Origin of the sequence: Desulfovibrio sp., from assembly GCF_034006445.1 — a bacterium.
Classification (GTDB): Bacteria; Desulfobacterota; Desulfovibrionia; order Desulfovibrionales; family Desulfovibrionaceae; genus Desulfovibrio.
This window is the reverse complement of the sequence record NZ_JAVESS010000001.1, coordinates 172,597-287,939: the sequence shown is the minus strand read 5'-3', so window position 1 is coordinate 287,939 and position 115,343 is coordinate 172,597. Positions and strand designations below refer to the sequence as shown.

General features: G+C 54.5%; 78 protein-coding genes, 2 tRNA genes and 1 pseudogene (2 of these 81 only partly in view). 42 read left to right on the top strand and 39 right to left on the bottom strand.

The annotated features are described in order from the left end of the window. The 3 genes from RBR41_RS01185 to RBR41_RS01175 form a co-directional block, all read left to right on the top strand. Positions 1–2,546 carry the 3' portion of a PEP/pyruvate-binding domain-containing protein gene (locus tag RBR41_RS01185; protein WP_320350335.1) on the top strand. 79 nt of this gene lie to the left of the window's left edge, so only the last 2,546 of its 2,625 coding nucleotides appear in the window; its start codon lies beyond the left edge, outside the window; its stop codon occupies positions 2,544–2,546. Then, positions 2,521–2,907 carry a response regulator gene (locus RBR41_RS01180; protein WP_320350333.1) on the top strand — a complete coding sequence of 129 codons (387 nt, stop codon included), beginning with the start codon at positions 2,521–2,523 and terminating at the stop codon, positions 2,905–2,907. Before RBR41_RS01185 ends, RBR41_RS01180 begins: the two co-directional genes overlap by 26 nt. 90 nt (positions 2,908–2,997) lie before the next feature. Next, positions 2,998–3,651, top strand: a complete 654-nt coding sequence (locus RBR41_RS01175; RefSeq protein ID WP_320350331.1) for a DUF599 domain-containing protein — start codon at positions 2,998–3,000, stop codon at positions 3,649–3,651. A gap of 704 nt (positions 3,652–4,355) precedes the next feature. On the opposite strand, the gene RBR41_RS01170 is transcribed toward RBR41_RS01175, so the two are convergent. Beyond that, a complete protein-coding gene (locus RBR41_RS01170) occupies positions 4,356–7,202 on the bottom strand; it encodes a lyase family protein (RefSeq protein WP_320350329.1) in 2,847 nt (948 codons plus the stop codon). A gap of 1,013 nt (positions 7,203–8,215) precedes the next feature. Here RBR41_RS01170 and RBR41_RS01165 point away from each other — a divergent pair. The 6 genes from RBR41_RS01165 (at position 8,216) to RBR41_RS01140 (ending at position 20,480) form a co-directional block, all read left to right on the top strand. Then, positions 8,216–9,235, top strand: coding sequence for an aldo/keto reductase (locus RBR41_RS01165; protein ID WP_320350327.1), 1,020 nt, complete (start codon positions 8,216–8,218; stop codon positions 9,233–9,235). A 170-nt stretch (positions 9,236–9,405) separates the two neighbouring features. Continuing rightward, positions 9,406–10,902, top strand: a complete 1,497-nt coding sequence (locus tag RBR41_RS01160; protein ID WP_320350325.1) for an aldehyde dehydrogenase family protein — start codon at positions 9,406–9,408, stop codon at positions 10,900–10,902. A gap of 112 nt (positions 10,903–11,014) precedes the next feature. After that, on the top strand, positions 11,015–11,914 hold the full coding sequence (locus RBR41_RS01155) for a LysR family transcriptional regulator (RefSeq protein ID WP_320350323.1): 900 nt from the start codon (positions 11,015–11,017) through the stop codon (positions 11,912–11,914). 72 nt (positions 11,915–11,986) lie between these two features. Beyond that, positions 11,987–13,306, top strand: coding sequence for a malic enzyme-like NAD(P)-binding protein (locus tag RBR41_RS01150; RefSeq protein ID WP_320350321.1), 1,320 nt, complete (start codon positions 11,987–11,989; stop codon positions 13,304–13,306). Between the two features lie 393 nt (positions 13,307–13,699). Further along, positions 13,700–15,058, top strand: coding sequence for an MFS transporter (locus RBR41_RS01145; RefSeq protein ID WP_320350320.1), 1,359 nt, complete (start codon positions 13,700–13,702; stop codon positions 15,056–15,058). 1,417 nt (positions 15,059–16,475) lie between these two features. Continuing rightward, entirely contained in the window at positions 16,476–20,480 is a 4,005-nt protein-coding gene (locus RBR41_RS01140) for a hypothetical protein (RefSeq protein WP_320350318.1), read from the top strand. 546 nt (positions 20,481–21,026) lie between these two features. On the opposite strand, the gene RBR41_RS01135 is transcribed toward RBR41_RS01140, so the two are convergent. The 4 genes from RBR41_RS01135 to RBR41_RS01120 form a co-directional block, all read right to left on the bottom strand. Beyond that, entirely contained in the window at positions 21,027–21,398 is a 372-nt protein-coding gene (locus tag RBR41_RS01135) for a pyridoxamine 5'-phosphate oxidase family protein (RefSeq protein WP_320350316.1), read from the bottom strand. Between the two features lie 170 nt (positions 21,399–21,568). Further along, positions 21,569–21,883, bottom strand: a complete 315-nt coding sequence (locus tag RBR41_RS01130) for a hypothetical protein (RefSeq protein ID WP_320350314.1) — start codon at positions 21,881–21,883, stop codon at positions 21,569–21,571. Between the two features lie 285 nt (positions 21,884–22,168). Beyond that, positions 22,169–22,495 (bottom strand): hypothetical protein, encoded by a 327-nt coding sequence (locus RBR41_RS01125; protein ID WP_320350313.1) that lies wholly within the window; start codon positions 22,493–22,495, stop codon positions 22,169–22,171. 1 nt (position 22,496) lies between these two features. Further along, positions 22,497–23,048, bottom strand: a complete 552-nt coding sequence (locus tag RBR41_RS01120) for a hypothetical protein (RefSeq protein ID WP_320350312.1) — start codon at positions 23,046–23,048, stop codon at positions 22,497–22,499. Between the two features lie 152 nt (positions 23,049–23,200). Here RBR41_RS01120 and RBR41_RS01115 point away from each other — a divergent pair, with 152 nt between their 5' ends. After that, on the top strand, positions 23,201–24,088 hold the full coding sequence (locus tag RBR41_RS01115) for a LysR substrate-binding domain-containing protein (protein WP_320350310.1): 888 nt from the start codon (positions 23,201–23,203) through the stop codon (positions 24,086–24,088). Positions 24,089–24,552: 464 nt separating this feature from the next. Here RBR41_RS01115 and RBR41_RS01110 read toward each other — a convergent pair whose 3' ends face one another. Together RBR41_RS01110 and RBR41_RS01105 are read right to left on the bottom strand one after the other, a co-directional pair. Beyond that, entirely contained in the window at positions 24,553–25,410 is an 858-nt protein-coding gene (locus RBR41_RS01110; RefSeq protein ID WP_320350308.1) for a sulfite exporter TauE/SafE family protein, read from the bottom strand. Positions 25,411–25,413: 3 nt separating this feature from the next. Continuing rightward, positions 25,414–25,761 carry a hypothetical protein gene (locus RBR41_RS01105; protein WP_320350307.1) on the bottom strand — a complete coding sequence of 116 codons (348 nt, stop codon included), beginning with the start codon at positions 25,759–25,761 and terminating at the stop codon, positions 25,414–25,416. Between the two features lie 481 nt (positions 25,762–26,242). Here RBR41_RS01105 and RBR41_RS01100 point away from each other — a divergent pair, with 481 nt between their 5' ends. Continuing rightward, entirely contained in the window at positions 26,243–27,304 is a 1,062-nt protein-coding gene (locus RBR41_RS01100; protein ID WP_320350306.1) for a hypothetical protein, read from the top strand. 35 nt (positions 27,305–27,339) lie between these two features. Here the strand turns inward: RBR41_RS01100 and RBR41_RS01095 are convergent, their stop codons facing one another. The 4 genes from RBR41_RS01095 to RBR41_RS01080 form a co-directional block, all read right to left on the bottom strand. Next, the gene (locus RBR41_RS01095) at positions 27,340–27,636 is read right to left on the bottom strand and encodes a hypothetical protein (RefSeq protein WP_320350305.1); all 297 of its coding nucleotides are present in this window, start codon (positions 27,634–27,636) and stop codon (positions 27,340–27,342) included. A gap of 102 nt (positions 27,637–27,738) precedes the next feature. Beyond that, the gene (locus tag RBR41_RS01090) at positions 27,739–27,972 is read right to left on the bottom strand and encodes a hypothetical protein (RefSeq protein WP_320350303.1); all 234 of its coding nucleotides are present in this window, start codon (positions 27,970–27,972) and stop codon (positions 27,739–27,741) included. Between the two features lie 216 nt (positions 27,973–28,188). Next, positions 28,189–28,265, bottom strand: a tRNA-Glu gene (locus RBR41_RS01085). 11 nt (positions 28,266–28,276) lie between these two features. Continuing rightward, a tRNA-Gln gene (locus RBR41_RS01080) sits at positions 28,277–28,351 on the bottom strand. A gap of 895 nt (positions 28,352–29,246) precedes the next feature. Here RBR41_RS01080 and RBR41_RS01075 point away from each other — a divergent pair. The 3 genes from RBR41_RS01075 to RBR41_RS01065 are packed head-to-tail and all read left to right on the top strand — an operon-like array spanning position 29,247 to position 31,219. After that, entirely contained in the window at positions 29,247–30,356 is a 1,110-nt protein-coding gene (locus tag RBR41_RS01075) for a YeiH family protein (protein ID WP_320350301.1), read from the top strand. A gap of 15 nt (positions 30,357–30,371) precedes the next feature. Further along, positions 30,372–30,767: a biotin/lipoyl-binding protein gene (locus RBR41_RS01070; protein ID WP_320350299.1), complete on the top strand. Its 396-nt coding sequence runs from the start codon at positions 30,372–30,374 to the stop codon at positions 30,765–30,767. Further along, positions 30,767–31,219: a universal stress protein gene (locus RBR41_RS01065; protein ID WP_320350297.1), complete on the top strand. Its 453-nt coding sequence runs from the start codon at positions 30,767–30,769 to the stop codon at positions 31,217–31,219. The genes RBR41_RS01070 and RBR41_RS01065 overlap by 1 nt, the downstream gene beginning before the upstream one ends. 161 nt (positions 31,220–31,380) lie before the next feature. Here RBR41_RS01065 and RBR41_RS01060 read toward each other — a convergent pair whose 3' ends face one another. Beyond that, complete coding sequence (locus RBR41_RS01060) at positions 31,381–32,361, bottom strand: M15 family metallopeptidase (RefSeq protein WP_320350296.1); 981 nt, start codon at positions 32,359–32,361, stop codon at positions 31,381–31,383. A 59-nt stretch (positions 32,362–32,420) separates the two neighbouring features. Here RBR41_RS01060 and RBR41_RS01055 point away from each other — a divergent pair, with 59 nt between their 5' ends. Continuing rightward, on the top strand, positions 32,421–33,995 hold the full coding sequence (locus tag RBR41_RS01055) for a MiaB/RimO family radical SAM methylthiotransferase (RefSeq protein WP_413785119.1): 1,575 nt from the start codon (positions 32,421–32,423) through the stop codon (positions 33,993–33,995). A 10-nt stretch (positions 33,996–34,005) separates the two neighbouring features. On the opposite strand, the gene RBR41_RS01050 is transcribed toward RBR41_RS01055, so the two are convergent. The 14 genes from RBR41_RS01050 to RBR41_RS00985 all read right to left on the bottom strand — a co-directional run bounded on the left by RBR41_RS01050 (position 34,006) and on the right by RBR41_RS00985 (position 50,329). Next, positions 34,006–34,749, bottom strand: a complete 744-nt coding sequence (locus RBR41_RS01050) for a DUF421 domain-containing protein (protein WP_320350294.1) — start codon at positions 34,747–34,749, stop codon at positions 34,006–34,008. A gap of 119 nt (positions 34,750–34,868) precedes the next feature. Continuing rightward, on the bottom strand, positions 34,869–35,888 hold the full coding sequence (locus RBR41_RS01045; RefSeq protein ID WP_320350292.1) for a GGDEF domain-containing protein: 1,020 nt from the start codon (positions 35,886–35,888) through the stop codon (positions 34,869–34,871). Positions 35,889–35,921: 33 nt separating this feature from the next. After that, a complete protein-coding gene (locus tag RBR41_RS01040) occupies positions 35,922–36,446 on the bottom strand; it encodes a V4R domain-containing protein (RefSeq protein ID WP_320350290.1) in 525 nt (174 codons plus the stop codon). Between the two features lie 45 nt (positions 36,447–36,491). Beyond that, positions 36,492–37,127: a peroxiredoxin gene (locus tag RBR41_RS01035; protein WP_320350288.1), complete on the bottom strand. Its 636-nt coding sequence runs from the start codon at positions 37,125–37,127 to the stop codon at positions 36,492–36,494. 1,199 nt (positions 37,128–38,326) lie between these two features. Continuing rightward, the gene (locus RBR41_RS01030; protein WP_320350286.1) at positions 38,327–38,872 is read right to left on the bottom strand and encodes a GDYXXLXY domain-containing protein; all 546 of its coding nucleotides are present in this window, start codon (positions 38,870–38,872) and stop codon (positions 38,327–38,329) included. Continuing rightward, the gene (locus tag RBR41_RS01025) at positions 38,865–41,117 is read right to left on the bottom strand and encodes a DUF4401 domain-containing protein (protein WP_320350284.1); all 2,253 of its coding nucleotides are present in this window, start codon (positions 41,115–41,117) and stop codon (positions 38,865–38,867) included. The genes RBR41_RS01030 and RBR41_RS01025 overlap by 8 nt, the downstream gene beginning before the upstream one ends. A gap of 258 nt (positions 41,118–41,375) precedes the next feature. Further along, positions 41,376–41,678 (bottom strand): hypothetical protein, encoded by a 303-nt coding sequence (locus tag RBR41_RS01020; RefSeq protein WP_320350282.1) that lies wholly within the window; start codon positions 41,676–41,678, stop codon positions 41,376–41,378. Beyond that, positions 41,679–42,842 carry a glycerate kinase gene (locus RBR41_RS01015; protein WP_320350280.1) on the bottom strand — a complete coding sequence of 388 codons (1,164 nt, stop codon included), beginning with the start codon at positions 42,840–42,842 and terminating at the stop codon, positions 41,679–41,681. Positions 42,843–43,091: 249 nt separating this feature from the next. Then, positions 43,092–44,453 (bottom strand): gluconate:H+ symporter, encoded by a 1,362-nt coding sequence (locus tag RBR41_RS01010; protein WP_320350278.1) that lies wholly within the window; start codon positions 44,451–44,453, stop codon positions 43,092–43,094. 107 nt (positions 44,454–44,560) lie between these two features. Next, entirely contained in the window at positions 44,561–45,562 is a 1,002-nt protein-coding gene (gene pdxA, locus RBR41_RS01005) for a 4-hydroxythreonine-4-phosphate dehydrogenase PdxA (protein WP_320350277.1), read from the bottom strand. Between the two features lie 93 nt (positions 45,563–45,655). After that, complete coding sequence (locus RBR41_RS01000) at positions 45,656–46,987, bottom strand: four-carbon acid sugar kinase family protein (RefSeq protein WP_320350275.1); 1,332 nt, start codon at positions 46,985–46,987, stop codon at positions 45,656–45,658. A gap of 69 nt (positions 46,988–47,056) precedes the next feature. Further along, positions 47,057–47,830, bottom strand: a complete 774-nt coding sequence (locus RBR41_RS00995) for a DeoR/GlpR family DNA-binding transcription regulator (RefSeq protein ID WP_320350274.1) — start codon at positions 47,828–47,830, stop codon at positions 47,057–47,059. 429 nt (positions 47,831–48,259) lie between these two features. Next, complete coding sequence (locus RBR41_RS00990; RefSeq protein WP_320350272.1) at positions 48,260–49,258, bottom strand: sigma-54 interaction domain-containing protein; 999 nt, start codon at positions 49,256–49,258, stop codon at positions 48,260–48,262. Between the two features lie 6 nt (positions 49,259–49,264). Beyond that, complete coding sequence (locus RBR41_RS00985; protein WP_320350270.1) at positions 49,265–50,329, bottom strand: PAS domain-containing protein; 1,065 nt, start codon at positions 50,327–50,329, stop codon at positions 49,265–49,267. Between the two features lie 439 nt (positions 50,330–50,768). Here RBR41_RS00985 and RBR41_RS00980 point away from each other — a divergent pair, with 439 nt between their 5' ends. The 11 genes and pseudogenes from RBR41_RS00980 (at position 50,769) to RBR41_RS00925 (ending at position 62,857) form a co-directional block, all read left to right on the top strand. Then, a complete protein-coding gene (locus tag RBR41_RS00980; RefSeq protein WP_320350268.1) occupies positions 50,769–51,137 on the top strand; it encodes an inositol monophosphatase family protein in 369 nt (122 codons plus the stop codon). Positions 51,138–51,234: 97 nt separating this feature from the next. Then, positions 51,235–52,252 (top strand): annotated as a pseudogene (locus RBR41_RS14590) (MFS transporter). 24 nt (positions 52,253–52,276) lie between these two features. Then, positions 52,277–52,432, top strand: a complete 156-nt coding sequence (locus RBR41_RS00965; RefSeq protein WP_320350266.1) for a hypothetical protein — start codon at positions 52,277–52,279, stop codon at positions 52,430–52,432. 181 nt (positions 52,433–52,613) lie between these two features. Next, complete coding sequence (locus tag RBR41_RS00960; RefSeq protein ID WP_320350264.1) at positions 52,614–53,501, top strand: dihydrodipicolinate synthase family protein; 888 nt, start codon at positions 52,614–52,616, stop codon at positions 53,499–53,501. 73 nt (positions 53,502–53,574) lie between these two features. Continuing rightward, the gene (locus RBR41_RS00955) at positions 53,575–54,780 is read left to right on the top strand and encodes an FAD-dependent oxidoreductase (protein WP_320350263.1); all 1,206 of its coding nucleotides are present in this window, start codon (positions 53,575–53,577) and stop codon (positions 54,778–54,780) included. Between the two features lie 11 nt (positions 54,781–54,791). Then, positions 54,792–55,103 carry a (2Fe-2S)-binding protein gene (locus RBR41_RS00950; RefSeq protein WP_320350261.1) on the top strand — a complete coding sequence of 104 codons (312 nt, stop codon included), beginning with the start codon at positions 54,792–54,794 and terminating at the stop codon, positions 55,101–55,103. Next, positions 55,096–56,484 carry an FAD-dependent oxidoreductase gene (locus RBR41_RS00945; RefSeq protein ID WP_320350260.1) on the top strand — a complete coding sequence of 463 codons (1,389 nt, stop codon included), beginning with the start codon at positions 55,096–55,098 and terminating at the stop codon, positions 56,482–56,484. The genes RBR41_RS00950 and RBR41_RS00945 overlap by 8 nt, the downstream gene beginning before the upstream one ends. Positions 56,485–56,786: 302 nt before the next feature. Further along, positions 56,787–58,289, top strand: coding sequence for an aldehyde dehydrogenase (locus RBR41_RS00940; protein WP_320350259.1), 1,503 nt, complete (start codon positions 56,787–56,789; stop codon positions 58,287–58,289). Positions 58,290–58,360: 71 nt separating this feature from the next. After that, entirely contained in the window at positions 58,361–59,368 is a 1,008-nt protein-coding gene (locus tag RBR41_RS00935) for a proline racemase family protein (RefSeq protein WP_320350258.1), read from the top strand. A gap of 865 nt (positions 59,369–60,233) precedes the next feature. Then, positions 60,234–61,802: an APC family permease gene (locus RBR41_RS00930; protein WP_320350257.1), complete on the top strand. Its 1,569-nt coding sequence runs from the start codon at positions 60,234–60,236 to the stop codon at positions 61,800–61,802. Positions 61,803–62,371: 569 nt separating this feature from the next. Next, entirely contained in the window at positions 62,372–62,857 is a 486-nt protein-coding gene (locus RBR41_RS00925; protein WP_320350255.1) for a YbjN domain-containing protein, read from the top strand. 194 nt (positions 62,858–63,051) lie between these two features. Here RBR41_RS00925 and RBR41_RS00920 read toward each other — a convergent pair whose 3' ends face one another. From RBR41_RS00920 to RBR41_RS00900, 5 genes are all read right to left on the bottom strand, one after another. Next, entirely contained in the window at positions 63,052–64,125 is a 1,074-nt protein-coding gene (locus tag RBR41_RS00920; protein WP_320350253.1) for a 3-oxoacyl-[acyl-carrier-protein] synthase III C-terminal domain-containing protein, read from the bottom strand. Between the two features lie 440 nt (positions 64,126–64,565). Further along, positions 64,566–68,639, bottom strand: a complete 4,074-nt coding sequence (locus RBR41_RS00915) for a hypothetical protein (RefSeq protein ID WP_320350252.1) — start codon at positions 68,637–68,639, stop codon at positions 64,566–64,568. 480 nt (positions 68,640–69,119) lie between these two features. Then, positions 69,120–70,415 carry a fatty acid--CoA ligase family protein gene (locus RBR41_RS00910; RefSeq protein WP_320350251.1) on the bottom strand — a complete coding sequence of 432 codons (1,296 nt, stop codon included), beginning with the start codon at positions 70,413–70,415 and terminating at the stop codon, positions 69,120–69,122. Then, positions 70,412–71,098: an SDR family oxidoreductase gene (locus RBR41_RS00905; RefSeq protein WP_320350250.1), complete on the bottom strand. Its 687-nt coding sequence runs from the start codon at positions 71,096–71,098 to the stop codon at positions 70,412–70,414. Before RBR41_RS00905 ends, RBR41_RS00910 begins: the two co-directional genes overlap by 4 nt. Position 71,099: 1 nt before the next feature. After that, positions 71,100–71,399, bottom strand: coding sequence for a hypothetical protein (locus RBR41_RS00900; RefSeq protein WP_320350249.1), 300 nt, complete (start codon positions 71,397–71,399; stop codon positions 71,100–71,102). A 413-nt stretch (positions 71,400–71,812) separates the two neighbouring features. Between RBR41_RS00900 and RBR41_RS00895 the strand changes: the two genes are divergently transcribed. The 5 genes from RBR41_RS00895 (at position 71,813) to RBR41_RS00875 (ending at position 77,908) form a co-directional block, all read left to right on the top strand. After that, a complete protein-coding gene (locus tag RBR41_RS00895; protein WP_320350247.1) occupies positions 71,813–72,997 on the top strand; it encodes a ketoacyl-ACP synthase III in 1,185 nt (394 codons plus the stop codon). A 10-nt stretch (positions 72,998–73,007) separates the two neighbouring features. Beyond that, on the top strand, positions 73,008–74,801 hold the full coding sequence (locus tag RBR41_RS00890) for a DegT/DnrJ/EryC1/StrS family aminotransferase (protein WP_320350245.1): 1,794 nt from the start codon (positions 73,008–73,010) through the stop codon (positions 74,799–74,801). 76 nt (positions 74,802–74,877) lie between these two features. Further along, positions 74,878–75,183 (top strand): hypothetical protein, encoded by a 306-nt coding sequence (locus RBR41_RS00885; protein ID WP_320350244.1) that lies wholly within the window; start codon positions 74,878–74,880, stop codon positions 75,181–75,183. A gap of 96 nt (positions 75,184–75,279) precedes the next feature. After that, positions 75,280–76,188, top strand: coding sequence for an HDOD domain-containing protein (locus tag RBR41_RS00880; protein ID WP_320350242.1), 909 nt, complete (start codon positions 75,280–75,282; stop codon positions 76,186–76,188). Positions 76,189–76,231: 43 nt separating this feature from the next. Beyond that, complete coding sequence (locus RBR41_RS00875) at positions 76,232–77,908, top strand: GGDEF domain-containing protein (RefSeq protein ID WP_320350241.1); 1,677 nt, start codon at positions 76,232–76,234, stop codon at positions 77,906–77,908. A 397-nt stretch (positions 77,909–78,305) separates the two neighbouring features. Here the strand turns inward: RBR41_RS00875 and RBR41_RS00870 are convergent, their stop codons facing one another. Both RBR41_RS00870 and RBR41_RS00865 read right to left on the bottom strand, forming a co-directional pair. Further along, positions 78,306–80,465: a bifunctional (p)ppGpp synthetase/guanosine-3',5'-bis(diphosphate) 3'-pyrophosphohydrolase gene (locus RBR41_RS00870; RefSeq protein WP_320350239.1), complete on the bottom strand. Its 2,160-nt coding sequence runs from the start codon at positions 80,463–80,465 to the stop codon at positions 78,306–78,308. A 190-nt stretch (positions 80,466–80,655) separates the two neighbouring features. Continuing rightward, on the bottom strand, positions 80,656–82,305 hold the full coding sequence (locus RBR41_RS00865) for a peptide-binding protein (RefSeq protein ID WP_320350237.1): 1,650 nt from the start codon (positions 82,303–82,305) through the stop codon (positions 80,656–80,658). A 152-nt stretch (positions 82,306–82,457) separates the two neighbouring features. On the opposite strand from RBR41_RS00865, the gene RBR41_RS00860 reads away from it, so the two are divergent. From RBR41_RS00860 to uvsE, 10 genes are all read left to right on the top strand, one after another. Continuing rightward, on the top strand, positions 82,458–85,733 hold the full coding sequence (locus RBR41_RS00860) for a DEAD/DEAH box helicase (RefSeq protein ID WP_320350235.1): 3,276 nt from the start codon (positions 82,458–82,460) through the stop codon (positions 85,731–85,733). Positions 85,734–86,265: 532 nt separating this feature from the next. Next, positions 86,266–87,255, top strand: coding sequence for a methionine ABC transporter ATP-binding protein (locus tag RBR41_RS00855; protein ID WP_320350234.1), 990 nt, complete (start codon positions 86,266–86,268; stop codon positions 87,253–87,255). Further along, positions 87,248–87,952, top strand: coding sequence for a methionine ABC transporter permease (locus RBR41_RS00850; protein ID WP_320350232.1), 705 nt, complete (start codon positions 87,248–87,250; stop codon positions 87,950–87,952). The genes RBR41_RS00855 and RBR41_RS00850 overlap by 8 nt, the downstream gene beginning before the upstream one ends. 68 nt (positions 87,953–88,020) lie before the next feature. After that, positions 88,021–88,797, top strand: coding sequence for a MetQ/NlpA family ABC transporter substrate-binding protein (locus tag RBR41_RS00845; RefSeq protein WP_320350230.1), 777 nt, complete (start codon positions 88,021–88,023; stop codon positions 88,795–88,797). A gap of 321 nt (positions 88,798–89,118) precedes the next feature. Beyond that, entirely contained in the window at positions 89,119–90,978 is a 1,860-nt protein-coding gene (locus RBR41_RS00840; RefSeq protein WP_320350228.1) for an FAD-dependent oxidoreductase, read from the top strand. A gap of 280 nt (positions 90,979–91,258) precedes the next feature. Beyond that, positions 91,259–94,012 (top strand): formate dehydrogenase subunit alpha, encoded by a 2,754-nt coding sequence (gene fdhF, locus RBR41_RS00835; RefSeq protein ID WP_320350227.1) that lies wholly within the window; start codon positions 91,259–91,261, stop codon positions 94,010–94,012. 586 nt (positions 94,013–94,598) lie between these two features. Next, positions 94,599–97,415 carry an FAD-binding and (Fe-S)-binding domain-containing protein gene (locus RBR41_RS00830; RefSeq protein ID WP_320350226.1) on the top strand — a complete coding sequence of 939 codons (2,817 nt, stop codon included), beginning with the start codon at positions 94,599–94,601 and terminating at the stop codon, positions 97,413–97,415. A gap of 755 nt (positions 97,416–98,170) precedes the next feature. Beyond that, positions 98,171–98,458 (top strand): co-chaperone GroES, encoded by a 288-nt coding sequence (gene groES, locus RBR41_RS00825; protein WP_179981316.1) that lies wholly within the window; start codon positions 98,171–98,173, stop codon positions 98,456–98,458. A 41-nt stretch (positions 98,459–98,499) separates the two neighbouring features. Then, positions 98,500–100,149 carry a chaperonin GroEL gene (groL, locus tag RBR41_RS00820; RefSeq protein WP_320350224.1) on the top strand — a complete coding sequence of 550 codons (1,650 nt, stop codon included), beginning with the start codon at positions 98,500–98,502 and terminating at the stop codon, positions 100,147–100,149. Positions 100,150–100,229: 80 nt separating this feature from the next. Continuing rightward, positions 100,230–101,486, top strand: coding sequence for a UV DNA damage repair endonuclease UvsE (uvsE, locus tag RBR41_RS00815; RefSeq protein WP_320350222.1), 1,257 nt, complete (start codon positions 100,230–100,232; stop codon positions 101,484–101,486). Positions 101,487–101,783: 297 nt separating this feature from the next. Here uvsE and RBR41_RS00810 read toward each other — a convergent pair whose 3' ends face one another. The 3 genes from RBR41_RS00810 to RBR41_RS00800 all read right to left on the bottom strand — a co-directional run bounded on the left by RBR41_RS00810 (position 101,784) and on the right by RBR41_RS00800 (position 110,359). Beyond that, positions 101,784–105,359, bottom strand: a complete 3,576-nt coding sequence (locus RBR41_RS00810) for a PEP/pyruvate-binding domain-containing protein (protein WP_320350221.1) — start codon at positions 105,357–105,359, stop codon at positions 101,784–101,786. 513 nt (positions 105,360–105,872) lie between these two features. Further along, positions 105,873–109,574, bottom strand: a complete 3,702-nt coding sequence (locus RBR41_RS00805) for a pyruvate carboxylase (RefSeq protein ID WP_320350220.1) — start codon at positions 109,572–109,574, stop codon at positions 105,873–105,875. Positions 109,575–109,579: 5 nt separating this feature from the next. Next, entirely contained in the window at positions 109,580–110,359 is a 780-nt protein-coding gene (locus RBR41_RS00800) for a biotin--[acetyl-CoA-carboxylase] ligase (RefSeq protein WP_320350219.1), read from the bottom strand. Between the two features lie 52 nt (positions 110,360–110,411). On the opposite strand from RBR41_RS00800, the gene RBR41_RS00795 reads away from it, so the two are divergent. Next, positions 110,412–111,509: an HD domain-containing protein gene (locus RBR41_RS00795; protein ID WP_320350217.1), complete on the top strand. Its 1,098-nt coding sequence runs from the start codon at positions 110,412–110,414 to the stop codon at positions 111,507–111,509. A gap of 288 nt (positions 111,510–111,797) precedes the next feature. Here the strand turns inward: RBR41_RS00795 and ybeY are convergent, their stop codons facing one another. The 3 genes from ybeY to RBR41_RS00780 all read right to left on the bottom strand — a co-directional run. Continuing rightward, positions 111,798–112,196: an rRNA maturation RNase YbeY gene (gene ybeY, locus RBR41_RS00790; protein WP_320350821.1), complete on the bottom strand. Its 399-nt coding sequence runs from the start codon at positions 112,194–112,196 to the stop codon at positions 111,798–111,800. 125 nt (positions 112,197–112,321) lie between these two features. After that, a complete protein-coding gene (locus tag RBR41_RS00785; protein WP_320350216.1) occupies positions 112,322–114,964 on the bottom strand; it encodes an HDIG domain-containing metalloprotein in 2,643 nt (880 codons plus the stop codon). Further along, positions 114,930–115,343: the 3' portion of a PhoH family protein gene (locus RBR41_RS00780; protein WP_320350214.1), read on the bottom strand. 585 nt of this gene lie beyond the right edge of the window; the window shows 414 of its 999 coding nt (coding positions 586–999); the start codon falls outside the window, past its right edge; its stop codon occupies positions 114,930–114,932. Before RBR41_RS00780 ends, RBR41_RS00785 begins: the two co-directional genes overlap by 35 nt.

Here is a 115,343-nt window from a genome sequence, read left to right as displayed (position 1 = left end):
AAAAGTTCAAGAACATTCTTGAGCGCAATAACCGCATTCTTGAGCTTATGGCCGACATGGGCGACAAGCTTGGCGGCGAGTATATCTTTGACAGCAAATATATTGAAGACGCGACCTCTCAGCTCGACGACCAGGTTTTCAAGCTCATCTCTGACATGAGCGTACTCACGCAGAATAAAAATACGGCTCTGTTTCTGGCTTTTGAGCGCATTCAGCACCGTTTGCAGGAGGAACTCGCCGGTCGCCGCCATACAAAAGACGGCCCCATGGTACTGCCTTTTCAGGATATTGGCATAGAGGCCGAGGATGAAGTGGGCGGCAAGATTTCGCAGCTTGGCGACCTTTCAAACCGTCTGCACCTGCAGACGCCCAACGGCTTTGCTATCACCACCACGGCCTTTTTTACCTTCATGTCGCGCAACGGCCTGCTGGAACTGGCCCAAAATAGTATTGAGGAATGGGACGGCACAGATCAGAGCCTGCACGAACTGGCCGACCTCATGCAGACGCGCATCATGGATTCTCCCCTTCCCTGGCGGCTTGTAGCGCGGATAGACGCCATGGTGAACGCGCTGAGCGTGCGCCGCCCCCAGTCTCCCCTGCGCCTTGCCCTGCGCAGCAGCGCCTGGGGCGAAGATGGCGATTCCAGTTTTGCCGGGCAGTACGCCACAGAGCTGAATGTTCCGCCAGATCGGGTGGTTGAAGCATATAAAACCGTTATCGCCAGTACCTACTCCATGGAAGCATGGCGCTACCGCCTTGACCGGGGGTACCACGAGAACGAAGTGGCCATGGCTGTTGGCTGTCAGGTTATGGCGGAAAGCCGCGTCAGCGGCGTGCTTTTTACCTGCACGCAACAGTCCGGCACGGGGTGCGAGTCCATGGTGGTCAGCTCCGCCTGGGGCGGAGGCGCTGCCGTTGTTTCCGGCGAAACCGCCACTGACACCATATTTTTAAGCCGCACTCCCCCCTATCCGCCGCTGACGCGCGCCGTGGCCCGCAAAACGCGCAGGCTTGCGCCCGCCCCCAGAGGCGACCTTATGTGGGAGGATGTTCCAGAACAGTTACAAACCATTCCCTGCCTTACCGACGAGCAACTGGAACAGCTTGCCCGGGTGGGCATGTCGCTTGAGCGTTATTACAAACGCCCGCAAGATGTGGAGTGGACATTCGACGCCCAGGGCGAACTATACATCTTGCAGTCGCGCCCATTATGGTCTGGCGGCGATGCGGGGCTGTCCGTGCCGGTTCAGGACGCCACCAGCAAGGCGGAAGTTATTTTTGCCGGCAAGGGGCTTGTGGCGCAGCGCGGCGTTGCGGTGGGCAAGGTTGTGCTGGTTGACCACAATACGGATCTCGACCAGTTCCCTGAGGGCGGCATTCTTGTTTCCAAGTTCACTTCACCCCGCTACGCACGGGTAATGCGCCGCGCCTGCGGCATCATCACCGATGTGGGTTCGCCCACCGGCCACATGGCAACCATTGCCCGCGAGCAGCGCGTTCCCGCCGTGGTCAATACGGAAGACGCCACCAGTCTGCTGCGCAACGGTGATGAAATCACCCTTGATGCAACGCAGAACGTGGTTTACCGGGGGCGCGTCGCTGAGTTGGACAGGTTTGAGCGCGCAGAGCCGGACATGTTTGAGGAATCCTATGAATATCGGCTGCTGCGCAGGCTGCTCAAGCACATAGCGCCACTCAACCTTGTGGACCCGCATTCGGACGATTTCAAGCCACAGGCGTGCAAAACCTACCACGACATCGCCCGCTATATTCACGAAAAAGCCGTTGAGGCGCTGGTGGCGCTCAGCCAGCGGCACGACGCCCTGCACCAAGCCCCGGCCCGTCGGCTGGTAGACGGCCCACCCTTGGGCCTCACCATCATAGATGCCGGCGGCGGCACCAGTTGCGCGCCCGAAGCGACAGCCCTGAACATGCAAGAAATTACCTCAGTCCCCCTGCTGACCTTTCTGCAGGGAATGACAACCTCTGGCATGTGGGACACAGCTCCCGTGCCGGTAGACCTTGGCAGCTTTATGTCCAGCTTTACCCGCACCTTCACGGCCTCCATGGCCGGGCCGGACTCCGTAGGCCGCAATCTAGCCGTGGCGCTGCGCGACTACATGAACGTCAACATGCGCCTTGGCTACCATTACAATACCATCGACGCCTATGTTTCCGAGCAGATTAACGACAACTACATCTACTTTCGCTTTCTCGGCGGCGTTACGGAGTTGGTGCGGCGCTCGCGGCGGGCCCGGTTTGTGGCGGACGTGCTGGACAGGTTTGACTTTCGTGTAGAAGTGCACGGCGACCTGGTAGTGGGCAGAATAAAAAAACTCTCCGTACCGCGCATGCGGGTGCGTCTGCACATGCTTGGCGGCCTTGTGGGCTACGCCCGCCAGCTTGATGCACGCATGAACAGCGACGAACTGATTGCCGAGCACGTGCAGGCCTTTATGGAGGCCATCACACCCACACTTCCGGCAAGACACACCGGGCATACAGGAGGGGAGCACAATGACGCTGCGCATTTTGGTGCTTGATGACGAACCCATTGTCTGCAAGCGGCTTAAGCCGGCATTTCAGAAATCCGGCTATTATGTGGAAACGTTCACCGACAGTGCCGCGGCTCTGGACCGCATGACGCAAACGACTTTTGATGTGATTATTACAGACCTCAAGATGGAAGGAGCCGATGGCTTTCAGGTTCTGGAGCGTGCGCGGGAATTGTTGCCGCAGGCGCGCATTGTGGTCATTACCGGCTTTGCAACGCTGGATAGCGCCAAGGAGTCGTTCCGCAAGGGGGCTTTTGATTTTGTGGCAAAACCGTTTAAACTGGGCGGCATTATTGAATGCGTGCGGCGTCTTGAAGAAGACATAAAACAAACTTCCACGAACCGCTGAACCCGGCATGGTTGCCTCCGAAGAGCCTACAGGGGTATACAGGTAGCGAAGGCGCAGCCGTATCCGCTTTTTTTGCCTTCGGGGGTCTGCATGTACACTTTTGACCTGCTGTGTTTCTGCCTTTCCGTAACCTTATACACTGCCTACAACATCTATATCCGCATCAGGGAAACAGCCAATCCTGACTATACAATCCACGGCATATCGCGAACGGCAAGGAGTCAGTGGGTGGCGTCCATTCTTGAAAAAAAGAATGGCATCCTTGCCGTGCAAACCCTGCGCAACGCCACGATGGCCTCGACCTTCATGGCCTCCACAAGCGTTTTGCTGGCTGTGGGCGTGCTGTCGCTCACCGGCAATGGAGAAAATGTGCGGCACACCTGGCATTCGCTGAACTTCTTCGGTTCAGTTGAACCGGGCATGTTTGCCTTCAAGATTCTTGCCCTGCTGCTGAACTTCTTTCTGGCTTTTTTCTGCTTTGCCTCATCGCTCAGGCTGTACACGCATGTGGGCTTTATGCTCGGCGCGGAAAGCGGACAGACCAACAACGCCCAGCTTGGCGGCATGGCGGAAAAATATCTGAATATGGGCGCAAACCATTTTTATCTGGGCATGCGCGCTTTCTACTTTACTGTACCGCTTGTTTTCTGGATTTTTGGCGCGCAGTTCATGATTTTTGGTACCGTCTTTCTGATAAGCATCATTTTCATTCTCGACAGAACACCGCAACACAAACAGGACTAAGCACGTACAACAGCATTATTTCCAGACCAGGAACAGTATAAATAGTTACGTGATATGACATCAACATAGATATTCTAATGAACTGCCGGATCTGGCGCCTGCCATGCCTGGCCAGCTGCAACGGGCTTTGCTGAAAAGAGGGAAAAATATGCAAAGCAGATTGCGGCCTTGATGCTACAGCATGCACATCATTGTCTTTGCTGTGCTTAAAGCCGTGAAAACCATATGTGAAGATGTGCTGATTAACTAAAGCAAAAACCAGGTGATGGGAGCAATGCCCTACTCTGCTCCCATCACCTGAAGATGAACAAAGACGCGTGAACAACAATCAAATTTTTGTACGGGTTCTGGTCCCATCGGATTTTTATAAGTACCATTTATATAGGGCCACTAGCGATTCTATTTGTAATGCCCTACCATGAACCAGGCAGCCTTTGAGGGAGAAGTCTCCCATTTTTTTACGAGCCTGCTGATGCACGCATTGTCACAGCGTTCCCCTTACAATTCTTCAAATACAATGTGACGTTACTTGTATAGTCCCAGATACGTCGTTTCATGTTTCCTCCAGTATTGGAAAAAAACAACCGTAACAGCGCAGCCTTGATAATGGGGGGCAGTATACGCCACTCCACGCTCACCCACTTTCTCCAGAAAAAGCCGCAAGGCACCTTGGCCTTTACGCCGGGCGAGCCTAGTGCCTTTGCTCATTTATGCACTTCTTGCGTGGTGGTATGGCAATCAAGCCTTTCCGAATTTGGAGGAGTACTTCTACCCCTTCTAAAAGCGTCAATTATCTCAGCGTATTTATCTCTTTCTGTAAGCAGGGCCGGATCAAGCAAAAGCTCTGCGGCGTCAGTCGTTACAAGCCCGCTGTTAACGGCTGCCTCCTTGATACTGCAGTTTTCACGCACGGCAATACCCGCAATTTCAACACCTTTTTTATATCCAAAAACTTCCGATATAACAGTGGCCAAGGCAAGGGAAGTTTCAGCGTGCTGTCTGCATTTTTGAGCATTGACATTCAGCCCTTCCAGGCATTTGTCGGTGAATATTGCAGTCCCATTGCATAAAAGCTGGAAAGAGCTGCTTATGCCCTGCAAAAAAACAGCTTCCCACACATTAAGATCAACGTCACTTCCCTCTGAAGCAAAACTGACGGCCGTGTCATTTCCGCATACAACGTAAGCAATCTGATTTATCAGCTCTGGTATTAAAGGATTTATCTTGCCTGGCATAATGGACGAGCCTGGCTGAACAGCGGGCAAAACAAGCTCACCAAAGCCCGCTCGCGGCCCGGAACCCATCAATCGCAAATCCCGGGCAATGTTTGAAAGCCCGGTGGCGTAAGCCTTGAGTTGCGCAGACAGTTCAATATAAAAATCTGTGTGTTGTAGCGCGTCAAAATAATTGGCTGCGGGTTTAAAGGCAACGCCCTCATGCTGCGACAGCACCTCAAAAAAACTTTTCAGAAAACCAGGGGAGACGCCAATGCCAGTGCCAATCCCCCCTGCCCCCATTGCCAAGTGGAGGCACTCTTCCTTCATGGCTTCAAGCGACTTTTTGCGCCTGCTGACAAAGGCTGCATAGCCTGAAAACTGCTGTCCCATTGTAATGGGCAATGCATCCATAAGGCAGGTTCTACCAAGCTTTACTGTTTCAGAAAATTGTGTGGCCAGGCGATTGAAAACTCCTTCAAGATTGCGCATTTTTTCTAGCAGCTCATCAGTCCATTGCAAAAAAGCAATATGCATGGCTGTATGCACCAGGTCATTTGTTGAGTGGCACATATTGACGTCATCATTTGGATGGACCAGGGCAAGATCTGCCTTTCCAGACAAAACACCATGCATAATGGAAGATGCCCGGTACGCAACAACCTCGTTTATGTTCATATTCATGCCAACCCCGCCGCCACCCTGGAGGGTATCCACAGGGAAGGAGTCATCCCACAAACCTGCCATAACCTCTCGCGCAGCCTGCGTAATGGCCTTGCCTTTGACTTCGTCAAGCATTCCGGTTTGCATGTTGGCTTCTGCCGCACACAGCTTCACCAGTGCCATTGCCCTTACAAATTTTCTGTTCTGCCCAATGGGGGCGCTGCCAACTGCAAAGTTATGAATGCTGCGTTCAGTTTGTGAGCCATAAGCGGCATGCGCCGGAACAGGAATACTTCCTACGGAGTCAGTTTCGAGCCGAATGCCGCCAGCCGGAAGGTTGAGGGCTGTAAGGCCAATATCAGGGCATATCAGGCTGTCGGCCCGGTTTGAGCTGTCAGGACAGGCAGAGTCATCGCTCACGCCAGAATCATCAGACCAGTTTGAATCGTCAGATTGATTTGAGCGCTCAGACCTGCCACAAGCGTTGCCCCCGCCAGAACTACCTGCCTCGCCATAACAATCGGGACTATCAGAAGATTCAGGCCTGCTATGGTGACTGCCGATATCCTCACCCATGCGGCAAAAACACTCCAACTCGTATTCAAACCGCTCCACGGCGAGAACAGATTCCTGCGAAAACAGAGCTGCCTGTGCTGCGGCATGGAGCAGCAACGCCTGTGAAAGTCCGTATTCTTTAGCCCAAAGCTTCACGCGGGCAATAAAGCTGCCCGCGTTTCTTACCCCAAAGCTCAAATCCGGCGCACTGCCCCTGGCAATAAAGGCAAGGGCGGCATGCGTGGCTGTTGCTATGTTTATACACGAAGAAAGGTCTGAAACAGCAGCCAAATCATCACCATAAAGGGCATCTATATTTTCTTGCTGCCTGCCAAGTTCAAAAGCATTGCAAAAATCCTGACTATAAATGCTGCATAGTGCAGCCTCGGCCAAAAAAGCTTCGTTCATCTCATCCGGGGCGATCCCGTGCAGTGGGGCAAACGGGCCGCAACCCAGATAGCCAAGTGCCTGCGCAACCTGCCCCAACGCGTTCATTTTATTCTCCAGGGGGCAGGAAACAACAACGGCACTCCCCACAGGCGGCAGGCTTGAAAAGTGGGCAGCAGCAATAAGCAACTGGGCCTGCGCCAGTGCTTTAGCGGCGCAAACCTTATCAGAAACATCAGCAAACCAGGAAACACTCCCAGACGGCACAGCGACTCTAGTGCTGTTAAGCCCACCGACAACATGTGGTGCAGCAACAGCCAGCCAGGCTTTGGCCTTTATTGCTGGTATGGAAAGCTCCAACAGCAGCGGAGAATGATAAACAACCTCCTCAACCGTCAGTTTGGAAACCTCAAGCTTTGAAATGAACATGCCTGGAAGCTTGGGGAAGCTCCTTACAAGCGATGCTGGCGGGGAGATTTGAAACGCAGGCAGCGGGAACTGAAGCAGCATTTCAGATTTGCTGCCTTCTCTTAATGAGCTATCGCAAAAGGCAATAAAATATTTGTCAATCTGGAATGAGCTTGCAAACGGGTCGGCCCCAACCGGACTTTGATGCTGGCCTGGCCTTTGCGTATGTTGTGCAGCCAACAAATTGCTGCCAATAAAATAGCTGTGAAAGATGCGATCCTGAAGACTTTCCCTGCGTAACCCCACGGTATGCAAAACTGACATTCTTTCCTCCCTACAGGCGGGTGACTGGGTGGCTATGCGGTGCCCAGAGAAGTATGTAGCCGAGAGGGCTTAAGCAATGCTCACCAATTTTATGCCTAAACACGTAAAATGCCTGATCACAACTACCCACAACCAGATGGTTGTACTAGTGGGTAGAACTCGTGCGTTACAAGGCAAACGTCTAACACCTAACTACAGGTAAATATACAGCCTCATAATTGAACGATACAGAATGTGTAATCCTAACATACTTTTTGGCTTATGGGTACAAAATAATCAAACCTCCCATCTATTCCCCTACGGAATAGATGGCGTTCCAAAAAAGCAATATACATCCGTTTAAAACTCCATATAGTGCTATCAATCGAAACACCTTTTTTTTTGTGCGCATATCTCGGTATCACTTTACCCGTTATTCGCCTGACTCTGTGGCAATTAATCACCACAAAAACAGGCTCAGTAATTGTCGGATATTTCAGGGAAACAGCCCATCAGAAAAGATCGCAGGAATCTCAGTTCACTGAAAACCTGACCGTTCAATACTGAAAATCGCAAATGGCGGGTGAACCGTACGAGTGGCGGGAATGCGATGAGTCCAGAATCTGTTTGGCAAATGAAAAATCCAGGCACGGAAGAGTCAAGGCCGGAATTTACGGGGAAAGACCCCAGGGCCAACCGCATGTTCGCCTAGGCTCTAAGCATGAGGTCTTGAAGGAGATTATTGCAATTACGTCTACGGCCAGCCGAAAAGCGGGAGGTTGCAAGGTTTGCTCGCGATGCGTTCGGGCTGGGGTGTACAAGGCATGTGCCAGCATACGCATCAGTCGAGCGGCCCGTGAGACGACAGCAATGCTGTCGAAGCGCCCATTCGGTTAGCCAACAGATACCCCCGACGCGGGTTTGGCAAGCTACTAAACTTGCTGAGGGGGAGGTATACAGGGGCATTGCCCCGACATTCTGCACCTAACATTTTTGGTAACCATTTTAACCACCTTACTTCAGGAGTTTAAGTTATGAAGTATACCAAACTTGGCAGATCAGGATTAAATGTTTCAAGATTGTGCCTTGGCACCATGAACATGGGCAGTAAACAATGGAAGCCATGGATTTATGATGAAAAGGAAAGTGAACTGATTGTCAGGTATGCCTTTGAAAAAGGTGTAAACTTTATTGACCTTGCTGACTTTTACTCAACAGGGGCCAATGAAGAAGTTTGCGGCAACATTTTGCGTCGCATGACGGCGCGCGATGAAGTGGTTGTAGCCACCAAGGTTGGATACCCCATTGGCGGCGGAGTGAATAACGGCGGGCACTCTCGTGTTCACCTTGAAAATGCCCTTAACGGCAGCCTTAAGCGCCTTAAAATGGACTATGTTGATATATACATGCTCCATTATTATGACACCAGCACACCTGTTGAAGAATTCTGGGAAACAATGGACAGCTTCGTGCGTAGCGGCAAGGTGCGCTATCTGGCCTGCTCCACCATGATGTCCTGGCAGTTTGCAAAGATCTATTACACAGCTGAAAAAAACGGTTGGCACAAACCTGTCAACATGCAGTTACAACTGAGCGCCGCATACCGTGAAGAAGAACGGGAAATGATCCCGTTCTGCCAGGATGCTGGGGTCGGCGTTTCTGCTTTCAGCCCGCTTGCCCGGGGCATTCTCTCCTGCGACTTTTCCTCCAATCGCAACACAACGGATTTTTTCACCCACGAAATGTTTGGCGATGGCATCTCCAAGGAAATTGCCCTGTCAGTAAACCGTGTTGCCAAACGTCACGGGGTACCGCCAGCCCAGATTGCACAGGCATGGGTACTGCAACATTCCGGCATTGATGTAATGCTTGTTGGCGCAGACAAAACCGAACAGTTTGATTCGGCTTTGAACGCATTGGATATGCCCTTGCTGAGCGATGAAGACCTTTACGAAATCAGTCGCAACTACACACCCCGTGACCACATTAATGACTACAACGCTGAGTGCCGCATCCCGCGTGAAGTACGCCCGGCAAAAACGCCTTACGTATAAAACTCAAGCGTCTTTTCCGATTGTTTCCTACATGGCCCATTAATAAAGAGTAAAAACTCTTTAAAAACGTCATACAACAAAACCCGCAGGCTGGTGCAAAAGTCTCCAGTTTGCACACAACTCTACACGTTGTGTTACTTTTACGGAATTAACCGTTATCAGGAGTTGTTATGCAGGTTTCACCAGCTCTATTCGAGCGTGTATCAAAATGGCTTAAACAGGAAAAGAAAAGTTACTTTAACGGTCAATGGGTTTCTGGTGAAGGGGAAGCAATAACCCTCTATAACCCTGCCACTGAAGAAAAAATCTGTGAATACGCTGCGCTTAGCCAGAAGCAGCTCGAGTGCGCCATTGACAGCGCTGAGGACGAATTTAAAAAGCAAACCTGGGGCAAGCTTCCCGCGCGTGAGCGCGCCCGTCTTTTGCGCCAACTGGGCGAGGTTGTTCGTGAAAATACCGAAGAACTCGCGCTGATCGAAACCTTGCAAAACGGCAAAACATTCCTGGAGTCTCTTAATGACGACTTGCCGGATTCTGCCGATGTTTTCGACTATTACGCGGGATGGACAGATAAATTTTACGGCGAGCTTGGCCCGGTGGGGTATGGCTCGTTAAACTACATAGTGCGCGAGCCGCTTGGCGTTTGCGGGCTGATTGTTCCTTGGAACTTCCCCCTGCTTATGACCATGTGGAAACTCGCCCCGGCCATTACTGCCAACAACACCGTTCTTATAAAGCCAAGCAGTTATACCCCGCTGAGCTTTATCCGCTTTATGGAACTGATGGTTGAAAGGGTAAAACTTCCTGCCGGCCTTATTAACATGGTTTTGGGCCAGGGCCGTGCCGTTGGTGATGCGCTGACTACTTCCAAAAAGGTCAACAAGATTTCCTTTACCGGCAGTACCGTGGTCGGCAAAAAAATCATGGAAAATTCCGGGAAGAATCACCTGCGCTCTCTTTCTCTTGAGCTTGGCGGAAAATCTCCTTGCATCTTCTTTGAAGACACCCCGAACCTTGATGAAGCCATCAACCGTTCTTTCCATGTAATGTTTTCACAAAAAGGTGAAAAGTGCACGGAACCGACCCGGTTCTTGATTCATGAGTCCATCTACAAGGAAGTTTCAGAAAAGCTCGTTGCCAAGGCCAAGGCTTACCGCCTGGGTGATCCGCTCAAGCCTGAAACCCAGCAGGGCGCCCAATGCCACCGCGCCCATTTTGAATCTATTGTCGGCTACCTTGAAGAGGCCGAGCGCATTGGCCTGAACAAGCTTTGTGGTGGAATGCCTGAGAAAAAAGGTGAAATCGCCAAAGGGCTTTATGTTCTGCCAACCATTTATGGCGATGTTGACCCGAACTGCAGGCTGGCCCAGGAAGAAATCTTTGGCCCGCTGCTTTGCCTCTTCCCCTTCAAGACTGACGAACAGGCAATTGAAATTGCCAATAACTCCGAATACGGCCTGGCAGCAGGGTTTTATACCGCCAACCTTGCCCGCGCCCACACGGTGGCAAGAGAACTGCAGGCCGGGCAAATCTTTATCAATAAATACGGGCAGTATGACTTTTCAGCTCCCTTTGGCGGCGTGAAACAAAGCGGTTTGGGCCGTGAAATGGGTATTCATTCCATGGAAGCCTTCACGCAGGTGAAAAGTATTTTGACTTCATTCTAGGTGTAGGCAGTGCCAGCCAGCCCGCCGCGTTTATAAAGGCTGGCTGGCCTGCAAATACTCTCGCTGCACTAACGGATCACTTTATGTATCAAAGGGGCTTAGCGCCATGCTAATGTTTCCGAATACAAAGCTTTTACAGGCCTTTGAAGCCATCGCAAGGCATGGCAGCGTAACAGTTGCTGCCAGGGAGCTTTGCATCACCCAAAGCGCATTAAGCCGCCAGCTTAAGTCTCTTGAAATCCTGTTGGATGTAAAATTTTTTGTCAGGCAGAAAAACAGATTATGCCTGACAGAAGCAGGGCGAGAGCTCCATCAGGTTTTACACAAAAAACTGTCCGAAATTAACGACTGTATTGAGCATCTGCAAGCCGGACCGCGATACAGAGTTACGGTAAAGACCCCTCCTTCATTTGCAACACGCTGGCTGGCCCCGCGCCTGGTCACCTTTTATGAGCAGACAAAATGCGCTGTCTCACTCTACACGGACGGCTCATCCCCTGCGACTTCTGGCTCCACGGCTTTTGGGGGGTACGACTGTGAAGTCTTCTTTGGTCACAGTGGCATGGCTGCACTTAACGGCAAGCTGCTTTTTGAAGAACTTATCCAGCCAGTCTGCGCGCCGGTTTTGCTGGATAAAATCCGCAAAGAAGGCATAAACAGCGTCCCGATTCTTCATACCCTTTCTGGCATAACTCCGCTGCCTTACTGGGAATACTGGATGCAAAGATCCCCAGACAGTTCGTATGTGCCAAGCCTTACAGCCTTGAATAGTGGAATGGAGTTCAGCACGCAGGAGCAGGCTATGAACGCAGCCATTGAAGGGCTGGGCGTGGTTATGCTCGATACCAACCTAGGTTCACTGGCGCTCAAAAAGAAGCTTCTTATTACGCTGGGCGAGCCAGTGACCACTCCCTTTAAATACTGGTTTGAAGAAACTTCTCCGGGGCAGTCCGAGATGGCCAAAGCCTTTTGCGAGTGGATTTCAAAAGAAGCACTGCTTTGTTATATGTAGTGCTTTTATTATTTTAACAATCCTAACAATAGTTCATCACTTCTGCCACCTGGCACAACTCCGGAGGTAGCAATGAAAAAGACTTCTTCTCAGGATGCACTTCTCTACCACGCAAGGCCGAGGCCGGGTAAGCTTGAAGTATTACCCTCAAAAAGCTGTTCAACTCCGAATGACCTGGCCCTTGCCTATTCCCCCGGCGTTGCAGAAGCCTGTCGAGCTATTTATGCGGATGCTTCCCTTAGTGGAACCTACACCAACAAAGCCAATTTGGTTGGCGTTATTACCAACGGCACGGCGGTTCTTGGGCTGGGCAATATTGGCCCCAGTGCAAGCAAGCCCGTAATGGAAGGCAAAGGAGTGCTCTTTAAAGCCTTTGCAGACATTGATGTTTTTGACCTGGAGCTTGATACCACAGATGCAGATGCATTTATTCAATCCGTCACTCTGCTGGAGCCCACCTTCGGCGGCATTAACCTTGAAGATATAAAGGCTCCGGAATGCTTTTATATTGAGGAACAGCTCAAGGCCAGAATGAAAATACCGGTTTTTCATGATGACCAACACGGTACAGCGGTTATTTCGGGTGCAGCCCTTATTAATGCTGCTGATATTGCCGGAAAGAAGCTGGCGGATATGAAGGTGGTTATTGTGGGGGCAGGGGCTGCAGGTATTGCTTGTGCAAAGCTCTACACAGCCCTTGGCGTAACGGTTGAGAACCTTTTTATGTTTGATTCCAAAGGTCTCATCCACAAACAACGTAGCGATTTGAATCGCTACAAGACCGAATTCGCACAGGAAAAGAATGCTGGCAGCCTGGAGGAAGTATTAAAAGGCGCAGATATGTTTCTGGGGCTTTCTTCAAAAGACCTGCTTACTCCGGAAATGGTCAAAAACATGCACCCCAACACTCCGGTTGTGTTGGCCTGTGCCAATCCGGATCCTGAAATCAGCTACGAACTTGCCAAAGAAGCCCGGCCGGACTGCATCATGGGAACGGGCCGCTCAGATTATCCCAATCAGGTGAACAACGTTTCCGGCTTTCCCTTCATTTTTCGTGGCGCGCTCGACACCGCAGCAACCCAGATTAACGAAGAAATGAAAATGGCCGCAGTTTTCGCCCTGGCTGCCCTGGCAAAAGAGCCAGTGCCAGCAGAGCTCAAGAACCTCTACGGCAATGAATCCTTTCAGTATGGGTTGGACTACGTAATCCCCAAACCTCTTGACCCACGCTTGCTGGCGGTTGTCGCCCCAGCGGTTGCCAGAGCAGCGATGGATTCTGGGGTTGCACGCAATCCGATTTCTGACATGAGGGCGTACGCGGCCTCACTTCAAGAAAGGATTTGTGCGGCCCATGAACGTATTGGCAGCGTTGTGTCTTCTTATACGAAGTAACAGCGAAGATCGGGGCTTAAGGCTGTTTTAGAGCATTTTAACTTTGAAAAAGTGTCAATGCTCTAAGGCTGCACGGAAGTGCAGCGCGCCACAACGTGGCGTGGGTTCAGCTGAAAATCACATTTTTCAACTGAATGAACACTTTGAAATGCTACACATTTCAAAGTCAATCTGCTCTAGAAGCTGACACAATTGATGGCAAGTAACGCGCAGCATGAAGGTCAGACAAAACTGACCTGAAAGCAGGCTGAAGACTGCCTGAAAAAGTAGCAAACTGCAGTGATCCAATAGCCCAGATTCACGTAGGCAGCGCAAATATTAACCAATAAACGTAATAATGGATACCAAGGCTGTGTAAATTGTACCTACCCTCATAATTTTATGGAGTTTATCATGAGTTCAGGAAAAGTTCTTCTTGATGATCTGCCGCTTTCAAAATTTCATTTAAAAATTACCGCGCTTACTTTTGGGGCGCACCTGGTAGATGGATACATTCTTGGCCTTATTGGAATTACCATGACCCGCCTCCCGGCACACATGGGCAGCAATGACCCGTTTTGGAGCGGTTTTATTGGCAGTTCTGCTTTGATAGGGCTTTTTCTCGGCAGCCTCTTTTTTGGCAGGATTTCCGACAGGCTGGGCAGGCAAAAAATATTTTCCGTCAGCTTTGTTGTTATTTCCCTGGGTTCCTTATTTCAATTTTATGTAAATACACCACTAGAGCTGGCGCTTTGTCGAATTTTCCTGGGTATCGGCCTTGGTGGAGATTACAGCGTTGGGCATGCCCTCCTGGCAGAATTCTGCCCCAAAAAACACCGCGGGCCGATTCTTGGTTCCTTCAGCGTTATCTGGACCATGGGCTATGTTGCAGCCACCTTTGTGGGTACGGCCCTGCTCTCATCCAGCATGCTGGGTGATGACGCATGGCGTTGGGTTCTGGCTTCTCCCTGCGTGCCTGCAATCCTTATCTGTCTGGCCCGAATTGGCACGCCGGAATCTCCGCGCTGGCTGGCAAACCAGGGCCGCCCGGAACAGGCCCAGGCCGTGCTTACCAAAGTTTTTGGCCCCAATGTTATTTTGGGTGATGAAATTGTTAACCACCATCAATCAACGGGTTATAAAGTTCTTTTTGACAGAAAGTACATCAAACGCACATTGTTCAACTGCATTTTCTTTGTGTGTATTGTGATGCCCTACTTTGCTATCTACACGTTCCTGCCGAAAATTTTGGAGCAGATGAACATTGCGGAGGGCTTTGTAACTGGCTTGCTGCTTAACTGCATGCTTATTGTCGGGGCGCTTATTGGCATTTGGTGCACAATACAATTCACCAGGCGCGGCTTTTTAATTAACTCTTTTATAATTCTGACCGTTGGCCTGCTCGGTCTTGCCATCTTGCCCGTCAACCAGACGGTTCTGATGATAATCATTTTCGCGGCCTTCACTCTTACCCTTTCAGCCGTAAGCAACCTGGTTGGCGTTTTTCCGGCGGAAAGCTTCCCCACTGAAGTTCGCTCCAGCGGCATTGGCCTTGCCACAGCCGTAAGCCGTTTTGGCTCGGCACTTTCAACCTTCTGCCTCCCTGTGAGTATGTATCATCTGGGAGTTTCATCGACCATGATTCTTCTTGCCGCGGTGACCCTTATAGGAACAATAGTCTCATGGCTTTGGGCACCGGAAACAAAGGAACTTTCATTGGCTAAGGCAGTACAGGTTGATACATGCATTCCCCCCAGCGTTACCCGGGCATAGACAAGTATTAAGCAAAATAGTTTGACGGCAAAGCTGTTTTTTTCAACAGTTTTGCCGTCTTAGCTTGTCTTAATGCCTTACTTCACCAAACATATCACTTGCAAACTTGTGTCTGTAATGCTCCCCATGAATCAAGCGCCTTTAAGGGAGAATCCTTCCGGTTTTTACCAGCCAGCAGATGCACGCATTGCGGCGTCTTTCAGCCAGGCGTCGAGTTCAGATACATGTGTTGAAACGTTCTATGCAGTCAGAAAGCGAGTTGGCCAGGTGCTCAATGAGGGGCAGTATAATGACGTATACAATCGGCCACCCGCATTCGTCGACACCATGCAATCCTTGCCAATCATATCCTTGCCATGATTGGCAAGGGATTCATGGCCAGAAATAATCCGGGCATGAACTGGTATTGCGCTTAGCGCACTGTGATTGGCGAAGTCCGTATAAATTGTTCCATTATCATTATCGTTCATGCCGAAAAAAATCATATAACTATTATAGTTGCAAAACAGAAGAATTTTCGGGATGATTTATCAACTCCAGAATAACAAAGCTTGGGACCGTGCATAGTATTGCCTAATTTGATGCAAAAATTGACAAATATTTTTTGTGCGTTATTCTCTAATGGGTATTGATAATTTTTATGATTTATTCTTAGTAAATTGATTCGATTTAATGGATCGCCGTGCTGTCCTTTTTGCATGGCAGATCTGGGGAGAACATACCTTATTCATGTTTCTCCTCGTACAGAGACCATTCTCTGTATCCTGATAAAAATCACCCATACCTGAAATATTCGGGCTGAATGATAATGTCGGCGTGCCAGACATTATCGCAACCCGTTCCATAATTCCTATGCGGTTTGATGGAACGAAACAGAAGTCTAGGAGCTTTTATGAGCACTTCCATACTCCGCCCTGCGGCCGGGCAGCATGTCACGCTAATTTCTGGCGAAAATTCCCAGATTACTTTGGGTTTTCCTTCCGGCCAAGCCACCTTGGAGCGCGCAGGCAATACCCTTACTTTTCGGTTTGATGATGGTGCAAGTGTCAGCATCACGGATTTTTATACAGCTTACTCCAGTGAAAACGCCCCTGGATTTGAAGTGGATGGACAACTTATTTCCAGTGCGGAGTTTTTTACGACTTTTGCTCCCGACCTTGCTCCTGCGGCTGGCCCCTCGGCTGCGGAGCGAAGCTCCCATTATGCCGAGCACGGCACTGCTGATCTCTCTGACGGCATTGACCACCTGGATGGTCTTGATATGACTTTACAGGGAACAACGGCACAAGCCAGCGATTTGGCTTTTGATTCTGCTCTTGCCGCGGCTGGCGGTTCCAGTTCCGGGGGCATCACTCCCCCCGGGCCGGTGCCTCCTGCCCCGGGGCCAGACCCTTTGCCTCGCCCAGATGGCCCCTTTGTGCGTGCGGTGCTGTACAACCCCGGAAATACCAATGATCCTGTAACCACCAGTGTGTTTTTTGCTGAAGACGGGCAGCCTCCATTGGCAATTCCTGCTGGCAGCCTGGATTTTACTGGGGCCGCTCCCTGGGTGCAGTACGGCATTGCCATATCTTTGCCTGACGGCTGGCAAAATACCTGGGTGGACGTAGCGTTTGACTACAGCACGGGACGCCTGGAGTTTCGCCTCACAGCCGATGGCATTGCCGAGATGCAGCGCATGGGTGCTGATGGCAAGCCACTTATAGATTTTATTCAGGTTACGGTGACTGACCGTTATACCGGCAATGAGTTTGAATACAATGTTGAGCTCGTCGCGACAGACAACCAGGATTTTAATTCTTCTGCTCACGACAGCCTTTACGGCGATCACGCCAATCTGGAAGGCATAGGTGAATTTCATCAGGGCAAGGGAGAAACTGGCGCATACTCAATAGTATCTTCTGACAGAAATGATGAAATAATCCTGAATGACACGGTTATCGGCGGCAGTTCCATTCATGCCAGCGGTTCCGCCGATCCTCAACAGATGGCCGATGACTATAATACCATCAATTTGAATCAGGGAGTTCTGGCGTCTCAACCGGGCCAAACGACGCATATTACGTCATCCGACGGCAAGCTCACCATTGCCCAGGGCGTTGCAGCCACCGCGCAGGGCGGCGGCAACATTCTTGATATGGGCAAGGGGGCTGTAAGTATTGCCAATGCGGGAAACACCACCGCCGTCATGGCAGATGAGGGCCAGAACAGTATCAGCGGCCACGACATCTCCATCTCGGGCGCCAAAAACCTCGTAACTGCCTCAAGCGGCGGCAGCAATACCATTCATGGCAAGGGCGGCAACGTTACTCTGACGACCACTCAAGGCGGAGGTTATGCCCTGCTGGCTGAAAGCGGCGGCAAGAATCATGTTATTGCTGAAGACGGCAGTCTGAAGGCTCAAACGTATGGTCTCGTCGGGGTCAAGGCCACAGGAGGCGGACAAAATACTCTTGAAGGCCGGGGCAATGCCACTGTTACCGTTAACAGCTACAACGGCGAGGGAATGCTGGCTGACGGCGGCAGCAACACTGTCAGCGCTGAAGACGGAAAGATCACGGTTCTGGGGCGTTCTGGCGCGGGCATGCGCGCCGCGGATGACGGCCTTAACAGCATTTCAGGCAAACATATTGATATCACAGGCAATGGGGGAGCTGGCGCCGTTGCCACGGGCAGTGGAAAAAACACTGTTACTGGCAATGATGGCGCAGTGAACATACAGGGAACAAGCGGCCTGTTGGCTGACGGTGGCGAAAACACTGTCAGTGTAAACAATGGCAGCATATCAGTTTACGGTAGCAGTAGCAGCCCCAATGCCGGAGCCAGCGCCGTGAATGGCGGTAGTAATACCATTAACGCGACGGGCAGCACCACTGTCAGCGCCACTGGCTATCAGTATGGCCTGTATGCTACCAATGGCAGCAATACTGTTACTGCAGAAGATGGAAAAATTACCGTCTCAGGTAACAACGGAGCCGGTATGTCTGCCGGGACTGGTGGTGTCAACCGTGTGGACGGCTCTGATATTACTGTTACCAGCTACAGAAATGCTGTTGATTCCCTAGCTGGCGGCAAGAATTACATTGATGCCGGAGATGACGGCAAGGTGACCATTCAGGGCGGTTCCTATTACGGTGTTAATGCCGAAGGCGAAAATTCTCTTGTTAATGTTAAGGGCGGTGACGTGAGCATTAAAGGCTCATCCGGCGCAGTTCATGTGACGGACAAGGGTACGGTCGATATAGAAGGTAATACCGTTGATCTTACGTCGGCCAGTGGCAGAACTGTGGACAATTGGTACAACGGCACCATCAACGTAACGGCTGAAGACGAACTGAACGTCCGTCTGACCAATGCCAGTCAGTCCAGCGCTGCGGTCATGACCTTGACAGGCGTGACTACGTTAAAGAGCGGAGGTGACATCAACCTTATTGTTGATAAGGGCACCTACCAGACTGCTGGCATCAACACATGGTCCAGAGGGACTACCAATGTTGAAGCTGAAAACGATATAAACATCAAGGTGCACGCCGAGAAGGGCAGTAGCGTAAGCTATGGCGCTACCGGGATTGAAGTGGGCTGGACTCACGGAGGCGTTAATAACGTCACGGCGAAGTACGGGGATATCAATGTTGATGTAGATTCCTCAACCAGCTCTGCCATAGGCATCATAACTAGTGGATATGATGCAGCGGGCAGCGGTGTTGCCAACATCTCCGCCAAAGAAGGTGCTCTTAACGTTAATGTGGCCGGAACTGGCGCTGCCTATGATGTAAAGGGCATTATTGCCAGTGGTTATGGAAAAAACAATATTGATGTGTCTGACATGAGCGTGAATGTGACGTTAGATGGCGGATACAGTTCTGATGGTACTATTAATGCTTCGGGAATAGAGGCATCGTACGACGGAAGATATAGTGGGCAAAATATAATTAATGCTACTGGAGACGTTGATATAACTGTGCGTGGAAATAGCAATACCAGTGGCGTGCTTGCTCAGGGCCGAAGTTCGACTATTGCTTCAAACACCATAAATTCTGATACGTTCAGCCTTAACGTAACCAATACGGGAGAGATCGCAGGCAGCCGGGCAACAGGTGTGGAAAGTACTGCAAGACCCAGTAGTGGTTCGGGGGGCGGGGACAACATCATCAATGTTGGTCATGATGCCACCATTGATGTTACCGCCCAGGGCCAGGCCGCTTTGGCGGCGGGTTTTTACTCCACTGGCAACGGCAAGCAGACACTTACCGCAGGCGGCGATGTGGACATGAATGTCACCTCCACTGCCGGAAAGGCGTATGGCGTTTTGGGCGGGGCAAGCATTACGGGCGACAGCGTCACAATGACTATCAAGGGCGACCTTTCAGCCATAGTTCTTGATGGCAAGGCCACGGTAACCGGATCCACCATCAATCTGAACGCTGAAAGTGCCCACGGCACGGCCTACGGCATGTACAATGCTGGTGGCGGCACGAATACAGTACAGTCCGGCAGCGGGCAAGGCCTGAATCTGGAGATCAATGCTGATTATGCAATGTATGCCACAGCCGGAAAAAACGTCATTCTGGGGCACAGCGTCAGTGGCGGCGAAGGCGATGTTATCCATCTTAACGGTGATATTTATCGCAGCGGCAGCGGAAGTAACCAGATAGTTACAGGCGCAGGCAATGACACCATCATTATCGATGGCGCAATCAGCGGTGCCGGCGCGCTGAATATTGACGGCGGCGCGGGAGCCGACACCCTGATACTTCAGGCTGCGGACCTCAGCGAGTTTATCGCCCGATACGGCTCATGGCTCAATGGGCTGAACAACTCCATCCTCAAGGGTGTGGAGAAGATAGAATTCGGTGGTATAGACGACCTGAATGACCTCCGGCCGGGGCTGAACAGCTTCTTTGCTTACGTTGACGGCGTGCAGCCGCCTATTGAGGTCGTCATACACGAACATGACTTCGCACCTTCGGCCTTTGCCGATTTTGGCGTGGAGCATGACGGGATTCTGTTTGATCCCGCACACGACCATCAGGCTCAGGGGCACGGAACAAACCATGCCGAGAGCGATCAGGGCTATCCTGGGCATGAGCATGACGGTTTGGGCGACAGTCTTGTGGCGGATTCAGGTATCCAGGGGCAGCACGGAGCATTAAACGCCGCTGTTTTGTCGAACTGGCCTGATAACGGAGTACAGGCAGGCCCGTCGGCAGATGAAAGCAGTTTAACAGATGATCCGTATGCCCATGTGGGCCTTAGCAGTGGTGACGGAAGTCTTGATAACCTGCTTCTGGACAAGGCGTCCCCGGCTCCGACAGGCAACGGGGCGGAAAGCACCCATATAGAAGTTGGGCTGATAAGCACAATTGCAGACACTGCACAGGAAATGATAGATGCCGCTGCACGGCATGCAGAGTCCTTATAGGGTAGTTACGTTTTTCAAAGCTAAAATGCTCTGACGGTTGAACCAGTCAACCGGGACACCAAAACTCTTCGCAATTGCTATGACCCCCATCAGGTAGACAAAGTAAGAACGCCCCGATGTTTAAACTTTGAAAACATGATGGGGGTCTTTTATGCCCGATGGTAAGAAGACTACATATTCACCTGCGTTCAAGGAATAAGCAGTAAGGCTTTTTCTTAAGTGGAACGTAGCTGCTCTGCTCCCCTCACATAAACATGCGCCATCTTGATGACAGCACGGACATTTCCGGCTTTGAGCTGCACCTGACAGGCGAAAACCTGTCGCGATCCTTGGTCTTGCTCAATTCACCCTGCTCCCACTGGCAGATTGTGAACTGGTGCAGAAAACAACCGTCCCGGCATAAGCGATCGCCGCATAGACTATAAAGCCCTTGGCAACCTCGGTTGCCAAGGGCTTTAGCCTTCATGAGTTTCCGCGCAATCAAGGCGCTATCAAGGCGCGATCACGGCGCGATCACGGCGCGATCACGGTGCAGCAAAAAAGGCTTCAAACTGTCTGCGTTACTTGAGAAACAGTAATTTCCAAAATGCAGTTTGCCCAATTAAAGCGCTCCTGCATCATGGCAAGCTCTTTTCCTTCCCGAATTACCCGGGCAGTGCCTTCCAGCAGAAAGCCCGCACCCGGGCCGTATTTTCCCATCACTTCCTTGCTGCCTATGACCATCTTAACACGATTGTTGGCCGCAATATTATCCTGGGTCGTCTTCATGCCCATCACAGGGATAAGCAGCCTGTTGTCTTCGGTCTTATGAATATAACTGTTCCAGGTAGCGGCCAGGTGCGGCTCGGCACCACTCCAGGTAACGATGGGGGCAACCCCCTCCTTATGCAATGTTTCCCAAAAATTCTCTGTAAACATTTGAGTTAACTCCTTGATGTGGAATGACATTATATTGCTGACTGCGTTGTATCCGATGAGTTTAACTCAAAAGGAATGGGGGCTGTCTTATTTTTGATAACCATTTAACAGTAAAAAGGCAACAAACTGTATACTCTCATGATGCCAGTATTTCCACCTACAGCACTACCTCATTCATACTGGCCCTCTGCTCCGCTGACGTTGCTGTTCACGCGTCCGTCATATCGCCGTTCAACAAGGCCCTCAAGCGCGACAAGAGCGGTTCCAAATTCGCGTGTATGTAGTTCAAGAGTTAAGTGCCGCGCTGATTCGGCTTGCTCGGTCTGGATCTGGTCAATTTTCTCCTGCAACTGCCGGATGCCGCCGCCTGTCTGATTACGCTTTTTGCCGCGCACCTGTGGCTGTGAGCAGCAGGCACTGGACGTCTGAAACCCCTCCGGCCACGCTGTATCGCTCCCACGTGTTCCGATTTGGCGGGTAGTCATGACCGTATGTAATTTACGGCATCTCGGTGGAAAGCCTTCCACATTGCAAACGTGGGTGAGAATTACCATACGTTAATCGACGGGAGTAGCTGATAGTGATCCACAAGAGCAGATACTTCATTACTCATACTTCTTGCTGCAATATGAATGCATAAATTTTGTTGATATTGGAAAGTAAATTCAGATTTGCAGCAAGGTATCCATCACTTATGGCCGTGATGGGAAAATCACCAGCCTGCTGTTTTGAATTGTATGCGACGCATGGTTTTATTCCTTGACAGATAATTAGTTCAGCGCATGAATTTCCGTAGGCCCATAACCAAAGCAACGAATGCGCGCAGTTATGCCAGCATTGCATTTTATAACTTCATCCAGTTTTTTCATAAAAGAATCCATAACATGTTTCGTCCTGAACGGTTCAAGGCGGTATTTGATTTCTGCAAATGCTGGGTGCCCTCGCCCGTGGTAAACGGCAACATAGATGACATGTACGTTTTCTAGCTTCGCCTTAAGAATTTCTGTGCAAAGCCGGGTACATTGCTCGGTAAGTTCCGAGAGGTTTTCGTCTGACGGCATCTTTTCCGCAGGGATAAAAAATGTGACGTTAGGCATTTCAGCTCTGTTGTGACGCTTGCAGGATAGCGCCTCTGTTACTGGTTAATTGCACTGCCATCGGTGAATAAAGAAAAACACCTTTCGGAAGGAGCTCCACATCGAGGTCAGTCGAGTGAGTCCGCTTCGCCAACCATCTATGTTCAGGGAACCTCTCCAATGCAACAGCATATATGTGATATGGAGTGAGGCCCATCTTGATGAGCGGTTCAGGGCCGATTTCGCTCACAACTAGATGTTCGTCTTCACCGATGGCAGGAGCGCGATTAAGACCATCATAAAGATTGCGGCGCCAATCAGTGATGTACTCTTGCCAGCGGGCAAAATTACCGCCGCCTTTGTGACGATATTCATCCCCTTGAAGAATAGTTAAATTGTCTATTGAATGAATGGCAAGATAGGCAGGGCAAGCGGCACTCAACGCCTTAAAGCGCTGTGAGGTATAGAACCCGCTCACTGAAATGAGTGCTGGCAGTTTTTCCAGAGTATAAAAATCATTCCACGCTGATTCAATGGCTGGATTGGCGAAGCTGCATTCAACTGTATAAATCATAGATTCCTCGCAATCAGAAGACTTGTGCCTGTCTTTGTGTTGATATATTTTCAAGGTAGAGCTTTGAAATAAGCCTGTAAATCGAAGTTTTGGCATACGTTAGTGACAAAAAGTCAAGGTTAATCATAATCGAGGCACAAATAGGATCTCTTATGCGCCGGAAGATTCCTAGCACCACTTCACTCATGGCATTCGAGGCTGCTGCGCGTCATGGCAGCTTCGCTCGTGCAGCAGATGAACTATTTCTAACCGAAGGAGCAATCAGTCGTCAGATTGGTCGTTTGGAAGCATTTCTTGGGGTCACGTTATTCCAACGAATCGGAAATCGCGTCCGACTCCTTCCCAGCGGGGAGCGCTACGCGAAACAAGTTCGTGAAGTACTCGATCGATTAGATCGGGACAGCTTGTATCTGATGGGGCAGCCCCATGATGGCGCCAACTTGGATATTGCCACCATCCCGACGTTTGCGATGAGGTGGCTTATTCCCCGTCTGTCACGATTTCAGCAGAAACACCCAAACATCACTGTGCATCTTGCCGAGCGCATGGAACCCTTTGTCCTTGCCGGAAGCGGATTCGATGCGGCCATCCATTTCGAGCACCCAGCTTGGACGGGAATGCGGACGCACCGCCTGCTGAGTGAGGTATTAGTCCCGGTGTGCTGTCCTGATCTTCTAAAAGAAAGCCCTGGAGGGGCCACGCTGGATAGCATACCGCGTTTGCACCGACGGCAGAATCCCGATGCGTGGCAACGCTATGCCCAGGAGACAGGAATCCCGCTGAGCAATCCTGCAATTGGCGCGTGTTATGACCTTCATTCGATGTTGATCGAAGCTGCATTGGCTGGCCTTGGTGTAGCCCTGGTTCCGCGTCTCTACGTTGAAAATGAACTTGCACAAGGTCGGTTGGTCGCTCCTTGGCCAGAGGGAAAAACCATCTCCAAAACATTTTGCCTCATCCTCCCTGAGTCCATTGAGCTGAGCGGGGAACCTGTACAAGCGTTTGCACGATGGATTTTGGGTGAAGCTAATACTAGTTGAATCCGTGAGGCGTTTCCTTTCATTGGCGAACCCGCACGCGACTGTCCAATGATACGTCATTGTCGTGCACCGTCCTGCGATTTGTTGCCAGAGCAATAGCTCGATCCAGTCGTAAAAAAACGCAGAGATAGTTACCGCTCTATGGTTTGCGGTTTTTTGCTCCGATCTTTTTCGAGATTTTGCTCCAGCCACACAATTCTGTTCCCTTCCACATGATGAAAGCGAGAACAAGAAGCACTTCAATCTAGAATAGTTGGAGCAAAAAAGGTTAGAATGGGAATACCTGCACGCCTGCGTGGTTGATGCTTCCGGGGCAGTATAATAGTACCACACGACTTCCGGCACGGCGATACGTGAGTGGCAACCGAGAAGCGCCATAACCAGTGTTGGTCCAGAACGTTCCGCACCAATCATGAATATGGGCGTTCGTTACGTGTAATGGACTTGCAATACCCCTTGTTCAATTAAGATTGTATTAATGCCCTCGTCAGGATGAAACCACCGACGAGTATGCACACCACCGAAACCGTCTTTTTTAAGGTTGCAGTAGACACGGTATGAGCCATACCTGCGCCTAGAATTACGCCCACGAGTTCCAGCACCGTCACCCATGCCGCGACTGTAAAATTGATGGCTCCGTTGGAAACATTGCCCAGTGTGCCGGAAAGCGCCGCCGTGATCTGAATGACCTGACTTGTGGCGATAGCCGTCAATGGGGCGAACCCCAGTATGACCATAAGTGGTACTGAAAGAACGGGGCCGCCCACACCAGTGAGCCCTGAACCGAAGCCCACCAATGCGCCTATACCCAGCAACAGAGGGAGCCGCCGCCGAGGATGATGTTCTGCGGATTTTTTGCAGGCAGGTAACAGCGCGTAGACACCGGCAAAAATGATGACGCTGCCCAGCAGGATCTCCAGTAGGCGCGGCGTGGCGTAGCCATTGCACAGAGCCCCAACATAGCCTGACAGGAGCGCCCCGAGGCAGACGGGAACCGTAATGCCCCAGTCGATGCTCCCGTGGCGCTGGTATAGCCATGTGCCCAGCACTCCGGTGAAAATGAAGCTGAACAAGGCCGTTCCCATGGCCACCTGAATGGGAAGGTTGGCGAGTTCGTTTAGGGCGGGAATGAGCAGGATACCACCTACACCGACCGTGCCAATAAGCGCGCCCACGAGAATGGCTACCAAGGCTAGAAGAATAAACATGCATACGCTCCAAATACATAATGTTGCCGCATCATTAGCAACTACCGCGCCAGATTTTTTTAGATTAATAAGCTGATAGTAAAGAATAAAATTTAGGTATGCCAGAGTAGACATAGGTTAAAAATTGCAAAGAGGTGATGATATCTTTTTCTTTCGAGATATCATCATCTTCCATTTTGCTTGGCAGATATGCATCGTATGGTTGTGCGCAGATAGATCTCCGGCTTCCTCAATTTCAATATGTGTCGGCCTAATGCTTCCATGCGCCTCCTCTTTTGCGGCGCGGTTTCCTGTACCTTGTGGCGGTTTATGCACTGGCAAGTCGTGGTCCTGCAAATCGTCACATCCTCTTTCCTGCTCCTTCTTCGCCTTTATCAAAAAAGGAATCCTTTGCAGGCAAAAAGGAAGAGAAGCAGGGGGGAGAGGCAAAGGCAGTTGTGGTTCGCCGCAATTGCGGGCGAACATCCGCTAAACTCATCCCAACAGGTACGGAGTAGAAGAACATGCTTCAGACTTCGTTTTTGAAAACGAAAAAAGGCTGCACTCTCATGCAGCCTTTTTTCAAAACTAACCCCCGGGACTAACCCCCTGTGGGTATCTGGTGAGGTTTTTATTATAACCTCATGGAATCATTTGGCGTCCCCAAGGGGATTTGAACCCCTGTCGACGGCGTTGTATCCATTAGGATGAATTTATTCGCTAAATATTTTTCCCTAAACTTTTCCCGACTGAAAAATCAACGCTTGGCGTCGCCGGGGGGATTTGAATAGTTCCCTTAATGGACTGCGAATGCCATTCACAGAATAGAAAATAGAATCACGGGTTTGGGGTCGAGTCTATCCATGGGTGGCATTCGAGTGCTTTCCAGCGTAATATCGATGCTTCTCTTTCCTCGTGCAAATATTGCCAAAAAGCTCCGATTGCTACTCAAAAAGGACAGTTGCGAATGCCAAAATTACCACCCATGAATAACAATGTTAACCATGCTCCACATGTCGTGCTACTTGGTGCCGGAGCAAGTATTGCCGCTTATCTTGATTGGGGAAAAAAGGGAGCACGACTTCCTTCGATGCAAGACTTGCTCGATGTTCTTTCTCTGCGTGTGGTGATAAAAGACGCTGGTTACAGTACAACGAACTTAAATTTTGAGGCTTTTTATGACGAATTATGCTCATCTGGGGCTAATGAGAACTTAAAGGCGATCATCGAATCTAGGGTATATGAATTTTTTAGCTCACTTGCCTTGCCTAACGAACCAACGATTTATGATCACCTTATCTTAAGCCTCCGAAAAAAAGATATAATTGCTACATTCAATTGGGATCCCTTTCTTGTTGAAGCATACACGCGTAATGAAGTTGTGACAGAAAAACATCGTCCTAGAATTGCATTTTTGCATGGAAATGTAAAAATTGGCACCTGCTATTCGTGTAATGTAGCTGGAGTCAATGGTCGTCGTTGTCCCCGTTGTAAAGAAGTCTTAGCCCCATCAAAACTTCTCTACCCTGTTAAGCACAAGAATTACAACAGCGATCCATACATTATGGGAGAATGGGATACGTTGCGCCGCTATCTTAATCACGCTTATTTTTTGACAATTTTTGGCTATAGCGCGCCAGTCACAGACGTTGAAGCTCGTTCGCTAATGCTTGGAGATTGGAGCACTAACCCAGCTTTGGAGCTGGCGGAAGTCGAAATCATAGATATACGTTCGCGCAATGACCTTGAGAACACATGGCAAGATTTTTTTATTCGGCAACACTATATGATCTCAGAAAATATATATCAGAGCTATTTATTCACACATCCGCGTAGGAGCTGTGATGCTTTTGCTGCCGCCACCTTAATGTGTGCCCCATGGGACGATAACCCATTCCCCAAGTTTAAGACTTTGCGCGAACTGCAAGAGTGGGTCGCGCCACTTATCGCCGAAGAAGAGCAATACGACACAAAGCGTGTTGCGTTTTCTGGCGACCCAATTGCGCCGAATGAAAAGATAGAGCTTTGAGCTATGCCATCATAGCAAAAATGTTGACTTTGGCGCTATTTACAATTCATTTCGTAATTTAGCCGCAATTCTTCCAAATACTTTTGTCCTTCAGGCGAGTGGTATTCGCGCTGCATGTCCCGTTCTGCTTCTTGGCAAAGCCTGTCCAATTTTTGCTGCTGCGTTTCCGGTGGCGTTCTGTGGTCTTTCCAAAACATATACCCAAACATAACCCCTGAAATAGCAAGTATCATCGCGCAAAATATAGCGATATTTTTGCCTATGCTTTTAAGTATGTTAAGCGCAGAGTTTTTTTGGGGTTCAGTGGGAAGTAAGCGGTTCTTCATGTGCATATTAATGTGTTATCTCAGTTGGTCGCCGTTGTGCGTACACATCTGAAAAATTAATATACCGTTACGCTCATAAAGTTCGGCGGCTGCACCAAAAGCTTTTGCTCAGGCTTGCTCTGGTGTTGGTATAGTTTTTAATGTGCCGTCCTTGTGACCATCAATGTAGCCAGCTTTATATGCTTGCTGGTATGTTTCTTTTAGCAGATGTTCAATCGCTTCATCCTTAGTCAACCGACACGGCAATATGCAACCCGCCGATGGTACCGTCGCTGACTTTATAGGGTTTGTTTCTGGGTTTAAGCGATTTAATCTTTGTTTCAGTAAGGGTTCGCGTGCCATAGGGATAACTCCTTGTGCTGGAAGTGTTTTCCCTATTTTTAAGCCGACCCAAAACTTATTCCGAGTCCTTCATGCAAACTTTTTCCGCATGGGCAAGGCGTCCCCAGCGTTTAGCCGGCCCAGGACTTCGGCCTTTCATCTCAATAAAATGTAACCAGCATCATGTAACCAAAACAAGAAAAGGCACCTACATTGCTGTAGGTGCCTGAATTTACTTGGCGTCCCCAAGGGGATTTGAACCCCTGTCGACGGCGTGAAAGGCCGTTGTCCTGGGCCGGCTAGACGATGGGGACGCACTGTGTGTTGGCTGGGCTGCAAGGACTCGAACCTTGATTAACGGAGTCAGAATCCGTCGTCCTGCCAATTGAACGACAGCCCAACACGAAGAGTGTGTATATGTGATGGTCGCTCGACTGTCAAGCAAGAATTTTAAAAAGCTAATTTTTCTTGCCTACTTTGTGAGTAAGCATACCTCCACCTGCCCTTCCGGCATGACCCGCCAGTTGATGAAAATCCCGTTCAGCGGGGCGAAAAAAACACAGCCACCTGTGCAATCTGCCGCACATCACACATCGATGGCTGGTAGCTCTATTTCCAAGATCAGATGTCCCCTACCCGAAGTCTTCCCGATGCAAATTCTCATAAAAATGACATCGTAAGAAACTGCACCGGACAAAGGCGCTCCCCAACTACCGCACAAAAACCCCGGCTCCAAACCATCTGGCTGGCAAAGCAGTTTGCCTCATTGCCACAATATCCCCATCTTATCCATTCTTTCACAACAAACTGTGCAGACAGCCAAACGAGCGCAATCGCGTTCCTTTAAAGCAGAATATCTTTGTGATCTTATTTTTTTTCAAAGTTGAAAACCCGTCCAGCACAACGCATAACAACCTTAAATAACAATATTTATACCCTGAAGTGGACGGCTCCGAGCATAGCCCCCGTATATTCTGCATCGAAATTATTCGAGCCCAATATTCAAGTGATTATCCACAATCAGCCCCTTGTGCAGGCTCCAAACGGCCCGCCCAAATACCACAGCATGTTATATCAAATAGAAATATCTAATATTATAAATCAGATAATCTATACACTGAGAACTAATATTTTACGGGTTGAAACCATCTTGAGTAATCACTCAAAGAGTACAAAGATACTTGCGCAATCAGTTTTCTCATGCTACGCATTCTAAATATCCAAACCTCTAACCCATAAGAGTTTGTGAAAAAAATGTTTATCCCCTAACACCTACACAATGTCGGAGGAAGACAATGGAAGACAAAGGACTGCTGGGTAAAATCATAGCCATTATCCCCGGCCTTGCATTGATGGTCGGCACATTGGCTGTACTGCGTATGTATGCGGTTCCGTGGTTGGGTGGCATAACGCTTTTTGGCATTAAGGGCTGGCCCGTTCAGGTGTTGAGCCTTAACTATATCCTGCTTTCCATCATTGCTGGCATGCTGTTCCGCAACGTGCTTTTTGGAGGTCAAATTCCTGCCTGGGCTGATGCGGGCTTTCGCACAACCCGTCTGTTCATCAAAACAGGCGTTATCATGCTGGGATCCCTGTACACCATTCAAAGCCTTCTCAAGCTCGGCGTCAGTGCCGCGCTGCTGATCATGGCCTTTGTGTTTGGCACCGTCTTTCTCATCATGTTTCTGAGCAAATTATGGAAAGTTGACCGCTCTGTGGCGGCGGTTATGGCTGCGGCCTGCGGTGTGTGCGGTGTTTCCGCCGCCGTGGCGGCAGCACCGGGCGTGCGCGCCCGACCGGTCGATCTGGCGCTTGCCATAGCCACCATCCTTGGTTTCGGCATTGTGACCATGTTCATCAGCCCCTTTATCGGCAAAGCTCTTAACCTGTCAGACCTGCAATACGGCGCATGGGTGGGTACAGGCATTCTGAATTCAGGCCAGGTGCTTGCCACATGCCTTGCCTTCAACCCCGTGATCGCCCCGGGAACAGCCGTTGCCTACGGCGAAGTGTGGAACGTGGTACGCGTCATCAGCATCCCCTTCGTGGTGTTTGCCATCACCGTCTGGTACTGGAAGGGCGAAGGCGAGGCCGAGCACATCAGCCTCAAAGAAATCCTCATCTCCAAGTTCCCCATCTTCGTTCTGGGCTTTTTCGGTATGACTGCCCTGTCTTCCTTGGGAATGCTCGGTGCTGAAGGGTCTGAGACGCTGCATTTTCTGCGTGACTGCATGCAGTGGATATTCGGTATCGGCCTTGTGGGACAGGGAGCGTACATCGATTTTCGCGAAATCAAGGCCGCTGGCGGCAAGCCTTTGCGCCTTGGCCTGACAGCGGGTATGGCAAAATATGTGTTGGCACTTGTCGTTATTTTGTTGTTCATGCCCAAAACCGGCGCATTCTAGTCAAAGGAACATACAATGAGTAACGAAAAGCAGAAAATGACAGTCTTTAAAAATGACCGGCATGAAGATGTCGCTTCCATCATTTTCGCCGGACTTGTAGTACTTTTCGTCCTTGGCTACATGGCCTTTATTGTGCCCACGGTGAAAGTGAAAGCCAGTCAGGATGGAAAGCTCATTTCCATTGCGGTAGAAAAAGGCGCTCAGGTCAAAAAGGGAGATACCATATACACCCTCGAAGTTGTTGAAAAAAAATGGAAAGACAACGTGATGGAAGAAAAAGTGGTCACCCGCGACGTGAGCATTAAAGCCAATGGCAAGGTGCTTGAGGTGCCGGGCAAGCCTGGCTCAGCGGTTAAAAAAGGCAAAGATACCATCATCGTACTGGACCATGAAAAAGGCACGTTACCTTAATGCTGACAGCAACCCCTCAAAACATCCTGCTGCTTCTTGATGAGGACAGCCCCGCCGCAGTTGAAGCCGTGCGTATTGCAAAGGCAAGTTCCGCCCGGTTGACCGCCCTTTTTGTGCTGGACGCGACCTGGAACGACTATGTCGGGCATGACTGGCTTTCTGGCAGTGGCTCGCGGGCCGATTTTATCGACTATGTGCAGCAGGAAGAAGAAAGAAGCTCGGTAAAAGCCTTTTACCGCTTAAGAAACCTCGCTGGCGAAGAGATGGAAATCCAGTGCATCACCAAGGCCGGCAATGTGGTGGACGAGGCTCGGCACGAAATGGAAAAAGGCTATGACCTTCTTGTAGCCTCCAACCCCCTGCAACGTGGGCTTGAGCGGATTCGCGGCAATATTGCCGCGCTCTGTGACCATGCCCCCTGCCGGATACTGCTGGTACCGGCAGACATTTGATCTACAGGCACGCCCCGCCGCTTTGCGTTGAGGCCGCGCCCAAAGCCAAACCCCCGGCATGCTGCCTGCCCCCAGTCGATCTGGAAGGACAACAGCATGCCGGGGGTTGCATATGCGCCTGCAAGACATGCGCGCCGTGCTCGCACATCGGCAAAGCTACCTCATTGAACCGCCCTGTCGCGCACGGCCCTGGCCTTGCAGATAATTTCAGGCCGATACTCAAAATGCATGATGTCGTACTCGTGCCATTTGCCGCCCCAGATGAATCCCGCATCCTCCATGAGGCTGACAATGGCTGAAGGATAGCTGAACTGAAGAGGATGCGGGTGCAGCTTGCTCCAACGCCAGTAAGGAGCGATACGCGAACTCAAATCCACCGCGATGCCATACGCATGCGGGCTTAGACGCGACTCTCCCGCTATGCGCCGCCACATAAAGCCGCCATCCATTTTAAGAAAAGCCTTCAACTGTGGGTCGATACGTACAGCTTCAGCTAATGCAGGATCCGCCGCAGCCAGAGCCTTGCCCGCCGGGGCTGAAAGACGCAGGGGCTGCCCCAGAAGTTTTACTGGTGCAAGCTGCTTGCCCACCTGCGCGGGCGTGCTCCCATAGAGGGCAGCCAAGAGATCATACGAGCGCTTTCTGCCTGGCGATACGCCAAGGGGAGTGTCCGGGCGATTGGGGTCAAGGGGGTACGGGTCCGCCATGCTGGCGCGCACATCCACTACCCAGCCATCAGCCGTTTCCGGCCCGATGTTCATATCCTTCGGGGAACCGTGCCGGGAGTAAAGAACTCGCCCCTTGTCCCCCACCAGAAGCCACAGGCCTTCGTCATCGGCGACCAGCCCGGTAATCTGTGGATACGATGCCTTCAGACACTGAATGTCCAGGCGAGCGTTCGCGTCCAGATTTTCCAGTTCATCCGGCGTTTCTGTTTTCGGGGCAGGGCCACTGTCGCACAGTGCGCGGCTGCCAAACGCAGGCGCGACAACCTCGGGTGTTGCGGCGGCACTGTCATCGGGCGGAGTGGAATAATGGCCGGGACTCCCAGTGCCCTCGGCAGCGGCAACAGGCGAAGCTTCAAGCAAAGGCAGGCTCAGGCACAAAAAAAAGACCAGGGTTTGCATTACAGTACGTGTCATGCCCACAACCTACTCGCGCCACGCTTGTCAAGGCAAGCGCTTTTGCGTACATCTGCGCCATGCTTACCTGGAAATTTTTTTTGGTCACGTTCGGCTGCAAGGTCAACCAGTACGAAACCCAGGCCCTGCGTGAAGCATGGCAAAAACTTGGCGGCGTGGAATGCTCCACCCCGGTCGGGGCTGACGTTGTCTGCGTCAACAGTTGCGCCATCACATCCAAGGGTGAGAGAGACGCCCGCAATGCCGTTTTTCGTCTGCGGCGCGAAGCCCCGAAGGCCCACCTCATTCTTACGGGTTGTGCGGCGCGACTGTTTGCCGATTACAAGCCGCGCCCCGGCGCGACATGGGCGGCCCCTGACCTTCTCATCGCGCAGGAGCATAAAGATGTCCTGCTGCAGGGGCCGTGGGTTACCGCTCCTGCCGGGCTGCACAGCCTGACGCCGCCTGCGGAGCACCCAACGCAAATCTCCCCCCCAGAAGCGGATACCAAGACCGCCGGAGCGATTGCAGATCCTGCCCCCGTCACTGTGAACGTGGACAGCAGGCCTGCACAGCCTGAGGCATTTCCGCCATTTGCCATTTCCACCTTCAAACGCGCGCGTCCCGTGCTCAAGGTACAGGACGGCTGTGCCCACCGATGCACCTACTGTATCGTCCCCCTGACGCGCGGTCGCCCCCACAGCCGCCCGCTTGAAGATATTGTTGCCGAAGCCCGGCGACTGCTTGAAGCCGGACATGTTGAAGTCATGATTTCCGGCATCAATCTTGGACAGTATGGCCGTGGCAACGATCACCTGGGGGACTTCTGGAATCTTTTGCGCACGCTGGACGCAGCGCTTTCGCCCGACTTTGCCGGTCAGGCGCGTTTTCGTATCAGCTCCCTGGAGCCGGGGCAGCTTAACGAACGCGGGCTGGACACCCTGCTCGGCTGTGGCCTGCTTTGCCCGCACCTGCATATTTCTTTGCAGCACGGCAGTCAGAGGGTGCTCAAACGCATGGGCCGCGGGCATTACAGCGCCGCCATGCTGGAAAAAGCCGTAACTTCACTTAGCGCGCATTGGCCTGTCATGGGGCTGGGCGCGGATATTATCGCCGGATTTCCCGGTGAAACCGAAGAGGACGTGCAGGAACTGCTGGCGCTTATTGAGCGCCTGCCCCTGACCTACGCCCATGTATTCCCCTATTCACGCCGTCCTGGCACTGCTGCAGAACGCTTTGACAAGCAGGTGCCCCAGGCGCTCAAGCTGGAGCGAGCGGCCAGAATTCGCCAAGCCGTCGCGCAAAAGCAACGCGCCTTTCTTGAGGCACAGTTACAGATCCCACACATGTTGCTGGCTGCGGACGTTGCGGATGTTGCGAATGTTGCTGATGTTGCGAATATGGCTGACGTTGCGAATGTTGCGGGCCCTGACCTGAACAGGGCCAGAGGCGGGGCTGCAAAGCCCCTCAAGGGCGTCAATGAATACTACGCGACCTGCTTTATGCCCCGTACGCCACAGACAATGAATGAACTCGCGCACCCTTCGTATGGCAGGCAGCCCCGCGCTGGCTTGCTGGCTGTTCGCCCTGTGGCCGTGACGGATAAGGGATTGCTTGTGGAAGAATTGCCCGTCTCAGATAATCGTGCGACATAGGCCACTTTCATTATAAAGATGCCCTGGCGGAGGCATGAACGGGCGCACTGTCGTTCTTGCTTTCCTTTTTATCATCAAGCTCCACAACATAGAGATTTCCAACAAGTTTTCCGGATTTGTCTCTTTGTTCATTCCATTCCGCAAAAAAGATGTTTTCGTAAGAATCATACCCCTGCTTGAGCAGTTCGGCTTTCAGCCACGCCTCATCCTTGTCAATCACCTCAAGAGCAGGTTCAAGAACGGCCCCATTGTTGAGCACCACATTGGAAATATGGGGATCTTCCTTTTTCTGCACTGTAAGCTGGCCATTGGGTTCGATCTGGGCATTCCATATATCTTTCATGGAATGAATGCCCTGCATTCTTATGAGCGTCGCAAAATCACCGATATCAAGCCCTGCGGCACTAAATTTGTCCTGAAGAAACTCCCCCTTGATCACAATGGGTATGGGTGAACCCACTATCATCTTGCGTCCGGATTCCGTTCGCATGCGTAAAGAATTTACTATTACGATCAGAATTTGCCATATGGCAAGAACAAGAACGAATTGTGTAATGCCAATGGCTGGATTGTATATTACGCCACCTATAATTCCGCCCATGACAAAGTTGCCAATAAGGTCAACCGACGTCATTTGCGCAAGCTGGCAACGGTTTGTGGTGCGAAAAACAAAGATAAAGGCGGCAAGCCCCACGGCAAGCTTGACAGCAATGTTGCCGTAGAGCTGGACTGACAGCCAGAAAGCTTGGTCCATGGCAGACCCCTGAGGAAAGGAGGTTGAGGCGGGTGGAATGACAGAATGGTGAGCAGGCGAAACACGCTGGCGCAACAGCCGGAACACGCGCGCAGTGGACTACCCGAAAAGCATATGCATCAGCTAAGCCCCTTGAGTTCAGCGGTGCATACCCTGTTTCTTCCTTCACCTTTTGCCTGATACAATGCCTCATCCGCAAGCCTGATGACATGCGCCTGCAAGGCGCTGCAACTGTGCGTGTCGGCCCATGAGGCGAGCAAACCGGCAACCCCCAGACTGGCACGCAGAGACACAGTTGTGCCATCGTCCAGCTCCAGGGATGAACTTTCTATGGCAGACCTGATTCTCTCTGCGGCGGCATACCCTTGTGCGAGATCGGCATCAGAAAAGAAAAAGATAAACTCTTCGCCGCCGTACCGCCCCATAATATCCGTTTGCCGCAAACTGCTTTGAGCGGTGTCGGCCACAAATTTCAAGGCTTTGTCACCTTCTATATGGCCGTGGGTATCATTGAAGGCCTTAAAATAGTCGATATCCAGCAGGCAGAAGCAGCAATCCTTTTTCAAAGCGATTGAACTGACCAGACTTTCCTGTGTAAGTGCAAAAAAAGAACGGCGGTTAAAAGCGCCAGTGAGCGGATCATGCTGCGCAAGATACTTGAACTCGGCTTCACTTTTTTTCAGTTTCAGCAGCGTGGCGCTGCGCCGCTTCACTTCCTCCTGGAGGGAGACTGCAAGGCTTGTCAGAGCTTCTTCTTTTTGCTGCAAAGCCTCGATAGTCGTTTCAAGCTGCACCACCATATTGTTGAACGATGATGAAAAGTCACCCATAAAATCCATTCGCTGGGTGTAATCGCCCTTTTCAACCTGCTGCACCTTCCAGGCCATATGCCGCAAATTGGCCTGCAAGGCCTTGCAAGAACCTGCGACAACCCCTCGCATTTCAATAGGTTGCGAGAGGTCGCCCCTGGCAAATGAAGCCGCTATGTCGCGGAGGGCCAGGGCTTTTTCATGAAACTGAATAAACGCTTTATCCCCAGCAAATTCCTCTGGAATTGGCGGAGGTTCCATCGCATCAAGCAGTTTTGCGGCATAAGCAAGAACCATGTGGGCAACTTTGACGCGATCGCTATCGCTCATAACACGCACTATCCCGGTAAAAGTCGCGAAATTTTAACCAACAGCATTGGCACTGAACCGGCAAGTTCTAGCGCCTGTGCACCAGCAGTCAACTTCACGAACCTTAAATTTTTTGCCTGTGTAACTTTCAAGAATACCTTGAATAAATCCTTCATCATAAACACAAATCTGTTCGCTTGTGTCAGGAAGCCCAGAGCAGTCAAGGTCTTCTTCAACATTCAAGGTAAAGGACATATCTTCCAGGTTGATGGATTCAACCCGAAAGATGCCAATGCCAAGTTCTTTAAACTTCTCTTCAATGGTCGTTACCAGGCTGGAAATGTCCTCAGACTCCAGACAAAATTTGTTGTAAAACTCTCTTCCGGCAATGGCGCCTGCCTTGCGGAACATATCATCTGTCTTCTGATGCCCTAACTCTTCTTCAAGTACATCACGCAACGTGTATTGAAGCAACCTGTAAACCTCAATGCGCGTTGTCGGACCAAGGCTTGGCCGTGCAATGGCCAATTTTTCGCCTATGGTGCTCCAGGAAAACGTATATTTTCTTTCAGCTGTCATTGATTGTCATCCCCATAGCATTTACAGAATTTCACGCATTCACGCTCAATCCTGCTTATTTGTCATAAAATCAGCAACCCGGCCGACCATATCTTCAGAGGGGGTCAAAGCCGTCTCGCCTTCTTTCCAGGCGGCGGGGCATGCCTGATGGGGATGCTTTTCAACATACACATAGGCCTGCATTTTTCTCATTAACTCAGCCGCGTTTCTCCCAACATTGTAAAAGTTGATCTCTGAGCCAACCAATACGGAGTCGGGGTTTATGATAAACGTGCCGCGCAGGGCAGTTCCTGCTTCTTTGTCGTAGACGCCAAAAAATTGTGCAATTTCGCCGGTTGTGTCAGAGGCCATTTGAAAATTGACGCTGCTGAGCAGTCGCTCGGCCTTGCACCATGCAAGATGCGTAAATTTTGAGTCAGTGGAGATGGAAATAATCTCAACATCCATATCTTTAAGCTGTTTGCAATATTTACCAATGTCAGCCAGCTCTGTGGGGCAGACAAAGGTAAAGTCAGCAGGATAAAAATAAAGAATTATCCATTTGCGCAGCAGGCTATATTCGGAAAAACTGTGTTCTTCAAAGCTGTCTGTTACCGGATTATACGTAAAAAACGAAAAATCTTTAATTTTATGTCCCAGCTGAACTGAACACAACTCTTTGTTTTCATTAACTTCTTGCATTAGATAATTCCTCACTTACAATCTGTTAATCGTTGCAACCGGTCTGCGTAAAAAACAGAAACCATGTGCGGTATCCGCACAGATTACCTTTCACATCCAGCAGACGGTATTTCTACAAAGGTCTACGCGCACGGGGAAAAAAGCGCAGCACGACGGATTGCTCATTATACAAATCGTCCTGCTACTGGAGCAAAATACCCCGCACAAAGCAATAATATCATACTACAGATATGAGAATTAAAACAATCTAATCATCACACTTGTTGCCAAAACAACAAGCAGGCCGAAACAAGCTGCCATATCAATAAATATTGCATAGCCCAGGCCAGGCATTATCAGGTTTCAATAGAACCTGGATAGCCCCTTCGGCAAAATCTTCTGCTTGCAAAATTCCTGGCGGGCAACTATGAGGGGCCGCCACTGGGTGTTGAAGCGGTTGCAGCAAATTTTGCCAGATGTCAAACAACACACTGGTTTATTTGTGTGCGCGGTCAGGGCATGCGACGTAAGATACACTTTACAAGTTGATTGATTATTTTAAAAGAGGCCAATTACCTCAAAAAAAGCAACCCGCTGACGTAACAGGCTATTTGCGCAGTATATCTTTTTGGGGTCGAAATAATTCAACAAGCCACCCTTACACAAAAGATCAGCCTTACAGTCACCACTGTGCCCGCCAGGCACCCATCTTCCTTATTGTGCACCAGACGCTCTCAATCCATTGCGTCCTTGCTCACCAAATAATCACATTATACCTAATGACAAGTAAAACGATATGAAATTTCCGCAATCCAGTGCCCGCCACTCAAGACAACCAAACCCACCACCGCAGGAACGCACGATTGGACGCCCTCCCCTCCCCCGCACCAAACATCTTGAGGCACGCGCCTTGCGACAAACACCCTGCTCAAAATCAGGCCGACATGCGGCACCACCAAGCAGTTCGTCAATATACTGGTATTATTGAATTACACTGCGCAACGCCCCCCCCTGCAAAAACGCCAGGGGGGGTATTTTTACGATGTAATCGCACAGCCGTCTGCGCGCTGACACTGACCGTGATGGCGCGGGTTCTGTTGAAAACGCATTTTTCGGCAGAATGGCAGCTTTGAAATGCTCACATTTCAAGGGAATCTGATCTGGCGCAATTCATGTGCATGTGCGCCAAGGCATGGTGGGTAATTTTCACTATTTGGCAATCAGTATTGACTTTTTTTCTCGTCATTCTTCTGAGGCTGGATCAGTTTTCCCCCAGTGTTGCAAAGCCCGACCAGAATCGTTTTTCCATTTGCGGCAACCTTGAACTGGCCGAAGCGGGCACTTTCATAGTGCCGCGCGGTTCCTTCCTGAAAATAATATGCAGTGGCCGCAGTTATGACCCTGTGCCCGCGGAGCTTGTAGGCCAGATAGAATTCATCGTTCTGCAAGGGCCTGCCATCGTCCAGCCTGACAAAGTCCGCCGCCTGCGCTACAGGCTCATGGCGCACCCGCAGCACGGCGAGCCCTTCAGCCCCAACGTCCGTGCCGGATGCGGTTTTCGCCTCACGCAGCGCGTCACGGATGTGATCATTCACCGTATACCTGAGGTCCATATAGTCGCCCATGAGCAAGGCGCGCGGGTCACGGGGAGCAAGAGGCAGCAGGATTGTTTTGCCGTCAGCAAGCACTGTTTCCATGCGCTGTACAGAAACGGCGTAACCAGCAAAAAACAGCCCCAGTACAAGCAGGATATAGATTTTACGCACGGCCCGCCTCCTCTATGGATGATTTTGTCTGCCAGACCCGCAAAACCAGGGCCAGCAACAGCAAAACAAGCCCGGATGCGACGAGATAGGTGGACTTGGTAGAAAATGGTATTGCAAGATTGTAATAGTAAAAGATCATGTACGCAAAAAAATACACCAGCACGGCTCCCTGCATAACTGCGTTGCCCATCTGCCGTGCCATAACGAGGCCCAAAAGCGCCAAAGCCGCCCCCGGCAAATACCAGCCAAACGCAAAAAGCAGGGGAATGCTGGCCATGCTCGCCACGCGCGCGGTCAAACTCTGCTTCTTGGTTAAAAACAGGATCAGAACCGTCATGCCTGCGGCTGCCCCCAAGCCCATGCCTCCTGATCCAAAAATCGGCAGATCCAAAATAGCTCCAAGACCATAGGACAAACCAAGGCTCCATATCTGAATCACAAGCATGCCCGTATATGCGCCAAAAAACCATGCGTCAGCGGTTTGCCCGCGCATTGTGCCGCGCCAGCGTTTTTCCTGCAGGCAAAAACAGGCAAGGCCCAGACTCAGCAAGGCCCACCAAAGCGGAGGCAACAAGAGAGCGATATCAAGCCTCACGGAGTCCGCAAAACCCTGCCTCGCGCTTGTAAAGATCAAATTTGAAATGCCTTGGCCCACGCAGCCCACAATGCCAATGGACGACAAAAATGTGTACGCGACGTTACGCATGAAAACGCTGATGACGGCAAGCAGCGCAGCAAGCACAAAGCATGCAGCAATCACACTGTCGAGGCCGAGAAACAGCGCAATGGCGATTCCAGACGTGCCTGCGATTGCCAGCGCAAAGCCAAAATGCCGTGAAAACAGCTTGTCGCCAGCCAGCATGGCCCGGCCCCAAAGCAGCACAGGCACAGAAACAATGAAAATGGTCAATTCTTCGTGTGAACTGATATTCAGGGTTTGAAACAGCAACAAACCCATAAAGCACATAAAAAGAACGGCCGCCAGCCAACCGCCCAAGGCCAGCAACAGCTTGATATACCAGGGCGAGTACGGCTCTTTTGCGTCTGGCGTGGGATCGTCGCGCAGATCCTCGCCATGGGCCTGAAGATTCTCCCGCAGCATCTGCCACGAAACGCCGGGGCAGGCGCGCCCCAAAAACGATGGCAAGTGGATGATACGCGCGGGTTTTTCACTTTCTTCCGCCGACATGGCTTTTTGCAGGTGCAGCAGCATCTTCGCCAGCCCGGCCGTGAGGCCGGTAACAAGCAGGCCCCAAAACAGGAATGCGCCAACAACCCCAAGACCAAAAAACAGCTCGGCCTCAGCCAGGGCAGCAAGCAGAACAACCGTGCCTGATCCGAGCAATGTCGCCAGCATAAAGAGGTCGGGCTCTTTTTTTCTGTACCACCACCAGGCAATCCCGGCCAGTGCTACGGCAAAAAAGGGAACAAGCTGGGGCGGCAGCCACAACTGCCATGCATCAGACCATCTGTATGAATGAAAAATCCCTTCAATCAGGTAACATGACGTCCGGGCGGCCAAATCAAGAAAAAGCAGCCGGGGAAGCCACCGCGACCGCAACCAGCTCTGCGCGTCTTTTCGCACAGCCCTTTGTGCCGCCCATTCCCAAAGGAGTATGGCGCACGCAATGGCCACCAGCCATTCAGGAATCGCAAAAAACTGGCTGAAGGCGTCAAAGGGTGCTGTAAGGTTACGCCCAAGCCACAAGGCGATTAACACATTGCCCGAAAGCCAGGCGGCAAACCACAGGCCAGCCTGCCTGCCCACAAGCGCAAGTGCGAGCAGCAGCACAGTCCAAACCCTGAACAGTTCCCATAGTTCCGCTCCTGTCTGGTAGGTCTGGCCGAATACGGCCAGCATCGGCCCCATTGCCACACCGCAGGCCAGCAGCAGAGCCTGTCCGGGGCGCGAATCCGGCCCCACGACCACAGACCCGATGCCCGCACTGGCCACAATCCCCCCCACAAACGCCATGCGCGCAAAAGGCTGCATGTCATCCCAGTTCCAGGCGATAAAACAGATGATTCCTGCCAGGAAAAAAAGAACTCCGCCAAGCAGAAAAACCTGACGCCAGTAGGTCAGCCAGGCATTGCCGTCGGGCCGGAAACCGCAAAAATCAAGAGCCCGAGACCATGCGGAAGGCGAAATACGGCCCGAATCACATAAGAGGCTCAGGGAATTGCGGGACAGAGGCGGTAAAGCGTCTTTGGAACTGGAGGCATGTTCTGGGGATTGTATATTCATGTCAGAGCATGAAGAAGCGTCTGTTTTGTTCATTATCTGTACTCTTTCATTGATAAAATCCTTGATAAACCTGTTGCATATGCTGTTTTTCCACCCATTGTATATCATACTGTGGGACAATGGCGAGCATATTCGGCACAACCATTCAATTATCTAAAGATATGTACATATATTAGAATAAAAAACAACACGCCGCCCAAAAACAAAAAAAAAGCGGGGCCCGAACCCCGCTCTTTTGCACTGTTGTCATGACATCCTTCAGCTGAAATAACCGCTCTGGCGCAAGAGTTCCTGTCCGTTGGCAAGTGAGGGCAACAGGGTAACAACCATGATAAAGTAGTGTATGGCTACAATGCGGAACGAATATTTCGGCAAGACAAAGATGAAGATAAAACAGATGGCGGCAATGGCGAAAACCAGTATATTGGCCGCCTGCGATCCCCATGCGATGCCCGTAAGCCAGATGAGCGCATAGACGCCCCAGGCCAGAGCCATGGCGCAAAGAAAAAACGCGTTAAAGCGTGGCTGTTTTCGCCAGCATTCAAGATAGTCAGCGAACATCTATTTTCCCGTACTGGCCACAGCGCCGAGCTGACTTCCAATGGCAATGCTCGCGGCGATATTGCGGGCCGCAGTGCGCAGGTTGTTCTCCCCCGCGTCCAGAGCTTCGGCAATGGTGCATGGGCTGGAAAGAATGCTGAACACCGCGTCAATGCCGTGCTCATGCACAACATCGGCATCATGCCGCAGCGAGCCGCCGATGGCGATGACAGGCTTGCCGTGAAGCTTGGCAACGCGGGCAACACCCACAGGGGCCTTGCCAAAGGCCGTTTGTCCGTCAATGCGGCCCTCGCCGGTAATGACAAGATCAGCGTCACGCACCACAGCATCCAGGCCCACGGCCTCGGTCACAATCTCGCTTCCGGGGCGCAGACGCCCCCCAAGAAAGGCGTACATGCCGCCGCCCATGCCGCCGGCTGCGCCAGCGCCCGAGATGTCGGACATATCCACGCCAAGGTCGCGAAGCGTAATGGCGGCAAAATTTCTGAGGTAGCCGTCAAGCTGCTGCACCAGTTCCGGCGTAGCGCCTTTTTGCGGGCCAAAGATGGCCGACGCGCCGCGCGGGCCGCACAGGGGATTATCCACATCGCAAGCCACATCAATGACGCAGTCTTTCAGCCTTTCGTCAAAAGTGGACATGTCGATGCGGGCCAGTCTGCCAAGACCAAGACCGGTGGGTTCGATTTCCTGCCCGTCGGCATCCAGCAGCCGCACGCCAAGGGCCTGAAGCATGCCTGCTCCGCCTTCGTTGGTGGCGCTGCCGCCGATGCCGAGAATGAATTTACGGGCCCCGGCGTCGAGGGCGGAGCGGATAAGCTCGCCAGTGCCGTAGCTTGTGGTTTTCAGGGGGTTGCGTTTTTCCGGCGGCACAAGGCCCAGGCCGCTGGCAGTGGCCATTTCGATGACAGCCGTGCTGCCATCACCCGTAAGTCCGTAAAAAGCCTCCACGGGTTCGCCCAGCGGGCCTTTGACCGTCACGGCGATGCGCTGGCCGCCGGTGGCCTCAACCATGGCCTCCACCGTGCCCTCGCCGCCGTCGGCCACAGGAACCTTGACATAATCGGCATGCGGAAACACTTCTCGAAAGCCCAACTCAATGAACGTGGCCACCTGCAGGGCTGACAGGCACTCCTTGTACGAGTCCGGCGCAATAACAATTTTCATGAAATGCTCCTTGTGGATGACGCTGACGTGCAGCCAGGATTCAGCACGTCAGGACAGTATAGAAATGGGGGTAACGGCTCCGGGCCAGGAAGGCAAGCTCCCCGACCCGGACTGCCGAAAAGACTAGAGCATTTAACACTTGAAATGCTCGCGTACGGCAGGCAAAAGCCCGCCTGCTCGCATTTCGTGGCAAGGATTTTTCAGAAAAATCCTTGCAGAGCATTTAACTCATTTCATTCGTAAACTGCTCTAAAGGAACAATTGCAGCAAAAGCGTGCCGCCAAGGCCAAGCACGGCCGCAATGGTCGTACCGGCCGTATAGGTCGCATACATGGAACCCATGGGGATGCCAAGCGATTCCTTGACGAACCAGAAGCCGGAGTCCGTCACGTGCGAAGCGCCGATGGCGCCAGCGCCAATAACAATGGCCATGAGCGCCGGATCAAGGTTGGGATTGGCGCTGAGTACAGGCAGGATAAGCCCCGCCGCAGTCATCATGGACACTGTGGCGCTGCCCAGAGCAAAGCGCAAGGTGATGGCAATAACCCAGGCGAGAATCAGGGGGCTGATGTGGATGCTGGTCAGCACCTGCTTGAGCACAAGACCCACGCCGCTGTCGGTGATAATCTGGTTAAGCGCGCCAGCCGCGCCGATGACGAGCATGATGGAGGCCAGGGGAGCCATGCCGGCTTCACTGAAGCGTCCCAGCTGATCCCAGGTGAAACCACGGCCAAGGCCCAACACAAAGTAGGCCACTATGGCCGAGATGAACAGGGCGATCATGGGCGTGCCGATGAAGTTCACATAGGTCATGTAGGAAGGCGGATTCTGCTTGTCGATGCTCAGTTCCACGACGGTCTTGGCAATCATGAGCAGCAGGGGCAGCAGCACCACGAAGAGGGTTCTGCCGAAGGGCGGCAATTCCGATTCCTTGCGGGGTTCGGTGCCAGCGTACGCGCCGGTCAGGGGAACGGCGGGCAGACGCTTGGCAATGAACTTGCCATACATGGGCCCGGCAACGCAGGCGGCGGGCAGACCCACAAGGAGGCCAAAGAAGATGACCTTGCCCACATCAGCCTTGAGCAGGTCGGTGACGGCCATGGCCGCAGGATGCGGCGGCACGATGCAGTGCACCGTGGTCAGGGCCACCACAAGCGCCATACCCACCTGGATGAGGGGCAGCTTGGATTCCTTGACAATGGAGAACATGAGGGGCGTCAAAAGAATGATGCCCACCTGCAGAAACACAGGGATGCCGCAGACGTAACCGACAATCATCATGGCCCAGTGCGCCCTGGACTGCCCAAGGATACGAATGAGCGTCCGTGCCAGCCTTTCGGCAGCGCCCGAAACTTCCATCAGCTTGCCGAGGATGGCTCCAAGGGCAAGAATGGGCGCAAGAAAACCCAGGGTTTTGCCAAGGCCGCCTTCAAAGGCCACGACAATTTTCGCCAGTTCCATATTGTGCGTCAGCGCGAGGAACAGGCTTGCGGTTGTAAGGGAAACAAAGGCGTGAATCTTGAACCATATACACAGTACGATGACTATGGCAATGGCAATGGCCAGCATTGTCATTGAATAGCCAATACCAAAGGCTTGGGCAGTTCCCATCATCATTCTCCAGACAGGTAATTACGGTGAAAAGCCGGCGTGATCGGCCTCAAAAACTCCAGAAGAGACCCCGAACCCTCCAGGGGCCTCTTTTTCCGGAACAGTCCTCAGACATTGGCCCTTTTAAAACTATAGGCATACAGCGCTGCAAGGCGGATGGCCTCCACCATGCTCACGGGGCTGGCCTTGCCCTTTCCGGCAATGTCAAAGGCAGTGCCGTGGTCAACCGAGGTGCGCAGTATGGGCATACCCAGAGTAAGCGAGATGGTGCGCTCGAAATCCACCATCTTGGTGGCGATGTGCCCCTGGTCGTGATACAGTGAGAGCACCGCATCCCACCCGCCATTGAGGGCAAAGTGGAAAACGGAGTCCGCCGGATTGGGGCCGTGCACGTTGAAGCCACGCTTTTTGGCTTCTTCAATGGCGGGAACAATCTCCACATCTTCCTCGTTGCCGAACAGGCCGTGCTCGCCGCAGTGGGGATTCAGGCCAGCCACCACGATGCTGGGATTATCAATGCCCAGCAGGCGCATGGCCTCGGAGCAGCGGGCGATGTAGTCGAGCACGCGGTCTTTTTTCACGGCGCGGCAGGCGTCCATGAGAGAAAGGTGGCGGGTGAGGAAAAACACGCGCAGGCTGTGCACCTGAAACATGGTGAGAGGATCTTTCGTACCCGTAAGGTCGCCCAGAATTTCTGTATGCCCGATATAGGGCACTCCCCCTGCCTTGAGGGATTCCTTGTTGATGGGCGTGGTGGCCAGGGCGTCGGTCTTGCCTGCCAGGGTCAGCTCAACGGACTTTTTGATATACTCGAATGCAGCCTTGCCGCAGTGCGCCTGTATCTTGCCGTACTCAAATCCGGCCAGGTCCACATTGTCCAGATTCAGGATGTTGGCCGCGCCGTCGCGCCAGCCTTCGAGATTCTCGCCCACCTCATTGAAGTCGGGGCTGACGTTCATGATGGCAGAGGCGCGCTTCATGATTTCGGTATTGCCCACCACAAGCACACGGGCCACATCGTTCACAACGGGGTCCACCAGAGACGCCGCCAGAATTTCCGGCCCGACACCAGCCGGATCGCCCATGGGGGCGCAAATCAACGGTTTCATCTTGAATATCCTTATTTTTGCAATTTCAGGAACGGGATTTCGTCGGCAACGCCGCCACACCAGGGCAGTTGACCCATTTCATGCGTAACTGCTCTAGGCCGGGCGTTTGCGTGTGGAAATCTTGGTGAAAAGGTACTCCACGCATTCCACCAGACTGCCCTTGTCGCCGACAAAGCCGCCCTTGGTGATCATCGGCAGGTCGGCCTGGACGCCGCCGATAATATGTCCGTACACGGCCAGGGGCAGAACCTGGTCGCGCACCGTAAAGCCACCCGCTTTCAGCGTGCGAATAACAGACACCGTGACTTCGCCGCCTGAAGTGTACAGGCCGCCAATGGCCAGGTTCTCGCGGCGCAGCACCGCATCTGTCACGTTGGCAATGGCTTCGTTTATGCGCTGCGAAATCTCCGAGTGCGTGAGGTTCATCTTGCGCGACATCTCATCCAGAGAAAAAACGTCTTCCTTGCTGGCGGCAGTGCAGACGCCAAGCACGGTGGTGCCGGGAGGCGGCGTGGCAACAGCGTCAAGCACCCGCACGCACTCGCTGGCGGCTTCGTCCTTTCCGGCCAGAATCTTGCGCACGTTCATGGGCACCAGATGGCAGGGATGCGCCAGGTGCAGGGCTTCCATCTGAACACGGGTAAGCTCGCTGGTGCTGCCAATGGCAAGAAACACACGATTTTCATACTGCGACCGGGGGGCCTGCACGCGCACGGCCGCCAGTTCGGCAGTGAAGGGGCCGGGATCAACCGACACGAGGGGATACGGGGCATCGGCCAGAGACTGCGCGATGGTGGTAATATCTTCATCAACCACAGCGTCGCACACTACAACCCGGCACCCTTCCCCGCGCAGTTCTTCAATGGCCTGGCGCACGATCGCCGCGCCCCCCAGAATTTTTTCAAGGGGGACAAACCCGCACTTCATGGTGCTCTGCGCGGCAAAAATCCTGAGAACGGACGTGTCTTTTACGGGTGTGGCCGCATCCTGTGCAATGGGCGAGCGCTCCAGCGGCACGCCGTGCACGATCTGATAGCCGCCCACGCAGATACGCCCGGAGGACGGATACGAAGGCACCAGCACGGCAAGGGACTGTTCGTGGCCGTAACTGTCGTCCATTGCCTTGATGGCGGCCTCAATTTCCGCGCCCACATTGCCGCGCAGGGTGGAATCCACACGCTTGGAAACCAGCGCGGGCTTTTCGGCGCAGAACATCTTTACCGCCGCATACACGGCATCCCACGCCTTCTGGCGTGAAAGCAGGCGGCTTTCCGCGTTCAGCGAAACCGCGGTGAAAGCCGAAAAATACTGGGGATCCCACTTGTCCAGCCCAAGGCAGGTGGCGCTGGAAAACCCCTTGGCGGTGAGCAGCGCCCCGTTGGCGTTGGCTCCTGTAAAATCGTCCGCAATTACAGCTATATTCATGGCAAACTCTTTTGGTCCTGCGGCGTTTGGCCAGACCGGTACGAAGGTTTGAAAAACGGATGGCCCTGCTCAGGCTCCGGCATAAAGCAAACGGGCCCCGACGCCTTCAAGGGCCTGCCGGGCGTCATGATTGAGGCCTTCGTCAGTGATGATGCGATAAAAATCTTCCACTCCGGCCACGCGCCAGGGGCTGAATTTCGCATATTTTGAAGAATCGACCAGAAGAATGCTCTTGTCCGCGCTGTCCATGAGTTGAACCTTGCGGTGCATCCTCGTCGAAGAACTGGTGGTCACACCGTAATGGGCCCCCCACACGTTGATGCCAACAAAGGCCACGGTGGTGCGAATGCGGCGCAAATACGCCACAGAGTCCGTATCGCTGCAGGCCCGACTGATGGGGTCTACCCGGCCCCCGGTAAGAAAGACCTCAATATGGGGGTAGCCGGAAAGGAGCAGCGCGATTTCAAGGTCCGGCGTCACCACGGACAGATTCGTGAATGGCAGTGTGGGCAAGAGGCGCGCCAGTTCAAGGGTGGTCGTGCCCGCATCAAGGCCGATGAACGAGTCATCCTGGATAAACTCGCATGCGGCGCGGGCTATGGCCACCTTGGCCGCCAGCATACTGCCCGCCTTGTGGGACCGGGGGATGTCGTGCGCCTCAAACCCCAGGGGAACAGCCCCTCCCCAGGTGATTTCAAGCTGCTTCTGCTCTTCCAGCATCTTGAGGTCGCGGCGCACCGTCATAACGGAAATGCCAAGAGCTTTCGCAAGCTCACGGCTGTTGACCGCTCCCTGACTCTTGATAAGACGGGCCATCTTTCTACGGCGTTCGACTGGCAGCATGGCAAACCCTGTTTCCGTGACAGTTTGATGTTGCTTTTTAGTCAATTTTGTTATTTTTTGTTATGCCCGTATATAATTAAATCGTCAAGGCACCAAACGGAAAAAGCCCCGGAGCTCATCGCCGGGGCTTTGATATTTCACTAAAAATTTATGTTGTGTTCTTTTTTGTTATCCTGCACACATTCTTGTATGGCCTGAGTCAGACTTTTTTGCCCACCCAATGACACACTGTGTTTTTGCGCATCTTGCCTTCGCCCACAGGAGCATGCGGCACAAAACAGGGCTGCTCCGCAACACGGCAGGAAGCACTGCCCCCCACTACGCCCACACTCGCAAAACAAAGCCTGCGCCATTCTTGCCCGTAGCACAGGGCAGGAAAGCCGGACAGATGATTGCAATTCTCATCTTTTGCGTCCTGCCCGATGAAAACTACTGCCCCAGGCCATATTTCTTCATTTTTCTATACAGAGTCGTTCTGGCTATGCCCAGCGTCTCAGAGGCTTTGCTGATGTTTCCCCCAGCGGCTTCCAGTGTTTTACGCACCATATTCTCACACAAATCGTCCATGGAAGTATGCCCAAGTGCAACCTCAGGTTGCCCGGCAGCCAGAGCCGTCACATTCTTTCCGGTAATATGGTGTGGCAGACAATCAAGCCTGATGGAAGCCCCGTCAGAGAGCACCAGGGCTCTTTCGCACACGTTTTGCAATTCACGTACGTTGCCCGGCCAGGAATAGGCATTGAGCATTTCCAGCACGGCAGGCTCAACGGTTACCATGGGCAGGCTCATACGTGCACAAAGCTTGCGCCAGAATGTTTTTGCCAGCAATTCCACATCCCCTTTACGTTCTCGAAGAGGTGGCAGCTCGATTTCCAAGACATTGAGACGATAATAGAGGTCAGACCGAAAGGTTCCCGCTTGCACCTCATCCGCCAGATTTGTATTGCCTGCGGCAATGACTCGGACGTCAAGACGAACAAGGTGATTGCTTCCAAGAGGTGAAAAAGTCATTTCCTGCAGGACGCGTAAAAGTTTGGCCTGCACTGCCAATGGCAAGCTGTTTACTTCATCCAGAAAAAGCGTTCCGCCATTGGCCGCTTCAAGTCGGCCCTTCTGCCCGCCCTTTCGCGCTCCGGTAAAAGCGCCTTCTTCATAACCAAACAGTTCGGCTTCAATAAGGTTATTGGGAATGGCGGCGCAAGAAATGCCGACAAAGGGCCGATCTGGCTCATTTCCGGCATTGTGAATTGCCTGGGCGAAAAGTTCCTTACCAGTGCCGCTTTCTCCCAAAATGACGATGCGTGAGGCCATGCGGGAAGCACGATGGGCAAAGTTGATAGCTTGCCGCAAAGCGGGGCTAGCCCCAAGGATGTCTGAGAACTGGTACGTGGCTGAGTGGACGGACTCGACCTCACGGGTCGGCAACACGGCCTTTCAGGAGGCCGGAAGCGGGCCGCTGGCTGCTTTGCCCCTGTTTCGCCCGCCCGGCGCAAACGTGTCAGGGTTAAGCGCAAGGGCCATCCCCACGGATCTTCCCGCGCTCAGTTCCACAGGCGAAAATGTGCAGGCGATGCGTTGCGGCCCCTGGCCCGTAAGGAATGTCAGGGTGTCATGCCCTTGCCTTTGTCCGGCCAGAGCTCGTTGCAGCCTTTGCGCATCAAGAGAGCTCACCAGAGAAACAGCGCTTCTACCCGGAAGCTCAAGTTCGCCAGAAGTAAACAATGTTGACGCATGCCTGTTGGCGTGGGTGATGCCGCCATTGCCATCAAGCACCAGCAATGGGTAGGTTAGGGAATCATGGGCATTCCGCAATAAAGCCTCAAGCTTCTGCCCGGTGGTTTCTATGGTCTGCTGGCGCACGCGCATGCCTATATAGTTGGCAAAGGTCGTCACCAGCGCGAGCGCCTGTATCTCGGGGCTGGCAATATTGCCCGAAATGGTCAGCACGGCCAGAACGCCCGATGCATCAGCCAGAATGGGAGCGGAAGCACAACGCCACGAATGCAGGCCAGCATTGTAATGCTCATAACCGTATATCTGCACCGGACGACGCCGTTGCAGGGTCATGCCTATGGCTGAAGCGCCGACCTTGTCGATATTTCTGTCAGCACCGGGCATGTTGTACTGGGTACGGGCCACATCAAGCAAATCCTTGTCGCCCACGGTAGCAAGAATATGCCCGGACGAACTGGTAAGAATTGCCATATGGCCGGTGCCGCTAATGCACGAATCAAGCATTTCCAGCACAGGAGCCGCTGCATTGAGCAACGTGGCGAATTGGCTGCACAAGTCCTCAAAATGAACCCGTTCCAGCACCGGCACGTCGGGAACCCGCACAGGGTCAATACAGGCATCACGGCTGAGCAGCCATCCATCCAGAATATGCTCGGGCACACGCCCCCGGATTTCACCGCCATCAATGAAATCCTTCCAGGCTTCATGGACCGTTTGCTGGTACACGGGATTTTGTGGTGAGAAGTCGACGGGGAGACACCTCATGTCATTATTCCTCCTGTCGTGTAGCGTAAGCAAACACGACTGTAGCGTTATGCTACAATTATTTTATATATTACCAATCTAAAATTTTTTGTGCAACACTGAGCACCCAGATGGCATCAGCATTTCCCGCCAGTCTGTGCAAAATTGGCAGATTTTTTGCTGTTATACAAAATTAGCTGACTACTATTTGCTTTGAACACATATTATTTTTTACAACAAACTTTTCTATATAACATTTTTCAACAAATCATTATTTAAAGATGAAATATGCGTATTTTAAATAGAAAGCTGCATTTACACATTCCAATGACGCAATCAGGCATGAATGCCCGCCGCGAAGCGGCAGTGAACGCCTTTACAAGACCGACCGGTCTGCATCCTCCCCCCTTACAGATGGAGACAATGCAATGCCAGAATATGAAGCATTTTAGATAGTGCCATGCAGGCTTCTGACGTTTCACGCCAGATACTCACGGAACACAGACAGAAATATCTGTGTGGGAACTATGCTGTTAAAACCAAAACTGACGACAGCCCGGTGACGGAGACGGATAAACGCGTGGAACGTGAAATACGTTCAATCATTTCTGGCGCGTTTCCAGATCACCGCATGCTTGGGGAAGAATATGGGGCCGACGCCGCCACAGCCGAATACGTGTGGGTGATCGCCCCCATCGACGGCACACGACAGTTCATTGTGGGCTATCCATCTTACGGGACGCTCATCACCTGTGCCGCAACGGCTTACCCGTTCTTGGTGTTGTGGAAATGTACCCGCCCATTTTGCACCAAGGATACGCCATGGTAAACTTCTTTAAAGCATCACTTGCGCACCCGGTTACCAAGAGCGCGGAAGAGATAGACAAAGACTACGCATACTGGCGCATACACATGATGGCATTCATATGGCTTGGTTACGCCATTTTTTACTTCACCCGCAACAGCTACAGGTCAATCATGCCAGCTGCTCAAAGGATCTTGACTGGCAGCTCTCGGACGTGGGCATCCTGAGTACCATTTTCTACATTGTTTACGGCTCGTCACGGTTTGTGGGCGGCATCACAAGCGACAAGTCCAATCCCCGCTATTTCATGGGAGTTGGCCTCATCATCACAGGCATCATCAACATAGCCTTCGGCATGAGTTCGTCCCTGTTGGCACTGGCCATTCTGTGGGGACTCAACGCCTTCTTTCTGGATTGGGGCTGCCACCCTACACCAAGATTCTCACCACATGGTACTCGCGTAACGAGTGCAGCTTCTTGTGGGCCGTGTGCAACACCTCGCACAACTTGGGCGGCGTCATTATTCCGCTGCTCGCAGGATGGCTGGCCATACACTACGACTGGCGTTACGGCATGATCATTCCGGGCATCATAGGCATTGTGGCGGGCATGATTCTTTGCATCGTCATGCGCGACAGACCGGAACCCATGGGACTGCCCAGGGTGGGAGAAAGGCGCAAGGATCAACTGGAGCAGGTAAAGAAAAACGAAAGCTCGCTCACCACATGGCAGGTGTTGCGCCGCTACGTATTCACCAACAAATACATCTGCTTCTGGCCATTTCCTACGTGCTTGTGCACTTCGTGCGCATTGGCGTCAACGACTGGGCCAACATGTACCTTGTAAAGGAACATGGCGTTGACCTGCTAGTGGCCAACAGCGCCATCACCATGCTTGAGATCGGCGATTTCATCGGCACCATAGTCGCCGGATGGGGATCGGACAGACTGTTCAAGGGCAACCGCATCCCGATGAACATCATTTTCATGCTGGGCATCATGTGTTCCGTGGGCGCACTCTGGCTTTTGCCCCTGAGTTCCAAAATCGCCCTTGGTTCCGTGCTTTTTCTGATTGGCTTTTTTGTCTTTGGCACGCAAATGCTCACCGGCATGGCCGCCGCCGAAGTCTGCCACAAGTAATACGCAGGCACGGCCAGAGGCTTTGTGGGACTTTTCGGATACCTGGGAGCCGCCTGCACCGGCCTGCCGCTGGCTATGGGCATTGAAACCACAAGCTGGAACGGATTCTTCATCGTCATGACTGCGGCATCACTGCTTTCAGCCATCCTTATTGTACCCATCATCGGCGGAAAGAAATAGGTTCCATCAGAGTGTAGCACAAGGCTACACCTGTAGTATTGTGACGCATCAAAATCTGTAGCATGGCACACACGGGCAAAACAGCAATCCAAAACAGCCTTATTTTCTATGTAGTTATGTTTCACCTGCTGTTGGTAGATTTTTTGCTAGAGACAATGCACAAACATCCAATGGAGGATACATGAACAACATTCACGGTATTTTCGCAGTAACGGTGACGCACTTTAATCAGGACGGCAGCATCGACTACGGCACTATATCCAAACATATCCAGTGGCTGCTCAAATCCGGCGTTCACGGCATCATGCCCGTGGGAGCCACTGGCGAATGGCCGGCACTTTCCACCGAAGAACGCAAGCAGGTTGCCGAATTCACCATGAAGGAAGTAAACGGCAAGGTTCCGGTGATTGTGGGCGCCATTTCGCCCAACGTCGATGTTTCGGTTGAACTGTCAAAGCATGCGGGCTCCATAGGCGCTGCGGGCGTCATGATTCTTCCTCCTCCCGCCGTGCATCCCAGCCAGCATGAGATTTATGAATTCTACAAATACATTTCCGGCAAAAGTCCACTGCCGGTAATGGTGTACAACAACCCCGGCAGTTGCGGCGTGGCCGTATCGCCTGAAACTCTGGTAAAATGCGCCCAGTTGCCCAACATGGGTTTTCTTAAAGAATCCAGTGGCGACATCATGCGGCTGACCCGTTCTGTGGACGAGGTGGGTGACAAGCTGGTGGTTTTCTGCGGCTGCGAAAGCCTGGCCTATGAAAGCTTTGTCATGGGCGCCAAGGCATGGGTTTGCGTGCTTGCCAATATTGCCCCCGCCATGTGCGTCAAGCTCTACAACCTTATTGTCAAAGAACACAAGCTTGATGAGGCCCGGCAGGTATACCGGCAGATGCTGCCTTTGCTGCGTCTGCTTGAAGACACTGGCGAGCTCTGGCAGGTGGTCAAGCACGCGCTTGCGCTCAAGGGATTCGGGACAGGCACGCTGCGTATGCCCCGACAGCCCATTTCTGAAGAAGTGCGTGTAGAACTTGAAAAAGTTCTCAAACAGGCCGACTTTTGCTAGCATCATTCATGAGGGGCGGCTTCTGGCGGCCCCTCATGAACATACCAGAAAATCTGAAGCAAAGGGAACTGCCATGAGCAGCAAACACACCGCCGGAGCCGTTGTCATCGGCGGGGGGGCGGTAGGTACAGCCATAGCCTGCTATCTTGCCATGGATGGAATTGATGTGACCCTTGTGGAGCGGGGTGAGTTCGCCTGGGGCTCCAGCCGTCGTTGCGATGGTCATGTGGTCACTTATGACACGCCACCCGGCGCATATAGCCAGTTCTGCAAATACGGGCAGGACATGTTTCATGATGCAGCAAAATTTTTGCCCGTGGATTTCGAGTTTTCGCCCGAGGGGCTCGGACTGTTGGTTGATGACGAACGGGATCTCGACACTGTGCGCGCCAACTATGAAGGCAAAAAAAATGAGGGCATTGACGTCACCCTGTGGGACAGGGCCGACGTGCGCCACCATGAGCCGAATATTGGCGACAGTATTCTGGCCTGCCTGAATTTCAATGGCGACTGCAAGCTTAATCCCATGCGGCTTTGTCAGGGGCTGGCTCTGCATGCGGAGGCCAACGGCGCCACCCTCATGACCAGAACCAGCGTCACGGGACTGCGCACCGACGGAGGGCGGATCACCTCGGTTGAAACGGACAAGGGACTCATCCAGACAGAGAACGTCATTCTTGCCGCAGGCGTCTGGACGCCCCTGCTTGCCGACATGGTGGGCCTTACCGTTCCCGTCAGGCCACGCCAGGGGCATGTTGTCGTGACCGAGCGCGTACGCAATCTGGTGGGCAAAAACTATGCGGAATACGGCTACCTTCTGGCAAAGGGCGGCAAAACGCGCTGCAATGCCACGCCTGAAATGGAGCACTTCGGCGTTGCCTTTGTGCTTGAACCCTCCCACGCAGGAACAATCCTGCTTGGCAGCAGTCGCCGCTACGTCGGCATGAACATCCGCCCCGACCCCAGGGTCATGCGCATTATCGCCCAACGCGCCCGCCATTTCTACCCTGCCCTGGCAGATACGAGAGTCATCCGCTGTTATGCGGGCTTGCGCCCCTGTACTCCGGACGCCAAGCCCATCATTTCGCCCACACATCTTCAAGGGCTTTTTGTGGCCACCGGGCATGAGGGAAACGGCATAGGCCTTTCACTCATTACGGGCAAACTCATTTCAGAAATGGTGCGCGGGCAGGCTCCGTTCATGGACATCAGCTACATGGGCCTCGACAGATTCGGCTCTGACGCTGCGGCACGTTCTGCCACAACAACCACCGCCTGAGGAGGACAATCGTGTTTGTCAAAACTACCCCTTCTGCGGGCAGGCAGGTGACCATATATTTTGAAGGCCAACCCCTTGAGGTTGAAGAAGGCATATCCGTAGCCGCCGCTGTACTTGGCCCGTCGCACGGCTGGACACGCACCACCCATGGCGGCCACAAACGCGGTCCATATTGCCAGATGGGCGTTTGTTTTGAATGCCTCATGACCATTAACGGCGTTCCCAACCAGCAGGCCTGCCTCGTTCCTGTGGCTGAGGGCATGCGGGTGAACCGCCAGAATGGGGTTCCCGACTTCGGCAAGGAGGGCTGCAACCATGCGTAGCATATGGGACGTAATTATTGTCGGCGCTGGCCCCGCAGGCATGTGCGCGGCCATCGAAACAGCACGCCAGGGGCTGCACACGCTGGTGCTTGACCGGCAAAGCGAACCCGGCGGCCAGATATTCAAAAGTGTCGGCTCCTCTGCCCTCGTTAACCATCTTGGTTCAGACTATTCTGCCGGTCTCCCGCTGGTGGAAGAATTCAAGAACTGCGGCGCGACGTTTCTGCCCAGCGCCAATGTGTGGGACATAGCCCCGGACAGGGTATATTTCAGCGCACAGGGCCAGAGCCGCTGCATGACTGCCCGGCAGGTTGTACTCGCCACAGGAGCAATGGAGCGCCCTGTTCCGCTGCCAGGCTGGACCCTGCCCGGAGTTATGGGCTCCGGGGCTTCGGATATTCTGCTCAAATCAGCCGCACTGTTGCCCCAGGGCCCTGTGGTGCTGTGCGGCAACGGCCCGCTCATCCTTCAGGCTGCGGTGCATATGCACCACTTCAAGGTTCCTGTGGCTGGCGTGCTGTTCACGGGCAGGATCAGCAACCTGCTGCGGGCCATGAAACATATAACCGGAGCCCTGGCCCGTCCCGGGTATTTTTTGCACGGCATCGGCATGGCCGCACAAACCGTTTTTTCGCAAAAATGCACCTTTGCCGTTCGCGACATCAGGCTGGAACAGGTTGAAACAGAACGTCTTACAATCAATTTCACCAACATGAGCGGCAGCAAAAAAAGCCTCCAGGCTGCAACAGTGCTGCTGCATGAAGGCGTCATTTCTGAAAGCCGCATTACCCGCCTGGCCCGATGCCGCCATACCTGGGATGAACGCCAGCGCTACTGGCATGCCAGTGCCGATGAATGGGGCCAGACCAGCGTGCCCGGCATACGCACGGCGGGCGACGTGGCTTGTGTTCGTGGCGCTGTAGCCGCACAGGCTGAAGGCCGACTGGTTGGCCTGGACGTTTGCCACGAACTGGGCCGCCTGAACATGAACGAACGCAACCGGCTTGCAGATTCCCACATGAGTATTGTCAGGCGTTGCCGGGCCTTGCAGCCCTTTCTTGATGAATACTTCGCTCCCACGCCATCCCAGTTGCAACCGGCGGATGATGCCGTGGTTTGCCGCTGCGAAGAACTCACAGCCCAGGAACTTCAACAGACCATCAGGCAAGGGTGCTTTTCGCCAGATGGTCTCAAGGCCCAGGCCCGCCCCGGCATGGGCACCTGCCAGGGCCGCATGTGCGGACAGGCAGTGGCCGAAATGATCGCCCATACTCAGGGGCTGCCGCTGGATCAGTTGCCGCAGTATACGGCCCAACCGCCGCTCTTTCCCCTGAGTCTGGGTGAGCTGGCGGACATGCCCATGCCCCCTGACCTCAGCTAGAGCATTGAACATTTGAAATGCTTGCTTACGGCAGACAAAACCTGCCTGCTCACATTTTGCGGCAAGGATTTTCAGGAAAATCCTTGCAGAGCAGTTACCTCATTTTATTCGTAAACTGCTCTAGAACGGGTTTCTGTCGAGAACATGCAGTATCAACGTTTTCGACATGCCCGCTACAGCGCTAACAGCGCAGACAAACTGCGCGAGTGCCTTCACGGCCGGCGCCTGCCCACGCAGCCGCCTCAGTGATTTCACAATGAAATTGCTCTACCCGCAAAGGCTTTTACAAGAGGAGAAACCCAATGTCTCAATTCCTTACCTGCCAGGAGTACGAAAATCTGGCGGCCGACCTGAAATATCCTACCCTGGCCTTCATTGGCGGTAAGTTTGTTCCTGCCGTTTCGGGCAAGACCTTTGCCACCATCAACCCCGCTACAGGCAAAGAGCTGGCCCAGGTTGCAAGCTGCGGTAAAGAAGACGTGGACAAGGCCGTGTCTGTGGCCCGCAAAACCTTTGATTCCGGGGTGTGGTCCAAGATGCACCCCACGGAACGTAAAAAAATATTTCTCAAACTTTGCGGCCTGATGGAAAAACACATGGTCGAGCTTGCTGTGCTTGAAAGTATCGACAGCGGCAAGCCCATCCGCGAAAACCTGTGCACCGACCTGCCTGAAACCATCGAATGCCTGGAGTGGCATGCCGAATTCAGCGACAAGCAGTACGGCAGCACTTCGCCTTCCGGCAACCTCAAGCGCGGGCTTATCGTACGGGAACCGGCAGGCGTTGTTGCCTGCGTACTGCCCTGGAACTTTCCTCTGCAAATGGTCGGGTGGAAGCTTGGCCCCGCTCTTTCCGAAGGCAACAGCGTCATCATAAAACCCGCCAGCGTCACCTGCCTTTCAACGCTGCGACTGGCCGAACTGGCGGCAGAGGCCGGGGTTCCCGAAGGCGTGCTTCAAGTGTTGCCCGGCCCCGGCGGCCTTGTGGGCGAAGCTCTGGGTCGGCACATGGATATCGACGTTCTTTCGTTCACCGGCTCCACCGATGTGGGCCGCCGCTTTCTGCAATACTCCGCCGAAAGCAATCTCAAGCGCGTGGTGCTGGAGCTTGGCGGCAAAAGCCCCTTTGTGCTGCTTGAAGACTTTACCGACTTCGAGTTCGCCGCAAGCCATGCCTGCTCCGCCGCATTCTGGAATATGGGCGAAAACTGCACCGCCAATTCGCGCATTATCGTGCCCGCCAGCAAAAAAGACGCCTTTTTGGACGCTTTTGTGGCTAGCCTCAGTGAATGGCGGATGGGCAACCCCCTTGATCCCGCCAATGCACTGGGGTCAATGGTCAGCGAGCAGCAGTTCAAGACTGTCATGGACTATATTGAAAAGGGCAAGGCCGAAGGCGGGCGCATTGTCACGGGTGGCAAAGCTGCGGCCATCGGCAGCGGCCTTTTCATCGAACCCACGATTTTTGACAACGTGAAGCGCGATGCCACAGTGGTGCGCGAAGAGATCTTTGGCCCTGTTACGGCCATCCTTACAGCCTTTTCTGATGAAGAAGCGCTGACCATGGCCAACGATACCTGCTACGGCCTGCACGGCTCCATCTTCACCGAATCGCTGACCAAGGCGCACGCCTTTGCCAGCGAACTCAAAGCGGGCACCGTGTCCGTCAACTGTTTCAGCGAAGGTGACAATACAACGCCCTTCGGCGGATACAAACTTTCCGGTTTCGGCGGCAAGGACAAGGGACGCGAGTCTCACGACCAGTACACCGAGCAGAAAACCATATTCATAAATCTTGACAGGTAGCCACGACAGGCCTGGCCAGTCCGCCGGATGCGTAACTGGCCAGGCCAAGCCATAACTCAAGAGGAGCCGCCATGAAACTGTCTCACATGATCCAGACTATTGACACCCATACGGCCGGCAATCCCACACGCAATGTGGTGGCTGGTTGCCCCGCCATTCAGGGAACAACCATGCAGGAGAAAATGGCCTATGCCAGAGAGCACCTCGACTGGCTTATAAGCTCTCTCATGCTTGAGCCGCGCGGGCACAGCAACATGTCAGGCACCATATGGGTGCCTCCCTGCAATCCTGAAGCTCATATGGGCATACTGTTTATTGACGCCGGCGGACTTATGCCAATGTGCGGACACAGCACCATAGGCTGCGTCACAGCCATGCTTGAAAGCGGAACCATCGTTCCTGAAGGCGAAGTGTGCAATGTCAATATCGACACCCCCGCCGGTCTGGTACGAACCAGAGCGGAAATGAAGGACGGCAAGGTCACTCGCGTAACCTTTCGCAATGTGCCCTCTTTTCTGTTCTGTTCCGGCACGGTCGACGTGCCCGGCATAGGTGAGGTGCCCTATGACGTGGCTTATGGCGGCAATACGTATGCCATCACTGACGCCAAATATTTTCCTGGCCTGAACCTGCGCTCCGGCTACCGTTCCGCCATTGAAAAAGCCGCCCAGGCATTCGGTGGAGCCGTGCGCAAGGCTGTGGACTTCAAGCATCCGGAACAGCCCTTTATCAATGTCATCACCCACGTGATGTTCTACACCACACCTGACGATCCCAAGGCCACGTACCGTAACACAGTGGTTTTTCTGCCAGACTCCCTCGACCGCTCGCCTTGCGGCACCGGCACTTCCGCACGCGTGGCTTCACTCTTTGCCAAGGGCGAACTGGGCCTGAACCAGGAGTTCGTGCATGAGAGCGTCATAGGCACCCAGTTCACGGCAAGAATTGTGGAGCCAGCCACAGTGGGCCCCTGCAAGGGCGGTGTGCCGGAGGTCAGTGGAACCGCCTATCTTACTGGTTTCCACAAGTTTGTCATTGACCCTTCGGACGCGCTTGCCAAGGGATTCAGGCTGGACTAGGGCAAATGACCATTTGAGCTGTGTATCCACAGTTCTTATAACATCCCGTTAGCTGCGGCGTCAGCGCGGACAAGCCGCGCTGACGCCGTCACCACATGTGCCAGCTCCACACAGCCGCCAGATAAAATCCAAAACGCGATACTCTGACGCGATCTGCCTTGAAAAACTGCACGGCTTATTGGGATGAAATGAATACGCAGGAAAAGTTGAAAAGCGCTTGTGGTTGCCGTTTTTTCACGCACTTCCTGGCATGTTACAGCACGTCTCTGTTTTCTTCGCAGGCTTTGCGCCAGCATGCTCGCCATTCTCATTCCCCTTGGCGCAAAGCCTGCACATTTCAAGCCGTTTTCCCTGCGCCATCTCCAAATTTTGCTCGGCATGACACTGTGGGAGAGGCACAGGCAAGTGTTCCGCCACAGCCAGCACGGCAATAAAAATGATGTGCCGCCAGCCCATTGGAGCAGACAAACTGCGCGTATGCCTTCACCTGAGCGTCTGCGCTCTCGATTGCCAGGCCAATTTCAAGGTGGGTTGCTCCTTGTTTTATCGCAACACCGGGGCGGGGTGCGTCATGTCAAAGAGTGCTTACGCAAAGCATATACAAAATAGTACCAACACACATCATTGTTTCAAATAAATACATTTGTAGCATTTTGCTGCGTTGCAACAAATCGGCACTTATGAGTGCAATTTTATAATTTAATAATTGCAGGTAGTTTCATTGTGGCAACATTTTTGCACAACATGCAATCAGACAGCGCTCAAGCACAGGAGATTTCACTTCAATGCGGTTATTGAGTGGGGAAAAAGTTCACGACTGGCTTAAATAACACCGGATACCCATAGACAGCGGGAGGAAGATTTTATGGCTGAACAAGGGAAATTCAAAAAAGAGTTGAATACCACAGACCTCACGTTTGTGGCACTGGGGGCTATCTTTGGGTCCGGGTGGCTGTTTGGGGCAAGCTTTGTGGCGCAATATGCGGGGCCTGCCGGAATCATTTCTTGGATCATAGGTGGTATCACAGTATTCTTTCTTGGCCTTGTATACTGTGAACTTGGCGCGGCTTTGCCCAAGGCTGGCGGCATCATCCGCTTCCCTGTTTTTTCTCACGGGGAGCTTGTCGGGTATTTGCTCGCCTCACTGACCGTCATCGCCTTTTCAAGCCTCATCGCCATCGAAGTGGTGGCCGCACGCCAATACGCTGCGGCCTGGCTGCCCTGGCTCACGGCGGACGCCTCCGGTTCACCGACTCTGGCAGGCTGGATAGCCCAGTTTTTGCTGACAGTCTTTTTCTTCATAATCAACTATAACGGCGTTAAATCATTCGCTATCGCCAATAACATCATCAGTCTCTTCAAGTTTGTGGTTCCCGCGCTGGTGATGGTTGTTCTGATGTACTATTTTAAGCCGGAAAACCTGACGGCGCATGGTTTTGCACCATTTGGAGCTCACGGCGTGCAGATGGCGGTAACCGCCGGGGGCGTCATCTTTGCCTACCTTGGCCTGACCCCTGTGGTATCGGTGGCCAGTGAGGTAAAAAATCCCCAGCGCACCATTCCCATTGCCCTGCTGCTGTCCATCGTGCTTTCCACCATCATATACATTGTCCTGCAACTGGTTTTTCTGGGCAGCATTCCCCCGGATATGCTTTCTGAAGGCTGGAGCAACATAGCATCAAAGTTCTCGCTTCCCTACCATGACATCGCCTTACTGCTGGGTCTTGGCTGGCTGGGTATCCTTGTGGTGGCCGATGCGGTCATCTCCCCCGCCGGAACCGGTAATATATATATGGTCGCCACTCCTCGGGTCATTTACGCATGGTCGCGAAGCGGCACGTTCTTTGACCGTTTTTCAGCCGTGGACAAAAAATCGGGCATTCCCCGCCCCGCGCTTTGGCTTACTCTGGCTCTTTCCATATTCTGGACCATGCCCTTCCCCTCTTGGAAAGAACTCATCAACGTGGTCTCCGGCGCCCTGTGCCTCAGCTATGCGCTTGCCCCCATCGCCTGCGGCGCGCTGCGCATAAACGCCCCTGATCTGCCCCGTCCTTTCCGTGTTCGCGGGCTGGAAATCATATCGCCGCTGACCTTCATCATTGCCTCCCTTATTGTGTACTGGTCGGGATGGAGCGTCATTTGCTGGCTGTTCCCCATCGAGATAGTGCTGTTTGTTGCCTACATTCTCTCCAGCAAAAAAGTGCCGACCCAGCACGTGAGCCTGCAGCAGCAAATCAAGTCATCCCTTTGGCTTGTGGGCTATTATGTAATGACCTTGATCATTTCCTATCTTGGCTCCTTCGGGGGAAAGGGAATCCTGACCTCGCCATGGGATGTAATCGCCATGGGTCTCGTGTCATTGGTTTGTTATTATTGGGCTATGAGAACATGCCTGCCAACGGCCAATATCACCGAAGCACCCGACGCTGATTAACACTTTTGCGTCCACCCTTAACCCATGCGCCGGAGCTTAACGCTTCGGCGCATGTTTTTGTTCATGCGACAAGGTTGCGTGATTCAATCCCGCTTAAAACGCATCGATACCGCGTTGCGACACATAATAACTAAATGGCAAAATACGTTGCGCAAACAACATTGCAATAAAATTATAGTTGACAGATACAGGGCGCTTCACAACACTCAGTACAATACAAATATGTTTGTTTTACCCTATTAGCCTGTTATTTTAACTATTTCCACGTAGAAAACTCTATGCAACATGACGCTTTTAAAATGATAAATTTATGATATAGTGTGTCCACGCTATTTCGCCGTGAAATTGCGCAGACAACGGCGGAGCAGGCGCTTTCCGTAAAAAGGCCGCTCAATCTGTTTGCGCTGCTCAACACTGAAGCGAGTGTGTTCAGGCTTTGAGGATGTATATTTTCAAAGTTTCTCTTCGCCAAAAAGGATGCGAACAGCTTCCACGTTCAGGAAACATTTTCGTATCCACACGAACCGCAACACTAAACGTATGTAGAAAAATACTGCTCAGGAGTTCATATGAACAAATTACTTACCTTCGCGCTGGGTGTCTGTCTGACATGCGTTCTTGCCAGCAACGCCATGGCCAGCAACGATATTGTCACCGCCTCCGATCACGAGGCAGTACTTGAGATAGCCAAAGGTTTTGGCAGCGCAGAATTGAGCGTAGCGAGCAAGGGAACCCCCGTCCTCAAGGGCCGTATGGAAGGCACCAAGTACGCCATATGGTTCTCCGGCTGCTCTGAAGGCAACAGTTGCAGCGCTTTGCAGTTTCTTGGCGTGTGGAAGATCAAGAATTTTTCGCAAGAGAAGATCAACACCTGGAATACACAAAAAATGTATTCCAAGGCGTACATTGACAAAGACGGAGACCTCATTCTGGAAATGGATGTCTTCATGCGCTATGGCATGACCAAAAAAAACCTGGAAGAGGTGTTTGACCTGTGGCAAACGTCACTCAAACATTTTTCACGGCAGCTTTCCCAGGGGACACAGCCGAACTAGGCCGCCCATTTCGTAATCAGCCATAAAAAACCGGCCACATGGCCGGTTTTTTATGGCTTTTCAAAGGCGACTGCCCTTTCAAGGTTCACATGCTCTAAAACAAGAATTTTAGGGGATAGGGGCGGGAGGAGCCCCTTTTACAAAAAGGCCCCCCCACAAAGCATTCCACAAAGCCGTTTTGTCCAGGGCTTGTGCTAGCGGCTGTATATTTGCGGCTCAAGGCAGCAGGGCTGGCGCAGACGCATCTGGCACGCTCCCCACGAAAGGCCCACGCCAAAGCCCTGCAAGACGACGTTCAGGTCTCTTTGGCGGGCCACCGAGGCCAGTTCACCGCAGAGCACGCCGGGAATAGACGCGGAATTCAGGTTGCCGTAGCGCGAAAACGTGGCCGAAGGCGCTTTTTGCAGGGGAATGGCAGATTTTTTCGCCACCGTTTCAACAATATACCGGTTTGCCTGGTGCATGACGAAGTAGTCGATTCCTGTGGTCTCGCAGCCGGAAAACCGCATTAGATCGCGCAGCAGTTGGGGCTGTTCGGCCATGGTGAACGAAAAAATGCCGACGCCGTCCATATGCAGATCATCAAGGGAACGGACGCTTCCGTCATCATACGCCTGCTCGGCTCTGGTCGCTGTGGATGCGGGCATGCGCGCGCCGCCCGCCGGAATGTAGAGCTTGTCCAGCTCACGCCCGTCGGCCCGCAGGACAAAATACGTATTTTCCGCATCCGGGCAGTACCGAACCCAGGCGGCGCTTCCCGCATCCCCAAAAATGGGCGCTGTGGTGTAGTCCTTTTTGTTTGCCGCGCGGGAAAGGGTGTCGCCCGCGCAAAGCAGCACGCCGCCATTGCCCGAGGCGCGGGACATCATGCCAGCCAGCCACAGGCCGTACACAAAACCGGCGCATCCCTGACAGACATCAATGGCAACGGTTTCTTTGGAAAACCCAAGGGCAGCATGGAGCACGTAGGCGTTGCCCGGCATGAGATAATCCGGGGTCTGGGTGACGGAAATGATGGCCGTGACATCCTGACGGTCAATACGCATTTCCTGCATGAGCGATGTGGCGGCCTGGCGGCACAGATCGCTGGCTGTGGTGCCGGGTGCGGCAATGCGCCTTGAATCCAGCCCCAGCCGGTTCTGAAGGCGGGCCAGCTGCGACCGGTCATGGCCCCAGTACTGCGGCTCGTCTTCAAGGCGCTGTATATTTTCACCCAGCACGACGGAGCAGCCTGCAAGCTCCACATTGTCCAGCATGTAATTGCCCATACCACTCCATCCAGGTTGTGTTGCAGCTGCCAATCCTGGCAGATAAACGATTGAGAATGTGCATTCCCAAGGTTTTCGTCATACACGCTTCGGCGTTTACCAGTGCAGATATCCTGCGTTTGCGCCTGTGCGCCAGCGCCAGCCTACGCAGCCGCCAATACCGTTTCAACGTAAAACTTCTCTTATAACATAGCGTACTTTCATTAAATATGAAAGGTGACAAAAGGCGACAGGCCTGTTTGAGGCATAAAAAACGGCCCGGTACTGTCCGGGCCGTTTTTTATCTCATCTGACGCCTGATGCGGATTGCCGGTGAGACCACGCCCGCTCAAAAATTACGGCTTGCCTGTAGGCCTGTGGCAACAATGGCAAATCCGCTTGCGCACTTATGATGAGCGCCAGGTCGTGCAGCCGACAGAGCAAGGCTCTGTGCAAGGGCACTAAACACCGTGTTCCATGCTCATCTGCACATACATGGTCTCGCCGCTTTCATTGTTGTATTGCGTGTAGGTTTCGCCATTCAACACCCTGGTTTCAGCGCCGGCTGTCCATCCCGAATCAACCAGGGAATCCCCGGATTCGGTTCTGACGAAAATGTCGGTATTTTCATGGGCACTGTTCTTCATATCGAACAGACGGTCCAGGCTGCTGCTGTGGGCAAACAAAGACTCATCACCCGAGCCGACAAAATCAAGCAGGACGCTTTCATAGCCGTCACCCACATCGCCGATATTGTGCATGGTCTGGTCAAACCCGTCCTGATCGGGGTTTTCCGCGCCGTTGAACCGGACAAAGAGCAGGTCATGCTCCCCGGTGGGGTTATCGTGGGCGCTGAAGTCATGCTCATAGGCATTGGGCACCAGATCGGTTCCCGCATCGATAACGCGCACGATAATGCCGAGATCGCCAATACTGTCATGGATCAACTGGTAGGCATCCGACCCCATATCCACACCTTGCAGGATGATTTCATTGAAATTGTGGATATTGTTTTCAATAGCGCCGTTTTCAAACCAGCTTTTATAATACTGCATGAAGGTTTCGTGGTCAGGCGCGGAAAGGATCAGCAGATTATAGCCCTCGCCGCCGTCGATGGTAAGGCCGTTCCACGAGCCGATGTCCATCGCGCCGTTGAGCTTCACAATATCATCGCCGCCGCCAGTCTGTATGGTGACGCGTCCGGTGCCGTCAGTGACAATACCGCCGTTGATTTCAACGTAATCTCCGCTATTACCGACTGAAACTATCTGCACATAACCATTGTTGATGGCTTCAATGGCTATGCCGTTAGTCATGCTTTCAAGGTCAGTACCAACCTTGGCTGAGATGATGACCTTCAGGCCTGCATCCGAAGTCCCGCCCAGTATGGCATTGGAGATCGACACGTTTCCATGCCCGTCCGCATGAATCCCAACGCTGTGGTGGGCGTCTGTCGCCTCGATATTGACGTCATTGGAGACGATATGCACACTGCTATGTTCAACTGCGGCAATACCGGTACTGCTGGACGTGCTGCCTGCCTCGGGGTTGCCTGTGGCCTTGACGGTCAAGGAGTCCGCCCGGATATCGACTGCGGAAGGTGCCTGGTATGTATTGCCGTACGAAGTAACTTCAGCGCTGTTGGCCAGAATTCCCGTATTGTGCCACGCACCTTCGGCTGAAACGGTCAGTTGATTGACGGCATCAAGGTCGTATCCTGCTGTATATCCAAGCGCTGTTGTGTTCGGCACCTTGTTTCCAGACCCATCATCGCGCCACAGGTTATCTTCTGAATCAGAAATGATGGCGAATTTATGGCCGCTGGCTTCGATGCCCACACTGCGGCTGTCAGCAGAAAGACCGGTTCCGGCTTCCACTCTGGCGGTGATTTCCGCTTCTTTGGCTCCAAGCGCCAGAACGTAGCTGGAGCCATTGTTGGTAAAGTAACCTCCGTTATCGTCCGGATAAAGAGCGTAGCCGGCGTAAATGCCTGTGGCAGAAGTTGCGCCGCCATTATCTATGGCTGTCACGTTTAGCGTAAACCGCTCATCCGCGCTGATGACAAAGGTTTCCTTTTTATGCGTGTGGGTGGCATTGATGCCGATGATGTGGTTTATGGCTGAACTGCCGTCCGCCCCCACCGTACCGCTGATATTGATGTTCTTTCCGGTGATGGATGATGATGCCACCACAGCGGCATCTGGAATATATTCAAACTGACCGGCGGGAAATGCCGTTGCCCCGTTGTAGTGCACCACGGCAATATTTTCACCGTTGGCGTGTACTGAAAGGTTCACGTTCCCCTGTTCTGCATTCAACGAGGCCGTGCCGTTGCTTATCTCAAGGGCGGAAACCCATTCCTGACCTGAGCCTGTGGACGAATGCCTGCCCTGCATGGCCACATCCACATTGATGTCGCCGCTTCTGGAAGTAATGTTCACATCGCCGAACTGGGCATTGATGCCTGCGGCCTCAAAACCACCGTCCTGCGCGCCCAGATTCAGGCTGACATTCACATCCTTTTCAGCTTGAATATCCACAATAGTCTGCTGGCCGCGATTGGAGGTGAAATCCTGACTGTATCCATATTGGTCAGGCCCGAATTTGTCTGCCAGATATTGGCGATGAAGGGCCGAGATATACTGGTACTGTTGGTATGCTGAGGAAAAATCACCTTCGCCGGGCAGATCGTTGCCCCCCAGGCCAACGCCGGAAAACACGCCGAAAAAGCTGGAAGAATCGTCCAGCGATCCGCTCTCGATCCTGTTATTCACGACAATGTCAACATTGCCATCAACAGAAGTTATGTTGACGTGCCCGTTATCCGTGGCGGCAACCCCGGCAACTGCGGTATTCACCCCTGCCGTTCCCGTCAGGCCCGCGCTGACCTGTACATCACCTGTGGTGGCGGTGAGACTGACCTCGGAATGATCGAACTCCCTGCCTTCGAAAAAACCTGCGCTCCCTGTGGGCGTCCCAGGAGTGCCGGGATTTATCAGTACGCCGCCATCGGCGCGCACACCTGTGATGACTACGCTGCTGGCAGCGGATCCGGCCGCCACGGAAGCAGCGCCCACAGAAACGCCCTGCGCCTCCAAAGAAACATTGCCTCCGCCTGTGGCGTAAGCGCCGCTGACATAGGCTGCGCCGTCCGCTGAAAAACTGGGCTGATCGCTTTCAGTCTGGACGATCAAATCGCCGCCAGTCACCCGAGTTTCGTTCTGACCAGTCGTGCCCTGGGCGGCCACGGTTGCCGTTACGTTTGCCGAATATTCAGTGGTATCTTCACCCGCGTAGCCCGTCCCGTAAGAACTGTCGCCAAATCCAAGCAGCGGTTCGTGATGTTCCACATTGTTGAGTACGGTAAAATTGTCATTATTGCTGATGCGCAAAGAGCTTGTGCCCGACTTGAGGTCAATCTCAAACCTGGTCTGCGCGCCGTCAGCGGTAAGCGACGTTTCAGTGAGCTGATAGTGCATTTCGCGGCCACTGCCCGCATCATACGCGCCTTCGCCCGCCGGAGGATGCGGCAGTTTGATGGCCGCGGCGATATCAGACGCACTGGCGTTGGTAAAATGCGCGCCGTGCGCTACCTCGCCAGCCCAGGTCTGGTCTGTTACCTGCATGTCGGCATCTTCCGGCTCCTTCCAGACAATGGATGTCATATCATTATGGTCAGCGCTGGAAGCAACCCGCACACCATGACTGACCTGCTGCCCATGGGCGTCAGTGAACACCAGGGTGTAGTTTTCAGACCCAGTAGCACCACCGCCCACGTCGGTAAGCGTGAAAACAAGTTCACCCTTTACAGGATCATACACAGCCTGGTAGCCGTCCAGATCAAATGTCCAGGTTCCGTTGGGGTTGGCTGTTCCGCTATAGCTTATACTGCCGTCAAAATTGGTGATGGCAAGGGTTTTACCCGCCACGTCGTCACCGGCAAGGCGCGTCAGATCAAGGTGAACCTCTGGATCGTCCTGGCCGTCAGCGCCCAGAAGCGCCACATTGGAGTATTTGAGGGCATATTGCACCGGGGGCTGCGGCCTGTCGCCGCCGTTTTCGCCGCCGTTCCCGCCAGGGCCAGGAGCCTGTCCCAGAGCTGCCGCGAGCAGGGAATTCTGCGCGCCAGGATCGCCGAAGCCGCTCTCCGTGCCCATTTCATGGGCTACCCCGTCCAGATGATCCACGCCATCGGCAAGTTCGCTTCCGCTGAACTCGTTATATCGGGATGAGCGTTCAGCCGTGGAAGGCCCCTCGGCAGGCGCAAGGTCAGGCCCAAAGGCTTGAAAAAAATCTGCCCCCTTGACGAGTTGCCCGTCCACTTCAAAATCCGGGGTATTGTCTTTACTGTATTCAGTATAAAAATCAGTAATATTGATACTTCCACCATCTTCAAAGCGGAATACAAGAGCAGTATCGGCTTTTTCCAGAGTAATCTGGCTGGCAGAAAAATCCACAACAAAGGTAGCCCCATTCACAGAAGAAACCGTAGCCTGCTGGCCGGCAGCAGGACGCATAAGAGTAATAGTGTTCATTTTGCCCCCGAAAATTTTGGCGTTTGCGACGAATGACACAAAGCACGACCTCCAGACTACAATCTGAAAATTGCGCGCAACCGTCATAGTAATTGGGACTGTATGGGGGAGGCTCGGAGGAAAATCCGAGAATCCGGGGGAGGCAAGAATCCACCCCCAGTCAGCAGATCATGAAAATCACAAGCAGCTAACTAATGAAGCAAAACGAAGGGGAATATATAAAGATTCCACGCTTCGGTCAGTGGTAATAAAAACCAAACTGTTTTTCTTAGTTGTAAGATAGGCATTTTAATGAGACCCGTCAACTAACAAAAATGATTCTCAATTAACGCATCTATAATATATGTGCCATCATAGACTATAAAAAACAGGACAGCAGATATTATGCAAAACATACACGTGTGATATCATTATGGTAAACGCGTCTGCCATTTTATTTCCCATACCATAACAAATATATGTGTCAGCTGCTGTTTCGTATTATACCTGCTTGAACCTGTGCCCTGTGGGCACAGACCCGACCCTGATCCGCAGGGGGCGCGCATGGGGAGGCAAAACCTCCCCCAAGTGCCGCCGCAGAGCGTCAATGGACAGCTCCACTCCCTCGCCCGGCTGGCATAACAGCTCCACATGCATGCCTGTCAAAGGGTTGGACGCGCCCTTTGCCTTGGCCTGCCTCACGCCAGGAAAAGAAAGCGCCGCGCTTTCTACTTCGGCTGGCAGCACCTTCAGCCCTCCGACGTTGATCACACTGTCAGCCCTGCCCACAATGCGCAGCCACGGCCCGTCAATTTCCACCAGATCTTTGGTATTGAACCAGCCTTCAGCATCAAAGGGCGAAGGCGCATTAAGGTATCCCAGCATCCGGTTTTCGGCCCTGATGTGCAGTTCACCATCGCGGACGCGGCTTTTCACGCCTTCGCCGCCGATCTGTATCCAGAGTTCGTCGCGCTTTCGTGTGCGCACCCGCAGGATGCCCAATTCGGACATGCCATACGTCTGCCGAAAGTCCACCTGCGGCAGAAGGTTTGCAACGGCTGACAGCGTGCTCTGATCCATCAACTCGGTGCCGTAGGTGACAAGTCGCAACGACGGCAGTGCGGCCTGGTTCAAAAGACCGCTGTGAACGAGCATGCGCAAAAACGTCGGGGTTGTGGGCAGCAATTGGACGTCATGACGCCGAATGTCCTCAAGCACGGCGGAAACGGTGCGGGCCGTCGGGCGCACCACCAGCCCATCATTGTACAGCATATGAAACAGCGTGTTCAGGCCGCCGACATGGTCGAAGAGCAGGAACCCCAGGGTGGTCCATGCCGGGCGCGGCGTGGCAAAGCGGGCAAGAAATTTATCAAAATCGTGCACAATGGCCTTGGGCATGCCGGTGCTGCCTGATGAAAAAAGAATCAGTCCGGCATGGCCCCGGGAACGCAGCCGGTCCAGCAAAGGATGGGCGGTCTGCCGCTCTTGCCGCCGTACAAGCTTGCCTTCGGCCATGACAACGTCGACATGCCCGGATGCAAAGCAGTATTCGTGCTGCGCGTGGTTTGCCGCCACCAGTGGCATGATGATGGCCCGCCTGTCCACAAGGGTCAGCAGGTTCCGTATGCCCGACGCGTCAAAGTCTCCCACAAGGGCCACCACGTCACCGGGGGCGACCCCCTCACATTGGCTTGACGCCTGCGCCATATCGGCAAGACTGAGGCTTTCCCCCGGCCCGATCAGGAAGGGGTGACGGGGGTCAGCGCTGCGCTGGCAGAGTTCGTGATACAGGCTCACACGCCACCCACATGAAGGCATTGGCCGGAGATCATGCAGCTCACGTCATCCAGCAGCCAGCGGACGGTCTGCCAGACGTCGTCAAGGGCGCACTGGCGGCGAATAACCTGCCGTTCCACCAGAGCGTCGAGTTTGCTCTGCGGTACTTTCGCCGTGAGTTGCGTGGGGATGGGGCCGGGAGCCACCGCATTGACCGTGACGCCCCAGGAGGACATTTCGCGCGAAAAAGCCCGCGTGAACCCCTCCACACCGGCCTTGGCGGCCACATAGGCGCTCTCGCCCTCAAGCCCCAAGGCCACGGCAATGGATGAAAAATTTATGATCCTGCCGCCTTTGCGGCGTGCCAGCAAGCGCCCGGCCTGCGCCGAGCAGTACATGGTTCCGAGCAGATTGACCTCCACAATACGGCGCATGGTCTCTGGCGGCGTTGTCACGGCAAGGTTCATTGACGCAATGCCTGCGGCATTGATGAGGCCCCACAAAGGCACATGCCGCAATCTGGCAAAACAGTCGGCCACCTGATCCGCCTTGGCGACATCGCAGGCAAGCGTTTCGCACGGCAGGTCAGCAGGGGGCGTGCGGCAAAGCCCCGTCACGTCATATCCCTCCTGCATGGCACGCATGGCCAGATGCCGCCCCACTCCACCACTGATGCCCGTTATAACCACATGCCGTTCCGCCATGTCACTTCTCCTGCCCAAGCGTCGGCAAGGAACATAGGTATTCTGCCAGGCTGCCAATAGTCTGGTACGGGCTGTTCTTTGCTGACATCATACTGTCATGCGTCCATGTGAAGTGTCTGTTGTTCTCTGTACAATAATCTTCCAGAGCCAGCATGAGTTCCACCAGCATCAACGAAGAAAGTACGCCCCCCTTGCCAAGAAGGGGCGTTTTTTCGTCAATCTGCGGGGTCTCCCCCCCTTCTTCGGACAGGATTCGCACTATGGCGGCATGGATAAAATCCAAAACGTCTTTCTGCATCATTTGCAATAACTCTCTATTTTGTCATATACTAGGGGCTGTTTCTAAATTAATGATTTTGCGCCAAGGGCAAGGAAAAGGGCTTTTTTACGAAAGGAGTGTACTTTTGCGGTACATGACGAGAGTAAAAAATGGCCTTTTGACGCAGCCAATTGGACAAAAGAATTATTTAGAAACAGTCCCTAGAGATAAAAAATGGCCTGGGCAGCAAATACGTTACCCATCCTCTTCCCTTCGCAGAAGAAATATGGTCATGTGGCAAAAGCTCTTGTTCATACAGTAAACCGCAATAAAAGTTGCCAGTTACAAATACTGGCAAACAGAGCCCCACTGAAAATAAAGTAAAAAAGACATTCCTTCAAATGGCAAGCGCGGAGCCGCCTGCGGCCTGCCCCCGCAGCCCAGAGGAAAGAAATATGACCAATACACGTTTTACGCACGCGGCCCTTGCCGCCATAAGCTCCGTGGTAGCCGGACATGCGGTGTCCGTTGAAGACGAGCTTGAGTATTTTTCAGACAATCCCGCGCAAGCCATGCGCTTTACCGATGTCAGCGGGCTGCGCACACGCCGTAGGGCCGATGATGACGTGACGGCATCGGACATGTGCGCTCAGGCGGCACGCGCCCTTCTGCGCCAAACCGACACCCCATTAAGCGATATCGGCGCTGTTTTTTTTGTCAGCCACAGCGCAGACTACCTTTTGCCCGCGAGCGCCGCCATCTTGCAGCACAGGCTGGGCCTGCCGCGCCACTGCGTGGCCATGGACATGAATGCCGGATGCGCAGGCTTTATAAACGCCCTGTGGATGGCGGCAAGCCTTGTGGAGTCACGTGCCTGCAAAAAAGTGCTTCTTCTGGCCGGCGACACTCCGGGGCGCTTTCAGCCTGCCGCCAACAGGGTGGTGGGCCCCATCTTTGGCGATGCAGGAACAGCGGCACTGGTTGCCTATAGTGAATCCCCCTCGCCCATGAGTTTTGCCTTCGGCACAGACGGCAGCAAACATGAGGCCCTGGTTATTCCCGGCGGCGGAAGCCGCATACCCCAAAACGCTTCCGAAGGCGCGGACAGTCCGTTCAACCAGACAGTGTGCGACGACAAGGGCAATCCCTGGACCCTTGGCGGTCAGAGCGCCATCTGGATGGATCCCATGGGCATATACACCTTCAGCACCTCTGTCGTGCCCCCGCATATAAAGGAACACCTGCAACATGAGGGGCTTGAGCCGCAAAATGTGGACAGGCTGTTTCTGCACCAGGCAAATAAAATCATTGTTGACTCCATTGCCAAAAAGGTCGGCATACGAAAGGAAAATGTCCCCACCGAATCCCTGAGCCTTTATGGCAACCTGGGGGTCGCGTCCGTTCCCGTTCTTGTTTGCGCCCACTATGCCAACAAAGGATCCGCCCCTGTGGCTCAAGGACACGCAAACACTATGCTTTGTTCGTTCGGCGCCGGTCTTTCATGGGGTTCGGCAATACTTTCCCTTGATAAAACAGTGGTTTTGCCAGTATGCGATTACATAAAAGAAGAAAAAACCGCGTCGCGAACCGAACGCATTGCCTACTGGCACAAAAAATTTTCAGGACATGCCCCCAAATGAGGGAATAGATATGATTATTGATCCCATTCTGCCCCAGGGCCCTTCCATAACGCATCACGAGATCGAGCACGTCACCTCCGCCTGCGCTACCGGCTGGAATATGAACTCCGGCAGCTATATCAGTGCATTCAGGCAAACGATGGCCCGGATCACCGGACAAAAACACTCCCTGGCGCTTTCAAGCTGCACCGGGGCCATGCATATCGCCCTGAACGCCCTTGGCCTGAAGCCGGGCCATGAGGTGCTGGTGCCGGATCTGGCGGATTTCGCCGTGGCGGCCAGCGTGACGTACTGCGGAGCAATCCCGGTTTTTTGCGATGTGGACCCCGACACCCTGTGTCTTTCCGCCGAGGATGCCGCCCGCAAGATCACGCCCAACACCAGGGGCCTGATCGCGGTGCATCTTTACGGGCAGCCCTGCCGCATGACGCCACTGATGGAACTTGCAGCCCAAAACGGTCTGTTTGTCCTTGAAGACGCCACACAGGGCATGGGAAGCAGCTATAATGGCCGTCCGGCGGGGTCATTCGGTCACTTCGCCGCATTCAGCTTCAAGGGCAACAAATCGGTTGTCGCCGGTGAAGGCGGCATGCTGCTCACGTCAGATGATCTGCTTTTTGACCGTGCGGCACGGCTGGCAGCCGGAGGCCGTTCGCCCGGCAACCCCTTTGTGTATGATTTTATAGGATTCAACTACTCCATCTCGGATCTTCAGGCGGCTTTGGGTTTTGCGCAGATCAGCCGCCTGGACGACCTTATAGCCAAGAAAAAAAAGATACATTCGTGGTACAGGGAGCGCCTGGCCGACACGCCCGGCATTCGGCTGAACCCTTTGCCGCAGGACAGCCAACCAAGCTTTTTGACCAACCTTCTTTTCATTGACGATCAGAATATCCCGCGCAGCAAAATGATCATGCAATTGCACGCAAGCAACATCCTGGCCGAGCCTGCGTATTTTCCCATTTCCTCAATGCCCATGTTCAAAGAGGCGCAAACGCCCGTCGCCTACGCCGCGTCGGTCAAAACCGTCTGCCTGCCCAGCGGCCATAACCGCACAGAAGAAGAAGTGGACTACATTTGCGCGGCCATAAGGCAACTGCTCACGGAACCGGGGCGCGACAAGGCTGAAGTGCCGCCGTCCGGCTGGCTCAAATATAAATCAGACACATTGGAATTCTTTGCAGAAGCCAAAAAGCACGGCTTTAGTATTCCCTTTGAGCATAATGGGCATTCCTACGCGCTTAAAGCTGTAACCGCAGCCGATATTCAGGATGCGGAACTGATCAAAAAAATCGCCAGATGGCGTGAAGAAAGCTCCATTGCCTTTCTTACACGCACTACCGTGACAGAAGAAAGCATGCGTCAGATCTTGAATAATTACATTACTGCCGTGCGTGACTACATTCTATTTTTTATTACTGAAGGCGAACATCTGTACGGCCAGGTGGGTCTTAATGATTTTGCCTTTCACAAACATGAATGCTGCATTGACGGTCTGTATATTGAAGGCCACGCCCCCAAAGGGCTTGCGGCAGCCGCCTGCGAAACCATATTCACATGGGCGGAAAAATCGCTTAATATTATTAATATTTTCAATCATGTGGTGGCAAGCAATAAAAAGGTACGCCTTCTGGCGGCGGCCCAGGGCTTCAGGGAGATAAGCCGTACGGCCCTGTACAGGGAAGAAATCCCCGGCGGTGAGATATTCCGCCCCATGTACATGCCCGGGCACGATACCCCTGACGAGTACCTGCTTATTTGCAAAAAAACCCTCAGCAGCAGTAACACGCCTGGCACTGAATAACATTCAGGCTCTTTGCGGTTCTTGGTTTCGTTGTTGACGCCCACAGCCAACACACTGAAAAAAAGGATATTTTATTATGATCAGCCAGGATGAAATTCATAAAATACTTGCGGAAGCCCTTAAAATTACACAGGAAGGCAGCGAAGCTACCCATAAATACAGCCCTTCCATGTCGTTAATGGGCGTTGATGGCATACTGGATTCACTTGATACGATGCTTTTTTTGGATAATATTGATGATCTCCTTACGAGAAAGATGGGAAAGAGTGTTGCCGTGGCCATGGATTCGGCCTTTGAACACGAAGAAAACCCATACCGGACCATGCAGTCGCTGGCTGAATATCTGACGTCAGTTCTGAATGGCGAAGGCGGGCAAGAATAGGCTTCCCTGCGTATCATCCGGTCCCGGCATACCAGCAGCATGCTTGATGCCGCCCTTTGCGCTGCTCTACGGAACTCTAAAACGGGATGATTAGCCATGCAACCTCAAGAAGACGCCCGCGCGTGCCTGCAGGAACTTCAGCAAAAGCCGCCGATGCTCCCCTTTGAGCCGGATCTGCTCCCCATGCTGTTTGCCGCGACGAAAAACAGCACGGCCACCCCGGCCAAGGGGCTGGTAACGCTTATCGAGAGGAGCCAAAAACTGACAGCCCGCGTCCTTGCCACGGCCAATTCCGCGGCCTATGGTCAGGAATTCAAGGTATCCACCCTCCATCGCGCCATAAATATTGTGGGCCTGAAAACCATAAGAACGCTGGTGGTTATGGTGGGGATGGCCTCCGTCATCAAAGGGGCAAGCCTGCCCAAAGGCTTTGACGTCAAGGGGCTGTGGAAGCACGAAATGGAAACTGCCGCCATTGCCAAGATTCTGGCTGCCGAGTTGGGCGGGCCTGACGGCGCGTGGGGGCCTTCCGCTGATGAAAACAGCCGTCTGGTCATGGACCCGGACGAAGCGTATATCGCCGGTCTGCTCCACGACATCGGCAAGGTCTTTTTTGCCGCCTGCCGCCCGGCACTCTGGGAAACCATGACAGCCACATGCAAAGAATGCGGCCGCCAGTATTTTGAGGTCGAGAACGTCTACTGGAGCATGGACCACGCGCTTATTGGCGCGGTGGTTTTGTACCAGTGGAAGCTGCCCCTTATACTGACCGAACCCATCAACTGGCACCACGCCCCCGAACAGGCGCCCACGTGCAAGCTGGAAGCACAGCTTCTTGCCGCCGCCAACATTATCGCCCGCAATCCGCCTGACGCCGAAGGAAGGCTCTGTGAAAAAGCTGCCGTGCTTTTGCCGGAGAACTGCGACCAGTCCGCCATCGCCGAGGCAATAGCGCTATATTTTGCCACCGCCGATGCTGAAGCTTTTTCTACCTTTGATGCATAGCCTGCGCGCCGCATAATCAGCAAGTACATTTCCTGAGGCAAGGATGCAGATAGAGCGTGGACTTGATAAATTACTGCACGGTCAGTATGAAGAGGCGCTGGAGGCATTCTGCCCGTCCAGCACCTCATCTCAAGCTGTAAAGCTTTGCCAGATAACCAAGGCCCTCGCGGAAGTAAAAAGCTACGCGGCGGAACTTGCAAAGGGGAATCTTTCCGTTTCTCCGCCTGGGCCTTCAAACCCTTTTGCCGCCGAATTCAAGACGCTGCATATGAATCTCAAGCGTCTTGCCCGGCAAATGCTGATGGCGACGGCGGGCTATCCCGCGTTGCCCGGCAACTATATGGGCGATCTGTCCGAAGGGCTTGAATTTGTCATAAGCCAGGCAGCCACCCTCAAAGAGCAGGCCGAGTACGACAAAAGCCACGATGTGGAAACCGGCCTTCTCAACCGCAAGTCTTTTGTGCGTTCGGTTCGCGATATCCTTCATGAGCAGCCCGACAACATCGGGGTGCTTTTTTGCTGCGAGCTGGACAATATCAAGTACATTAACGACGCCTACGGCTATGACAATGGCGACCTCTACCTGAACAAGGTCGCCGAGGTGCTGGAGGCATGCACCTATGGCACAAGTCTGCTTGCGCGTCTGGCGGGCAACGAGTTTGCCGTGTATGCGCACGGCTTCAGCAGCGAGGCTGATGCCTTCGGCTTTGCGCAAGGCTGCCTGAAAACTCTGCTCAACACCCGGGTTCTGCTGCGCGCCGACGAAGTATGGATACGGGCCTCAAGCGGCGCCGCCGTCTACCCGCACGACGCTCTTGAAAGCGACACCCTCATGAATTGCGCCTATCACGCGCAGTTGGAGGTCAAAAGCCGCAACAGGGGAACCCTGATGCGGTTCAGCCCCGAGATATACCGCACAAAGGCCAATGTTTTTGGCAGGCAGGAAAAGCTGAATGAACTGCTTGACGGCAAGATGCTCCGCTTTGCCTTTCAGCCCATTGCAAGCCTGCATGATGCCAGGATCATCGGCTATGAGGCGCTGATGCGCCCGACAATACCGGATTTTTCCAGCCCGTTGGACTTACTGGCGCTGGCCGAAAACCAGTCCAAGCTCCTCCAGCTTGAAAAGATCACGTTTGAATTGATTTTTGAATGGGTCTACAGCCACCGACGCCTGCTTGGCGAAAGAAAGATTTTTTTCAACACCATCTCCACGCATTTTTTCAATGCGGCGAAATTGCGCGCCATTCACCCGAAATATAAATCCATATGTAAAAATATGGTCTTTGAAATCCTTGAAACGGCCACCGTGGAAAGCTCGCTGGCACAGCAGGTCAAAGATTTTCGTACAGAAATGTCCACCCAGGTGGCCCTGGACGATTTTGGCTGCGGGCATTCAAACATTCTCAGGCTCATCAATCTTTCACCTGACATTCTGAAAATCGACCGGTTTTTTATCAAATCCATCCACAATACGTCAGCATCACAGAAGGACCTTCTCTCGGGCCTGCTGAACTATTGCCGTTCAAAAGGGATCCTGAGCCTTGCCGAGGGAGTGGAAACCTCTGACGAGCTTGCCAGCGTTATCCGCATGGGCTTTGACTATGTTCAGGGCTACTATCTTGGCCGCCCAGAGATGCACCTCAACGAGCTTGATATGAAAATCCAGGATGAAATAATGGATTTTCGCGAAAGGTTTTCGCCGCTACGCCGTGCCTGAGCGCATGACGGCGAACCTGCCGCAGAAAGCCCCAATATTACGGCCCGGAACGCCCGCGCGTTCCGGGCCTTTTCATGGGTTTGGTTCAGAGCAGCTTCACGTTGAAATGCTTTGTGGGGGAGGGCCCCTTTTGTAAAAGGGTCCCTCCCCCACGCCCCCACCCCCTAAAACTTTTAGGTGATTCACCGTATTACTTAATGTTTTTCCTGAAGCGGGGAGGCCCAGAGGCAGCGTCTTTCAGGTGTGCACCATCGCAACATATATCTGACGTAACATATATCTGAACTGGTTTCTGATCTGGTGTGTGCAGATGCAATCGGCCAACCCAGCCATAAATGAAATATGGCCTGCGGCGCCACTGCACCACAGGCCATAAAGAACTGTTTGCGAAAAAAGCCTATTTTGTGTCTTCCGTATCCCGCACCACTTCCAGAATGGGGGGCAGCGCCCGAATGGCCTCGATAAGCTGATAGAGCTGCGTGGCGTCAAGCACCTCGACGGTGAACCGCAGTTTGGCGCGGCCGTCCACCAGATTGTCCATGTTCAGGCCGGTAATGTTCACATTGTTTTTGGCGAGTATCTGCGCCACAAGGGCCAGCACGCCGTGTTCATTCTTGGCAATGATGAAGATGCCGGCTTCATAGGGCTTTTCTTCAACGCCGTCCCAATGGACAGAAATGAGCCGCTCCGGCTCCATATTGGCCACATTGGGGCAGTCCGCCCGGTGCACGCTGATGCCAAGCCCCCGGCTGATATAGCCGATGATGGGATCGCCGGGTACGGGGTTACAGCACTTGGCAAAGCGCATGAGCACGCCGTCCACGCCGGAAATTCCCACGCCCTCGGTCTTGCGGGTGGCGGCATCCTTGCTTTCTTTAACAGTGGGAGTGGCTGGCGTGGCTGCGACTTCATCAGGATGCAGAACAGCGTACAGCTTGTTGAGCACCTTGCGCGGCGTGGTGTGGGCATAGCCCACCGAGGCCACCAGATCGTCCACGCCTTCAAAATTCATTTCCTGGGCCACCAGGGCCATATGCCCTTCCTTGATGGCCTTGTTCACATTAAGGCTGACCTTGCGGCCTTCTTTTTCCAGCATGTCGCGGCCGAGGCTTACGGCGTGGGCGCGTTCCTCGGTGCGCAAATAGTGTTGAATGCGGCTGCGCGCCCTGGCAGTCTTGACTATCTTGAGCCAGTCACGGTTGGGATTACGGCTGGGGTCTGTAACAATTTCAACAATATCGCCATTTTTCAGTTCAGTGCCCAGGGGCATGAGGCGGCCGTTGACCTTTGCGCCCGCACAGTGCTGTCCGACCTTGGAGTGGATGATAAAGGCAAAATCCAGGGGCGTCGCGCCTTCAGGCAGTTCCTTTACATCGCCTGCCGGGGTATAGACATAGACCTCGTCCTTGAAGAGATCCATTTTGAGAGAATGCATGAACTCGCGTGAGTCGGTTTCTTCGCTCTGCCGTTCAAAAATTTCTCGTAGCCAGCCAAACTGCTCCAGGTCTTTGCTGTTGACGCGCCCTTTTTCCTTGTACAGCCAGTGTGCGGCCACGCCGTGTTCAGCCTGGCGGTGCATGTCTTCAGTACGAATCTGGATTTCGATGCGCTCGCCCTCGGGGCCGATGACGGTTGTGTGCAGGCTCTGATAGCCGTTGGTTTTGGGCATCGAGATATAGTCTTTGAACCGCCCGTGTACTGGCCGCCACTGTGAATGCACGAGGCCCAGCGCTGCGTAGCAGTCCTTGATATCCTTGACCAGCACACGAAACGCCATGATATCGTGCATTTCGTCCAGGCTGAGAGACTGGGACTGCATCTTTTTGTAGATGCTGTACTTGTGCTTGATGCGCCCGTACACCTGGCCGTCAATGCCGTTGGAGACCAGCAAATCCTTGATGAGGTCGACAACCTTGGCAATAATCTGTTTTTCCACCACCTGATGATTGTCCAGCCAGTGGTCGATCTGATTGTAAATGTCTGGCCGCAGATATTTGAAGCTCAGGTCTTCCAGGTCGCGCTTGAGAACATACAGCCCCAGGCGGTTGGCCAGAGGGGCGTAAATGTCCATGGTTTCCTGGGCGATACGCTTTTGTTTGTGTGCTTTCTGAAAATCAAGGGTGCGCATGTTGTGCAGGCGGTCGGCAAGCTTGACCATGAGAACCCGCATGTCGTGGCTCATGGCCAGGATCATCTTGCGGATGTTTTCTGCCTGCGCTTCTTCCTTGTTTTCAAAGGGAATCATGCTGATCTTGGTGACGCCGTCAACAATATCGGCCACATCTTCGCCAAAATTTTCATCCAGCTCTTCGATGGTGGCCTTGGTGTCCTCCACCGTATCGTGCAAAAGACCGGCGGCCACCGTGGCTTCGTCAAATCCCATTTCAGCCAGGGTATCGGCCACGGCCAGAGGATGGGACAGATAGGGCTCGCCGGAAAGGCGCGTCTGTCCGACATGAGCGGTAGCGGCAAATACGTAGGCTTTCTGGATAAGCTCCAGATCGGCGCTGGGGTTATGTGCCGCAATCTTGTCGAGAATTTCCTGTATACGAATCATGCGTAAGTCCCATCCGGGGCGTAATATCTTTATAATGTTTTGACTATGTTCTTACTTGCTTCGCCTTGTCAACGCCACAAGCGGGGCGAAAAAGCACGCATATCAATAAACCCGGCTAAAAACCCGGCAAGGTTGAAACCTTGCCGGGCTAAAACACCTCGCGCTGTCATCATGCCGTCACACGACAAGACTATTCTGGCGTCAGGCTGTACCCTTGCAATTTTTTAGGCACCCACCACTTTTCAAAGTTGTACATTATGCCTGCAAGCTCCGGTTTAACGCCCTGAAAGCGCTTTTGCACAACGGGCAGGGCGTAGGGCACAAAGAGAAAACAGTAGGGCTGCTCCGCATCCAGTATTTCCTGCATGCGGTAATACAACTGCGCGCGCGTGTCCTGATCCGGAGTTGAGCGCGCCTCTTCAAGCAGCCTGTCCACTTCGGCATTTTTGTAGTAGGTAAAGTTAAGGCCGCCCTCAAATGCCTGCGACGAATGCCAGACCTGGTAGATATCCGGGTCCTGCGGGATGGTCCAGCCGAGGATTATGGCGTCAAACCGGCCTTTGTTGACAAATTCCCTGATAAACGCGGCCCATTCGACAGTGCGGATGCGCACGTCAATGCCCACGGCGCGCAACTGCGACTGCATGACAGTGGCGGTAAGGATGCGCTGCTCGTTGCCCTGATTGGTCAGGATGGTGAAAGAAAAAGGCTTGCCGTCCTTGTCCAGCACGCCGTCGCCGTCACTGTCCGTAAACCCGGCCTCAGCCAGCAGGGCGCGCGCGGCGGCGACGTTTTGCGGCATGGGCTTCAGGGTGGGATGATAGGCCCAGACCCCCGGCTTGAAGGGGCCAAAGGCAGGTATGCCCTGCCCCATCAACACGCCCTGAATGATGCTCTCACGGTCGATGGCCTGCGAAATGGCCCGGCGCACCCGCACATCCTTGAAAAAGGGATGCTGCAGGTTGAACCCCAAAAAAACATAGGAAGAGTCCAGGTAGCGAAACTTGTTGAACTCACGCTCAAAGGCCGGGCCAGACGTCTGCCGCAGGTATTGCAACGGCGAAAGCCCCATGACGTCAAGCCGGCCGGCGCGGGTTTCCATAAACATAGTAGCGTTGTCAGGAATGATGCGGTATACGACCTCGGCTATATGGGGCTTGCCCGCAAAATAGCTCGGCGAGGCTTCAAGAATGATGCGGCTGCCCGGCTCCCAGGATTTCAGGCGGTACGGCCCCGCCCCCACAGGTTTGCGTGAAAAGGGCGTGTTGCGAATGTTCTGTCCTTCCAGCAAATGCCGTGGCAATATGGGTTGCATCCAGGTGGACACGGAGCGCGCAAAAAAATGCTCGTACTCAACCTCAAAGGTATAACGGTCAATAATGCGAAAGTTCTTGATGCGTGAAAAATCTTCGGCATACGGGCTGCCGGTGGCCGGGTCAGCCACAACCTTGCAGGTATAGGCCACATCTGCGGTGGTGAGCTCCACGCCGTCTTCCCACAGAATGCCCTTGCGCAGGGTAAATCGCATGAGCCGCCCCTCGTCCTCCATGCTCCAGCTCTCGGCGGCCCACGGCTCGACCTGAAGGTCTTTGTTGTAGCGCAAGGGGGCCACATAAATAAGATCGGCCACCTCGTGCGAGGCAGAGTCCGCGGTAAGGTACGGTATCAAGTTCGAGGCTTCACCTATGCTGCCAAACAGGATGCGGCCCCCGTCCACAGGGCTGCCCCATGTATTTTCCTTGGAATTGACTTCGTCCGCCAGGCAAGCCGAGGCAAGAAAAGATCCCGTGAAAACAGCTAGTAAGAACTTGACCACAACCCTGGCAATTATATCCAACATACTGTTTGTCCACTCAAAATTTATTTTTTCCATAATCATGAAGCTTCATATTGCTTTCGACCCCCCACCTGTGCTATTTATCGCAAACATCATAACAGCGCCCTGTCATTGAAAGATTCAAAATGTCTGACAGAGGTTTTTTTGGGGAACGCATGAGCCGATCAGAACAAAGCGTCGTTCGCGAAATGTGCCAAGCTTTTTTGCACGACAGCGTGCCGGAATACATACGCGACGCAGCGTACTATATACTGTCCGAAGGCGAGGTGCAAAAAATAAATATTCAGGAAGGCGAGACCTGGGACGTGCAAGGCGTTATCCAGGGCGATGACCTGCAGGTCTTTACGCCCAGCCTGAGTCTGACCATCACCGATCGCAGCACGCGCCACCAGTGCAACTGCTCCGACGCCTTCACCGGTATATGCCGCCACGTGGCGGCTCTCGGCCTGCGCCTTGTGGAAGAACTGCGCAAAGAACAGGGCGATGCCGAAGAAAGCCCCCCGCCAAGCACGGACTGGAAGCAGAGCTTCCGGAACTTTTTTTCCACCGATATGGAGGCCGAACCGGGCCGCCACTATCTCATCTTTCGCTTTGAACCGGAGCAGGGCCGCCTTCTGGTGTCCTTCTTTCGCGGGCGTCAGAACAAGTCCGGCCTGTCCAGCGTGCACAATGAGGTGACGCTGGAGCAGATCATCAACAATCCCGAATGGTGCGAATTTTCCCCGCAATTGCCCCATGTGGCCCGCCAGATCGGCCAGCACCTCGACTATTACGGTCACAGGGTTGAAATTCCGCAGGGTCTTACCTCATGGTTTTTCTGGTCTGTGCGCAAGGAATATTATCTGCTCTGGAAAGATACGGACATGCCCTGCCGTATAGAAAGCACGCCCTTTGCTCTCAAGCTCAAGCCCATTCTGGACGACTCCGGCTTCAGCTTTGAGGTGCTGCTCAAGCGCGAAGGCCGCCCCCCTCTGCCCATCCGGGCAGGCGCGGCAAGCCGTGCTGCCGCTGAAAGCCGCAACCCGCAAAACGAAAGCTCCGCCCCGGAAGACGCGCCCATCACGTTTCACGGGCAAATGCCGCTCTGGGTCTGCTATCAGCACAATTTCTACCCTGTGCAGACGGGTCTTTACCCCTCGCTGGTGCGCAATCTCATCTATGAGCGCCCGGTTGTGCCGCACGAGGAAATTTCTGAATTTCTTGACCGCGTGTGGACGCGCCTTCCCGCTTCAGAGTTGTACGAGCCCCAGCAGTTCCTCAAGCAGATGGAGCCGGTGTTTCAGCCCGCCACGTATAATCCCAAGCTCTTTCTGGATGAAGAAGGCAGCCTGCTCACGCTTGAGATCGACAATATCTATGAGACCCGCCACGGCGAATTCACGCTCAACGGGCCCAACCCCGACTTCCAGACCGGCAGCTATACCTATGACGGCCAGACCTTTCTGGTGCGCCGCCATCAGGACGAAGAAGCCCAGCTCATGTCGGATCTTGCGAGTATGGATTTTCAGGCCCGCTCCAGCAAACTGTGGTTTCTTGAGCCGGAAGAAGCCATTGCCTTTCTGCTGGACTACTACCCAAAGCTGGTCGAAAACTACCGCGTTTACGGCGAAAAAGCGCTTTCGCGCTACAAGGTGCGCACGGCCACATCCAATATTACTGCCGAAGTCGTCAGTAATGAAAAGGAAAAGTGGTTTTCGCTGGATATTACCGTTGATTACGAAGGCCAGTCCCTGCCTCTTGAAAAAATCTGGAAGGCCTGGACGCGCGGCAAGCGCTATGTGCAGTTGAAGGACGGCTCCTACACGAGCCTGCCCGAAGCGTGGCTTGAAAAGCTCTCGCACAAGCTGACCGCCCTCGGCCTCGACCCCTCCAAGCCGCCGCAGCACAAGTTCAAGCAGTTCGAAGCCCCTGTGCTGGACAGTCTGCTGGAAGATCTGCCCGGTGCTGCCACCGACTCCTTCTGGAACAATCTGCGGGAGAAGATACGCTCTTTCCGCGAGGTACGCCCCATTGAGCCGCCCAAGGGCCTCAACGCGAACCTGCGCGCCTATCAGGTGCAGGGCCTTTCGTACCTCAACTTTTTGTCGGAATACGGCTTCGGCGGCATCCTGGCTGACGAAATGGGCCTGGGCAAAACCGTGCAGACCCTCGCCTTTATCCAGCACATGGTGCAGCACAGCCAGGGCGGCCCCAACCTCATTGTGGTGCCCACCTCCGTATTGCCCAACTGGGAACGGGAAGCGGAAAAATTCGTGCCCAGCCTCAAGCTTCTGACCATCTACGGTACGCGCCGTGAAGGCATGTTCAAGCATATCACCGCATCTGACCTCGTCATCACCACCTATGCCCTGCTGCGTCGTGACCTTGAGGAGATGGAGAAGTACGAATTCAACACCGTCATTCTTGATGAAGCCCAGAACATCAAGAACCCCAACACCATAACCGCAAGAGCCGTGCGGCGCATCAACGCCCGCATGCGGCTGTGCCTGTCGGGCACGCCCATTGAAAACAACCTTTTCGAGCTGTGGTCCCTGTTCGAATTCCTCATGCCGGGCTTCCTCGGTTCGCAGCACGCTTTCCAGCGTGGCATCGTCAAACCCATCAAGGACGGCGACGCGGAAACCCTGGACTACCTGCGCACCCGCGTACGCCCGTTCATTCTGCGCCGCACCAAGGCCGAAGTGGCCAAGGATCTGCCGCCCAAGGTCGAAAGCGTCACCTGTTGCGCCCTTGAAGACGCCCAGGCAGAACTGTACGCGGCCCTGGCCCGCAAACTGCGCGCGCAGGTTCTCGCGGATGTGGACGAAAAAGGCCTGGCAAAAAGCCAGATGTCCATTCTGGACGCCCTGCTCAAGCTGCGCCAGATCTGCTGCCACCCCCGGCTGCTCAAGCTGGATTTGCCCGGTTTTTCCAACAACCTTCCTTCAGGCAAGTTCGACGCCTTCAAGGACATGATCCTGGAAATTGTGGAAGGCGGGCACAAGGTGCTGGTCTTCTCGCAGTTTGTCCAGATGTTGCAAATCATCAAGCAGTGGCTTGAGTTCACGCAGGTGCCCTTCTGCTACCTCGACGGCGCGAGCAAAGACCGCTTTGACCAGGTGGATCGCTTCAACAACAGCCCGGACATCCCCATCTTTCTTATTTCGCTCAAGGCTGGCGGCACGGGCCTCAACCTTACCTCGGCGGACTACGTTATCCACTACGACCCGTGGTGGAACCCCGCTGTGGAAAGTCAGGCCACTGACCGTACCCACCGCATCGGCCAGACACGGCAGGTCTTTTCGTACAAGCTCATCTGCCAGAACACGGTGGAAGAAAAGATACTCAAGCTTCAGGAAGCAAAACGCGGCGTGGCCGAGGCCATTATTCCCGGCCAGGACACCTGGAAGTCCCTTACCCGCGAAGACCTGGAAATGCTGTTTGATGTTTAAGTAACGTGGAAATACTTTGTGGGAGAATAAAGACTTTGTGGGGGAGGGACCCTTTTGCAAAAGGGTCCCTCCCCCACACCCCCACCCCCTAAGGAAACGCTGATTTATTCCGTTTGGCTGCGTTGCTTCCCTTTTTTTGAAACAGTCGAGGACGGAAGAGTCCACTCCTGCTTCAAAAAAAGATCGCGCCTTGCCAAACGAAATAACTGCGCGCTTCCTGGAAGCTCTTTAATCAGTACTTCCCTAAAACTCTTATTGTTTTTCGGTAGGTAATTTTGAAAAGGGGGGTCATGCCTGAAGGCTTTTGCCACGACCCGACCCTACCGCTTCTGCACAAAAAACCTCGGCCGTGGTCTGCACCACGCCGGGTTTTTTTTGTCCTGCTGGCCCCTGTCACGTTGCAGCACTGCACAGCAGGCGCACAGCCTGCAATCAGGCTGGCAGCGCAGGAAACCGGGCAGCCTCCTTTACTTTTCGCGGTAAATATCGCATGGTACCCGGATTATAACAAACAGACTCCAGGTATTCCCGCATGATTCAGGTAAGCAATCTTCTCAAGCGCTACGGCAGCAATGTTGTTTTGCAGAACATCAACATGCAGGTACGCCAGGGCGAAATTTTCGGCATTGTCGGCCATTCCGGCGCTGGCAAATCCACACTGTTGCGCTGTCTCAACGGCCTTGAGGTCTATGATGAGGGCAGCGTCCGGGTTATGGACGTGGAAGTGGCCTCGCTTGAGTCCCGCGCCCTGCGCCTGCTGCAAAGCAAGATGGGCATGATCTTCCAGAATTTCAACCTGATGGCCCGCAAGAATGTTTTTGACAACGTGGCCTTTCCCCTCCAGCTCTGGCACAAATCCGACCGCGAAAAGCGCGTTATGGAATTGCTTGATCTGGTAGGTCTCACGGACAAGGCGCGTCAAAGGGTGCAAAGCCTGAGCGGCGGCCAGAAGCAGCGCGTGGGCATTGCCCGCGCCCTGGCCCTGAACCCCAGCATTCTGTTGTGCGACGAGGCGACCTCCGCCCTTGACCCCAAGACCACCTCATCCATCCTTGACCTGCTGGAAGACATCAACAAGCGGCTCAACCTGACCATCATCATGGTCACGCACCAGATGGAAGTGGTAAAGCGCCTCTGTCACAGCCTGCTCTTGCTCGACGGCGGCAAAACCGTGGCCATGGGCAAGACCGAAGACCTTTTTCTTTCGCCCACCAAGGATATGCAGGCCATTGTGGAAAATGAGTACACGCTCATTCCCGGCGGCACCAACATCAGGCTCATGTTCCCGCGCGTCATCTCGCAACAGAGCGTCATCACGCAGATGGCAAGGGCTCTTGGCATCGATTTTTCCATTGTGGGCGGCAAGCTGGAGCGGTACCTGGACGACGTCTTTGGCTTTCTTATCATCAATGTGCTGGATCAGGACATTGAAGCCGTGCTAAGCTACCTTGAAGAACAGCATCTCTATTGGGAAATACTGGAATACCCCGTGAAACAAGCCTTGGATGCGAGCCATGAGTGATCTGAGTACCCTCGCGCAACTGGCGCAGGACTTCGCCCCCCTGTGGGACCGTCTTCAGGACAAAATGCCCGAAATTCTGCTGGCCACCTGGGAAACCCTCCAGATGGTCATGCTCTCCACATTCTTTTCACTGCTCATCGGCTTTGCTCTGGCCATCCTCATGATCGTGACCAACCCCATTGGCCTGAGCCCCTGCCGCTCGGTCTACAGGGTGGCGGATTTTGTGGTGAACCTGGTGCGATCCTTTCCCTTTATCATTCTGCTGATTGCCATCATCCCCTTTACGCGCTTTGTGGTGGGCACCTCCATCGGCAGCGCGGCGGCCATCGTACCCCTCACCATCGCGGCGGCCCCCTTTGTGGCCCGCCTCATCGAAACCTGCTTTCTTGAGGTGGACAGGGGTGTTATCGAGGCGGCCCGATCCTTCGGGGCCAGCAACTCCCAGATCATTTTTCGCGTGCTCTTTCCCGAGGCGCTGCCTTCCATAGTGCTCAATATCGCGGTCATTGCCATTACCCTGCTTGGGTATTCCGCCATGGCCGGGACGGTTGGCGGCGGCGGTCTGGGCGACCTGGCCGTAAAATACGGCTACAACCGCTTTCAGATTGATATAATGGTCTATTCCGTTATCATCCTGTGCATACTGGTGCTGCTCATACAGGGCATCTGCAACGTTTTGTACAAGATACTGCGATAAAGCCCGCCATTTCCATGTCGGGCCTTGATTCTTCAACCGGCACAGTCTTACCCACGCAAGGAGCCATCATGAAACGCCTGCTTCTGTCCCTGGCCATGATTCTGACCCTGGCCGTTCCTGCCTTCGCCGCCGAAGACATCGTCATCGGCGTCACCCCCTTCCCGCACAAGGATATCATGCTTGTGGCCAAGCCCCTGCTGGCCAAGGACGGCTACAATCTGGTCATCAAGGAATTCACGGACTACGTGCAGCCCAATATGGCCCTTGCCAATGGTCAGCTTTTCGCCAACTTCTTCCAGCACGCCCCCTACCTTGACAACATGAACAAGGAAAAGAACCTTGGTCTTGTGTCCATCGGCAAGGTGCATATCGAACCGCTGGGCGTGTATTCCAAGAAAATCAAGAAACTGGCCGAACTCAAGAAGGGTGACGCCGTTTCCGTACCCAATGACCCCACCAACGAAGCCCGCGCCCTGCGCCTGCTCGAAGCCAACGGCATCATCAAGATCAAGCCCGGCGCTCTCGTGACCGTGGCCGACATTACCGAAAACCCCCTTGGCCTCAAGTTCCATGAGCTTGACGCCGCCCAGCTGCCCCGCACCCTGGACGACGTGACCGCTTCGGTCATCAATACCAACTTTGCTGGCGAAGCCGGGCTTATTCCCGCCCGTGACGCCCTTGTGATTGAAGGCAGCGAATCGCCGTACGCCAACATCATCGTGGTGCGCGCGGCCGACAAGGACAGCCCCAAGGCCAAGGCCCTCATCAAGGCCGCCCAGTCGCCTGAAGTCAAGGCGTATATTGAAAAGGAACTGGTGGGCAAAGGCATCATGCCCTCGTTCTAGCACAACGCTGTTTTGCGTCTTGGGGCGTCTGCAAGGGCAGCGCCCGTTAAAACCTGGGACGACCTCCGCGCACTGAAATGCATTCTCAATGCAGGAGCGTTTAAAAAATTCTGCATGCCGCAACGGATGCCTGTCTCGCCTTGCATGACGTAACCATGTGAAAGTCAAGATAAAAAAACCGTTGCACCAAAAAATATGACATCATAAAGACGGCTCTGACGGGATGTAACTTTTCCGTCCGGGCCGTCTTTGCCTCCGGGCTGCCAATGCGCTAACCTGGATGCCCGCGTCTACACGACAGAAAGAATGCAGAGGATATCCATGCTGATGATTAATACATGGCGAGGAAAAAAGGCCCCTGAAACGCAGAGAGCCTTTATGGGATGGGGCGGTCTGACGGTCACCGACGATTCTGTTGATATTCTTGACATGCTGCGCGCATATTATGCCGTGGCGTCAGGCGAATCCTGCGGCCAGTGCTTCCCCTGCCGCAGCGGTCTCAGACGCATAGCCGCGCGCCTGGACGAGATGTGCCAGGGACAGGAACGCGCCGATGACCTGCAATACCTGGGCGAACTGGCCGCCATGGTTCGAGCCAGCGCCCGCTGCGACATTGGCCAGACCTCGCCCCAGCCCCTGCTGGATGTGCTGGAACAGGCCCCGCAACTGCTCAAGGCCAGAAAGACCTCAGGCGGCGCCTATACAAGCATGGTGACCGCCCCCTGCGTCAATGCCTGCCCAGGGCATGTCACTATTCCTGAGTATATTGAAGATATCCGTTTTCGCCGTTTTGACAAAGGCCTTGAGCGGGTTATGAACAACTGCCCCATGCCCGGCACCATTGGCCGCGTGTGCGAGCGCCCCTGTGAAGCCGCCTGCAAACGTGGGCTCAAGGGCAAGCCTGTGGCCATTCGCAATCTCAAGCGTTTTCTTTTTGACCACAACGCCGCGCTCAATCAGCCCCCTGTTCCCCAAAAACCGGCTGTTCATGGCAAAAAAGTGGCCATCATCGGCGGCGGGCCAGCCGGGCTGTCCTGTGCCTACTACCTCGCCCATTTGGGGGCCGCGCCCACCATTTTCGAGCGGCACGACGTCTGTGGCGGCATGGCCAAATTCGGCATTCCCGACTTTCGCCTGCCGCCATCCGTACTGACGCGGGAAATAAACGTGGTGGCTGCCGCTGGCAGCGACATCCGCACCGGCATTGAAATCGGGCGCGACATTTCTGTGGATCAGTTGCACGATGAGGGCTTTGAAGCGATCTTTATTGCGGCAGGCGCGCCCCACGCCCCCGGTATGCGCTGCGAAGGCGAAGACAGCTGCCCGCAGGGCTATCTCAGCGGCATCCATTACCTTCATGAAGCCACCATGGGCAGGCAGGCCGCAAGCGGCACCCGCCTTGTGGTAGTGGGCGGCGGCAACGTGGCCATGGACTGCGCGCGCACGGCGTTGCGCCACGGTTTCAAGGAAGTGCGCGTCGTCTACCGCCGCACCGAGGCTGAAATGCCCGCTGACCCCGTGGAAATTGAAGAAGCCAGGGAAGAAGGCACTCTTTTCACCTTTCTGGCGGCCCCCCTGCGCATAGAAAACAAAGACGGCCGCGTTACCGGCCTTGTGTGCCAGAAAATGGAACTTGGCCCGGCGGACGACTCCGGCCGCCGCCGTCCTGTCCCTGTGGAAGGGGCCGACTTTGAACTGCCCTGTGACGCCATTGTCTACGCCATCGGCCAGAAGGTGGCTCTGGAAGTGATCCTCAAAGGAAAAGATGGCGCGCTGAACAAGTACCGCACGCTGGACGCCCATGACATCACGGGCGAAGTCAGCGCCCTGCACCGCTTTTTTGGCGGCGGAGACTGCGTGACAGGCCCAAGCTCGCTTATAGCCGCCCTTGCCGCCGGCAAACGCGCGGCCGCGCACATAACCGCCCACCTGAACGGCGAGGATGACGGCCCCACTGTGCGCGAAAAGCTGGAACAGGCGCTCATGTCCATCAATATGCTGGATACGGAAGACGCCGTTCCCCTTGAAGACCCGACGCCGCCCATGCCCATACACGCCATTCCTCTGAGCGAACGCCTGCACGGCTTTACAGAGGTGGAAACAGAACCGCTGGAGTGGGAAGCCGTACGGGAGTCGTCGCGCTGCCTGCGCTGCCTGCGCGTCGTCATGACCGCACCTTGAGCATGCGCGCGCATGGTTGATCGATTTTTAGAGCATTTTCACCTTGAAATGCTTCTCATTTCAAAGTTGATCTGATCTAGATGCGCGCAAAGCCCGCTGACGTGAGGAGTAATAGTTATTCGGCAATCCCCCCGTGGGACGTACCGGAAGCGGACAGCCCAAGGACAGCCCAGTGACAGCCCAAGGGCAGGCCGCAAAAAACTGAATACCGGACGAACGCGCACTGCCGCGTCGTGCAAATATGAAGGACGGGCCGCCACTGACCCGAACGGGAGTTTCTATGTTTGTCACCATTAATGGAAAACAGGCCGCCTTTCAGCCTGGGCAGACCATACTTGATGTCGCCACGGCACACGGCGTCTATATTCCCACGCTGTGCTGGCTGCCCAAGACCGGGCACGGCAAGGTCTGCCGCATCTGTTCCGTCGAGGTAAAGGGTCACGATCGCCTGTTGCCCGCCTGTTCCTCCCCTGCCGAGGACGGCATGATCATCGAGACGGATTCCCCGACGGTGCTTGCCACGCGCAAAAACATCCTTTCCCTGCTGGTGGCCGAAGGCCGTCACGACTGCTTTTTGCGCAAACTGCCCCCCGACCTCTGGCCCGCCTATCAAAAAGCCGCTGGGGCCATGCCCCATCGTGAGCATCCCTGCCCCGCCGAAGGCAAATGCCAGCTCCAGGCACTGACCATGAAGTGCAATGTGCCTGTCAAAGACCTTGTGCCGGAACCGGGAAATTTTCCCCTGGATGACGACCACCCGATGATCACGCGCGACTTCAGCCGTTGCGTGCAGTGCGGGCGTTGCGCCTCGGTCTGCTCGGCCATTCAGGTCAATGACGCCATCCCGCCGCAGTTCGGCCGCAGGGCTGAAAAAGAATCCTGGTGGCCCCTGGTGGACTACACACGCTGCACCCACTGCGGCGAATGCGTTCAGGCATGTCCCACAGGGGCGCTTACGGCAAAGAAGTCCTATGGCCTTGCCGTGCGTGAAGACAAAATAGACACGGTGCGCACCACTTGCCCTTACTGCGGCGTGGGCTGCCAGTTGAACCTGTCCGTCAAGGACGGGCGTATAATTGAGGTCAACGGCGTTGAAGACGGCAGCCCCAACAAGGGCAGCCTGTGCGTCAAGGGGCGCTTTGGCTATGACTTCATCTACAGCAAGGAGCGGCTCACCGATCCCCTTATTCGCCTCCAGGACGGCACGTTCAGGACGGCCTCATGGGACGAGGCTCTTGACCTCATAGCTTCCAAATTTTCTGAGGCCATTAAAAATCACGGCCCGGACTCTGTGGCCGGTGTGGCTTGTGCCCGTAGTATCAATGAAGATAACTACCAGATGCAAAAACTCTTTCGCGCGGTGTTCAAGACCAATAATATTGATCACTGCGCGCGTACCTGACACGCCCCCACTGTGGCCGGTCTGGCCACATCGTTCGGTTCAGGTGCAATGACCAACAGCTTTGCCCATCTGGGTGAAGCCAAGATGATTCTACTCATTGGTTCCAATATCACGGAGGCGCATCCCGTGGCCGGAACCCTTGTCAAACGGGCCGTGCGCAACGGGTGCCGACTCATTGTCGTGGACCCGCGCCGCACCGACATCGCCAAGGAGGCAGAAAGCCACCTGCAACTGCGCGTGGGTTCGGATATCGCCCTGCTCAACGCCATCATGCACGTGCTCATCAGGGATGACCTGTATGACAAGCATTTTGTGGCGCAGCACACCGTGGGCTTTGAAGAACTGCGGCGCAACGTGGCCGACTGTACGCCGGAGCGGGCCGCGCCCATTTGCGGCATCGCGCCTGAAATCATTGAGCGTACCGCCCGCGACCTGGCCTCGGTCAAACCTGCCATGCTGGCCTACACCCTTGGCATTACAGAGCATACCTGCGGCGTTAACAACGTGCTGACCTGCGCGGCGCTGCAAATGCTTCTGGGCAATGTGGGCAAAGCATTGGGCGGTGTGAATCCTCTGCGCGGGCAGAACAACGTGCAGGGGTCCTGTGATATGGGCGCTCTGCCGGACACCTATCCCGGTTACGGCAAGGTGGCCGACAAGGCCGCCAGGGAAAGGCTGGAGCAATTCTGGAAAACGTCCCTGCCCACAGGGCCGGGCATGATGATGCCCGACATGCTTGATGGCCTCAAGTCAAAGAAAATCAAAGCCATGTATATATTTGGCGAAAATCTTGCCAATACGGAACCCGATATCGGCCATGTGGAACGCTGCCTGGCTTCTGCGGAATTTCTGGTGGTGCAGGATATTTTTCCCAATGAAACAACGCGCTTTGCTCATGTGATCCTGCCAGCCGCAGCCTGGGGCGAAAAGGACGGCACATTCAGCAACAGCGAACGCCGCATCAGCCGGGTACGTGCCGCCAGCGCCGCGCCAGGCCAGGCGAAAATGGATTGGTGGATTTTCAAACAGCTGGCTGCCCGCTTTGGTCATCACTGGGAATCGGACTCTGCCCAGGATCTGTGGGATAACGAAATATCGGTACTGGCCGAATTATTCCGCGGCATCAAGTATCGCCGCATCGAGGGTGATGGCCTGCAATGGCCCTGCCCGCATGAAGACCACCCCGGAACCCCGGTACTGCACAAGGACGGGGCATTCACACGCGGCAAAGGACTGTTCGTGTCCGTCAACTGGACGCCGGCAGCGGAAGTCGCCGATGCGGAATACCCCTTTGTTCTCAGTTCCGGCAGGCGGCTCTACCACTACCATACCAGAACGCAAACGGGCCGCAGCAAGGGCCTCAACACGCTCATGGGCTACGACACGGCGGACATATCCACCGCAGATGCCGCCCGGTTGCAGATAGCCGACGGCGAGACCATCCGCGTATCTTCACGCCGGGGATCAGTGACGGTGCGGGCCAAGGTCACGGACGACATGCCCGTGGGAATGGTGTGGATGGCCTTTCACTTCCGTGAAAGCAACGCCAACTGGCTCACCAATCCTGCCATGGATCCTATTACCAAGACGGCTGAATACAAAGCCTGCGCCGTAAAGATCGAAAAAATCTGACGCGGCCCGACGAACAAAACGTGGCCGATACGGCCTGATCAATAAGATCAGGCCGACGCAACCAGACCCAACGAGACCGTGCCGCACACTCAGACCCCCTGAGTGCTGTCGGCATGGTCTCGTCTTTTTTACCGAAGCTTTGCCGCGCGGAGGGAAACAAAGCCGGTTGCGATAGCTTGATCAGGTTCGCGTTGGAATACTTTGTGGGGGAGGGACCCTTTTGCAAAAGGGTCTCCTCCCCCACGCCCCCACCCCCTAAAACCTTTATAGCATTTAGCTCATCTGCCCTTTTGCAAAAGGCAGAAGGGCTAAATGCGCGCGGCAGGCTTTGCATGGCAGCATTCCTGCGTGGTGTCGCCGATGTTTGGATAATTTCTGACATTCAGGAACCTGGCGGAGAAACAACACTCCTGTTTGCCAAAAAAATTAGTAAATAAGTTTATATCCTACTATAAAGATTGTATTTTCACTTCTAATCCTAGCGTTTTGCCTAACTTTTCCACTAGCGATTTTTATTAACAATAGGTAATTTAAGTGCTGCTATCCGTAAATCATCGCAGGTTCGCCCTGCCCTGGAGGACTCCTGATGCTGACATCACCCCACAAAGAATTTCATGACGCCATTTTGGCCTTTATCCCAAAAAATCGGATATATACTGATCCACTGCGCCTGTTTGCCTATGGCACAGACGCCAGCGTCTACCGCCTTACCCCCAAGCTTGTGGTGGACGTGCTTAATGAAGAAGAAATAATTGAGCTTATGGGCGTGGCTGACCGCATGCGCGTGCCCGTAACCTTTCGCGCGGCAGGCACCAGCCTTTCAGGCCAGGCCGTGACGGATTCCGTACTGGTGCGCATCGGTCAGGGCTGGAGAGACTGGCGCGTGGGCGAGCACGCCGAAAAAATCACGCTTCAACCCGGCATCATCGGTTCCGGGGCCAACAAGATACTGGCGGAATTCGGCAAAAAAATCGGGCCGGACCCGGCCTCCATCGACAGCTGTTTTATCGGCGGCATTTTTGCCAACAACGCCAGCGGCATGTGCTGCGGCACTTCCGACAACTCTTACAAGACGGTGCTGTCCACCCGCATGGTCCTGTCAGACGGCACCCTGCTGGACACCGCCGACGCCAAAAGCCGCGCGGCCTTTGCCAGAACCCACAGCCACATCCTTGACGGCCTGACCGCTCTTCGAAACAAGATCATGAGCGACGCAGCCCTGGCCGACCGCATCCGCCGCAAGTTCAAGATCAAAAACACCACGGGCTACAGCATCAACGCCCTGGTTGATTACGAAGATCCCTATGAAATCCTGCAACACCTCATGGTGGGGTCTGAAGGCACCCTGGGCTTCATTGCCGAAGTGACCTACCGCACGGTGGAAGAAGCGCCGTTCAAGGCGTCAGCCCTCATGCTGCTGCCCACGGTCAAGGATGCCTGTGATCTCGCTTCCGCCGTGGCCACTTTGCCCGTCTCCTCTGCCGAGCTTATGGACAGGGCTTCTCTGCGCTCTGTGGAAGGCACCCCCGGCCTGCCCGATGGGCTGGATACCCTTGACGACAAGGTCTGCTCTCTGCTGGTGGAAACGCGCGCTTCAACCCAGGAAGACCTGGACAAAAACATCGCCACCATCAACGCCGCCTTCACGGACGTAAAATTCGTGCGGCCGCACGCATTTACCGACAAGCCCGAAGAATACAGCAAACTCTGGCTGATCCGTAAGGGCATATTGGCCTCCGTGGGTGGCATGCGCCCTGTGGGCACCTCCATTGTCATTGAAGACGTGGCCTTTCCCCTTGAGCGCCTGGGCGAAGCCGCCACAGACCTGCAAGACCTGTTTGCCCGTCACGGGTACGCAGTGGCCCCCCTGTTCGGCCACGCCAGGGACGGCAACCTGCATTTCGTTTTCTGGCAGGACTTCGGCTCGCCCACTGAAGTGACGCGTTATGCGGCCTTTATGGACGATTTCTGCAAGCTTATCACCGAAAAATACGACGGCTCCCTCAAGGCCGAACACGGCACGGGCCGCAACGTGGCCCCCTTTGTCGAGCTGGAATGGGGCGCGGCCGCCTACAGCATCATGAAATCCGTCAAGGAACTGCTGGACCCCAAGAGCATTCTCAACCCCGGCGTGCTCATGAATTCCGACCCGCAGGGGCACATCAAGAACCTCAAGCCCCTGCATCCGGCTGACGAGCTTGTGGACAAGTGTATGGAATGCGGTTTCTGCGAATCGGTCTGCCCGTCCCGCAACCTGACCCTCACCCCGCGTCAGCGCATCACGGCATACCGCGAAATATGCCGCCTGCGCGAGGTTGCCCCCGGCAGCAAGGAACTGAAAAACCTTGAAACGCAGTACGAGTATATGGGCAACGCCACCTGCGCCACCGACAGCCTGTGCCGCCCCCGCTGCCCCGCTGGAGTGGACACCGGCGTCTTCATCAAGAGCCTGCGCAAAAGAGAGGCAGGCAACCTGAGCAAAAAAGTCGCCAACAGCATTGCCGACCACTTTGCCGGAACCTGCCGGGCCATGTCCTTTGCGCTCAACAGTGTGGACAAGCTGCACCGCGCCCTGGGCACCACCTTTATGGATAACGGCGCGAGGCTGCTGCGTTGCGTCACCTTCAACAAGGCTCCTCTCTGGAACAGGGATATGCCCAAGGGCGGCAGCAAAATACGCCTGCCTGAAACCCACAGCGCCAATCCCAAACGAGTGGTGTACTTTCCAAGCTGCATAGCCCGCAACATGGGCCCCGGCGAGGAACACACGGATCGCCGCACTGAACCGGAAGCGGTCATCAGCGTTCTGCTCAAGGGCGGCTACGACGTCATTCTGCCCAAGAATCTGGACAAGCTCTGCTGCGGCATGGCCTTTGCCAGCAAGGGCCTTGCCGACGCCGCCCACAAAAAGGAAAAGGAACTGGAAGCCGCCCTCAAGGAGGCCAGCAACAACGGGCAATACCCCGTGCTTTGCGAAACCAGCCCCTGCCTGCTGCACATGAAGCAAACCCTTGACCCGTCGCTGACCCTGATGGAGCCCATTGAGTTCATTCTTGAAAAGATGGATGGCAGTCTCAAGTTCACCAAGCTGCCCAAAACCATTGCCCTGCACGCCACCTGCTCGGTGCGCAAAATGGGCCTCGAGGGCAAACTTGAAAAGCTCGCCAAAATGTGCGCCGAAAACGTCATCGTGCCGGACGGCATCAACTGCTGCGGCTGGGCGGGCGACCGTGGCTTCACACACCCGGAACTCAATGAATCCGCGCTCAAGAGTCTGCGCATGCAGGTCAGCACCTGCGAGGTCGGCTACTCTTCAAGCCGCACGTGCCAGATCGGCCTTTCGCTGCACGGCGGCATCCCCTACTATTCCATCGTCTTCCTGGTAGATGAGGCCAGCGCGTAAGCGCATCAGGCCGCATACCGCAAACAGTAAACAAACGTCACAGGAGCCGCTGCCAAACGCAGCGGCCCCTGTGACGTTTTTGGCCAATATGTTTTTCAGGCTGTCTTGCGATGACGTCCCTGAACGCAAATAAGCCCTGGATGGTGCGCTGTCTGTAAGACGTTGTTTCTGCCTCCTTCGGATCATAAAATCGTTGTGCTGTTATAAAATACAGTAAAAGTTTTAGGGGGTGGGGGCGTGGGGGAGGGACCCTTTTACAAAAGGGTCCCTCCCCCACAAAAGTATTTCAAAATGTCATTGTTCTCGTCGAGTCAAGGGCTGACGCAAAGGGCCGTTCCAGCAGCAACAGCCAGCAAGTTCTGGCTGCGCTGTCATTGCAGAGTTGGGCTTTACTTTGCCGCCCAATAACGTATGGTGCCGTGACGTAACAGCCCGCGAAGATCTTTCGCTGTCCGGCGTCCCGGTTTGCCGGGTTGCCGCAAGGGCCGGATGCCGGAAATAGCGGATGTGCGGATTCTTTTTTAATCATGTAATTTACAATTATTTTATATGGTTAGAAAAAACTTCAAAAAAATTCCACACAACCCCCTTTTCAACCCGCCAGCATGTCTTATTTCTATGCCGGTGCGGGGCCGGATTGGACAGACTGTTCAACATGGCCTGTTACGCGCAATATTTCCAGCATGTACGCTATTTTGCGTCCATAGCTGTGTCCCTGAGGGACGATAATAACATTTCCGGGAGGATCTGACGTCATGAAGCTGAAACCCCTTAACGACCGTGTTCTGGTCAAACGCCTTGAATCCGAAGAAAAGACCGCCGGTGGCCTGTTCATCCCCGACACGGCTAAAGAAAAGCCGTCCAAGGGTCAGGTTGTGGCTGTGGGTCCCGGCAAGGTAGGGGATAATGGCGAGCGCACCCCTCTGGCCGTCAAAGCCGGAGACGAAGTGCTGTTCAACAAGTACGCCGGTACTGAAGTAAAGCTTGACGGCGTTGACCATCTGGTCATGCGCGAAGAAGACATTCTCGCCATCATCGACTAACTCCCACCTTTGCCGCATTACCACTAGGAGGAAATGTCCCAATGTCTGCTAAAGAAATTTTTTTTGATGTCAAAGCCCGTGAAAAACTTTCCCGTGGCGTCGATAAGCTTGCCAACGCCGTCAAGGTCACCCTTGGCCCCAAAGGCCGCAACGTGGTCATTGAAAAGTCGTTTGGCGCTCCCGTCATCACCAAGGACGGCGTAACGGTTGCCAAGGAAATCGAACTTTCCGACAAGTTTGAAAACATGGGCGCTCAGCTCGTCAAGGAAGTGGCCTCCAAAACTTCCGATGCCGCTGGCGACGGTACCACCACCGCCACCATTCTGGCTCAGGCCATCTACCGCGAAGGCATCAAGCTTGTGGCCGCCGGCCGCAACCCCATGGCCATCAAGCGCGGCATCGACAAGGCTGTTGAAGGCCTGATCGCCGAACTGGCCAATCTTGCCAAGCCTACCCGCGACCAGAAAGAAATTGCCCAGATCGGCACCATTTCTGCCAACTCCGACACCACCATCGGCAACATCATTGCCGAGGCCATGTCCAAAGTGGGCAAGGAAGGCGTCATCACGGTTGAAGAAGCCAAGGGCCTCGAAACCACCATGGACGTGGTGGAAGGCATGCGCTTTGACCGCGGCTACCTTTCCCCCTACTTCGTGACCAATCCCGAAAAGATGGTCTGCGAAATGGACAATCCTTACATCCTGTGCACGGAAAAGAAAATCTCCAGCATGAAAGACATGCTGCCCGTGCTTGAGCAGGTTGCCAAGGTGAACCGTCCCCTCATGATCATCGCTGAAGACGTGGAAGGCGAAGCCCTGGCCACCCTGGTGGTCAACAAGCTGCGCGGCGCTCTTCAGGTTGTGGCCGTGAAGGCTCCTGGCTTCGGCGACCGCCGCAAGGCCATGCTTCAGGACATCGCCGTGCTGACCGGCGGCCAGGTGGCTTCCGACGACACCGGCTCCAAGCTTGAAAACATGAGCCTGGCCGAACTTGGCACCGCCAAGCGCATCGTCATCGACAAGGAAAACACCACTGTTGTTGACGGCGCTGGCAAGAGCGAAGACATCAAGGCCCGCGTGAAGCAGATCCGCGCCCAGATCGAAGACAGCACCTCCGACTATGACCGCGAAAAGCTGCAGGAACGTCTTGCCAAGCTGGTGGGCGGCGTGGCCGTGGTGCATGTGGGCGCTGCCACTGAAGTGGAAATGAAGGAAAAGAAAGACCGCGTTGAAGACGCCCTCAATGCCACCCGCGCTGCCGTGGAAGAAGGTATTGTGCCTGGCGGCGGTACCGCCCTCATCCGCGTGGCCAAAATCCTTTGCGACATCAAGCCCGCTGACGACGACGAACTGGCTGGCGTGAACATCATCCGCCGCGCCATTGAAGAGCCCCTGCGCCAGATCGCCCACAATGCCGGCTTTGAAGGCTCCATCGTGGTCGAAAGGGTGCGTGAAGGCAAGGACGGCTTCGGTTTCAACGCCGCCACCGGCGACTACGAAGACCTCATCAAGGTTGGCGTCATCGACCCCAAAAAGGTCACCCGTACGGCCCTGCAGAATGCCGCTTCCGTGGCTTCCCTGCTGCTGACCACCGAATGCGCCATTGCCGAAAAGCCCGAACCCAAGAAAGACGCTGCCATGCCTGACATGGGCGGCATGGGTGGAATGGGCGGCATGGGCGGCATGTACTAAGCCAGCCCGGCGCTTCCCGATTTGTAGAATGACAAAGCCCCCGCGCAAGCGGGGGCTTTTTTGCACCAGAGGTATTTTTTATGATCCGCTACGGCTTTGCCTGTAAAACCGTTGGTCTGCCCGGGGCGGCGCAAAGCAGCCTTACCCTGGCGCACGCGAGCCGCGACAACCTTCTGGCCGTCAGCCGGAACAATCTGGGCGCGCTGGAAGCCATGCTGCGCTATTGCCGCAGCGAGTGCCTTGCACTCATGCGTATCAGTTCCGACTGTATCCCGCTGGCCTCGCATGAGACCACTGATTTTGACTGGCAGGCCGCATTGCGGCCGGAGCTTGAAAATCTGGCCGCCCTTGCGCGCCAAAGCGGCGTACGTCTTTCCATGCATCCCGGCCAGTACACGGTGCTCAATTCCCCTCGTGAAGATGTGGTGCGTAAAGCCGTGGCCGACCTTGCCTATCACGCGGCCTTTCTTGACGCCCTGCAGGCTGGCCCGGAGTGCCGCATAATCCTGCATTTGGGCGGGGGCTATGGCGACAGGGCTTCGGCGTTGCAAAGGCTGCGCGACAATCTTGCTGCTTTGCCCGATGCTATCCTGCACCGGCTGGCCCTGGAAAATGACGAGCGCATCTACACCATTGAGGATGTTCTGGCAGTGTGCCACGACTTTGCACTGCCCGCCATTTTTGACATTTTTCATCACGAGCTGAACCCGCCCCCGCACGGTGACATGCAGCACTGGCTTGACCTCGCAGGGGCTACCTGGAACGCCCGTAGCGGACGCCAGAAAATCCATTATTCGCAGCAGCTGGCGGGCGGCAAAGCGGGCATGCACTCCCTCACCATCGCCATGCGCCCTTTCATGCAGATGCACGGCCTGCTGGAAGAACGCGAACTTGATGTCATGCTGGAAGTGAAGGACAAAAACCTCTCTGCCATCAAATGCGCAAATCTGACCGAGCCAGACCTGCCGCGTAAAAACCTCACGGAAGAATGGGCGCGCTACAAGTATCTCGTGCTGGAGCGCAGCCCCAACGCCTATTCCGCCATACGCCAGTTGCTCAAAAGCGATTGTCCTGCAGCGGAAGCCTTTTACGCCCTGCTTGAAGATGCCCTTGCCTGCGATCTTGAGCCAGGCAAGGCCAGAAATGCCGCCGAACACGTCTGGGGCTATGTAAGCAAAAAGGCGACAGCCAGTGAATCAGCCCGCATGCTCGCAGACCTTGAACTTCTGGGCAAAGACCTTGCGCCGCTGCCTCGCATCAAGCGTAAACTGCTGGCCCTGGCGGCAAGCGAAGGTGAAGAGTACCTGTTGCACAGCCTTTACTTTTATCTGAATTAAATTTGACTCCCTTTGGATGCATCTTGGCAAAAATTGAAGATGTCCGTCCGGGCGTTAGTCACTACAAAAAAAGCGCAATAACCCGCGCCCCCTGCCGTCATGACGAGCGCTTGCCATGCAGCCGGCAACGTTCGTTCACGGTGAAATTTTACAGCGCCTGCCTATGCCGGAAAGGGAAGCCGACCATCCGGCCCGAACGTAGTTCCACACCAGGCAAAAATGCCAAAACGGCCCGAAACCAAAAAGGTTTCGGGCCGTTTTGCTGTCAGGCTCTGAAGCCTGTGAGGTTCTTTGGTGCTATTCCTGTATGGAACGGGCTGCCGCAAGGGCCTGGGCCTGTTCCTCAAAGTTCTGGAAGCCTGCATGGTGCAGGGCGTCCAGCACGGTATCGTCCCAGTTCCACGTGGCATAGATCACAGGCTTGTGGAAAGTGGAACGGAAGCTTTGCAGCTCCGACCGGTAGAAGTCTTCCTTGGGCGTGTCGAGATGCTCGCGGAACTGCTCGTGACGGCGCTGCAACTCCCCTTCGTACCATTCCAGGATATCCTGCGGATCCTTGTATTTCTTGAGGATATGCCCGTACCCGGCCTTTTCCATAAGCCCCGCCAGGCGCTGGTGGTGCTGCTGGCCGAGCCATTTGCCGAGATCGGAAGTGGGGATGTTTTCCCCTTCCACGGCGGCAATGTCGAACACGGTCTGGTAATAGGTGTCAGGCACCACCGAGGCGGACGTAATGCCCGCAATGGCCACCAGGCCGCGCAGGATAAGGCTGTTGGACACGCCCTGACCGCAGAAGCCCACCTTTTTGCCGTACTTGAGTCCGGTGAAGATGCTCACCAGAATAGCCCAGATAACGGCTGGGTCTTCTTCATCATAGATGTGCGCAAGGCGCGCATTGTCGCGGTCGGTAGCCAGCACCATCTGGGTCATGTCATTGGAGCCGATGGAGAAACCGTCAAACTCCGAAATGAACTGCTTGGCCAGAATTGCGTTGGAGGGCAACTCGGACATGAGGATAATCTTGAGGCCGTCCTGACCGCTCTTGAGCTTGTGCACCTGTTCAAGATAGCTGCGCATGGAGCGGGCTTCTTCAAGGGTGCGCACAAAGGGCAGCATCATCCGCAGATTGCAGCCGCCGTATACGCCCCGCGCCAGTTTGAAGGCCTCAATTTCCCAGTCATGGATGTTGCGCGAAACGCCGCGGTACCCGAGCATGGGGTTGTCTTCAAAATGTTCGAAGAGATTGCCGCCAAGCAGGTTGCGGTATTCGTTGCTCTTGAAGTCCGTCGTGCGATAGGTGATGGGCTTGCCGTAGAAGGCCATGGCAAAGAGCGCCAGGTTCTGGGCAAGGGTTTGCACATAATGCTCCTTGCCGGTACGGAAGCCACGAGCCTTGATGATGCTGTGGATTTTTTCCGGCAGGTTGCGCACGTCGTCCATTTCTTTCTTGAGGCCGGAGCGCAGCCCCACCTCTTCACGCAGGTGGGCGATGTTGTCCATAAGACGCATCACGCCCGGCAGGTCCTTGATGCGCTTCACATGGGCTTCAACGCTGGCTTCAATTTCGGCAATGCGCTTGCCGGATTCGGGGTCAGAGCTGTTTTGCAGGGCAAGTTCGTCGTCATAGCCCATAATAATGCGCACATGGTCAGCCAGATCGGGCGAAGTCTTGAGAACCTCGATGCGGCGCGAGGCCATCTCCATATGCTGGTCAATCTTGTGATCCAGCTCGCGCATTTTGCGGTGCTGCAACAGCACGTCTTCGGCATTGAGGTTTTTGCTGGTGTCGGCCAGGGCACCCAGTTCGGCGGCAAGGCCAGTAACCTCGCCCACGTATTCGCGCAGGTTAAGATTAAAGACTATGAGCCCGACGGACATCTGCTCGCGCAGAACCTTGGAAAGGCGGTCTTCCAGCTCCTTCAGCTTGGCATGCACCACCCCTTCAAGCTCGCCCTTGTCAAAGGCTTCCAGGGCTTGCGGGTGGATGCTGATATTGCCCAGCATGAATTCCGCGCGCAACAGACCCACTTCAAACTGGTCAAAATCGCGCAGGCGTGAAAGAAAGAGCGCCTGACCCACGTCGGCAAGCACAAGGCCGACCTTGGTCTTGGTGGCAGGCAGCTTGGCCACGTCCATTTCGCCGCCAACTTCGTGCAGAGGCAGCAGGCCGCGGTACACACGTCCGCGCGTACCGTCAACCGTAACCTCGGCGCCGTCCAGGGCGCGCAGCACATCAAGGCGCTGAATGCCGATAACGGCGGCAATGCCGAGTTCACGCGAAGTGATGGCGGCATGGCTTGTGTCGCCGCCCACGTCAGCCATAATGGCGGAGGCCACACGCATACCCGGCACCATGTCCGGGTCGGTGCGCTCGGCGGCAAGCACGTCGCCCTTGGCAATCTTGTTGAGCTCCAGGGCCGAACGCAAAAAGCGCACCGTACCCTGACCCGCCCCGCGTGAAGCACCATTGCCCTCTACCAGCACTTCAGCTCCATCCGCGGCCTTGGGATCAACTTCGCGGCGACGCATGAAGATGGTCGTGGGGTGCAATTCCAGGTCTTCATTCCAGCGGGTTTCAGGCCGGGCCTGCACGAACCAGAGCTTGTCATTGGCGTCAATACAGAATTCCGTGTCCATAATCATGCCGTCGTAAGCCTTGCTTACGGCGCGCACGCCCTGGGCCACACGTTCTGCCTGGCTGAGCGAAAGCGCCCAGCGCAGCGCCTCAAGCTCGGGCACTTCCACTTCCTTGGTGCCGCCCCTTTCGTCATAAACAATCTTCATGTCCTTGCAGCCCATCTGACGGATGACAACTTCGGCACCGTCGTCGCGCTGGAAGACATACAGTTTGTCGGGCGTAACCTTGCCGCCCACAACGGCCTCGCCGAGGCCATAGCTGGCATCGATGCTCACGAGCTCCCTGCGGCTGGTGCCGCGGCAGCCGGTGGCCGTATCAGCGGAAAAGGCCGTACCGGAAATGACGGGGTTGATCATCTGCATCATGCACACAGAAAGAGACGTGTGCTCAATGGCCCACTCTTTCTTGGCGGTTTCGGCAATGGACTCGTCGCCCGTTGCTTCGGCCTTGGCCAGCGCGTCCAGAATAGCCTCGCGGCGATAGGTCATGGAGCGCAGGTTGTAGGCTGATGCACAGTCCCAGTGGTACGCTTCGACAACCTTTTCTTCACCCACCATGTTCAGATAGGTGTCCTGCAGGCCGGCAAAGGCTTTTTTGCGCGAGTCTTCGCCAGCGGCGGAAGAACGCACGGCCACAGGGGTCATGTCGTCGGAATTGTCCTGACAGATCTCGCGGTACGCCCCGCGCACAGCCTCGCTTACCTCGGAGGGAACCTCCACGGAAAGGATGGCCGCCTGAACAATGACAGAGCGCTTGCGCAACTGGTCAATGCCCTCGGGCGAGGTGGCAAAGCCTTCAACGATGTTGTTGATAAAGGTACGCAGTTTGGTGTGCGACTGCTCGCCTTCGGCCTTGGCGGCCTGATAAATCTGTTTGCCGAGCTGGCGCACAAATTTTTGCAGAAAGTCCGGGTCCTGGTTAATTTCGGGGTCGTTCCAGTCAATGCGTCCGTATTCACGGTCCACAACACTGCGCACCACGCGCCCGTTCACCTTGGTTTCATCGAGAAGCTGGTGAAAGGCCAGAGAGGATATGGCGCGAAAATACGGCGCCTGAATGCCCTCGATCTGGCTGATTAACGCTGTGTTATAGTTTTTACCACCAACAAGCAATTCCGCTTCAGGTCCAAGCTGCACAATGTCGGCACCCGTAAGCACCAGTTTTTTCTGAATGGCTTCAGGGGTATGCCCCTTGGCCTTGTTCTGCGCAGGTTTGGCGGCGGTACTCTTACCCATGTCTTCCTCCGGTTTGGGAAACAGAAGCATTGCAACCTAGGAAATTGTAGATCGGCATCGGCAAACTGTCTACAAATTACCACGCGGCAGAAGGCCCACGGCTGGTATGACAGAAATACTGATGCGCCGGCGTATCGGGGTTGCCGGCATTAGAGCAACTTCACTTTGAAATTGCTCTGGCGACTGCCTGAGCAGACGCCCGCCGCGAAGCCGTACGCGCTATTTGCTTGCGCGGCTAAGCGCCGGGGCGAGCGTACCATAAATTTTGAGAATACATTTTCTCAAAATATTCTGCTCCAGGGGTTTTGGCTTCCGGAAGACAACCTTCCGGAAGCCAAAAAGCGTCAATGTCGTGTAACCTAACGAAGCACTGATTAAAGAGCCTCCTGGAAACGCGCAGGTATTTCGTTTGGCAAGGCGCGCTCTTTTTTTGAAGCAGGAGTGGACTCTTCCGTCCTCGACTGTTTCAAAAAAGTGAAGCAAGTCCGCCAAACGGAATAAATCAGCGTTTCCCTAACTGACCTTTGAACCACAATAGGGGCAGAAGGTGATGTTTTCCATGGGAATGGGCTGACCGCAGGCTTCATTGGCGCACACACGCGGCACAGGGCCAAGCTCCACAATGAGTTCGCCCTCGCGCACAGAAACCATCTGCTTGCTTTCTTTAAAGTCAGCGGTTTTAAGCACACGTTTGACCATGCCGTCCACAGGGGCGAGCACGGCTTTTTCCTGCTTCATGATGGACACGTTGAACAGTTCCTCGCCAGCCCTGACCACGTCGCCGGGGTGCACATACATGACCCAGAGATCGCCATTGCTTGGCGCGGCCACATGGAACTGGTTGGAAGGATCGGCCATAAGTGCGCCCTTGGCGGCGGTCCCCACGGGCTGGCGCACCTGCACCTCGCTGCTCATGAACTCGGAATCCAGCACATAACGGCAGATGGATATGCCGGTCTCATTGGGCGAGGAGATGCTCAACAACTGCAGATGATGCGGCTTGCCGCTGCTGTCGTTGAAGTACAGATCCTGACCGACCTTCAGCCCTTCAAACCACACGTGCAGGGGCAGGTTGTTGGGATCGCCGAACTTGGCCTTGAATTGTATGGTCTTGAGGGCGTCCGCCGGATGATTGAGGTAGAGCACAAACTCTTCTTCATTGGGCTTGCGCTTGAGAATGTCGGCGCAGGCTTTTTCTTCCGCAGACAGGTTTATGTCCACCAGCGATTCCAGAGGCGACACCTCGGTACGGCTGGCAACGGCGTTTTTCCACTCCGCGCCGAAAGCGCTCATGTACACCCAGTCCGCAGGGAAGCCCAGAGGCAGCTTGCCGAACTTGCCAAGCAGAAGATTGCGGAAGGCATCGTTGCAGTCACGGTAGATGTGCAGACGGGCCTTGCGCATTTCCTGCGACAAATCCTCTTCCGGCGTGCGCGTCACTTCTGCAAGCACCTGAAGCAGGTAACGCACCTCGTCTTCACCGCCGCGCTTCCAGGCTCCGGTCACGGCCAGAAATGCCGTGTTCCAGGTGATCTGTGAACCCGGGGTAACGTCATGATACCGCACGATCTGGCGCGTGCCCTCAAGGAACTTGAGCATGTAGGGCAACAGGTGGATGTAGCCCTGCTTCATGGCCCCTTCCTGCGAGGAAGAAGTGGCCCCGCCGGGCATGCCATGCAGGGTGACGTCATAGTCTATGCCCTGGAAGTACGGCGCGCAGTAGCGGTCATAATACGGCATGATCTGCTTGCAGACGAAATTGGCGTCACGGATGGCGCTCTTGTCCAGATGGCACGTAAGGCCAAGTTCGTCCTCAATGTAGGCCATGGTGGACAGCACGTCGCCCTGGCCGTACGCACGCACGGCCGAACCCAGGCCCACATCGATAATGTGTGCTCCGGCTTTGGCCGCCGCGCCGCAGGAGGGCACAAAAAGGCCGTCCGTGTAGTGGCGGTGATAGTGCTGCACAAGTTCGGGCCAGGCTTTGCGTATGGCCGTGACCAGTTCCGTCATGAAGCGCGGGGGGCAGACCCCGGCCATATCCTTGAGACCCAGAATGATGTGCCGCGAAGCTTCCTTGGGGTCCACGCCCATGACGCTGGCAACCATGCGCAACATGGCTTCCGTGACGCCAAGGTAGTGCTGCACGTCAAAACCCTTGGCCCAGGACATGGAGATGGCGGGTTCGAAAATGACGTCATTGCGGTTAAGAACCACTTCGGCCATGGGCCGCATGTTTTCAATATGGTTCAAAAAGTCAAAGCAGCGGATGATCTGGTAATGGTCACAGATCATTTCTCCGGTCTTGAGCATGAGGTTGCGGGGCTGCGGCGTATAGCCCAGCACGTTGGTGGAGCGCACCAGAAGCTGCTTCATGGTCTTGGGGGCAAAGCGGTTCCATTCCTTCGCTTCGGTGAAGGGATAGGTCATATTGGCCAGCATGGCCACGTGGAAGTGCGCGCCGCCGCCATTTTCAATGGAGAAGTACCCCACGTTGTCCAGATACGGGCCAATAAGCCGGTCTTCGGCAAGGCGGAAGCGGTTGCCGGAATTGGACTGGGTGAAGTCGCGCGGTGTGGTGTCGGTAAAATGCACCTTCCCGGAATCACGGATGTAATCCAGGGTAGCCAGACGGTCGCCCTGCGGATAGGGCGAAGGCTGCCGCCGCTGCGCCGAAGTGATGGCGGGCATTACCGGCTCAAAGGGGCCAAGACAGGGCGTGGTATCCGAGCGGTATTCCCCCAGCTGCACGTAGGGATTGAAACCCTTGGCGGATATTTCGGCCACCAGCTTGGAAAGGCGTTCGCCCTCGGGAGCAAGGTCGGTATAAACCATGAGCTCCGGATGGTTGGCGATAAAGTTGGTGTTGATGTTGCCCTGGCGGAACAGGGGATTTTTTATGAGCTGGCGGTAGAAAGGAATGGTGGTCTTGATGCCGCCAATGACATATTCGCTGAGCGCGCGCTCCATGATGCCAAGGGTCTTTTCCCAGTCATGGGCATAGGAAATGAGCAGAGCGCCCGCCGAATCGTAGTTGGCAGGGAACTCGTACCCGGCGCTGATGTTGGAGTCCAGGCGAACGCCAGGGCCACCGGGCGACACGTAGCGCGAAATGAGGCCGGAGTTGGGGGCAAAGTTGTCCTGCGGATTCTCGCAGTTGATGCGCACCTGCATGGCGCAGTACGAGGGACGCAGATTTTCTTCGCGGTAGCGTAGTTCTGCGCCAAAGGCCACGGCGATCTGCTCTTCAACCAGGTCGATGCCGTAGCGGCATTCGGTGATGCCGTGCTCCACCTGCAGCCGGGTATTGACCTCGATAAGATAGGGCGTGCCTTCGGGCGTGACCAGAAACTCCACCGTTGCCAGGCTGTGATAGCCCACCGCGCGCACCAGGCGGCGCGAGTAGTCCTTGAGCCGCTCGCGCAGGTTGCGCGAGAGACCCGACCAGGGCGAGGGGGTTATCTCAATGAGTTTCTGGTGATTGCGCTGCACGGTACAGTCGCGTTCATCAAAGGCAAAGACATTGCCGTACATGTCGGCAATGACCTGGATTTCAATGTGGCGCACGTCAGCGAGAAACTTCTCCACAAACAGGCGCGGGTTGCCAAAAGAAGCCTGCGCCATGGTGGAAGCCTTGAAAAAGGCGTCCTCAAGTTCAGCTTCATTGTGAATGGCGAAAATACCGCGACCGCCGCCGCCGCCTTCAGCCTTGAGCATGATGGGCAGCCCCATCTCGCTGATAAGCTTTTTGGCCGTGGGGACGTCAACCGCGCCGTCCGAACCGGGAACCACAGGAATGCCGAGCTTTCGCGCTACTTCCCGCGCCTGAACCTTGTTGCCGAGCAGGTTCATGGCCTCGGCGGTGGCGCCGATAAAGGTAATGCCCGCTTCTTTGCAGCGCGCGGGAAAACGCGTGTCTTCAGAGGCGAACCCCCAGCCGGGGTGGATGCCAACGACGCCGCGCTGCTTGGCCTTGGCGATGACGCCATCAATGTCCAGGTAGGCGCGCGGTTCTGCTCCCAGCAGAACCAGCTCCTGAGCGGTGGAGGCCGCCGGAGCGGTTTTGTCCACATCAGTGGCGGTCATGGCTGCCACGGCGTCGAACCGTTCCCGAATGGAACGGCAGATGCGCCTGCCCGGAATACCCCGGTTGGCGACAAGTATTACCTTACCCTTCAAAAAATCTTGCACTTCCGCGAATGTCTTGTTGCCCATGCCTTTTAACCCTTTACTGCTGCTCTGCCAGTTAGCAGAAGGCTTCCGCTGAAAAATTCCTCAAGCCGTCCGTTTCGGTTAAGACAAAGGCCGCCTGCCGGGCTTAAACCCGCCAACCAGCCGCGCACAATGCGCCCATCGTCGCGCAGCTCCACATTTTTTCCACGCCACAGCAAAAGACTGTCGGCGCGCTTTTTCCACTGCTCGGAAAATGAGTGGCAGTCAATATATGCTGAATGAATGAGCATTACAAGCCGTTGCCATAGGGCTTCCGCTGTAGAATTATATTGCCCCTCCGCATGCCTGCAAGCGTCACGCAGACAGGTGGCCTCCATGGCGGCGTCTGCCCGTAATATGGCGGCTGGCGGGGAAAAATCCACGTTGATGCCCATACCCGCCAGCAGTATGCCGCCGCGCTCCTCAAGCAAAATGCCCGCCAATTTTTTGGGCTGCCCGTCAGCGTCCACAATAACAATATCGTTAGGCCACTTGAGCTGTACAGGCCAGCCCTCGCTCCGCAGGGCTTTTGCCAATAAAAACGCTGTGGCCGGAGCCGCTGCGGAACCGTCAAAAGGTGGGGTCACCGGCAACCGCAAGGCCACATAGATATTGCCCGGCGGCGAATACCAGGAGCGCCGCAACTGCCCGCGCCCGGCGCTCTGGGCGGCGCACTGCACGCTGTCCCACGGCGCAAGCAGGCCGCTGGCGGCCATATGCATGGCGGCATCAAGGCATGAGGCCAGATGTCCAAAGCGCCAGATGGCGGGCGGGCGCGAATCCGGCATTGAAGCCACCTCCTCGCTTCCCTCATGTGGATGACTGTGACATACTGCGACCATGGAACTTTACCTCGTTGGCGGCGCGGTGCGCGACATGCTGGTGGGCCGGACGCCCACGGAACTGGATTTCGCCTTTGACGGCACTGTGGAAGATTTTCTGGATGCTCATCCCCATGCCCGCCGTGTGGGCAAAAGCGTGCACGTTTGCCTGTGGCGCGGGCGTGAATGCATGCCCCTGCGCGGGAACAGCCCCGAAAATGACCTCATGGCGCGTGACCTCACGGTCAATGCCCTGGCCCTGGACAGCGCGGGAAGACTGTACTCGCACCCACAGGCCCTTCACGATCTGCGGCGGCGCATTCTGCGCCCGGCCTCTCCCACGTCTTTTGCCTGCGATCCCACAAGAATTTTCCGCCTGGCGCGCTTTGCCGCCGCCTGGCCTGACTGGAGCATTGACAAAAACGCCTTTGAGCAGATGCGCGCCCTTTCGGCAGCGGAACTGGCCGCTCTGCCCGCCGAACGTGTGGGGCGCGAGATTCTCAAGGCTCTGGGGGCTCCGGCTCCTGGCCGCTTTTTTCGCGTGCTGGCCCAGGGGCAAGCCTTGCGGCCCTGGCTGGCGGAACTGGACGAAGCGAGCCGAATTCCGGCGGGCCCGGCGCAATGGCACAACAACTCGGTTCTTGGGCACAGCCTGCGCATTATGGACATGGTCGCTGGCGACGCACTGACGGCCTGGATGGCGCTTTGTCATGATCTCGGAAAAATCCAGACCGATCCTGCCCTGCTGCCGCATCACTACGGCCATGAAAAACGTGGTGTTGCCCTGAGCGCGGAACTGGCGCGCCGCTTGCGCCTGCCAGTCCGTTTTGCCAAAGCCGGAGCGATCGCGGCAGCCGAACATATGAAAGGCGGCATGTATTCAATGCTTCGGCCCGGAACCCGCCGCGACCTGCTCTGGCGGGTTCACGCATCAGGGCTTGACCAGCGTTTCTGGCGCCTGGTGGATGCGGACAGCGGCAGCCCTCTCAGCACTATGGCTCTTGCACATCTGGCTGTGCTTCTTGATTTGCGTCTGCCAGAGGAGTGGCGCGACAAAGGGGAAATTTCAGCCAGAAAGCTGCGGGACCTACATTGTCAGGCACTGGCAAAACTTTAGGGAAACGCTGATTTATTTCGTTTGGCGGACTTGCTTCACTTTTTTTGAAACAGTCGAGGACGGAAGAGTCCACTCCTGCTTCAAAAAAACTCGCGCCTTGCCAGACGAAATACCAGCGCGTTTCCAGAAGATTCTTTAATCAGTGCTTCCCTGGGGCAAACCAAATAATATCCGTCGTACGGGTGTCCCCTCGCAAGGGTTACGGCACACCGCAACGACGTTTTCCCGCGCAAACTCCTGCGCCCTCGCCTTCACGGCCGCTCGTCCGCCCACGATCCGCCGCTCACATCAAAAAGACACTGCACAAACCGGCTCCGCGCCCTTTTCATTGCACAGGGCCATGCAGCCCGCATCCATGCAGCCTTCACAAAGGGCATCCATGGCCGGGCCGTGATCCAGTCCGCACAAATGCCCCATGCCGTGGGCCAGAAGCCGCACGGCATGCTCGGACGGATCCTGCCCGTACAGCAGGCACTCCCTGCGCAGCGTGTCCAGCGAAAGCAGTAAAACTCCGGGAGCGTCCGCCCCGCCGGGAAAGGAAAGAATATTGGTGGGGCCAGTGCAGCCGAGATGCCTGGCGTTGGCATCTGCAATGGCGGCATCGTCCAGTAAGAAAAGCTCCACTTCCGCCGGAACCTGAAATTCTTCGGCGGCACGCGGAGCCGCAGCCGGAAGGGCTTCAAGCATGGCCTCAAGCGCTGTTTCCATCTGACGCCAGTGGAGCGGCGTGAAGGCAGCGCCCTGAGGGTAATGGCAAAAGATGCGAACCCGTCCGCCGCCTTTTGCGCGCGCGAGGGATGAAGAAAACAATGTCACCGCGCGCCTTTGTCCGAAGGTTTTTGCCACGCACCCTGCTCTGGCTGGGCTTGCCCTGGCTGGTCTGGCTGCGCCCCGGCGGCGGTAAGATCCGGGCGGCCGCCATTTGTGGGCGCGGCAGACGTCCTTTCGGTTTTCGCATTTTCCGTGTTGCCATTCATCGCCCCGCCCTGCGATGCGGCATAAGGCGTAACAACAGGAACATAGGGAAGCACAGGCATACCCGCAGCCGGGGAGGCAGTGCCTCCGTTCTCGCCACTGGGCTCCTGCCGGGCGTCAGCCTTGCTTTCCCGCCGGGCTTCAGGCGTGCCATTGGGCTTGCCCTCCGGTTTGGCATCCGGCTTACCATCGGCCTTTCCTTCAGGCTTGCCGTCGGGCTTTCCTTCAGGCTTGCCTTCAGGCTTAGCGTCGGCCTTACCCCCGACCTTGCTGGCAACGTCGCGAATTTTGGCGTCGGGATAGGCAATACGCTGGTGAAAAATACCCGTAAGGATGCGCTGGAAATTCTCGCTGAGATAATGCAGATCCTTGAACGTCAGCTCGGACTCGTCCAACTGCCCTTCGGAGAAAATCCCCTTGATGATGGCGTCAATATGGCTCTTGATGCGTGCCGGGGTAGGATCGGTGAGCGTACGGCTTGAAGCCTCCACCGAGTCGGCCAGCATGAGAATGGCGGCTTCCTTGGTCTGCGGCCTTGGCCCCAGATAGCTGTAATCGGACTCTCTGGGTTTTTCGCCCAAATTGAGGGCTTTCTGGTAAAAATAGCGGATGATGCGCGTACCGTGGTGCTGGCTGATGATATCTACAATGTCCTGGCCCAGCTTGTAGCGTTCGGCCAGTTCCGTGCCTTTTTTGACATGGGACAGCAGGATGAGCGCGCTCATGGACGGCGCCAGCTTGTCGTGCTTGTTGTGACCGCCAAACTGGTTTTCGATGAAATACTCAGGGTAGGACAGCTTGCCCACGTCATGATAGAGCGCCGCCACCTTGCACAGCAGGCTGTTGGCGCCAATGGCCTTGGCCCCGGCTTCCACCATGTTGGATACCACCAGCGAATGGTGATAGGTGCCGGGCACCGTCACCATAAGTTCCTGCATGAGCGGCTGTTCAAGGCTCATGAGTTCCATCAGGCGGAAGCGCGTACTGTAGCCAAAGCTCAGTTCCAGCACGGGGCTGACGGCAAAAAGCAGGATGAGCGACAGCAGGCTGTTGATGGCCACTGCGGCAAGCTGCATAGGCAGTTCGGCCGGGGCCGTCTGCGACAGCAGGGCTGTGCCGAACCAGATGAGCGACTGGCCTATGGTCAGGGGCACGATGCTCCACACCACATCCTGACGGCTCTGGGCGTTGGTCACAAGCCATGTGGCCAGCATGCCCCCAAGAAACTGGAACAGAAAGAAGTAAAAATCTTCCTGAAACATGAGCATGGTGAAGAACGACAGCAAAAGCCCCATGGTGCAGTAGCGACGGGCCGCAAAGACCATGGCCACAAGCCCCACGGCGCCCGCCACGGGAAAGCCCAGGCCCAGGGTATTGAGAAAGGTCACGCTGTCCATGCGCAGACCAAGCACATAGACAATCTTAGCCCCTACGCTAAAAAGCAGAAGCAGCAGCGAAATCAGCAGCATATCCTTACAGCGTAACGGGGTTCCGGGTTTGCCGCTGGGTGCGACAAAAAAACCGACGCTCAGGAGCAGGGAACACAAAAAGGTTCCCATGGCCGTGCCCCAATGCATGGGGTCAGACGCGGATTTATACAGGGTTTGCAGCTTTATCTGCTGTTCGCGGCTGACACGCTCACCCTTGCGTATCAGGAGTTCGCCCTTGAGAATTTGATAGTAAACCGGCTCCACCATGCTCATGACGGCGTTGCCGCGCTTTTGCGTGGCTTCCCGGTTAAGCGTGAGCGAGGCTGGCACTGTGGCGGAAAGCAGAATATTGATGGCCCGCCGCGACTGCGCGTTCAAGGTGGGTACCTGGCGGACGATGGAAGAAACCTCGGCCAGAAACGATTGCACGTCTGGCAGGTTGGTCACGTCCGGGCGCAGGATTTCCGTATTATTATCAAGATTGCGGATGATGACGCCGCTGCGTCCGACCCTGGCCGAACGTATGTCGCCCACAAGCCCTTCGGCCATATGCTCGCGGATGCTGGGCAGCAGCGTTTTCAGCAGATAGGACTGAACATCGGGATGCGACAGTTCGGGCAGCACCTCATCAGTCACGGGCGGGGTCAGCTCGTCGGCCAGGCGCTGCAAAGGGCCTTCCTGGGATTTGTAGTCCACCCCGTTATTCAGGCTGCGCAAAATTTCCACAATGCGGTTTTGAAAAGCCACATAGGGTTCCAGGCTCAGGTCATACACAGGCGGCTGCAAGAACAGCACCTGCTTGCGGCGCGCCTTGGTGGCCTGCGTATCTTCCACAAGAATGTCGCGGTCGGCGATAACGTCAGAATCCGCCACCTGCCCGGCCACATAGATTCTGGGCACCACTTCAAAATTGGCCCCGGCCAGAAGCGACAGGGCAAAAAAAGTAATGATGAGGGCTGCCAGCCCCCAACCGCAATGATGCCGCGCCCTCAATGCATGAATGAGAGCCAGGAAGCTAGCTGGTCGTGCCGTCTTTTTCTGCGTTATCATAAGCGTTTACAATGGCTCCCACCAAAGGATGGCGCACAACGTCAGCTTTGCTGAAGCGGTGTACGGCCAAACCAGGCACATCAGGAAGGATGTTTAGTGCATGAATGAGCCCTGAACGCGGACGCTGGCCCCCAGGCTGCATAGGCAGATCAATCTGCGTAATATCGCCGGTAACGACCATCCGCGAGCCAAAACCCATGCGCGTGAGAAACATTTTCATCTGTTCCTGAGTGGTGTTCTGGGCTTCGTCCAAAATTATGAAGGCGTCATTGAGGGTGCGCCCCCGCATAAAGGCAAGGGGGGCCACTTCAATGGAGCCTACCTCCATCATGGATGCTACCTTGGGCTGGGGCATCATATCGTGCAGGGCGTCATAGAG

Coding starts and splice junctions, on each gene's coding strand:
- RBR41_RS01180 (WP_320350333.1), top strand. CDS start 2,521: ATGACGCTGCGCATTTTGGTGCTTGATGACGAACCCATTGTCTGCAAG.
- RBR41_RS01175 (WP_320350331.1), top strand. CDS start 2,998: ATGTACACTTTTGACCTGCTGTGTTTCTGCCTTTCCGTAACCTTATAC.
- RBR41_RS01170 (WP_320350329.1), bottom strand. CDS start 7,202: ATGTCAGTTTTGCATACCGTGGGGTTACGCAGGGAAAGTCTTCAGGAT.
- RBR41_RS01165 (WP_320350327.1), top strand. CDS start 8,216: ATGAAGTATACCAAACTTGGCAGATCAGGATTAAATGTTTCAAGATTG.
- RBR41_RS01160 (WP_320350325.1), top strand. CDS start 9,406: ATGCAGGTTTCACCAGCTCTATTCGAGCGTGTATCAAAATGGCTTAAA.
- RBR41_RS01155 (WP_320350323.1), top strand. CDS start 11,015: ATGTTTCCGAATACAAAGCTTTTACAGGCCTTTGAAGCCATCGCAAGG.
- RBR41_RS01150 (WP_320350321.1), top strand. CDS start 11,987: ATGAAAAAGACTTCTTCTCAGGATGCACTTCTCTACCACGCAAGGCCG.
- RBR41_RS01145 (WP_320350320.1), top strand. CDS start 13,700: ATGAGTTCAGGAAAAGTTCTTCTTGATGATCTGCCGCTTTCAAAATTT.
- RBR41_RS01135 (WP_320350316.1), bottom strand. CDS start 21,398: ATGTTTACAGAGAATTTTTGGGAAACATTGCATAAGGAGGGGGTTGCC.
- RBR41_RS01130 (WP_320350314.1), bottom strand. CDS start 21,883: ATGACTACCCGCCAAATCGGAACACGTGGGAGCGATACAGCGTGGCCG.
- RBR41_RS01125 (WP_320350313.1), bottom strand. CDS start 22,495: ATGCCTAACGTCACATTTTTTATCCCTGCGGAAAAGATGCCGTCAGAC.
- RBR41_RS01120 (WP_320350312.1), bottom strand. CDS start 23,048: ATGATTTATACAGTTGAATGCAGCTTCGCCAATCCAGCCATTGAATCA.
- RBR41_RS01115 (WP_320350310.1), top strand. CDS start 23,201: ATGCGCCGGAAGATTCCTAGCACCACTTCACTCATGGCATTCGAGGCT.
- RBR41_RS01110 (WP_320350308.1), bottom strand. CDS start 25,410: ATGTCTACTCTGGCATACCTAAATTTTATTCTTTACTATCAGCTTATT.
- RBR41_RS01105 (WP_320350307.1), bottom strand. CDS start 25,761: ATGTTCGCCCGCAATTGCGGCGAACCACAACTGCCTTTGCCTCTCCCC.
- RBR41_RS01100 (WP_320350306.1), top strand. CDS start 26,243: ATGCCAAAATTACCACCCATGAATAACAATGTTAACCATGCTCCACAT.
- RBR41_RS01095 (WP_320350305.1), bottom strand. CDS start 27,636: ATGCACATGAAGAACCGCTTACTTCCCACTGAACCCCAAAAAAACTCT.
- RBR41_RS01090 (WP_320350303.1), bottom strand. CDS start 27,972: ATGGCACGCGAACCCTTACTGAAACAAAGATTAAATCGCTTAAACCCA.
- RBR41_RS01075 (WP_320350301.1), top strand. CDS start 29,247: ATGGAAGACAAAGGACTGCTGGGTAAAATCATAGCCATTATCCCCGGC.
- RBR41_RS01070 (WP_320350299.1), top strand. CDS start 30,372: ATGAGTAACGAAAAGCAGAAAATGACAGTCTTTAAAAATGACCGGCAT.
- RBR41_RS01065 (WP_320350297.1), top strand. CDS start 30,767: ATGCTGACAGCAACCCCTCAAAACATCCTGCTGCTTCTTGATGAGGAC.
- RBR41_RS01060 (WP_320350296.1), bottom strand. CDS start 32,361: ATGACACGTACTGTAATGCAAACCCTGGTCTTTTTTTTGTGCCTGAGC.
- RBR41_RS01055 (WP_413785119.1), top strand. CDS start 32,421: ATGCTTACCTGGAAATTTTTTTTGGTCACGTTCGGCTGCAAGGTCAAC.
- RBR41_RS01050 (WP_320350294.1), bottom strand. CDS start 34,749: ATGGACCAAGCTTTCTGGCTGTCAGTCCAGCTCTACGGCAACATTGCT.
- RBR41_RS01045 (WP_320350292.1), bottom strand. CDS start 35,888: ATGAGCGATAGCGATCGCGTCAAAGTTGCCCACATGGTTCTTGCTTAT.
- RBR41_RS01040 (WP_320350290.1), bottom strand. CDS start 36,446: ATGACAGCTGAAAGAAAATATACGTTTTCCTGGAGCACCATAGGCGAA.
- RBR41_RS01035 (WP_320350288.1), bottom strand. CDS start 37,127: ATGCAAGAAGTTAATGAAAACAAAGAGTTGTGTTCAGTTCAGCTGGGA.
- RBR41_RS01025 (WP_320350284.1), bottom strand. CDS start 41,117: ATGAATATACAATCCCCAGAACATGCCTCCAGTTCCAAAGACGCTTTA.
- RBR41_RS01020 (WP_320350282.1), bottom strand. CDS start 41,678: ATGTTCGCTGACTATCTTGAATGCTGGCGAAAACAGCCACGCTTTAAC.
- RBR41_RS01015 (WP_320350280.1), bottom strand. CDS start 42,842: ATGAAAATTGTTATTGCGCCGGACTCGTACAAGGAGTGCCTGTCAGCC.
- RBR41_RS01010 (WP_320350278.1), bottom strand. CDS start 44,453: ATGGGAACTGCCCAAGCCTTTGGTATTGGCTATTCAATGACAATGCTG.
- pdxA (WP_320350277.1), bottom strand. CDS start 45,562: ATGAAACCGTTGATTTGCGCCCCCATGGGCGATCCGGCTGGTGTCGGG.
- RBR41_RS01000 (WP_320350275.1), bottom strand. CDS start 46,987: ATGAATATAGCTGTAATTGCGGACGATTTTACAGGAGCCAACGCCAAC.
- RBR41_RS00995 (WP_320350274.1), bottom strand. CDS start 47,830: ATGCTGCCAGTCGAACGCCGTAGAAAGATGGCCCGTCTTATCAAGAGT.
- RBR41_RS00985 (WP_320350270.1), bottom strand. CDS start 50,329: ATGAGGTGTCTCCCCGTCGACTTCTCACCACAAAATCCCGTGTACCAG.
- RBR41_RS00980 (WP_320350268.1), top strand. CDS start 50,769: ATGCAGGCTTCTGACGTTTCACGCCAGATACTCACGGAACACAGACAG.
- RBR41_RS00960 (WP_320350264.1), top strand. CDS start 52,614: ATGAACAACATTCACGGTATTTTCGCAGTAACGGTGACGCACTTTAAT.
- RBR41_RS00955 (WP_320350263.1), top strand. CDS start 53,575: ATGAGCAGCAAACACACCGCCGGAGCCGTTGTCATCGGCGGGGGGGCG.
- RBR41_RS00945 (WP_320350260.1), top strand. CDS start 55,096: ATGCGTAGCATATGGGACGTAATTATTGTCGGCGCTGGCCCCGCAGGC.
- RBR41_RS00940 (WP_320350259.1), top strand. CDS start 56,787: ATGTCTCAATTCCTTACCTGCCAGGAGTACGAAAATCTGGCGGCCGAC.
- RBR41_RS00935 (WP_320350258.1), top strand. CDS start 58,361: ATGAAACTGTCTCACATGATCCAGACTATTGACACCCATACGGCCGGC.
- RBR41_RS00930 (WP_320350257.1), top strand. CDS start 60,234: ATGGCTGAACAAGGGAAATTCAAAAAAGAGTTGAATACCACAGACCTC.
- RBR41_RS00925 (WP_320350255.1), top strand. CDS start 62,372: ATGAACAAATTACTTACCTTCGCGCTGGGTGTCTGTCTGACATGCGTT.
- RBR41_RS00920 (WP_320350253.1), bottom strand. CDS start 64,125: ATGGGCAATTACATGCTGGACAATGTGGAGCTTGCAGGCTGCTCCGTC.
- RBR41_RS00915 (WP_320350252.1), bottom strand. CDS start 68,639: ATGAACACTATTACTCTTATGCGTCCTGCTGCCGGCCAGCAGGCTACG.
- RBR41_RS00905 (WP_320350250.1), bottom strand. CDS start 71,098: ATGGCGGAACGGCATGTGGTTATAACGGGCATCAGTGGTGGAGTGGGG.
- RBR41_RS00900 (WP_320350249.1), bottom strand. CDS start 71,399: ATGATGCAGAAAGACGTTTTGGATTTTATCCATGCCGCCATAGTGCGA.
- RBR41_RS00895 (WP_320350247.1), top strand. CDS start 71,813: ATGACCAATACACGTTTTACGCACGCGGCCCTTGCCGCCATAAGCTCC.
- RBR41_RS00890 (WP_320350245.1), top strand. CDS start 73,008: ATGATTATTGATCCCATTCTGCCCCAGGGCCCTTCCATAACGCATCAC.
- RBR41_RS00885 (WP_320350244.1), top strand. CDS start 74,878: ATGATCAGCCAGGATGAAATTCATAAAATACTTGCGGAAGCCCTTAAA.
- RBR41_RS00880 (WP_320350242.1), top strand. CDS start 75,280: ATGCAACCTCAAGAAGACGCCCGCGCGTGCCTGCAGGAACTTCAGCAA.
- RBR41_RS00875 (WP_320350241.1), top strand. CDS start 76,232: ATGCAGATAGAGCGTGGACTTGATAAATTACTGCACGGTCAGTATGAA.
- RBR41_RS00870 (WP_320350239.1), bottom strand. CDS start 80,465: ATGATTCGTATACAGGAAATTCTCGACAAGATTGCGGCACATAACCCC.
- RBR41_RS00865 (WP_320350237.1), bottom strand. CDS start 82,305: ATGTTGGATATAATTGCCAGGGTTGTGGTCAAGTTCTTACTAGCTGTT.
- RBR41_RS00860 (WP_320350235.1), top strand. CDS start 82,458: ATGAGCCGATCAGAACAAAGCGTCGTTCGCGAAATGTGCCAAGCTTTT.
- RBR41_RS00855 (WP_320350234.1), top strand. CDS start 86,266: ATGATTCAGGTAAGCAATCTTCTCAAGCGCTACGGCAGCAATGTTGTT.
- RBR41_RS00850 (WP_320350232.1), top strand. CDS start 87,248: ATGAGTGATCTGAGTACCCTCGCGCAACTGGCGCAGGACTTCGCCCCC.
- RBR41_RS00845 (WP_320350230.1), top strand. CDS start 88,021: ATGAAACGCCTGCTTCTGTCCCTGGCCATGATTCTGACCCTGGCCGTT.
- RBR41_RS00840 (WP_320350228.1), top strand. CDS start 89,119: ATGCTGATGATTAATACATGGCGAGGAAAAAAGGCCCCTGAAACGCAG.
- RBR41_RS00830 (WP_320350226.1), top strand. CDS start 94,599: ATGCTGACATCACCCCACAAAGAATTTCATGACGCCATTTTGGCCTTT.
- groES (WP_179981316.1), top strand. CDS start 98,171: ATGAAGCTGAAACCCCTTAACGACCGTGTTCTGGTCAAACGCCTTGAA.
- groL (WP_320350224.1), top strand. CDS start 98,500: ATGTCTGCTAAAGAAATTTTTTTTGATGTCAAAGCCCGTGAAAAACTT.
- uvsE (WP_320350222.1), top strand. CDS start 100,230: ATGATCCGCTACGGCTTTGCCTGTAAAACCGTTGGTCTGCCCGGGGCG.
- RBR41_RS00810 (WP_320350221.1), bottom strand. CDS start 105,359: ATGGGTAAGAGTACCGCCGCCAAACCTGCGCAGAACAAGGCCAAGGGG.
- RBR41_RS00805 (WP_320350220.1), bottom strand. CDS start 109,574: ATGGGCAACAAGACATTCGCGGAAGTGCAAGATTTTTTGAAGGGTAAG.
- RBR41_RS00800 (WP_320350219.1), bottom strand. CDS start 110,359: ATGCCGGATTCGCGCCCGCCCGCCATCTGGCGCTTTGGACATCTGGCC.
- RBR41_RS00795 (WP_320350217.1), top strand. CDS start 110,412: ATGGAACTTTACCTCGTTGGCGGCGCGGTGCGCGACATGCTGGTGGGC.
- ybeY (WP_320350821.1), bottom strand. CDS start 112,196: ATGCTTGAAGCCCTTCCGGCTGCGGCTCCGCGTGCCGCCGAAGAATTT.
- RBR41_RS00785 (WP_320350216.1), bottom strand. CDS start 114,964: ATGATAACGCAGAAAAAGACGGCACGACCAGCTAGCTTCCTGGCTCTC.